Origin of the sequence: Phaeovulum sp. W22_SRMD_FR3 (assembly GCF_052113705.1) — a bacterium.
Lineage (GTDB): Bacteria > Pseudomonadota > Alphaproteobacteria > Rhodobacterales > Rhodobacteraceae > JBGQOG01.
Genome location: NZ_JBGQOG010000001.1, coordinates 334102 through 444837, shown reverse-complemented (window position 1 = coordinate 444837; position 110736 = coordinate 334102). Strand labels below are relative to the sequence as shown.

The window sequence follows — 110736 nt, the reverse complement described above, 5'->3', positions numbered from 1 at the left end:
TCCGACGCGGTCAGCAGGATCCCTTTGGCGCCATCTGCCACGCAGGCCTCGATGGCCGCCACTTGGCTCTCATGGTCGCCGTCAACTTTACCGGCATAGGTTTTCAGATCGACGCCCAGCTCGGCGGCTTTGGCCGTTGCGCCCTCTTTCATCTTCACGAAGAAGGGGTTGGTGTCGGTTTTGGTGATCAGGCAGGCCGCGGTGTTTGCCTGGGCGGCAGCGCCCATCAACGACAGACATGCCAAGGCAACGGTGCCCGTAAGAAATTTCTTCACGTGTAGTCCTCCCGGTGAACCGCAGCTCCCAACTGCGGGATCGATGGTCCCTCGTCGGGGACCGAACGAGGCCATAAAAGGCCGACTCGGGGCATGCTGTCAATAAATAAATCCGATTGATTTATAAATCGAGACGAGGTCATAGTGCGGGCGGAGGAGACGAATATGGCAGAAGCGGAGATCCGCGATCCGGCAGGGGGGGCGAACCAGACCGGCGTGCGCGACCACAACGAGCGGTTGATCCTGTCGCTGGTGCAGCGGCACGGCGCGATTGCCAGTGCCGACATCGCGCGCCGCACCGGATTGTCCGCGCAGACCGTCTCGGTGATCCTGCGGCGGCTGGAGGCGGATGGTCTGCTGATCAAGGGAGAGCCTCTGCGCGGCAAGGTGGGCAAACCGCTGACGCCGGTGGCTTTGCGGCCCGAAGGGGTGCTGTCACTCGGGCTTAAGATCGGGCGGCGCAGCTGCGATCTGGTGCTGATGGATCTGGCGGGCGGGCTGCGGCGCAGCTTTTCGGTGACCTATGCCTATCCGACCCCGGATGCGGTGATGGATGTGCTGCGCGGCGGGTTGACCGCGATTGAGGCGGATCTGACGCCCGCCGAAAAGGCGCGCATCGCCGGGATCGGCATCGCCTCGCCGTTTGAGCTGTGGAACTGGCTGGATGCGGTCAAGGCGACGCCTGCGGAAATGGCGCGCTGGCGCGACTTTGATTTCATTTCGGAAATCGCCGCTTTTTGTGATTACCGCGTCTATGTGGCCAATGATGCCACCGCCGCCTGTGCCGCCGAGCACGCTTTGGGGCAGGGCCGATCCTTGGCCGATTATGCCTATTTCTTTGTGGGCTATTTCATCGGCGGCGGTGTGGTGCTGAATGATTCGGTCTATTCCGGGCGGTCGGGCAATGCCGGGGCCTTTGGCACCTTGCCGGTGGGCGATACCGCCCGGCCCGGACATCAGCTGATCAACCATGCCTCGCTCTATGTGCTCGAGCGGTTGCTGGAGGAGGCCGGGCGCGATCCGATGCAGATCTGGCGCGGCCCGGAGGGCTGGGCCGATCTGGGCCGCGCGCTGGAGGCCTGGATCGCGGAGGCGGGGAAATCCCTCGCGGTGGCGATTGTGGCGGTCTGTGCGGTGATTGATTTCGAGGCCGTGCTGATTGATGGCGCCTTTCCGGCCGCCGTGCGCGGGCGGCTGATCGAGCGGGTCCGGCATGAGCTGACGCAGCTGGACACCCAGGGCATCTTGCTGCCGGTGATCCGCGAAGGCTCGGTGGGGGCGCAGGCGCGGGTGATGGGGGCGGCAAGCCTGCCGATATCCGCGCAATATCTGCTGGGCCGTCAGGCCTTTCACATGCGGCCGGGCGCCGAAGAATAGGGCCGCAGCCCCGCCCGCCGGCGATCCGGGGGGCGAGAGGGCGCGGCCTTTTTTCGCGTCAGTTGCCGTGCTTTTCCAGCCAGCTGATCATCCAGGCGATCTCGCCGGTGTCTTTCTCGGTGGCGCGGTTGCTCATCTCGCGCCGCTCGGCCGGGTTGGCGGCGTCGAAACTGTCGGGGCTGCGCGCTTCGGCATAGGCGCCGAAGGTCAGGGCGAAGGCCAGGGGCGACAGGAGGATCGCGCGTTTTTGCGTCTTGGTGGTTTTCATGATTCTGCCTCGGAGTTGGTGGGGAAACTCTGCCTGCCGGGGCACATCCGGACAAATCACCAGCCGGTGATCCGTCTGTAACGGGGGGAAAGCCGCCGATCCCCCCGCCTGATGTTACTTTTGCACGTCCAGACGCGCCAGCGCGCGGGGCAGGGCGGCGGCAAAGGCTGCCATCGCCGCCTCAGGCCCGCAGCTGACCCGGATGCAGCGGTCCTGCGGTGCCACAAAGGGCATGCGGGCAAAGATCCCTTCCTCGGTCAGGGCGGCCAGCAGTGCGCGCGCATGGGCGCCGTCGCCGCCGGTGTCCATCGTCAGGAAATTGGTGGCCGAGGGCAGGGGTGCCAGGCCATTGGCGACCGCAATTCCCGCCAGCCGGGCGCGGGCGGTGGTCACATGCTGGCGCACCCGGGTCAGCCAGTCCTGATCAGCCAGCGCCGCCAGCGCCCCCGCCTGGCTGATCCGACACATGCCGAAATGGTTGCGGATCTTGTTGAAGGCGGTGATCAGCTCGGGGTGGCCGATGGCATACCCCACCCGCGCGCCCGCCATGCCGTAGCCCTTGGAAAAGGTCCGCATGCGGATCACCCGCCGGTCATCGGGGTCGATCTCGGCCACGGCGGCCTTTGGCGCAAGGTCGATATAGGCCTCGTCCAGCACCATCAGGCAGCCCTCGGGCAGTGCCTCGACCATTGCGGCAATCGTCTGCCCCTCGTGATGGCTGCCCATCGGATTGTCGGGATTGGCGATATAGACGAGCTTTGCCGCCACTTTCGCCGCCAGCGCCACCAGCGCCTCGGGGTCTTCATGATCGCCGAGATAGGGCACTTTGTGCAGGCTGCCGCCAAAACCGGTGACATGGTAGTTGAAGGTCGGATAGGCGCCGTCCGAGGTGACCACCGGATCGCCCGGCCCGATGATCAGCCGCACGAGATAGCCCAGCAGCCCGTCGATCCCCTCGCCCACCACGATATGCGCGGGTGTGACACCGTGATGCGCGGCAAGTGCTGCGCGCAGGTCGTGATTCTCGGGGTCGCCATACATCCAGACCTCGCCCGCTGCCGCCTGCATCGCGGCAATCGCCCGGGGGCTGGGGCCAAAGCCGTTCTCATTCGCGCCGAGACGGGCCGCGAAGGCAGCGCCGCGCTGGCGTTCCTGGGTTTCCGGCCCCACAAAGGGAACCGAGGCGGGCAGGCTGGCGATGAGGGGCGTGTAGCGCGGGGTCTGCATGGGGGCACTTTCGGAGGGATGATGGGAAAAGCAGCGGTCTGGAGTGCGGGTGTGGCGGGGGCGGTGGGTCTGGCCGCCCTCTTTGGCGCGCTGCATGATCAGGTGACCTATGGAATTTCGCCCGAATACTATACGGCCCTGAAATTTCTGCAATTCCACCTTGTTCCCGCTCCGGGCGAGGGGGCTCTGATGCTGCACCTGCGGGTGGCGGCTGTGGGCGTGCTGGCCACCTGGTGGGTGGGCGCAGGGCTGGGGGTGATGCTCGCCACGCTGAACCTGATTCAGCGCGACGCGGCGGCGATGGCGCGCTCGCTTTTGCGCGGGGCGTTTTGGGTGGTGGCCATGGCGGCGCTGTTTGCCGTGGCGGGCTATCTGCTCTGGCCCCGGCTTGAGGCGGCGGGGTTGCAGGTGCCGATGCCCGCGGGGGTCAAAGACGCCTATGCCTTTGGCCGCGTCGGATTGATCCATGATTTCAGCTATCTCGGCGGCGCGGTCGGCGGCGGACTGGCCGTGCTCTCGGCCCTGGCCGCGCGGATTCTGCGGCGGTGAGGGTCAGGGCCGCAGAAAGGCGCGGCGCGATTCCTCGGCCATGGCCTGCCGCATTTGCAGATCTGCCAGACGCGCCATCGCCGCCTTGCGGGCGTCAGGATCGGTGAGCGCCGCAAGTTCCTGCAACGCCGCCGCCACCTGCTTTTTCAGCTCGATTTCCGGCGGCAGCACTCCCGCCTCTGCCATGATCCGGAACCCCGCCGCATCGCCCGCCGAGATGAAAGCGTCGCCCGGGCGTTCGGGCAAAGGTTCACCCTCGCCGGCCAGCCCGGTAAGCTGACCCGTGGCCTGCGCTTTCAGAATTTGCCGCTCGACAAGGCGGCTCAGCCAGTTGGACATCATGGCCTCCGTTGGCTGAGCGTGGCAGCCTTTCGCTCCGGCCGCAAGCCATGGGCCCGCACGGCGGCGTCATTTGCCGCGCTGGACCGCCTTGCAGCAGGATGTCGCGGCCCGGGGAGGACTGGCGCCCGGCAGACATGAAAAAGCCCCCCGCATCGCTGCGAGGGGCCGCTTTTGACGCTGCGAAATGGGTCAGCCCATATCCGCCAGACGCTTGACGGCGGCGGCGACCTTGGCCGCCTCCTCGTCGCCCTGCGCCAGTTTCTCGCGGGTTTCTTCCACCACTTCCTCGGCGGCGCTGGCCACGAATTTCGGGTTGTTCAGCCGGTTGCGCAGGCCCGACATGTCCTTCTCGATCTTCGCAAGTGCCTTTTCCAGCCGGGTTTTTTCGGCGGCAACGTCAATCACCCCCTCCAGCGGCAGCGCGAAAGAGGCACCCGGCGCCGCGATGGCAATCGAGCCTTTGGGGGCGGCGGCCTCGGTCACGCTGTCCACCCGGGCGAGGCGGAAGATGATTGCCTCATTCCGGGCGAGCGCTGCGCGCGCCGCCTCATCGGCTTCGGTCAGCACCATTGGCAGTTTGAGGCCCACCGGCACCCCCATCTGCGCGCGGGCCGAGCGGATCTCTTCGATCAGGCCGATCACCCAGTTCATTTCGCGGTCGGCCTCGGCGTCGATCAGCTCGGCGCCATATTCCGGCCAATCGGCATGGACGAGCGGCTTGGTGCGGTTGGTCGCGGTCAGCGCCCACAGCTCTTCGGTGATGAAGGGCATGATCGGGTGCGACAGGACATAGCACTGATCCAGCACCCAGCGCATGGTGGCGCGGGTTTCCCCGGCCTGATCGCCGTCAAACAACGGCTTGGCAAATTCGACATACCAGTCGCAGACCTTGCCCCAGACAAAGGCGTAAAGCGCATTGGCGGCATCGTTGAAGCGGTAATTGGCCAGCGCCGCATCCACCTCTTCGCGCACCTTGGCGCATTCGCCGATGATCCAGCGGTTCACCGTGCCGGTGGGCCGCGGAATGCCGGGGGCGGCATCGCCCTCAAACACGCCGTTCATCTCGGCAAAGCGGGTGGCGTTCCAGATCTTGGTGCCGAAATTGCGGTAGCCCGCGATGCGCTGCATGTCGAGTTTCAGCACGCCGCCGAGCGAGGCCATCGCCGCATTGGTGAATCGCAAAGCGTCAGCCCCGTATTCGTCAATGATCTCCAGCGGATCGACGACATTGCCGAGCGATTTGGACATTTTCTTGCCCTTCGCATCGCGCACCAACCCGTGCAGATAGACGGTGTCGAACGGCACCTCATCCACCACCGCCAGCTGCATCATCATCATCCGGGCGACCCAGAAGAACAGGATGTCCTGCCCGGTGACCAGCACATTGGTCGGGAAGTATTTCTGCAATTCCGGCGTCTGCTCCGGCCAGCCCAGGGTGCCAATCGGCCAGAGGCCCGAGGAGAACCAGGTGTCGAGCACGTCGGGGTCGCGGTATGCGACCATGTGCTTGTGCAAATCGTCTTCGCCGAGAAGAGAATTGACCAAGTAAGCGTCCATAAGGTTGTTGTTGGGCAAATTGAAATCGGACGGAATTTCAATGAAATCCTCAGCACCAAACCGCTCGCCGACTATCCTCGCCAGCTCTTCTTTGCTTGAGGCACAGATAATTAGAGGGCCATCGTAGTCGCCTTCCGGCGGGCACGCTGATCCATCCTTATTTCGACCGGGGAAATACCATACCGGGATCTGGTGCCCCCACCAGAGCTGGCGACTGATGCACCAGGGTTCGATGTTTTCCAGCCAATGATAATAGGTCTTTTCGCCGCTTTCCGGCATGATTTTCACCCGGCCCGAGCGGACGGCATCCAGCGCAGGCCCGACGATTTTCGAGGTCTCAACAAACCACTGATCGGTCAGCATCGGCTCGATCACCACTTTCGAGCGATCGCCGAAGGGCTGCATGATCGGCTTCGCTTCGACGTAAGGCACCGTCTCGGTGACCTCTTCGCCGGTTTCCTTGTCGGTGCGGGTCTGTTCGATCATCACCGCCAGACCGGCGGCGGTGATGTCGGCAATCACCGCCTCACGCGCCACAAAGCGGTCCATGCCCCGGAATTTCTCGGGCACGAGGTTGAGGGCGTCAATCTCGGCCTCACTTGCCTCGGCACCGGCGGCAATTGCGCGGGCGCGTTCGACCGCCTCGGCGTAGGGCAGGCCATCGGCGCGCATGGCGCCTCGGGTGTCCATCAGCCGGTACATCGGCAGGTTGCAGCGCTTGGCCACCTGATAGTCGTTGAAATCATGCGCGCCGGTGATCTTCACCGCGCCCGAGCCGAAATTCGCATCCGGATATTCATCGGTGACAATCGGGATCAGCCGGTCACAAAGCGGCAGATGCACCATCTTGCCCACGATGGGCGCATAGCGCGCGTCATCGGGATGCACCGCCACCGCGCCATCGCCCAGCATGGTTTCCGGCCGGGTGGTGGCGATCGAGATATAGTCGCGGGTCTCCGACAGGGTCACATTCCCCTCGGCGTCCTTTTCGACATAGGTATAGGTCTCGCCGCCCGCCAGCTTGTATTTGAAATGCCACATATGGCCGGGCTGCTCGATATTCTCGACCTCAAGATCCGAGATCGCGGTTTCGAAATGCGGGTCCCAGTTCACCAGCCGTTTGCCGCGGTAGATCAGGCCCTTGTTGTACATGTCGACAAAGACGCGGATCACCGCATCGGGGAAGTTGCCCGACATGGTAAAGGCTTCGCGTGAGTAGTCACACGAGGCCCCCAGACGCCGGAGCTGCTGCATGATGGTGCCGCCCGACTGCTCTTTCCATTCCCAGACCTTGCCGAGGAAGGCTTCGCGGCCCATCTCGCGGCGCGAGGGGGCCTTGGCCTTAGCCAGTTCGCGCTCAACCACCATCTGCGTGGCGATACCCGCGTGGTCGGTGCCCGGCTGCCAGAGCGTGTCAAAGCCGCGCATCCGGTGCCAGCGCACCAGAATATCCTGCAAGGTGTTGTTGAACGCATGACCCATGTGAAGGCTGCCGGTCACGTTCGGCGGCGGGATCATGATGCAGAACGTGTCATCGCGGCGCTTGTTCGCCCCCGCCTTGAAGGCTCCGCCCGTTTCCCAGGCCGCGGCAATCCGGGCTTCGGCTTCGGCGGCGTTGAATGTTTTTTCCATCGGCATCTGTCTGGTCCCGCATCAAGTTGCCTTGCTGTTTAACCGCAAGGTGCCTCAAGGGGAAGGGTGCCGCGCCGTGCAAGAGCGGGGAAACTGGTGCCGTCAAAGACGGAGGTGCCGGGATCAGCCGATCCTCAAAGCGCGCGTGGCCGTGCGGCTCAGAAAGCGCTGACGATCAGACGGGCGATCCAGATCCAGAAGGCCGCGCCCAAAAGCGCCGCGGGCAAAATCCACCAGCCCGGATGCGCCTCAATTCCCAGATGCAAACGGCCGGGCAGGTGCAACAGACGGTGGAGGCGCAGGGCGAGCGAAGTCGTTGCCGGATAGGGCAGGGCCCGGCTCATGGTGGCGGTGGCTTTGCCTTTGGGCGCAGGTGCCGCAGTATGTCGCTCTGATTGCATCATCTTTCCCCACCCTGATCCATAAGATCCCGTGACAGTCCCCACCGTACACATGAATTATGTTAACACCCGGTTACGGATCTGTCGCTTGCGCGGAAGTATACTAGCCTTTTGGGCAGGTTTTCTCAGACAGCCCGGTCCATTTTGGTGGTCAGGTGGATCAGGCTTTCAGAGGCGCGCACCCCGGACAACTCTCCGATCTGATCGAGCACCGTATCCAGTTGGGTGGTGGACCCGGCGTTCAGTTGCAAGAGCAGATCGACCCGGCCCGAGGTTGTGTGGATGCGCTCCACCTCGGCCAGGGTCCGCAGCCGGGTGAGGATGGCGGCCTGCGCGCGCGGCTCGATCGTCAGCAGAACCGTGGCGCGGATCCGCCCCTGCCGCGCCGCTTCGCCCAGCTTGACCGTGTAGCCGGCGATCACACCGGTGGTCTCCAGCCGCTCCAGCCGCGCCTGAATGGTTGAGCGCGCCACCTTCAGCCGCCGCGCGAGGGTGGCCACCGACATCCGCGCATCGCCCCCCAGCAGCCCGAGAATGTTCTTATCCAGCTCATCCACCGCCACACCGCCGTTTTGACCGATTATTTCGGCATTATAACGACACTACGCTACAAATATAGTCTTTTGATCGGTGAAAATGTGCCCCATATCGCGCAGACTGAGTTTTCAGGAAAAGGGCGGCTCATACGCACCTGGCCTGGTTGGATGGACCGCGTAAGCGTCTCCCGACCCGTCGAGCCGGGGTAAGAGGTGGCTGCGTCTTGTTGGCAGAAGGAAAACGCCGATGGGACTCTCGAAAACGATCTGGGCAGAGCCCGCTGAACTGCTGCGCACCCAGCACCCCGACAATCCGGTCATGTTCTTTGCCCCGCATGTTCTGCAGGCAACGGCGCGCCGCTTTATCGATGGCTTTCCCGGCATGGTCACCTATGCGGTGAAATCGAACCCGGATGAGATGGTCATCCAGAATCTGGTGGCCGCCGGGGTCAAAGGCTTTGACGTGGCCTCGCCCGCCGAAATCGACATGGTGCGCCGCCTCTCGCCGACCGCCGCGCTGCATTACAACAACCCCGTCCGCTCGCGCCGCGAGATTGCGCATGGTGTGGAGCGGGGGGTGAAGTCCTGGTCGGTCGACAGCCGCTCGGAACTGGTCAAGCTGATCGAGCTGGTGCCCGCCGAGGGCTGCGAGATTGCCGTGCGCTACAAACTGCCGGTGGCAGGGGCGGCCTATAATTTCGGCGCGAAATTTGGCGCGACGGTGGAGCTGGCGGCCGAGCTGCTGGCGCAGGTGGCGGCGGCGGGGTTCATCCCCTCGCTGACCTTCCACCCCGGCACGCAATGCGTCGATCCCATGGCCTGGGACAGCTACATCCGCGCGGGCGCCGGGATTTGTGCGCAGGCCGGGGTGCAGGCCGTGCGGCTGAATGTCGGCGGCGGTTTCCCCTCACACCGTCTGCGCGACGTGACGCCTGAGCTGGAGGCGATTTTCGCGCTGATCGACCGGGTGACGACCGAAGCCTTCGGCGCCACCCGCCCCGCGCTGATCTGCGAGCCGGGCCGTGGCCTCGTGGCCGAAGCCTTCACGCTGGCCACCCGGGTGAAGGCGGTGCGCGACGGGCTGCATGTGTTTCTCAATGACGGGATCTATGGCGGGCTGACCGAATTGCCGATGATCGGCAATATCAACCGGATCGAGGTGATCTCGCCCGAGGGGCTGCGCCGCAGCGGCCCGGCGATCGAACGGATCATCTTTGGCCCCACCTGCGACTCGGTGGACCGTTTGCCGGGCGAAGTGGCCTTGCCCGATGATCTGGCCGAGGGGGACTATCTGGTCTTTCACGGCATGGGCGCCTATTCCACCGCGACCAACACCCGTTTCAACGGTTTTGGCGAAATGACAATCTCCACGGCGATGTCACTGCGCGTCTGAGCAAAAACCCGCGCCGCGCCGGTTGTGCGCGGCGCACGCAGATGTCAACTTTATCTCAAGCGCTCTGCCCTATGCTGGCCGGAAGCGTTTTTGGTTAAGGCGGCAGTCATGCGCAGATCCTCTGGCCCTGAAGCGAAAAGGCAGATCCCATGCGGGCGCTGATGTCGCGGCTGGCCCAGTTGCTGCACGGGGCTGAACCGGTCCCGCAGCCGCAACCGCAGGCCCGCCGCCAAAGGGGTGCCACCGATCACATCATCTTGCTGGACGGCACGATGGCCTCGCTCGCCCCGGGGACCAAAACCAATATCGGGATCCTGCACGATCTGTTGCGGGCCATCGGGCCGCGCGCCTCGGTCTATTACGGCAAGGGGCTGGAATGGCGCGAATGGCGCGATTTTTCCGACGCGGTGCTGGGCTGGGGCGTGGACCGGCAGATCCGCCGCGCCTATGGCTGGCTGGCCACCCGCTATCGCCCCGGTGACCGGATCTTTCTGCTGGGCTATTCGCGCGGCGCCTTTGCCGCCCGCTCGCTCGCCGGGCTGATCGACCGGGTGGGCCTGGTGCGGGCCGAGGCCGCGACCGAGCGCAACATCCGCCTTGCCTGGCGCTATTATGTCAATGCAGGCGAGCGCGCGCCTTCCGCCGCGTTCCGCCGCCGATTTTGCCATGAGGCGGCGGAGATTGAGATGGTGGGGGTGTTTGACACGGTCAGCGCGATTGGCCTGCGCCTGCCGGTCATCTGGATGATGAACGAACGCCAAACGCGGTTTCACGATCAGCGCCTTGGCCCGTCGGTCAAATTCGGCGCGCAGGCCTTGGCGATTGATGAGACCCGTTCGGCCTTTGAACCGGTGATCTGGGACAGCAGCGGCAGCCCGCCGGGACGGGTCGAACAGGTCTGGTTCCGCGGCACGCATCCTGACATTGGCGGCCAGCTGGCCGATTTTGAGGCGGCACGCCCGTTGGCGAATATCCCGCTGGTCTGGATGATCGAACATCTGGAGGCGCGTGATGTGGCGCTGCCGCTCGATTGGCGGCTCCTTTATCCCTGCGATCCGGCGGCGCCGAGCATCGGCAGCTGGCGCGCCTGGGGCAAGATGTTTTTGCTGCGCGCCCCGCGTGTGGTGGGCCGCGACCCGTCCGAGCGGCTGCATGAAACTGCCATCGGGGCGCGGCGCAACTGGCGCACGATCATTCTGCCGCAACTGGCGGCCCGCCTGCGCCGTTCAGCCTCTCCCGTGCCGGAGGCACAGCCGGTTGCGGTCGCCCAAGACGTGGTGCATCGCCCCGACAGCAACGCGCCGCCCGCGGCGTGACCGGGGCGGCGCGGCTTTGGCGGTGCCTTGCGTCGAGGTTCAGGCGACCTTTTCCAGCACGGCATCCGGGGTGACGCCCAAGGCGTGGCAGACATCACGGGTCAAGCCCGGACGGTTCAGCGTGTAGAAATGCAGATCCTCCACCCCGCCCTGGATCAGCGTATCGCATAGCTCGGTGCAGAGCGCGGTGGCCAGCAGCTCTTCGCGCCCGTCGCGCTTGGCAGCGGTGAACGCCTCCTCCACCCAGGCCGGAACCTTGGTGCCACAGCGGGCGGCAAAGCGCTTGGTGCCCTCCCAGCTCTGGACCGGCAGGATGCCCGGAATGATCGGCGCGGTGATGCCCGCCTTTTCACAGGCATCGCGGAAGCGGAAGAAGGTCTCTGCCTCAAAGAAGAACTGGGTGATCGCGCTGCTGGCGCCCGCGTCGATCTTGGCCTTCAGCCAGCGCACATCAGCCAGAGTGTCGGCGGCATCGGGATGCGGCTCGGGATAGGCGCCGACGCGCAGTTTGAATTTCCCGGTGTCGGCCAGCGCCTCGATCAGCTCGACCGACGAGGCAAAGCCCTCCGGATGCGGGGTGAAACGCTCGGCGCCCTTCGGCGCATCGCCGCGCAGCGCGACAATCTCGGTGACGCCCGCGTCGGAATAGGACTTTGCGATCTCAAGGGTTTCCGCCCGGGTCGCTTCAACGCAGGTCAGATGCGCCGCCACATTCAGCCCATAATTCTTGCCGATGGTGGTGACCGCCTCATGCGTCAGCTTGCGGGTGGTGCCACCCGCGCCATAGGTGACCGAGACAAAGCTGGGCTTCAGCGGTGCCAGAACCTGCGCGGTTTCCCACAGCCGGAACGAGGCATCCAGCGTTTGCGGCGGGAAGAATTCAAAGCTGATGCGCGGCGTGGTCATGGCGGTACTCCTGTTTACAAGCACCTTGTCTCATATCTCGTCATGTGAAACAAATTCATAATCTTCATCATGAACATGAGGCTGGCCACATAATGAACCTCGAATTGCGGCATCTGCGGACGATCAAGGCGATCCATGATGCGGGCGGATTGGCGCGTGCGGCCGATCAGATGCACATCACGCAAAGCGCTTTGTCGCATCAGGTCAAGGGGTTAGAGGATCAGGCGGGGGTTGAGCTGTTCGCGCGGCGCTCAAAACCGCTGAAGCTTTCGGCCGCGGGGATGAAACTGCTGCGTTTGGCCGAACGCATCCTGCCCGAAATCGAATCGCTGGAGGCCGAGTTTCAGGCCCTGCGCACCGGCCGCGCGGGTCGCCTGCACATCGCCATCGAATGCCACGCCTGTTTTGACTGGCTGTTCCCGGTGCTGGAACAGTTTCGCCGCGCCTGGCCGGACGTCGATGTCGACATCCGCCCCGGCCTTGCCTTTGGCGCGCTGCCTGCGCTGGTGCGCGAAGAGGTGGATCTGGTGATCTCCTCGGATCCCGAGGCGCTGGACGGGGTGATTTTCAACCCGCTCTTTGACTACGCCCCGACCTTTGTGGCCGCCTCCACCAGCCCGCTGGCGCAAAAGGCCTTTGTGGTGCCGGAAGATTTCCGCGACCAGACGCTGATCACCTATCCGGTGGACCGCTCACGGCTGGACATCTTCTCCGAATTGCTGACGCCCGCGAAGGTCGAGCCGAAAGGTCACCGGCAGGTTGAACTGACCGCGGTGATCCTGATGCTGGTCGCCTCGGGGCGCGGGGTGGCGGTGCTGCCCGATTGGGTGCTGCGCGAGGTGAAATACCAGCCCGATTACATCACCCGTCCGGTCACCGAGCGTGGCCTGACCAAACGCCTCTACGCTGCCACGCGCGAGGAAGACGCCACACAACCCTATATGGCGCATTTCCTGCGCCTTGCGCGCACCGAGCCGGTCAAGCTGCAACGCGCCTGATCTTGCTTCGGTGAAAATATCCTCGGGGGGAGCGTCCCAGCCCCCCATCGAGGGGGGCGGGGACGCCGGGGGGCAGACGGCCCCCCGTGCCGAACATCCGCCCCCGCGCGCGCCCGCGTCTCTCGTCGCGTTTGCCTTGTCGCGCCAAAGCCCTTGGATTCCTGTTCGGCCCCGTGTATGGGCAGCGCTTGATGTAAGGAGCCCAGCGATGCAAGGCAGTGCGAACCTCAACCTGATGATCAAGGCCGCCCGTAAGGCAGGCCGCGCCCTCGTGAAAGACTTCCGCGAGGTCGAGAACCTTCAGGTCTCCTCGAAAGGGCCGGGCGACTTCGTGACCCGCGCCGACCGCGAGGCGGAGCGTTCGATCAAGGAAGAGCTGCGCGCCGCGCGTCCCTCCTATGGCTGGGTCGGCGAAGAAACCGGCGAAGAGGCGGGCGAAGACCCGACCCGTCGCTGGCTGGTCGATCCGCTGGATGGCACCACCAACTTCCTGCACGGCCTGCCGCATTGGGCGGTGTCGATCGCGCTGGAGCACAAGGGCGAGATCGTTTCGGCGGTCGTCTTCGATGCGGCCAAGGACGAGATGTTCTGGGCGGAAAAAGGCGGCGGCGCTTTCATGAATGACACCCGCCTGCGGGTCTCCGGGCGGCGTAGCCTGAACGATGCGATTCTGGGCACCGGCGTGCCGCATATGGGCAAGGCGACGCTGCCTGCCACCTTGCAGGATCTGGCCCGCGTGATGCCGGTCTGTTCGGGCGTGCGCAGCCATGGTGCCGCGGCGCTGGATCTGGCCTATGTCGCGGCGGGCCGTTTTGACGGCTATTGGGAACGCGGGCTGAAGCCCTGGGACATGGCGGCGGGTCTGTTGCTCGTCAAGGAAGCCGGTGGTTTCGTCGGTCCGGTGCGTGAGGGCCGTGACATGCTGGAATCGGGTTCGGTCATCGCGGCGAATGGCGAGCTGTTCGCGCCTTTGTGCAAGATCTTGCGCGAAGCGGCATAGGGCAGGCAGGGGGCGCTGCCCCCACGGCCTCTGGCCGTTCCCCCGGGATATTTTGGATCAGGCAAAGGGGTGGGGTTTCCGCCCCTTTTTCATGTCCGGTCGCTGGGGTGATTGACGCCGTCGGCCCAGGGCACGGGATCGAGATCGCGCGGGTTCACACCCTCGAGGCAGGCGGCATTGACGCCCAGTTGATTGGGGTTCGACCGGCGCTGATGATGTGTGTAGATGCCGCAGGTCTTGCAAAACCAATGTTTGGCGGTCCGGGTGCCGAATTGGTAGAGCGTCAGGTTCTCCGCCCCTTTGGTGATGCGGAACCCGTCCAAGGGGGCGCTGACCGCCACGGCGCCGCGGCGGCGGCAAAAGCTGCAATCGCATCGGCGGGCGGTGGCGAGGGCGTTGCTGAGGGTGACCTCTGCCTCCACGGCGCCACAATGGCAGCGAAAGGGATGCGGAGTGCGGATCTCGGGCAGCATCAGCGGCGTCTCCGGGGGACAATCGGGATGGACGAGGCGGCATAGACCGTGCCCGGATGCGCCGGATGGCCTTGGGTGCGGCGCCAGAAGGCGGGGCCGCCGCGGGCCTGCCAGACCGGCCAGACCAGCGCCAGACCGGCGAGGAAACCGCCCGCATGCGCCCAATAGGCGACGCCACCTGCCGCCCCCGGGGTGCTGACGCCGGAGTAGATCTGCACGCCGAACCAAAAGCCGAGCACGATCCAGGCACGGATCGAGAAGATCTTGAAGAAGATCACGAAAATGAACAGCACATCGACCCGCGCCTTGGGAAACAAGAGCAGATAGCCGCCCATGACCGCGGCAATCGCGCCGGAGGCGCCCACCATCGGCACGCCGCTCTCCGGGCCTGCCGCGATCTGCGCCGCCGCCGCCGCCAAGCCGCCTGCGAGGTAGAAGAGCGCAAAGCGGCGATGGCCGAGGATGTCCTCAAGGTTATCGCCAAAGACCCAGAGAAAGAGCATGTTTCCTGCCAGATGCATCAGCCCCGCATGCAGGAACATATGCGTGATCAGGCCATGCAGCCAGACGCCCTGCGTCACCGCCACCGGATAGAGCGCGCCCCATTCCCACAGCCCCTGCATGTTCCCCGCCCAAGAAGCGGTCAGCAGATACATCAGGATATTCAATGCGATAAGGCCCCGTGTCACCGGGGCAGGGCTGTTCGAGGGGTTGTGATCACGAATGGGAAACATGCGGGCAGCTTTTCCGATCCGCCGGGGGAGGTCAAGCATCCCCGCGGGTCAAACCTCGGGGAGGGAACAGCAATCCCGAAAGCAAACGCCGCGCGGCGGAAAACCATCGCGCGGCGTCTGATATTTGCGCTCTGGCGCCTCTCAGGCCTCGCCTGCCGTGGCCAGAAGATCGGCATTGCCGCCCGAGGCGGTGGTGTCGATGCAGATGTGCCGCTCGTGCCACAGATGGCCGTGATCGGGCTGGTCGATCAGCGGCAGGATCGGGCCCGGCCGGGCGGCCAGCGCCTGTGCATAGCTCCGTCCGGTCTCGGCATTGCCCCACCAGATCGCCCCGGAGAAACCGCTGAGCGTGGTCAGGCTCGCAGCGGGCAGGGCGCCGGGCACCTCAACCGCCGCACCGCCAAGCGCGCGGACCTGTGCCGCCTGCTGCGCGGCGGCGGCGGCGGCCGGCCCGAGGCAGAGCACCGGGGCGCGGCCGTGCGCGGTCAGCCGGTTCGACTCGCCCGTGGGCCCGGGCAGCACGCGCGGTGCAGGGGGCGTGCCGGGCTGCGCCACGTTCAGCGCCGCCTGCACGGTGGCCGCATCGGTGGGGCTGACCGCAGTGGCGGTGATCTGCGGCGCGGCACTGACGGTGAAGCGCGTCAGATAGTCCGGCCCGCCCGCCTTCGGTCCGGTGCCCGAAAGCCCCTCGCCGCCAAAGGGTTGGCTGCCCACCACCGCGCCGATCTGGTTGCGGTTCACATAGATATTGCCGATCGAGAGCGCCTCGGTCACTTCCTGCACCCGGTTGTCGATGCGGGTGTGCAGGCCGAAGGTCAGGCCATAGCCGGTGGCATTGATCGCCGCCACCACCTTGGGCAGATCCTTGGCGCGGAAGCGGGCCACATGCAGGACGGGGCCGAAAATCTCGCGTTCAAGATCCTCGATGCCGCCGACCTGAATGACCGTCGGGGCGATGAAATGACCCTGCGCCGGGGCATGCATTTCCTTCAGCACCCGGCCTTCGGCGCGGGCCGCGTCGATATGCGCGCGAATCCCCGCCTGTGCCGTGGCATCAATCACCGGGCCGACATCGGTGGTCAGCCGCCAGGGATCGCCCAGGGTCAGCTGATCCATCGCGCCATAGAGCATCTCGGTCAGGTGCGGCGCGATGTCGTCCTGCACATAGAGGCAACGGAGCGCCGAGCAGCGCTGACCCGCCGATTGGAACGAGGCGGCGAGGATGTCGCGCACCGCCTGTTCGGCGAGTGCCGTGCTGTCGACGATCATCGCGTTCAGCCCGCCGGTTTCCGCGATCAGCGGCGCGGTCGGGGCCATTGTCTCGGCCATCGCGCGGCGGATCGCCTGCGCGGTGGCGGTGGAGCCGGTGAAGGCCACGCCGGAGACGCGCGGGTCCGAGGTCAGTGCCGCACCCACTTCGCCCGCACCCGGCAGCAGTTGCAGCGCGGAGAGCGGCACGCCCGCCTCATGCAAGAGCCGCACGCCAAGGGCGGCGATCAGCGGGGTTTGCGGCGCGGGTTTCGCCAGCACGCCGTTGCCCGCGGCCAGCGCCGCCGCGATCTGGCCGGTGAAGATCGCCAGCGGGAAGTTCCACGGGCTGATGCAGGTGAAAACCCCGCGCGCCGGAGCCGTCAGCCCCGCCGCACCCGCCGCGTAATAGCGCAGGAAATCCACCGCCTCGCGCAATTCCCCCAAGGCATCTGCCAGCGTCTTGCCTGCCTCAAGCGCCAGCAGCGCATAAACCTCGCCCTCGGCGGCTTCATAAAGATCGGCGGCGCGGCTCAGCACACGGGCGCGCTCGGCCACAGGTGCCTCCCAGCGCGCGGCATGGGTCAGCGCGGTCTCGATATCGGCGGGCGAGGCGGCGGCGACATGGCCAACCACCGCGCCCGTAGCCGGGCTGATCACCGCAGCAGGTGGCAGTGGGGCCACGGGTCCCGCCAGCACCGGGCGCGCCTCGGGAAGGGTGGTCGCATGGGCGCCCCGCGCGGCGTCAATCGCCGCCAGCGTCGCGGCATCGGTCAGGTCACGGCCGGTGCTGTTCACCCGCTCGGGCGCAAAGAGGGCCGCGGGGCGGGTCAGCACCGGGTTCACCGGATCGGCCAGTGCCTCCACCGTGGTCAGCGGGCAGGCCGCCACCTGTTCGGGCGCCACATCCTCATCGACGATCTGGTTCACAAAGCTGGAGTTCGCGCCGTTTTCCAAGAGACGCCGCACCAGATAGGCCAAGAGGTCGCGGTGCGCGCCCACCGGCGCATAGATCCGGCAGCGGGTGCCGCGGTCTTTCAGCACGATGTCATGCAGCCGCTCGCCCATGCCATGCAGACGCTGGAACTCGAACTTCTGCGCCTCGATCAGCGCGGGTCCGGCCATTTCCAGCACGGCGGCCACGGTATGTGCGTTATGCGTCGCGAATTGCGGATAGATGCGGTCGGTCATGCCCAGAAGCTTGCGGGCATTGGCGATATAGCTGACATCGGTCGAGACTTTGCGGGTGAAAACCGGAAAATCCGCGAGGCCCAGCACCTGCGCGCGCTTCACCTCGGCGTCCCAATAGGCGCCCTTGACCAGCCGCACCATGATCCTGCGGTTCAGCCGTTCGGCGGTGGCATGAAGCCAGTCGAGCACCGCGCCCGCGCGGCGGCCATAGGCCTGCACCACGACGCCAAAACCATCCCAACCAGCCAGCGCGCTGTCTGCCAGCACCGCCTCGATCACCTTCAGCGAGAGGGTCAGCCGGTCGGCCTCCTCCGCGTCGATGTTGAAGCCCATGCCTGCTTTTGCTGCGGCGCGGGCGAGATCGGTCACCACCGGCACCAGTTCCGCCATCACCCGGGCCTCTTGCGCCACCTCATAGCGGGGGTGCAGCGCCGAGAGTTTGATCGAAATGCCGGGGTTGGCGCGCACGTCGCGGGTTTTGCAGCCCTTGGAAATCGCCACAATCGCATCGCCATAGGCCTTGGCATAGCGGACCGCATCGGCGCCGGTGCGCGCGGCCTCGCCCAGCATGTCATAGCTGTAGCCATAGCCCTCGGCCTCGCGCTTCTCGGCGCGTTTCATCGCGCCCTGAATCGTCTCGCCCAGCACGAACTGGCGGCCCATTTCCTTCATCGCCCGGCCCACGGCGACACGGATCACCGGCTCGCCCAGACGTTTCACCGCATTGCGCAGATGGCCGACCACGCCCGGCTCGGCCTCATCCAGCACCTTGCCGGTGAGCATCAAAGCCCAGGTCGAGGCATTGACGAGGCTGGAGGCGGATTTGCCCAGATGCTTGCCCCAGTCAGAGGGGGCGATCTTGTCTTCGATCAGCGCATCCATCGTCTCGGCATCCGGCACCCGCAACAGCGCCTCGGCCAGACACATCAGCGCGATGCCCTCATCGGTCGAGAGGCCATATTCGGCCAGAAAGACCTCCATCAGCCCGGGGCGGACATCGGCGCGGATCTTGCGCACCAGATCGGCCCCGGCGGCGGTGATGCGCGCACGGGTGGCGGCATCAAGCGCGGCCTGATCGATCAGGCGGGCCAGAAGCGGGGCTTCGGGCTGAAGGGTTCCGGTTTCGATGGCCTGCCAGATCGGGTTCATGTCGCACTCCTTGCGTTTCACCCATCATACCGCCGAAGGCATAGTTCTTTTGCCTGTAGTTTTCACTCTCATGGTCTCTTTGCCCGAATGTGGCCGATACTGCGCGCCATTTGAACTGCCATACCGGCCAAGACCTGCTGATTCCGGTTGGGCCTGCCGTCTAGAAACTCGGCGGCGTGTTCACCCAGATCAGCACGCATTCCCCATCGGCGGCATTCGCCCAGGAATGCGGGCGGGCGCTCTTGAAATAAAGGGAATCTCCGGGGCCCAGCTCATGGGTTTCGGTGCCATCCAGCACCAGCCGAAAGCGCCCGGCCAGAACATGGATAAACTCCTCGCCCTCATGACCGTAAACCCCCTCCGAACCTGCGCCGGGCGAGAGGATAAAGCGGTGGCAATCCATCTGCAGCCGCCCCTCGGCCAGTACCTCGACCCGTACCCCCTCGACGGGCATTGGCCAGACCCGCGCTGCCCCCGCCCGCACCACCGGCCCGCCCGGCCGGTCCTGCCCGGAGAGCAAGGACACCGTGGTTCCATAATAGCGCGCGACGCCTGCGAGGGTGGTGAAGGAAACCCCGGCTCCCGTGCGCTCAAGCGTGGACAGGCTTGAGGGCGACAGGCCGAGGTCCTGTGCCACCTGATCCATCCGCAACCCCCGGGCCTGCCGCAGGGCGCGCAGCCGGGGTCCGAGGCCGTCGCCAGGCAGGCTTTCGGGCAGCTCATGCCGGCCCCCTTGCGCCGTCTGCGCCTCGGCGTCGAGGGCGGCGCGGATGGCGGCGGGGTTGAGGCCCGCCTCGCGCCGCAAGAAGGCGATCCGCTGGACACGCTCGACATCGGCGGTCGAATAGAGCCGCTGGCCAGAGTTGCGGCGCTCCGGGGTGATCAACCCCTGTGCTTCCCACAGCCGCAGGGTTGAGGGGGCAATGCCCGCCGCGCGGGCCGCATCCGCGACGCGGTAACGGATCTCTTGCTCAGCCACCGCCATCTCTGCCCCGCCCTTGGTCATGCTTCCTTTTTGTCGCGGAACGGCCGCTGCTTTCAACCGATTTATCGGCCAGCCCCGGTCACACCGCGCCCCCGGGCAACGCCGCCGTTTGACGCGGCGCGGGATATGGCGGAAAACAGCATTTTGGCGAACGGGGCGCGGACGTGGCGGATGACATCGACAACCGGCTGATTGCGGCGCTGCGGCGCGACGGGCGGGCCTCACTTTCGGATCTGGCGGCACAGCTCACGCTCAGCCGCGCCACCGTGCGCGCGCGGATCGAGCGGCTGGTGAACCGGGGCGAGATTTCCGGCTTTACCGTGCTGACGCGGGCGGATGTGACGGCGGCCCCGGTGCGCGGGCTGATGATGATCGGCATCGAGGGGCGCGGCACCGACCGGATCATTGCCCGGCTGATGGGGCTGGCGGCGGTGCAGGCGGTGCATGCGACCAATGGCAAATGGGATCTGATCATCGAACTGGGCACGCAGACTCTGGCCGAACTCGATGACATCCTCGCGCAGATCCGCCGCTTTGACGGGGTGGCGACCTCGGAGACCAATCTGTTGCTCAGCACAAGGCGACCGGGCACGAAACTCTGACGCCAGCAGTGAGGGAGACATGGAAAAGGTGCCGGGGAGTCCGGCGTCTTTTTGGTTTCTGGCGGCGATTACTGCGCGCGCATCAGCATCCCGAACAGATCGCGCGGATCATCGGGGTCGGCAACCATGTCCAGATCCTGATAAAAGCCCGAGCCCTTGAGCTGCCCCAGCACATAGCGCAAAGCCGAGAAATCCTCGATCGCAAAGCCGACGCCGTCGAACAGCGTCAGCTGCGCGGCACTCTTGCGGCCCGCCTTGCTGCCGGTGATCACCTCCCAAAGCTCGGTCACCGGATGGTCGGGGGCGAGCTGCTGAATTTCGCCCTCGATCCGGGTCTGATCGGGGTATTCCACAAAGATTTCCGCGCGGTGCAGGATGGCGGGCGCGAGTTCGGTCTTGCCCGGGCAATCGCCGCCAATCGCGTTCAGATGCACCCCGGCCCCAACCATATTGTCCGTCAGGATCGTCGCATTGCGTTTGTCGGCGGTGCAGGTGGTGATGATCTGCGCCCCCTCCATCGCCGCCTCGGCGCTGTTGCAGGCGGTGACTGTCAGCCCGCTGCCCGCCAGATTGGCCGCGCATTTCGCGGTGGCGGCGGGGTCAATGTCATACAGCCGCACTTCTGTGATGCCGCAGACGGCCTTGAAGGCCAGCGCCTGAAACTCCGACTGCGCGCCATTGCCGATCAGCGCCATGACACGGGCGCCCTTCGGCGCCAGATGCCTGGCCGCCATCGCCGAGGAGGCGGCGGTGCGCAGCGCGGTCAACAGCGTCATCTCAGACAACAGCAGCGGATAGCCTGTCGCCACATCGGCCAGAAGGCCAAAGGCGGTGACCGTCTGCAGCCCTTCATGCGCGTTTTTCGGATGGCCATTCACATATTTAAAGCCATAGGTCTCACCGTCCGAGGTCGGCATCAGCTCGATCACCCCCACCTCGGAATGGCTCGCCACCCGCGGGGTTTTGTCGAATTCCGGCCAGCGGTGGAAATCGGCCTCGATCTCATCGGCCAGCGCTACGAGCATCTGTTCAAGCCCGATGTGATGCACCAGACGCATCATATCGGCCACCGAAACAAAGGGCACCATCGCCAGCCGGGAAGGTTGCAACGTCATCATCCGAAACTCCGGGTCGGTCGGTCAAAGACCTTTCGGCCCATCAACGAGCCGACAAGATCCACCATCAGGCGCGCGGTGCGGCCCCGTTCATCTAGGAAAGGGTTCAGCTCGACCAGATCGAGTGAGGTGACAAGACCGCTTTCATGCAGCATTTCCATCACCAGATGCGCCTCGCGGAAGGTGGCACCGCCGGGCACCGTGGTGCCGACCGCGGGCGCAATCGCCGGATCGAGGAAATCGACATCCAGCGAGACATGCAGGAGCCCGTTCACCGCGCGCACCTTATCGAGGAACTCGCGCAGGGGGGCGACGATACCGCGCTCATCCAGCACCCGCATGTCGTTGATGGCGATGTCATGCATCAAGAGGCCCGCATGTTCTGCCGGATCGACCGAGCGGATGCCGAACATGCAAATATTCTCTGCCGGCACCGGGGCGGGGAAGGGCGGGAAGACGTCAAACCCCGCGCGCCCGACGATATAGGCCACTGGCGTGCCATGCAGATTGCCGGAGGTGGTGGTCTCGATCGTGTGGAAATCGGAATGCGCATCAAGCCAGAGCACGAACAGCGGCCGCCCCGTCCCGGCCGCGTGCCGCGCGACCCCGGCGACAGTCCCAAGCGCCAGCGAATGATCCCCGCCCATGAACATCGGCAGCCCCGCCGCCATCGCGTCCTCGGCGGCATCTGACAGCGCCGCCGTCCAGCCCAAAGTCTCCGCCAGATGATGCACGGCGGGATTGGCGCAAACCGGAGCCTCCAGCGCGCGCGGCGCGACATCGCCCCGGTCTTCGACGCTGTGACCCAGATCCTGAAGTGTCTGCGCCAGCCCCGCGACGCGATAGGCGGCAGGGCCCATCAGACAGCCGGGACGGCGTTGGCCGGAATCGACCGGGGCACCGATCAGAATGCAATGCTTATGCGTGTTCATGGGAACTCCTTTGCGCCGATCTTTCCGGGGCCGACTGGCAGTTGGAAGCGAAAATTGCAGCAAAATGCGCGGTGCTTCGCTCATTTTGGATATCAATTCGGCCAGTATGCGCAGGTCGGGCGGAATTTCCAAATCCATCTTGCGCTTTGAACACCGCGCCCCCATATCTTTCGCGCGACGTTACCTCTATCGACCCGCTGTTCCGTGATCGGCCAGACCTTCGATTTTGCACTGACCGAGCCGGGCCGCCACATACCGTGGGCGGCATTGATAGGAGTATATCACGATGGCTACTGGCTCCGTGAAATGGTTCAACACCACCAAGGGTTTCGGCTTCATCGCTCCCGATGGCGGCAAAAAAGACGTTTTCGTGCACATTTCGGCGGTTGAACGCGCTGGCATCCGTGCGCTGGACGACGGTCAGAAGGTGTCGTTCGACATCGAGACCAGCCGCGACGGCCGTGAATCGGCGACCAACCTCGCGCTGCTCTGATTTCTTCAGAGAGATGAATTCTGAACGGGGTGGACGCAAGTCTGCCCCGTTTTCATATCGCGCGCGGGGCGGGGAACGTGCAGGGGGCCGTCTGCCCCCTCGGGGCTGCGCCCCTCACCCCCGAGGATATTTTGAACGAAGCAAATCGTGCGGTCTTGCTTCGTTCAAAATATCCCGGGGGGAGCCGCAGGCGGGGGGCAGCGCCCCCCTTCGCGATCAGAGCTTAGCTGCGGATGCCCGCAAAGCGTTTTTGCCAGTCTTCGCGCTCTTCATCGGCAATCTTGCGGAACAGCACTTCGGGCGTGGTGAAGGCATGGCCCACCGGCAGGAATTCCAGCGCCGCCGCGACATCGTCGGGCCAGCTGCGGTCGCTGCATTGCATTGATTCCAGCATGTTTGCCGCGGCATCCGGAATGAAGGGCTCGGACAGGATCGCGTAAAGGCGGATCAGGTTCAACGCGAGGCGCGCCTGCGCTGCCGCCTGCGCCGGATCGGTCTTGAACACCGTCCAGGGCGCTGCCGATTGCAGGTATTCGTTGCCCGCCACCCAGATCGCGCGGAGTTCCGCGGCGGCCTTGCGGACCTCTTTTTCGTCCATGAAACCTTCATAGGCGCGGACGCGGGTGGTCAGCTCTTCGGTCAGCGCGGCCTCACGTTCGCCCCAGGCGCCGCCTTCGGGCAGGGCCTCGCCGAATTTCGAGCGGGTGAATTTGGTGATCCGGCTGACAAAATTCCCCAGCACATCGGCCAGATCCTTGTTCACCGAGGTCTGGAAATTCTCCCAAGTGAATTCGCTGTCCGCCGATTCCGGGGCGTGGCTGAGGAGCCACCAGCGCCAGTAATCCGAGGGCAGGATCTCCAGCGCCTGATCCATGAACACACCGCGCCCGCGCGAGGTCGAGAACTGGCCGCCGTCATAGTTCAGGTAGTTGAAGGACTTGATGTAATCGACCAGCTTCCACGGCTCTTCGGAACCCAGAATGGTCGCCGGGAAGCTGAGCGTGTGGAACGGCACGTTATCCTTGCCCATGAACTGGGTATAGGTCACGTCCGCCGCGCCTTTGTCGGTGCGCCACCAGCGCTGCCAATCGGCCTCGCCCTTGCCGTTTGCATCGGCCCATTCCTGCGTGCAGGCGATATATTCGATGGGGGCGTCGAACCAGACGTAGAAAACCTTACCCTCCATCCCCGCCCAAGGCGCACCGTCGAATTGCGCGGGCACGCCCCAGTGTAGGTCGCGGGTGATGCCGCGGTCTTGTAGCCCGTCACCATCGTTCAGCCATTTCTTGGCGATCGAGGTGGTCAGGATCGGCCAATCGCTCTTGCTGTCGATCCAGTCCTGCAATTTGCCGCGCATTTCCGACTGGCGCAGGAACAGGTGTTTCGTCTCGCGCAGCTCCAGATCGGTCGAGCCCGAGATCACCGAACGCGGATTGATCAGATCCACCGGATCGAGCTGTTTCGTGCAATTGTCGCATTGATCGCCGCGCGCAGAGTCAAAACCGCAGTTGGGGCAGGTGCCCTCGATATAGCGGTCGGGCAGGAACCGGCCATCGGCGTTGGAATACATCTGCTTTTCGGTCACTTCGCGGATCAGCCCGGCCTCGGCCAGACGTTTCGCGAAGGCCTGGGTCAGCACGCGGTTCTGCGGGCTGGAGGAGCGGCCGAAATGGTCAAAGGACAGGCGGAAGCCGCGCGCGATTTCCGCCTGAACGGCGTGCATCTCGGCGCAATATTCCTCGACCGGTTTGCCCACCTTGGCGGCGGCGAGTTCCGCCGGGGTGCCATGCTCATCGGTCGCACAGATGAACATCACCTCATGCCCGCGGTCGCGCTGATAGCGCGCGAAAAGATCGGCGGGAAGCTGTGAGCCGACGAGGTTGCCCAGATGCTTGATGCCGTTGATATAGGGAATCGCCGAGGTGATGAGATGCCGTGCCATATGCGCCCTTCCGACCGGTTTTGCGGGGGTTTACCGCGCATCCGGGGTCAATGCCAGAGGGAAGGGCGGCAAAGCGACGCGGGGATTACTCCTCGCGGTCGCGCCGCAACAGCCGCCCGATCTGGAACGAGGTGCGCGGCACCCAGGTGTAGCGGGTGCGCCCCTCGGGGGTGGGGCGGGCCGACATGCGGATCAGGCCAAAGGCCACCAGTGCCAGATGCACCGTCGACAGGAACAGGAACATCGCCGAGGGGCCAAAGGCCTCGATCAGCACCGAGGCGAGGATGGGCGAGGCAATGGCCCCCAGCGCATAGAGGAACATCAGCGCCGCCGACAGCTCAACCCGCTCGGAGTTGTTCGCGAAATCATGGGCATGCGCGGCGGCGACCGAGTAGATGGGCAAGGTGGCAAAGCCAAAGAAAGCGGCGGCGATATAGACCGCCTGATGCCCCGCGCCCGACAGAAAGATGGTCAGCGCCGAAGCCGCCAGCGCCGCGACCGAGAGACCGATCAGCACCGAGCGGCGGTCATAGCGGTCGGCGAGCCAGCCCACGGGCAGCTGCGCAATCCAACCGCCCAGCACATAGAGCGCCAGAAAGGCGGCGATCTGGTCCAGCGTCAGACCGACACCATCGGCATAGACCGGGCCCACGAAGCGGAACGCCGCCCCGGTCACCCCCGACACCACCACCGCCAGCGCCGCCAGCGGCGAGCGGTCCCAGGCGAGGCGGGGCCGCAGGCGGGGGGCGGGGGGCGTTTCCGGCTCGGTGTTGCGGGTCAGCGCCAGCGGCAGCAGCGCGGCGCAGCACAGAATGGCCAGCAGGTTGTAGCTGGCATAGCTTGACGGGGTCAGCACGCCGATCATCAGCTGCGCCCCGAGGCTGGCGCCAATGTCGACGATGCGGTAGCTGGCCATGGCGCGGCCCCGCGTCTCATTGGTGACGCTCGATTGCAGCCAGGCCTCGATCACCGTGTAGCAGCCGGCGACGGCCAGCCCGGTCAGCATCCGCATCACCGCCCAGGCCAGCGGATTGACCAGCATCATATGCGCCGCAATGCCGATGGTGCCCAAGGCTGAAAACGCGGCAAAGCTGCGCACATGGCCCACCGAGCCCATCAGGCGCGGCGCGGCCCAGCATCCGGCGAAAAACCCCAGAAAATGCGCCGATCCCAGCATGCCGACTTCGGTCTTGGCAAAGCCGAGTTTAAGCCCCGAGATCGCATCAAGCGGCGCAACCCCGCCCGAGCCGAGTTGCACGAAAATGACGGCCAGAAAGAGAGCGGTGAAAGAAATGATCAGGCGCATGCGCGGCACGCTAGCCGGGCGTTGCGGCCGGGGATAGATGGTTTCTTCACGGTGCAATGTTTTTGAGCGCTCGCGGCAGGTTGCGCGGTGTATTCGGGGTGAATTGCGGGGGCGGGCCCGCGCGGCGGCGACCCCGTTGCAAGGGCGCGGGGCCCGCAAGAAGCGCTGAAGGTTGCGGCGGCTGTGGTGCATTGGCGGGGCGGCAGATGCAGGGCTTTCTGCCGGGGCCCCGGTAGCCGGGTGCGGCAGGAAAGGGGTGTCTTTCGGGGCAATCTGCGCCACGCTTGTGCCTGCCGGACGCAAATACCGGCTTGAGGGGCGCGCAGGGCAGGCTTATGAAACCTGCGGGGGCCGCTTGCTGAAATGGTAGACAGACCCGACTTAAAATCGGTTGCCTTCGGGCGTGCGGGTTCGAGTCCCGCAGCGGCTACCACCTCACCCTGAAACCCTTTTAAGTCAGCCGCTTGCGGCAAGGCATGGGAAATTGCCTGGAGCCGCTTTTGTGCTCTCGATATGCTTTGGCGGCGCGCGCGGGAGAGGCATCGCCGCCAGCGCTGACGCGCGCGCTGTGGTGTTCATCTCTGCCTGCTCCGGTCACACGCGCCCCTAACCGTCCGAAATGAGCCCATACCGCCGCATTTTATCGTTCAGCGTCCGGCGCGGCAGGCCGAGCGCATCCGCCACCCGCAGCGTGTTGCCGCGATGGCGGTCCAGCGCGGCGGCGATTTCGCGCTTTTCAAACCCGGCAAGCTTTTCGGCCAGAGTCTCCTCCGCAAGCATCGGCACATCATCGCCGCGCCCGTCATAAAGCCCCAGGGCATGGGCCTCTGCTGCGGCCCTGAGTTCGCGGACATTGCCATGCCAGACCCGGTCCTTCAGGTGCTGCATCAGCATGAAGTTCAGCGGTGGATCGGCGCGCCCATAGCGGCGCGCGGCAAGCTGGCTGTAATGCGAAAAGATCAGCGGAATATCCGTGGCCGCCACCCGCAGGTTGGGCGTCTGCAACACCGCACCCGCCAGCCGATAGTAGAGGTCGGGCCGAAAAGTCTGTGCCGCCACAGCCGCCTGCAGATCGATCTTTGAGGTGGCGATCACCCGGATGTTCACCGGCCGCAACCCGTTCTCTCCCAGCCGCTCCACCGCACGTTCTTGCAGGACCCGGAGCAGCTTCGCCTGCAGCGCCAACGGCATCGCCTCTATCTCGTCGAGCAGCAGGGTGCCGCCCTCTGCCGCCTCGAGCTTGCCGGGCCGTGCGGCCCCCGCCCCGGCAAAGGCACCCTCGGCATGGCCGAACATCAGGGTTTCAAACATCGCCTCGGGCAGGGCGGCACAGTTGACGGCGACGAAAGGGGCGGCGGCGCGCGGGCTGCCCGCATGCAGCGCACGTGCCGCCAGTTCCTTGCCGGTGCCCGTCTCGCCGGTGATCACCACGTCCAGATCCAGCGGGGCCAGCGCCGCAATGCCCGCCCGGAAAGCCTGCATGGCGCGGCTTGCGCCCAGAATGGTGGCCGCGGCCCCTTCCGCAATGATCTGTTGCAGCCGGGCGACTTCGGTGCGGGTGGCGCGCGCCGCCAAGGCCCGCGCCACCACAGCCACGAGATGCGACGCATCATAGGGCTTTTCCAGAAAGTCCTCGGCCCCGGCACGGATCGCCTGTACCGCATGGCCGACATCCCCATGCCCGGTCAGCACGATCACCGGCAGATCGCCCGCCCCGGCCTTGATCGCGGTCAGAAGCGCCTGGCCGTCCATATCCGGCATCCGCAAATCGGTGATCAGCAGGTCCGGCGGCGTCTCCATCGCCGCCAAAGCCGCCGCCCCGCCGGAGAAGCCCCGCGCCACATGCCCCGCCGCCTGCATCAGATCGCAGAGCGCTGCGAGGTGATCGGTATCGTCATCCACCACGAACAGAACCGCCATCAGCCTGCCTCCTCCTCTGCGCGGGGCAGGGTCACCCAGGCCTCGGTGCCGACACCTTGCGTTGAGGTGACGGTCAGATCGCCGCCGAATTCGGTCAGGATCGCGGTGGAAATCGCCAGTCCGAGACCCAGCCCCTCACTGTTTGCCTTGGTTGAAAAGAAAGGCTCTGTCACCCGGGACAGCACATCTGCGGCCATGCCCTGACCGGTGTCGCGTACACAAAGCCGCACCTTGTCATCGGCAAATGTCAGCGCGACGCTGATCTGCGCGCCCTCCCGCCCCTCAACCGCGTCCAGCGCATTGAGGAGGAGGTTGACGATCACCTGTTCGACCCGCACCGCGCCTGCCATCACCCGCACCGGCACCGCGGGACCGGTCACCTCCGGCGTGACGCCCACCACCCGTGCCCGCAGCGCTACCAGCTCCAGCGCCGAGGTCAGGACCGGCCTGAGGTCGATCAGCGACAGGCTGCCGGTCTCCTTGCGCCCGAAACTCTTGAGATGTTTGGTCGTGCGCTGCATCCGCCGGATCAGGCCCTTGGCGGTGCTCAGCCGCGTGGCGGTGAGGTCCTGACCCTCCGGCAGCGACAGTTCGGCCGCCGTCAGCGTGGCCTCCATCGCGGCCAAGGGCTGGCTGATTTCATGCACGATCGCGGTGGACATCCGCCCCAGCGCCGCCATCTTCTCGGCATGGATCAGATGTTCTTGCGTGGCGCGCAGATCGGCCTCGGCCTGACGCCGGGCTTCGACCTCACGCGCGAGATCGGCGGTGCGCGCCTCGACCATCGCCTCGAAACGGTCCGATTGTGCCAGCCGCAGGCCGATGATCTGGCGGCGCTGGTCCCAGGCGGTGAACAGGCCCGTCACCAGCAAGGACAGCATGGCGGCCCCCAGCGCCCAGCTGACTGCGCCGCCGGTGATGATTGTCGAGGGTTGCGAGGCCATCAGCTGCCATGTCGTCCCCGACACCGGCGTCAGCCGGGCGACCCAGCCTTTGCCGGCGACATCCGGTCCCGGCACGGCGCGCGGCATCAACGGGTCGGCCTCGGCCAGAACCACGCCGTCATAGGTGCGCGTTGCGGCCAGCTCGGCCAGGGTTTCGGCGGTCAGCGGCGCGAGCGGGTGATAGGTCCAGTCCGGCCGCCCGGACAGGAAGATCACACCAAAGGCATCAATCAGCGCTACGGCGGCGCCCGCACTGCGCCAGGTGTTTTGCAACGGGCGCAGGTCGATCTTGACCACCAGCACGCCCTGCATCGCTCCCGCCGTCACCCGGGTCGACAGGAAGAAACCCGGCACCCCGGTGGTGACGCCGATGGCGTAGAACTGCCCGCGGCCCGTCGCCATCGCCTGCCGGAAATAAGGGCGAAACCCGTAGTCATGCCCCACAAAACTGCCGTCGCGGTTCCAGTTCGAGGCGGCGATCGTGCGCCCCTCGGCATTGATCAAAAACAGCTCCATCGCCCCGGCATGGCCCGCCACCGCCTCAAGATAGCGGTTCGCCTCGCCAAGCGCGCGGGGGTCGAGCAGCGCGGCCTTGATCCGCGCATCCTCGCCCGCGACATCGGGCAGGGCGCGAAAGCGGTCAATCTCGGCCTGTACCGCGCGCGCGGTGAGCAGGAGCGACTGGTCCAGCTCGGCCTGCACCCGCGCGGTGATCCAGCGCTCGGCCAGCATCCAGACCAGCGTTGCCGCCACCACGGCGGTGATGAAGGGCAAAAGCACCGACATCAGCGGCCCGATCCCTGTCCTGCGTGCCAAATCCACCTGTCCCGGTTTGTGCTGTGGGGGCAGTGTGGCCAAAGCGGTCCGGGATGAAAAGCGCAAAGCCGTTCACCCCGGGCAGGGGGCGAGGCGGATGGGCGCGCCCGCGCTCTGCCCGATCTCGGTGCAGGTGGCACCATCGCAGATCTGCCAGCCACCGCCGGTCGCCCCGGAGGCGGCCAGCTCCAGCGCGGGCAGGCGGCGGTCGGTCTGCCAGACCCACCAGCCGTCCTGCAAGACCGCGCTGTCGTCCGGCTCCATCCCCGCGCCGGAGCCTTTGATCCTGGCCCCGGTCAGGTGCAGCCCGTCCGCCGCGATCTGCCAGCTTTCGACCCATTCGACCTTTTCGACCGAATGCGTCCAGTGCAGGGTGAAGGCGGGGTGGCTCAGCTGCATCAGCACCGCCCCGACCATCAGGCAGGCGCTCATGCCACCGACCGTTTCTGCCAGAGCAGCTGCAGGACAAAGGCGCCGACGAGCACGAATCCGATCAGATCGGTGGAGGGCAATGCCGCCACCAGCGCCGCCGCCGCCAGCATCGCCCCCGCCCGCTGCCACAGCTTGAGCGGTACGCCGAGCCAGCCGATCACCGCCACGCCCCAGAGGCCGATGGCCAGCGCCGCCTTGAGCACGATATAGGCCACCGCCGCCGGATAGCCGATTTCGCTGGCCAGCGGGCCGCCGTCTTGCAGCATCAGCGCCGGGGTATAGACCGCCATGAAGGGGATCACGAACCCCGCCGCCGCAATTTTCACCGCATTCAGGCTGATGGTCAGGCCGCGCTCTTTCGCGATGGGCGCGGCGGCAAAGCAGGCCAGCGCCACCGGCGGCGTCAGATCGGCCAGAATGCCGAAGTAGAACACGAACATATGGCTGACGATCAGCGGCACCCCCAGCGCCAGCAGGGCAGGCCCGGCAATCGAGGAGGTGATGATGTAGTTGGGAATGGTCGGGATGCCCATGCCGAGCACGATACAGGTGACCATGGTCAGGATCAGCGACAGGAACAGGCTGGTTTGCCCGACGCCGACGATGAACTGCCCAAAGGTATTGGCCGCGCCCGTCAGGGTCATCGTCCCGATGATGATGCCTACCAGCGCGCAGGCAATACCCACCGGCAGCGCGGTCTTGGCGCCATCGGCCAGCGCGTCGCGGCAGATCACCAGCGTCTCGCGCCCGCCCTTGTTCAGCGCGCAGACGGCCATCAGCGCCGCCACCGCCGCGATCACCACCCAGATGCCCCATTCGAGAAAGGCCGCCGCGATCAGGCCCAGCCCGATCCAGAACAGGATGCGGATCACGCCTGCGGGCAGCCCCAGCGCCACCGAGGCCCCGAGGATCAGCATCACCGTCAGCCCCAGCCCCACCGTGCCCGCGAACAGCGGTGTGTAGCCCGAGAACAAGAGCCAAACCAGAACCCCGAGCGGCAGCAGCAGGTGCCAGCCCTCGCGCAGCGCCGCGCGCGGCGAGGGGAGTTCGGCCTTGCTCAGCCCGCGCAGGCCCATCCGACCCGCTTCCAGATGCACCATCCAGAAGGCGGCGGCGAAATAGAGGATGGCGGGAATAACGGCGGCCCGCACCACTTCGATATATTCGACGCCGAGGGTCTCGGCCATGATGAAGGCCACGGCCCCCATCACCGGCGGCATCAGCTGCCCGCCCATCGAGGCGGTCGCCTCCACCCCGCCGGCAAAGCCCGCGCTGTAGCCAAAGCGTTTCATCAGCGGGATGGTGAATTGCCCGGTGGTCACCACATTGGCCACGCCCGAGCCGGAAATCGTGCCCATCAGCCCCGAGGCCAGCACCGAAACCTTGGCCGCGCCGCCCTGTCTGTGCCCGACCAGTCCCAGGCTGACATCGGTGAACAGCTTGATCATCCCGGCCTTTTCCAGAAACGAGCCGAAGAGGATGAAAAGAAAGATGAAACTGGAGGAAACATAGGTCGGGATGCCGTAAATCCCCTCGGTGCCATAGGCCATGTGGTCGATGACCTGGCTGAAATCATAGCCGCGATGGTTCAGCGGGCTGGGCAGATACTCGCCCCAGAGGCAATAGGCCAGAAACGCGCCCGCGATCACCGGCAGCGCCGGGCCCATCATCGCCCAGGCCGCGGCAAAGACCAGCAAGAGCGCCAGCACGCCAAAGGCGATGTCGATGGGCAGGGGATCGCCCGCCCGCATCAGCAGCGGCACAAACTCCCACCATTGATAGAGGGCCACCAGAACCCCGGCGAGTGCCGCAGCCCAGGCCAATGCGGCCATCGGCGCGCGTGCCCCGCGCATCAGCGCCAGCAGCGGAAAGCCCAGAAGCATCAGAAAGCCAACATGGATCGCCCGGACGATCTGGCTGGGCATGTCCAGCAGATGCGCGGCGGTCAGGATCTGAAAGGTGGAAAAGGCCACCGCAATCCAGAACAGAAGGCGGCCCTGCGCGCTGGGCGGAAACCCGGCGGCCAAAGGGTCGTGCGGATTGGCTTGCGCCACGGTCTCGGTGGTCATGATCATTCCCCATGAAGATGCGAACGGGCCCGAAAGCCCGCTCACTTCACTCTGAAAGCGTTGATTTTACTTAATGAGTCCGACTTCACGGTAGTAGCGTTCTGCACCCGGATGCAGCGGCACCGGCATGCCGGTCAGCGCATTCTCAAGGCTGATCGCCCCGGCGGCCTTATGGGCGGCGACCAGATCGGGAAGATGCTCGAACATCAGTTTTGTCATCTGATAGACGGTCTCTTCATCGACATCGGCGCTGGTGACAAAGAAGTTGCCCACTGCCAGCGTCGGCACGTCTTCGGTCTGCCCCTCATAGGTGCCCGCCGGGATCGTCGCCGCCAGATAGGGCGCGCCGAGTTTCTCGGCCACCTCGGCGGGGATCGAGACGATGGTCGTGGGGACCGAGGTCGCCAGATCCTTCAGCGAGGCGACGCCAAGGCCCGCCGATTGCAGCGTCGCATCCAGCTGGCGGTTCTTCATCAGCTCGACCGATTCCGCAAAGGGAAGGTATTCGGTCTTGGCCAGATCGGCATAGGTGATCCCCAGCGCCTCCAGAATGCTGCGCGCGTTCAGCTCGGTGCCCGATTTTGCCGCGCCAACCGAGATCGCCTTGCCCTTGAAATCGGCAATCGTCACGATGCCGGAGTCTTTCGAGGCGGCCACCTGAATGTAGTTCGGATAGGCGGCCGAGATGCCGCGGATCTTGTCCAGCGGTTTGGCAAAGCCGACATCGGCATTGCCTTCGGCGGCGTATTTCACCGAATCCCCGAGGGCGATGGCAAATTCACCCTTGCCCTGCTGCAAGAGGTTGAGGTTCTCAACCGAGGCTTTGGTGGCCTGCACCTGCGTGCGCGCCCCTTCGATGCCATCGGCAAAGATCTTCGAGAGCCCGACCCCGATCGGGTAATACACCCCGGAGGTGCCGCCGGTCAGGATGTTGATGAATTGCTCGGCATGGCCCGCGACAGGCGCGGTGACCAGCGCCAGGCCAGCGACGATCGCGCGGAAACCGCGCGGCGAAAAATTGGTCATGTAATCCTCCTCTGCGGGCAAGCTAACCCGCCCATTCTCCCCGCTCTCCTCGCCGGGGTGACCTATGGTGGCACAATGGGGCTGAAACGTGTGCGAAAAACCGCCCCGCGCGGTCAAAAGCGTCGCAACCGGCCGCCAGACCGCTGGCGGTTTTTCGCCACAATGCCGGGCGGTGAGGCCCGGGCGGTGCTTCGGGCAGGTCGGGGGCACTGAACGGGGGGCGCACTGAGGGGGCCGCAGCCTGTCCTCCTCTTGCCCCTTGGTGAGAGAGCGGCAGGTCTGGCCAAAATCCCCGCTCCATCGCGCAACGCGGGATCAGGCTCAGGATGGCCGCGCCGATGTCCGGCACCGCGGCATCAAAGGTTGCAAGGCCGTCTTCAGCACCCGGACATTTGCTCGGGACCCCCATGCAGGCAGTGCAATCGGGGCAATTGCAAAAGGGGCGGGGGGGGGGCGGTGCCGCGCTCCGGCATCCGGCCACCGCATTTCGGCGGTGCAAGCTTGACAGCGTCACCGAATCAGAACTATTGATGTTACATGAAACGTGACAGCCGCCTCTCTTCGGTCCTGCATGCGCTCCTGCATATGGCAGAGCAGGACGGCCCGATGACATCCGATGCGCTGGCAGAATGCCTGTCCACCAACCCTGTCGTCGTCCGGCGCACCATGGGGTTCCTGCGCACGGCCGGGATCGTCGCCTCGGACCGGGGGCATGCGGGGGGCTGGCGCATCACTGCCGACCTTGCCGCCGTCACGCTGCGCCAGCTGCATGACGCCTTGGGCGAACCCGCGCTTTTTGCGGTGGGCAACCGCCATGAGATGCCCGGCTGTCTGATCGAGCAGACGGTCAATGCCGCGCTGGACCAGAGCTTTGCCGAAGCCGAAGCGCTTTTGCTGGCGCGGTTCGCAGAGATCACGCTTGCCGATCTTGCGGCGGATTTTGCCAAACGCCACGCCGCGCGGCGCAACCCGAAAGAGCCTTGAATGACCTATGATGTGATTGTTGTCGGGGGAAGCTATGCCGGAATGGCGGCCTCCCTCCAGCTTCTGCGTGCGCGCAGATCCGTGCTTGTCATTGACGCGGGCCAGCGGCGCAACCGCTTTGCCAGCCGGTCGCATGGGTTTCTGGGGCAGGACGGTGCCGATCCCGCAGCCATTGCCCAGAGCGCACGCCGCCAGCTGGAGGCCTATCCGACGCTGACATGGATTGACGGCGCGGCCGTCTCGGCCACCGGCGCGCGGGATGCATTCGCGGTGGGGTCGGCCGGGGGGCAGCTTCACCAGGGGCGCCGCCTGCTGTTCGCGACCGGTGTCACCGATCTGCTGCCGCAGGTTCCGGGGCTGGCAGAGCGTTGGGGCGTTTCGGTTTTTCACTGTCCCTATTGCCACGGCTATGAGCTGGATCAGGGCCCGATCGGCGTGATCGCGACGGGGCCGATGTCCGCGCATCAGGCAGAGCTTCTGACGGAATGGGGAGACGTTACCTTGTTGACCAACGGGGCTGCGCTGTCGCCCGATCCCGCCGCGCGGCAGGCGCTGGTCGCACGAGGTGTGAGGGTTGAGGAGACCCCGATCACGCAGATTGCGGCCGACGCGGATGTGCGGCTGGCCGATGGCCGGGTGCTGTCCTTCGCCGGGCTCTTCACCGCGAGCCGCGTCACGCCTGCCTGCACGCTGCCTGCGCTGCTGGGCTGTGCGCTCGAAGAGGGGCCGATGGGCCACACCATTGCGGTGGATGCGTCAAAGCAGACCAATGTGCCCGGCGTCTTTGCCTGTGGCGACGTGGCACAGATGCCGCATTCCGTGTCGCTCGCGGTTGGAGACGGTGCGAAGGCGGGCCTGCACCTGCACCGCTCGCTCGTCTGGCCCGGCGCAAGCGGTTGAGGGGCAGGCACCCGATCCCGGTGCCGCGCGCGATGGACTGACCGACGCGGGGTGAGCGGGCCAGGCGCGTGACGTTTCATCGGCGCTCTGCCGGCACTGCGCCGCGCAGACCCGGGGCGCGACCTGTCGCTTGGTCCGGCCGTTTCTGCCGCAGATCGGCGCTGCGCAGCGCGTGAGGGCCCTTCGGCGGCGCTTGAAGCCGGGGCGCTTTTGCTTGCGGGTGCGCCACGATGTTCCGGGCGGAGCGGCGCCTCTGGCTACAGTGCCATTCGGCCCGGAGGCGGTGGCGGTCGGATCAGTGGGGGCTGCGGGAACGGACCGCCACCTGAGGCGCGGAGCCCGGATCAGGGATCAGATGTTGCCCCGCGCGCCCCGGTGGGTGCGGTGCCGAATACGGCGCGATAGGCCCGGGCAAAATGCGTGCGTGACGCATAGCCGACCGCTTCGGCCGCAAGGCCGCTGGCCATGCCCCGCGCCAGCATCTGCTGCGCGGCCAGCATCCGCTCTGCCCGCAGAAGTGCGCTGAAGCTGGTGTCTTCCGCCCGCAGGCGGCGGCGCAGGCTGGCCTCTGACATTCCGAGCGAGGCCGCCACCTCTGCGCAGCGCCAGGCCCGGTCCGGGCTGGCGCGGAACGCCCGGCGCAGGCGGTCGACGGGCGGCAGATCAAAAAGCGGCCGTGCGGCCGGTTCCGGTGCCAGCAACGCCAGCAATTCCCGGATGCGGGCGGCGCGCACATGCGGCGCAGCCGTGCCCGAGGCGATCTCGGCCGTGGCATGCACCAAGGCCTCCATCAGCGCCCGGCAGAGCGGGATCTGATGCGCGCCGACGGGCGGCGGCAGGTCCTCGGGCACATGGCTGACCAGCGCGGGCGGCACCTCAAGGATCAGCGATTGATAGAGGCCGCTGCGCGGATCGGGGTCGTTGACGATCTCCAGATCGACGCCGCCGGGCAACACGAACACGGCACCTGCGGTCAGCCGTTCCTGTGTCAGCCCCTGCCAGACCTCCTTGGTGCCGCTCAAAAGCACTGCCACCACCGGATGTGGCAGCCGGACCGCGATCAGCCGCTCCCGCGCCACAGCGCAATAGGAAAACAACCCTGCCCCATGCGGGGCCATCCCCTGTGCGCCGGGCTGCCGGAAGGCGGCGAGGGCGGAGAGAAGGTCACGGGTCAGCGAGGGGGGCGCAAAGTTTCTCATGCCCGCAGGATAGCAGCGGATTTGGCTGCGCCTAGTCCGCGGGTGACCGAAACGGGTTCACTTTTGACCGGGGGCGGCGCAGCAGGCCGCCGCGGTGATGCGAAGGTGGCGCGGCACTGAACAGGAGATACCAGATGAGCCCGCGCGCCCTTTTCGCCCTTTGCCTCACCCTGACCGCGTCGGCGGCCCATGCCGATCCGACCATCCTCACCGGTTTTTCGCACCCCGAAAGCGTGCTGCTGACGCCCTCCGGGGTCTATGTCTCCAACATCGGGGCGGATCTCGCGCCGCTGACCCATGATGGCGACGGTTTCATCAGCCTGCTCGACCCGCAGGGGCGGCTGCGGGAGCGGCAGGCCTTTGTCGGCCTCGATGCGCCGAAGGGCATGGCCCTGCTGGACGGGGTTCTCTATGTCGCCGACATCGACCGGGTGGTGGGCTTTGACATCACAACCCGCGAAAGGGTGTTTTCCGCGACTCTGCCTGAGGGCGCGCCGAGCCTGCTGAACGACATTGCGGTCATGCGGGGCCAGCTTCTGGTCTCGGACACTTTGCGCGGGCAGATCCATCAGCTGGACCCGGGCACGGGCGGTTTTCAGGTCGTGGCGGAAGGGATCCCCGGTGCCAACGGGCTGATCTGGGACGCGGCGCGGGCGGCGGCGGTCATTGTCGCGCTCGGGGCTGATTTCGGTGGCGGGGATGTGTTTGTCTGGTCACCGGAGCGCGGGGTGGCCCGCGTCGACGGCGCGCCATTCGGGATTTTGGACGGGATTGCCGCGCTGCCGGATGGCAAGGTCGTCATGTCGGACTGGAGGAGCCTGTCGCCGGTGCCGGGCGCGCTGATGCTGGTGGACCCGCTGTCGGGTGCGCATGCGGGGGTGCCGCTGGCGGTGGACATCCACGGCCCGGCGGATTTCGCGCGCGACGGCACCACCGGCAAGTTTTGGATCCCCGGCACGCTGGACGGCACGGTGACTGTGCTGGACGGCCCAATGCCCGGCGCCTGACCCGGGGCCTGACCCGGGCTCGCCACGCAGGGCCATGCTGCGCAGCACCGCGCGGCACCAGTGTCACGGGGGGCCAGTGGTGATATTGCGCCCCCCGCTGACACAGAGCCGTCATCTTGGCGGCCTAAGAGGTCGGAGGGTTCCCCGGAAAACGCGGCGGCATCCCCCCAAGGCAGCTTTTGAATGATACCACCGCAGACAACAGGGCGGGGCCAGCCGCTCACGCTTCTTCCCTTCCTGCTGGTGTTGTTCACCGGCACTGTCTGCAGCGCGATGATCGTGCCGTTCATGGGCTATTATATCGTCGAGGGGCTGGGTCAGGCGCCCTGGGCCATTGGCGTCTATGCGCTGGAAGTCACCGGTATCGGTATCATTTGCAACCGCGCCTTCGGCCGTTGGCTGGACAATGGCACCGCCCCCTTCCCGCTGATCGGCGTGGCGCTCGCCGGTTATCTTGCGGCGAGCCTCGTGCTGTCGGTCCGGCCCGCGCTGTGGAGCGTCCTCAGCTTTGGCGCGCTGGGCTTTGGCCTCAGCGGCAGCGCGGTCTCGACCATGTTCAGCATGGGGCTGGTGGTGGCCGAAGGGCAAAAGATGCCGCGCGGCCGGTCCAATGCCTATATGCGCGCCACCACCTCCACCGGCTGGATGATCGGGCCCGCCGCCAGTTTCCTCTGCGCCGGATGGTTCGGCGATGCGGTGGTGTTCCGGTTTGCCTTCGGGCTGGCGCTGATCTGGGCGGTGATGTGGTGGGCGATCATCCCCCGCGCCATGGTGCTGCGCCCGAAAAGCGGCGCGGCAGGCGGCCCGGTGCCGCGGGACAAGAGGCTCTGGCTGGCGGCGGCCTTTGTGTTTTGCATGTCCTTGGCGCATTCGCTGACCTTCAGCGCCCTGCCACTCTTTTATGTGCGCGAGGTGGGGCTGCCCGATTACGCGCCCGGCACCGCGTTCAGCATGAAGACCTTTGTGGAGATCCTGGCGATTTTCGCCACGCCGCTCATGACCGCCCGTTTTGGCCTGAAACGGCCGCTGGCGCTGGTGGCCGCACTGGCTGCTGTGACGATTTCCCTGATGTCACAGGTGCAGACCTATCCGCAGATGTTGGCCGGGGCGGCACTCGAAGGGCTGTATTACGGCCTCTATGCAAGCCTCGGGATCAGCTTCATTCAATCTTATGCCGAGGATCGCCCCGCGCAGGCCACGGCCCTGTACTGGAACGTGCTCAAGGTCAGTGGCGTTCTGGCAGGCCCGGCGGCGGGGCTGATCGCGCAGGCCGCCTCCTTTCAGGCGGTGCTGTGGGTGGCGGCGGCGGTTGCGGCCTGCGCGACGCTTATGATGCTTGCTGTTCTGCTGATCCGGCGCGCGCCCGGCGCCCGTTCCTGACCCCAGCCCGGATCGTATTGCGGCAAGCGTTCCCGTCGCCGCAGCCGTTGCGCCGCCGCAGCCACGCGCGGGAGGCGGGCGGGCCCTGCGACGATGCGCGCGGCCAGATCGCTTGCCCCTGCGGGCCGAAATGCCTAAATCCCGAGGGGACCGGAACAGGAGACCCCATGGCACGCGCTCCCAAAGCCTCGCTCGAAGACCGCCCGACGACGAAACGCATCGGCGCGCTCAGGGGGCTTGCCCCGTTCATCAAACCCTATCGGGTGATCGCCATCTCGGCGCTGGTGGCACTTGCGGCGACCGCCTCGATCAGCCTGATCCTGCCGCTGGCGGTGCGCCGGGTGGTGGACGGCTTTAATCAGGGCGCGCAGCTGCTGGATGCCTATTTCGCCGCCGCATTGCTGATTGCGGGGCTTTTGGCGCTGGGCACGGGGGCGCGCTATTATCTGGTGACGCGGCTCGGCGAGCGGGTGGTGGCCGATATCCGCCGCGCGGTTTTCGACCGGGTGCTGGGCCTCAGCCCGTCGTTCTTCGAGAAAATCCTGACCGGCGAGATCATCAGCCGGATCACCACGGACACCACGCTGATCCTCTCGGTCATCGGCTCCTCGGTCTCGATCGCGCTGCGCAACGCGCTGATCCTGATCGGCGGTGTGGCAATGCTGATGCTGACTTCGGCCAAGCTGACCGGGCTGGTGCTGCTGCTGGTGCCCGCCGTGGTGGTGCCGATCATCGTGCTGGGCCGCCGGTTGCGCAACCTCAGCCGCCAGAACCAGGATCTGATCGCGCTCTCCTCGGCCAATGCCTCCGAGGCGCTGATGGCGGCGCAGACCGTGCAGGCCTTTACCCATGAAGCCCCGACGCGCGGCCGTTTCGCCGATGTCACCGAGCAAAGCTATCGCTCGGCCAAAACCCGGATCGGCACCCGTGCGGTGATGACCGTCATCGTGATCTTCCTCGTCTTTGCCGGGGTGGTGGGCGTCCTGTGGATCGGCGCGCGCGATGTGCGGGCGGGCGCGATGAGCGTGGGCCAGCTGGTGCAGTTTGTCATCTATGCGGTGATGGTCGCGGGCTCGGTCGGCGCCCTCTCGGAGATCTGGGGCGAGCTGCAACGCGCGGCGGGGGCGACCGAGCGGCTGGTGGAGCTCCTCTCGGCCGAAGATCCGGTGCTTGACCCGGCGCATCCCCTGCCGCTGCCGATGCCCGCGAAAGGCGCCATCGCCTTTCACGATGTGACCTTCCATTATCCCTCGCGCCCCAATGCTTCGGCGCTCGATCAGGTGACGCTGAAGATTGCGCCGGGCGAAACCGTGGCGCTGGTCGGACCCTCCGGCGCGGGCAAGACCACGGTCATCCAGTTGATCCAGCGGTTCTGGGACCCGGAATCCGGCTCGGTCAGCATCGACGGCCATGATTTGCGCACGCTGGCGCGCGCCGATTTCCGCCGCGCCATCAGCCTCGTGCCTCAGGACCCGGTGATCTTTGCGGCCTCGGCGCGCGAGAACATCCGCTTTGGCCGCCCCGAAGCCACCGATGCCGAGGTGGAAAATGCCGCCCGCGCCGCCCATGCGCATGACTTCCTGTCGGCGCTGCCGGAGGGCTATGAGACCTATGTCGGCGAGCGGGGCGTGATGCTCTCGGGCGGGCAGAAACAGCGCATCGCCATCGCCCGCGCCATTTTGCGCGACGCGCCGATCCTGCTTCTGGACGAGGCGACAAGCGCGCTCGATGCCGAAAGCGAGCGCGCGGTGCAGGCGGCGGTGGAGCGTCTGGCCGAGACCCGCACCACGCTGATCGTGGCGCACCGGTTGGCGACGGTGAAAAAGGCCGACCGGATCGTGGTGTTTGATCAGGGCCGCATCGTGGCGCAGGGGACGCATGATGAGCTGGTGGCGCAAAACGGGCTCTATGCCCGGCTGGCGCGGCTGCAATTCACCGAAGGCACGGTGTGACGCGGCACTTCTTTCCGTGACGTGACGTTGCAACCGGGGGTGCTGGCTTGCCCGCGCCCCCGGTTTTCGGGCAACCTTGCACAAGGCACGCTTCGGGGAGGAAATTCGGAACGCGCCGCAGGGAGGATGACATGGGAAAATTTGCCAGCGTGGCAGACCGGGATGCGGTCGAAGCCGAGATGCCTTGGGCGGATCGCGCGCGCCCGCACACGATGTATCAGTTCTTGGCGGATGTGACCGCCCGCCACGGCGATCGTCCGGCGATCACTTTTCAGATTTTCTCGGGCCCCAAGGACCCGGCCGAAACCCTGAGCTGGCGCGATCTGATGGCGCGCTCAACGCAGGCGGCCAATCTGTTCCGCAGTCTTGGCGTGGGCGAGGGGGATACCGTCGCCTATATGCTGCCCAATTGCCTTGAGACGGCGGCGGTTCTCTTGGGCGGCAGCATTGCGGGGATCGTCAATCCGATCAATCCCTTGCTGGAGCCCGAGCAGATCGGCGCCATCCTGCGTGAAACCAATGCCAAGGTGCTGGTGACGCTGAAGGCCTTTCCGAAAAGCGATTGTGCGCAAAAGGCCGCAGCAGCTGTCGCCATGGCCCCGAATGTGCAAACCGTGCTTGAGGTCGACCTCAACCGCTATCTTCGCTTTCCCAAAAACCTGATCGTGCCGCTGATCCGCCCGAAAATGACGGTGACGCACCGGGCCCGCATGCTGGATTTCAACCGTGCCTGCGCCGGGCAACCGGCGGAGCGTCTGAGCTTTGCCGATGCCACCACCGACCGGGTCGCCGCCTATTTCCACACCGGCGGCACCACCGGCATGCCGAAAGTGGCGCAGCACCGCTATTCGGGGATGATCTACAACGGCTGGCTGGGCGGCAAACTGCTGTTTGATGAGACGGATGTGCTGATCTGCCCGCTGCCGCTGTTCCATGTTTTCGCGGCCTATCCGATCCTGATGTCCTGTATCGCGTCCGGTGCGCATATGGTGATGCCCACCCCCGCGGGCTATCGCGGCGAGGGGGTGTTCGACAATTTCTGGAAGCTGATCGAACGCTGGCAGGTCACCTTCCTGATCACCGTGCCCACAGCGATTTCCGCGCTGATGCAACGTCCGGTCAATGCCGACGTCTCCAGCCTGAAAACCGCGATTTCCGGCTCGGCCCCGCTGCCGATCGAGCTTTACAACCGCTTCAAGGCGGCGACCGGTGTGGAGATTGCCGAGGGCTACGGCCTGACCGAGGCGACCTGTCTCGTCTCCTGCAACCCGGTGAACGGGATGAAGAAAGTCGGCTCGGTCGGGGTGCCCTTGCCCTACAGCCATGTGCGGATTCTGATGAAACGGGGCGGGGATTTCCACGATTGCGGCATTGATGAGGTGGGCGAGATCTGCGTTGCCAGCCCCGGCGTTTTTGACGGTTCGACCTATACCGAAGCCGACAAGAACCGCGAGCTCTTCGCCGAAGGGCGGTTCCTGCGCACCGGCGATCTGGGGCGGCTTGATGCCGATGGCTATCTGTGGATCACCGGGCGCGCCAAGGATCTGATCATCCGCGGCGGCCACAATATTGACCCCGCCGAGATCGAATCGGCGCTCTTGTCCCATCCCGCCGTGGCCTTTGCCGGGGCCATCGGTCAGCCGGACAGTTTCGCGGGCGAATTGCCCTGCGCCTATGTCGAGCTGGTCGCCGGGGCCGAAGTGACGCCCGAGGCGCTGCTCGAGCATGCCCGCACGCATATCCAGGAACGCGCGGCGGTGCCAAAACATATCGACATCCTGCCGGAGCTGCCCAAAACCGCAGTGGGCAAGATCTTCAAGCCCGATCTGCGGCGTCTGGCGATCATTCGCGTGCTGAATGCGACCCTGGACCAAGCGGGCGCGATGGCGCAGGTGGTCGAGGTGGTCGAGGATAAAAAGCGCGGTCTGGTGGCGCGGCTGCGGGCGGGCGAGGGCTGTGACCGCCGCGCGGTTGCGGCGCGCATGGGGGAATTCACCGTCGCTTGGGACTGGATCGACGGCTGACGCGCGGCTTCGCCGCAGGGCCGGGCGGGCCGGCAGGCTTGCCCGGCGCCGGTGCAGTCGCTAGGCAGGGGCAAATCCCAGCGGCCCGGAGGCCCCATGTCCCTGATTGATGATCTGATGACCCGCGCCGGTGGCGTTTGCGAATTCTGTGGCGATGCTACGGATCTGGCCCCGGTGGATGTGCCGCCGGGCGAGGATGAGGCCGTGCTCCTCTGCGCCGCTTGCCGCGATGAGGAGGGCAGCACCGCCGAGGGTCATTGGCGCTGTCTGGAGGGTGCCGCCTGGTCGGGCGTGCCCGCCGTGCAGGTGGCGGTCTGGCGCAAACTGGGTCAGATCGAGGCCCCCTGGGCCGCCGAGGCGCGTGAGAACATCGCGCTGGACGCCGCAACGCAGGCTTGGGCCGAGGCCGGGCAGCCGCTGCCGGGCGTCGTGCACAAGGACAGCAATGGTGTCGTGCTGGCGCAGGGCGATACCGTGGTGCTGATCAAGGATTTGCCGGTGAAGGGCGCGGGCTTTACCGCCAAACGCGGCACCGCGGTGCGCGGCATCAGCCTCGTGGCCGAAAACGCGGGCCATATCGAGGGCCGGGTGGAGGGGCAACGGATCGTCATCCTCACCGAATTCGTGAAAAAGAAGTAGGTTTTGGGGAAGCATGGCGTCAACGCGCGCGCCCGGTGGGTGCTGCCGTGGGGATGCCCGCAGCAACCGCCTCACCTGCAGCAGCCGCTTCCGGGGGCCCGGTCGCGGGGCAGTCGCCACAGCCGACCTCACGTCGCGCCGGGGCCGTCGGTTCCCGGGCCTTGCCGGGTTCGGGGGCGCGCCGTCACGCCGGGGGTGTGAAGGCGTTGTTCAGGCACATAAACGGGGCAGGTCGCGGGCGGCCTGCCCCCACTCGTACGTGTACCGACTGGTCAGAACACGCCCGCGAAATACAGGATGATGATGATCGGGATCGGAATCCCGATGGCCCAAGCCAAGATACCTTTCATGGTGATCGCTCCCTCTATGCTGTTGAGAGGCCAACGCCGCGACATCGGGCCGGGTTCCGCGGGGATGCGCGAATTCGTCGCATGAAAAAGGGGCAGGCTGCGGCGACCTGCCCTCTCACTCATACGCCCAAAATGGATAACTGCCGCGTACAGCAGGCGCGATGACACGCTGTGCACCGGCCTTGTCACCATATGCCATGACATGTTTTCGGTCTGATTAATGCAGGCCGGAGGCGGGGCGGCCAAAGTGTCGCAGGGGCGGTCAGCGCGGGTCCTGGCGCGTCCGGTGGGCCAGCCACAGAACGGTTGCAATGGCCGCACCATAGGCCAATCCCACGACCGGATCGTGAAGCGGGAAAATCACCGCCGCCATCAACCCCATCATCGGGCCCATGGGGCCCAGAATCAGGCCGCCGACCAGCCCGGCGAAGACGAGGATGCCCATCACAATGCCAATGTCCCGCAGCACCGCGAAGCGGCGCACCGGGAACAGCATCAACGGAAATCCGAACAAGGTGCCTATGGCGGCCCCCAGCATCCCGGACAGGGCCACCAGGCCATGCATCCCCGGGGTGTATTCCGGGTTGGCGGTGCCATCATAGCGATAGCCCGTCAGCGCCCCGACCGCCGCGGCGATGAAAATCGCAAGCAGCAGCGGACGGAGCGCTATTTGCATTCAGATTACCTGCTGAATTTCTTGTGTTTGACGCGCTTCGGCTGGACCGAATCCGCCCCGAGGCGGCGGATCTTGTCCTCTTCATAGGCACCGAAGTTGCCTTCGAACCATTCCACATGCGCATCGCCCTCAAAGGCGAGGATATGCGTGCACAGACGGTCGAGGAAGAAGCGGTCGTGGCTGATGATCACCGCGCAACCGGCGAAATCTTCGATGGCCGCTTCCAGTGCCTGCAGCGTTTCCACGTCAAGGTCGTTGGTCGGTTCGTCGAGGAGCAGCACGTTGCCATTGGCGCGCAGCAGGCGGGCCAGGTGAACGCGGTTGCGCTCCCCGCCCGAGAGCAGGCCGACTTTCTTCTGCTGGTCGGTGCCCTTGAAGTTGAAGGCCCCGGCGTAGGCGCGGCTGTTCATCTCGACATCGCCCAGATGCACGACCTCAAGACTGTCCGAGATTTCTTCCCAGGCGGTCTTGTTCGGGTCGAGCGTGTCGCGCGACTGATCGACATAGGAGAGTTTCACCGTGTCGCCGACGATGATCGAGCCCTCATCCGGGGTTTCCTGCCCGGTGATCATCTTGAACAGCGTCGATTTACCGGCACCGTTCGGCCCGATGACGCCGACAATGGCACCCGGCGGGATCGAGAAGGTCAGGTTTTCGATCAGCAGCTTGTCGCCCATGGCTTTCTTCAGCCCTTCGACCTCAATCACCTTGCCGCCCAGACGCGGGCCGTTCGGGATGATGATCTGCGCGCTGCCGACCCGTTCTTTCTCCGAGACATCCGCCATTTTCTCATAGGCCGAGATCCGGGCTTTTTGCTTGGCCTGACGGGCCTTGACGCCCGCGCGGATCCACTCAAGCTCTTTGGCCATGACTTTTTGCTTGGCCTTGTCCTCACGCGCTTCCTGCAGCAGGCGCTTGGCCTTCTGCTCCAGCCATGCGGAATAGTTCCCCTCGTAGGGGATGCCACGGCCCCGGTCCAGCTCGAGGATCCAGCCGGTGATGTCATCCAGGAAGTACCGGTCGTGGGTGACGCAGAGGATGGTGCCGGTGTATTCGATCAGGTGCTTTTGCAGCCAGGCGATGGTCTCGGCGTCCAGGTGGTTGGTCGGTTCGTCGAGGAGCAGCATGTCCGGCGCTTCGAGCAGCAGTTTGCACAAAGCCACGCGGCGGCGCTCACCGCCCGAAAGGGTCGAGACATCTGCGTCATCGGGCGGGCAGCGCAGGGCCTCCAGCGCGATGTCGACCTGGCTGTCCAGATCCCAGAGGTTCTGCGCGTCGATCTTGTCCTGCAGCTCGGCCATCTCATCGGCGGTCTCGTCCGAGTAGTTCATCGCCAATTCGTTGTAGCGCGCGAGAATGCCGGTTTTCTCCGCCAGACCCAGCATCACATTGCCGCGCACGTCCAGCGACTCGTCCAGACGCGGTTCCTGCGGCAGATAGCCGATCTTGGCGCCTTTGGCGGCCCATGCTTCGCCCTGGAAATCCTTGTCCATGCCGGCCATGATCTTCAGCAGGGTCGATTTACCCGCACCGTTGACGCCGACGACACCGATCTTCACACCGGGCAGAAAGTTCAGGTGGATATTTTCAAAGCATTTCTTGCCGCCGGGATAGGTCTTGGAGACACCTTCCATGTGGTAGACATACTGATAGGACGCCATGGGACTACTCCTGCCGGTGGGTTTCAAAGGCGCTGTCTAGTCGAGAAGCGGCAAAAGGGAAAGGGGGCGGCGCGCGCCAGCCCCTGTCTTTATGGTGAAATCTGGCCCGGTTGACGCCGCGATGCCTGCCCGTTGCGGGTGGGGGGCGACGCGTTCAGCAGGGGCGGGCAAAGACCTGCACCCACCAGGGCCCCGCGCCATTGATCCTGGGCAGATAGCCAAAGCCCGCCCGCTGCACCCGGGGACGCTCGATGTTGGTGCGGTGACCGGGCGAGGCCAGAAGGCTCTGCATCGCCTGGGCGACATCGGCCTGTCCGAGGGCAATGTTCTCGGCAACGATGCAGTTCTTGTAGCCCTGATCTTTCACCCGCCGCATCGGGCTGGTGCCAGCGCTGCCGGTATGGCCGAAAAACCCGTGGGTGGCCATGTCGCAGGCATGCAGCTGTGCCGCGCGGATCAGCGCAGGCTCCAGCGCAAGCGGTGCGCGCCCTTTGGCCGCCCGCTGGGCATTCACCGCGGCGAGCATGTTGTTCTGGATCTCGGCCGTGGGCATCGGGCAGGTGCCCGAAGACGATGCGGTTAATGTCAGCTGGGCCGCGCTCGTTGTCTCTGCACGGGTGCCGCCCGGCAGGGCGAGGGTGAGTGCGAGACCGAACGCGGCCATGCACGCAGCTCCGCGCCAGCGCGGCTGCGCGGCCGTGTCGAGATGGGTCATGCGGCATGGGGCGCAGTCGCCATGCAGGGGCAGTGGGAGGTGGACAGGCATCGGGCGCTCCGCTGAGGACGCCCCATCAATCGCCAGAAGCGCGCGATTTGCAAGCGCGCGCGTCAGCGGCGGCGGCGGCTTGCCGGTGCCCTCAGCAGGGGTCGGCGAAAACCTGCACCCACCAGGGGCCCTGGCCATTGGTCGGCGGCACATAGCCGATGCCGATCGCCTTGACCGAGCGGCGCAGGATGTTCTCGCGGTGATGCGGCGAGTTCATCAGGTCTTTCATCACCTGATCCACCGTGCGCCAGCCAAAGCCGAGGTTTTCCGCGGCGACACAACTGCGATAGCCCTCGGCGCGCACGCGTTTCATCACATTGCGGCCCTGCAGATCCTGATGCGCGAAATAGCCGTTCTTGGCCATATCGCAGGCATGTTCCTGTGCCGCGCGCGCCAGTTTCCGGTCTTCCTTCAGCGCGGGCAGTCCGGCGGTCTTGCGGGCAGCGTTGACGCTGTTGAACATGCTTTCGCTCACCAGCTTCGGGGCGCCACCGCAGACTTGCGCGGCGCGGGCATGGCCAATCGTCAACAGGCCGACGGCCAGCAGCGTGGGCGCCATCAGGCGCCAGGATATGGTCTCGAACATCTGCCCTCCATCCACTTGCGAATGAAGGCAGATAACCGCGCCGCTGCGGCAGGTCCGGGCCGGTATCGGGGCGAAAATGCGGCAAATGCCGAAAATTCAGCCGAAAACCTTAATTGATTCGGCCCCAGAGGTCGTATTCGCCCGCCTCTTCCACGGTAACCTCGACCAGATCACCGGGTTTCAGCGCCTCGAATCCCTCGTCGATGAAGAGGTTGCCGTCGATCTCGGGCGCATCGGCCTTGGTGCGGCAGGTGGCGCCTTCGGCATCGACACTGTCCACCAGCACCTGCATCTGCAACCCCACCTTGGCCGCCAGTTTCGCCTCGGAGATCGCCTGTGCCTTTTCCATGAAGCGGTCCCAGCGTTCCTGCTTCACCTCATCGGGCACATGATCGGGCAGCGCGTTCGAGCGGGCCCCGGCGACGTTTTCATATTGGAAGCAACCAACCCGGTCGAGCTGCGCCTCGTCCATCCAGTCCAGCAGATACTGGAATTCGGCTTCAGTTTCACCGGGATAGCCCACGATGAAGGTTGAGCGGAGGGTGATATCGGGGCAGGTGGCGCGCCAGGCGGCGATTTCGTCCAGCACCTTGGCCGAGGCCGCGGGCCGCGCCATGCGCTTGAGCACATCCGGGTGGCCGTGCTGGAACGGAATGTCGAGATAGGGCAGCACCAGCCCCTCGGCCATCAGCGGGATCAGCTCGCGCACATGCGGATAGGGATAGACGTAATGCAGCCGCACCCAGGCGCCGAACTGGCCGAGTTCACGCGCGAGATCGGTGATGTGGCTGCGCACCTCGCGCCCCTTCCAGGGATGCGTGTCATAGCGGCGGTCGAGACCATAGGCCGAAGTGTCCTGCGAGATGACGAGGAGTTCCTTGACCCCCGCCTCCACCAGCTTTTCCGCCTCGCGCAGCACGGCATGGACGGGGCGGCTGACCAGCTTGCCGCGCATGTCGGGGATGATGCAGAATTTGCAGGCGTGGTTGCAGCCCTCGGAAATCTTCAGATAGCTGTAATGCCGCGGCGTCAGGCTGACACCGGTGGCGGGCAGAAGGTCGATGAACGGATCCGGCGAGGGCGGTACCGCGCCATGTACGGCGTCGAGCACCTGCTCATATTGATGCGGGCCGGTGACCGCCAGAACGCTCGGATGCACGCCGGTGATATACTCGGGCTCTGCGCCCAAGCAGCCGGTGACGATGACCTTGCCATTCTCGGCCAGAGCTTCGCCAATCGCCTCCAGGCTTTCGGCCTTGGCGCTGTCGAGAAAGCCGCAGGTGTTGACGATGACCGCATCCGCGCCCTGATAATCGGGCGAGATCGCATAGCCTTCGGCGCGCAGCCGCGTCAGGATCCGCTCGCTGTCGACCAGCGCTTTCGGACAGCCCAGGCTGACCATGCCGATGGTCGGCTGCCCCGCGCGGCGGGTCGCGTCAAACACCGGTGCAGGTGCCAGATCGGGGCGGAGGTTCGGCGGGTTCTGGCTCATCTGTGGCTACTTTCGCAAAGGCGAAGGCGGGCCCGGAGGCCCGCCCTGTCTCGAAATGGATCTCGTCCCGTGGGCCGCCTCAGCGGCGACGGTCGCGGCGCGCGCTCATCGGCTGGAAGGCCACGCCGACATGCGCTTCGCAATAGGGTTTGCCCTGCTGGCTCGGCAGACCGCAGAACCAGAAATGGTCGGTGGCCGGATCGCCGATCGGCCATTTGCAGGTCCGCTCGGTCAGCTCCATCAGGTTCAGCTTCTTCGCGCGCTTTTCGACTTCGCGCACCGAAGCGAGAGCCTCGGGGCTGATCTCATTGGCGGAGGGCTGCGGCGGCAGCGGCTGGCCTGCGGGCACGATCTGTTTGCGCAGCGGCACCACGGCGGGCGCGGCTTCCACCCGCGGTGCGGCGCTCACCCGCGGCTCGGCGGCGGGCTCGGCACGCGGTGCGCGCGGGGCTTCTTCCGGCTCGGGCCGCGCGGCGGCGGCACGCGGAGCTTCGCGCGGTTCAATCCGCGGCTCGGCGCGCGGGGTTTCCACCTCGGGCGCCTCCATCGTGGCGTCAGGCACACGCGGCTTGGCGCTGCCGGGAGCCACGGCCACCGGTTCGGGTGCGCCGCCCACACGGTTCGACAGGCCCAGACGGTGCACTTTGCCGATCACGGCATTGCGCGTCACGCCGCCCAGCTCCTTGGCAATCTGGCTGGCCGACTGACCTTCGGCCCACATCTTCTTCAGCGTTTCGACGCGCTCATCGGTCCAGGACATGGCTGCCTTTCCGCTTTCCCCCCGCGAACGGGGTGTTGTATGCGCGGGGGACTTGCCCCGGGCACTGGTAATTCTCGTTCCGCACCTATTTTATGCGGGACGGGTTGAGATACAAGCGCAGCGGCGCGAAATCAAGGAGAAGCCAGCAATGAGCGGACCAGAATTCGGCGCAAAGCGTCAGGGCGCAGAGCCGGTGGCGGCGGAAGCGGCGAAAACCAGCCGAAGCGGGACATCCCGGCAGATGGGGGTGCGGCGGTTTGGCCGGGTGAACTGGCTGGGCACCGCCACGCTGGCGCGGCGCGAAATCGCCCGGTTTCTGGCGGTTTGGCAGCAGACGCTGCTGGCGCCGCTGATGACCGCTGCCCTGTTCCTCACGGTCTTCGCGCTGGCCTTTGGCGGCGCGGACCGCGCGGCGGTGATGGGCGTACCGTACCTCAACTTTATCGGTCCCGGCATTTTGATGATGACGGTGATCCAGAACGCCTTTGCCAACACCTCGTCCTCCATCGTGATCGCCAAGGTGCAGGGCAATATCGTCGACACGCTGATGCCGCCGCTCTCGGCGAGCGAGATCCTGCTGGGCTATCTGGCGGGGGCGCTGGCGCGCAGCCTGATGGTGGCGATGGTGATCGGCCTCGTGATGGGCGTGGCGCTGGGGCAGGGGATTGCGCATCCGCTCTGGGCGCTGTGCTTTGTGGCTTTGGGTGCGATCCTTTTGGGGGGTCTGGGGATTTTGGCGGCGATCTGGGCCAATAAATTTGACCAGATGGCGGCGATCACCAACTTCATCGTCACGCCTTTGTCGTTCCTGTCGGGTACCTTTTACTCGGCAGACGTGCTGCCGCCGTTCTTTCACACGCTGACGCATTGGAATCCGGTGTTTTACCTGATCGATGGCGCGCGGTACGGCATTCTGGGCGTCTCGGATGCCGATCCGGTCCGGGGGCTTTTTGTGTGCAGCGGCGTGACCTTCGCCGTACTGGCGCTGGCCTGGAGCTGGCTGAAATCCGGCTTTCGCATGAAACCCTGAGGCCGTGGCGGGGCGCGGGACGGATCGGGGCCGCAGGGCCGGGTCGCGTCGGCCAAGCTGTCGCTTTTGGGTGACGGCCGAGGCTCACCTGCGGCGCGTGTCAAAACAGACTTTACAACGGGGGGGCAGCCCGCTACGCAATCGCCATGATCACCCGGACCGCCCTTATTGCCCGTCCCCGACGTCGTGCGCCCCGCGCCTGACGCCTGATCTCTTGCGGCCATGCCCCACCGGCAGCCGCGCCCATCCAAAATACCCCCCTTCCGCGCCTAAATCACGCTGCCGCCTTGCGAAAGCGTTGACTCGACCCCCGGCGCGGTGCACCCATTTGGCCTTCCTCTCGGAGACTTGCGATGATTGCTTCCGTTCTGCCCACCTATAACCGCGCGCCCCTGGCCTTTGTGTCCGGCGAGGGAAGCTGGCTGACCACCGATGACGGCCGCCGCTTCCTGGATCTGGGCGCGGGCATCGCGGTCAACGCGCTCGGCCATGCCAACCCCGAACTGGTGGCCACGCTGACCGAGCAGGCGGGGCAGCTCTGGCATGTCTCCAACCTCTATGAAATTCCGGGGCAAAAGAAACTGGCGGATGCGCTGGTCGGGCTGACCTTTGCCGATACGGTGTTTTTCACCAATTCCGGCACCGAGGCTGCCGAACTCGCCATCAAGATGGCGCGCAAATACCATTACGAGAAGGGCGATGCGGAACGCAGCCATATCCTGACCTTCCAGGGCTCGTTCCATGGCCGCTCGACCGGGGCGATTGCCGCTTCGGGCGGGGATAAGATGATCAAGGGTTTTGGCCCGCTGATGCCGGGCTTTACGCAGCTGCCCTGGGGCGATCTGGCCGCGCTGAAAGATGCCATTGGTCCCGACACGGCCGCGGTGATGCTGGAGCCGATTCTGGGCGAGGGCGGGATCAAGGTCTGGCCGGATGCCGATCTGAAAGAGATCCGTGCGCTTTGCGATGCCAATGGCGCGCTGCTGATCTTTGACGAGGTGCAATGTGGCATGGGCCGCTCGGGCCGGCTGTTCGCGCATGAATGGGCCGGGGTGAACCCGGATATCATGATGGTGGCCAAGGGCATCGGCGGTGGTTTCCCGCTGGGCGCGGTGCTGGCGACCGAGAATGCCGCCTCCGGCATGGTGGCGGGCACGCATGGCTCGACCTATGGCGGCAATCCTTTGGCCTGTGCCGTGGGGCTGAAAGTGACCGAGATCGTCTCGGATCCTGCCTTCCTTGCGGAAGTCGGGCGCAAGGCGGGCCTGTTCCGGCAAAAGCTGGAAGGGCTGGTCGCGGCGCATCCGACGGTGTTTGAAGGGGTGCAGGGCCAGGGCCTGATGCTGGGGCTGAAATGCAAGATCGCCCCGGTGGATGTGGTCAAGGCGGGCTATGCGGCAGAGGTGCTGACGGTGCCCGCGGCGGAAAACGTCCTGCGGCTCTTGCCCGCGCTGAACATCGAAGATGCCGATCTGGCCGAGGCGGTGGCGCGGCTCGACCGGGCGGCGACGGCGCTTGAAGCGCATGCGGGCTGAGGCAGATCATCCGGCGCCGCAGGGCGTCCTGTCGGGGCGGGGGCAAAATGCCCCGCGCCCCGATGGCGCCCGCGCCGAGCGGGCCTGGCGACGATTTGGCTGATGTCCCGACCCGCGCCGTTCCGGCGTGACGCTCGATTTGACCCGTCGGCAATCTTGATGCCGCGTTCTCCCCGGGGGGGAATGGCCAAAGGCCCGGGGGCAACCCCAACCCCGCCCGTTTCGAAAGACCGACCGATGACCCATTTTCTCGACATTCACACCACCTCGCCCGAAGCCCTGCGCAGCATGATCGATCAGGCGCGCGCCATGAAAGACGCCCGTGGCGGCCGCCCGAAAGGCACGCCGGATGATGAGCAGCCGCTGGCAGGCCGCATGGTGGCCCTGATTTTTGAGAAACCCTCGACCCGGACCCGCGTTTCCTTTGACGTTGGCGTGCGGCAGATGGGCGGGCAGACCATGGTGCTCTCGGGCAAGGAAATGCAGCTGGGTCATGGCGAGACGATTGCCGATACCGCGCGGGTGCTGTCGCGCTATGTCGATCTGATCATGATCCGCACCTTTGAAGAGGCGACGCTGCAGGAAATGGCCGAGCATGCGACGGTGCCGGTGATCAACGGGCTGACCAACCGCACGCATCCCTGCCAGATCATGGCCGATATCATGACCTATGAAGAGCATCACGGCCCGATCCGTGGCAAGAAAGTGGTCTGGTCGGGCGATGGCAACAACGTCTGCGCGAGCTTCCTGCATGCAGCGGGGCAATTCGGCTTTGATTTCACCTTCACCGGCCCGCCGACGCTGGATCCCGAGCAGGAATGGGTGGATTTTGCCCGCTCCAAAGGCGTGGATGTGCAGATCGAGCGCGACCCGGCCAAGGCGGTGCAGGGGGCGGATCTGGTGGTCACCGATACCTGGGTCAGCATGCATGATCCGGAATCGGCCAAGGAGCGGCGCCACAACCAGCTGCGCGGCTATCAGGTGAACGAGGCGCTGATGGCTCAGGCGAACAAGGATGCGTTGTTCATGCATTGCCTGCCCGCGCATCGGAATGATGAGGTGACGAGCGCGGTGATGGACGGGCCGAATTCGGTGATCTTCGACGAGGCCGAGAACCGTCTGCATGCACAAAAGGCGGTGATGCGCTGGTGTCTTGGGGTCTGAAAAGACCGCAACTGGCAAGCGTAAATCGCCAGGATCGGGCGCGCAGCATGCGCGCCCTTTTTCGTTCCGGGCGGCCTATCCGTCGCGCATTTTGCCGCCCATGCCCTTTGTCGTGCGGGTATCGCGGGGGTAATCCCCCTCGCTTCCAACGCGCGGACGCCACCGGAGGCGCGCGTGTCCAAAGGTTTTCTTAGGTAATATTGGCGATGATTAAGCCTCCTGAGTTTGGAGGTTCGGGGCTTGAAAGAGATCTGCGCAGAAGACAGGCGGTCGGCGATGGATACCGCCTTGCCGCAGGCAGATCCGCATCGGCGCTTTCCGGCGGCGCTTCGGGTGGGGCGCGGGCAGGTCAACCTGACCGATCTTGCGGACCGTTACGGCTCTGACAAGGGCTCGGCCAAGCATCGCTATGCCGAGCTTTATCAGCTGTTGTTCCTGCCCTACCGCGACCGCGCCTTCAATTTTCTGGAGATGGGGTTGCAGATTGGCGGGCCAGAGCTGGGCCACAGCGCCGACCGCACCACAACCGACTGCCCCTCGGTCCGGATGTGGCTGGAGTTTTTTCCCAAGGCCAAGGTACACGGCCTCGACGTGTCGGATTTCAGCTGGTTTGAGGACCCGCGCTTTGTCTTTACCCGCTGCGACATGGATCGGCGCGACGCGATCCGCGCGGCCACGGCCGCCCTGCCGCCGATGGAAGTGATCATCGACGATGCCTCCCATGCCTCGCATCATCAGCAATTTGCCTTTCTTGAACTGTTCCCGCGGCTGGCCTCCGGCGGGCTCTACATTATCGAGGATCTGCGCTGGCAGCCCGCCACTTATGAGCGTGAAGGCATCACCAAGACGGCAGCCCTCTTTCGCAGCTATTCCGAAACGGGTGCTTTCGTGCATCAGGACCCCGCGATGCAGGCCGAGTTCAGCGCCCTTCGTGCCGATATCTCGGGCTGTTTCCTGTTTCAGGTGGGCTATAACAAGACCCGCCGCGATCAGGTGGCGGTGATCCACAAACGCTGAGCTTTCGCATCATTGCACAGGGGGCGGGCGGGGCTGTGCGGCAGGCCCCACTTGCCGTGCAAACGGTCCCGGCGCAGGGTGCGCCGGTTCGGGTTGCTGCGCGCCATGCGGTGCGGCACCGGATGTTCCGCCGGGCCGCCGGCATCAACGGGGTAACTCTCCAGAGGCGATGATGTACGACCAATCCGTTCCTGTTTTCCTGCACGGCCTGACCGCCCTCTCCGGCGTGTTGCGCAAGGCCGAGGCGCATGCTGCCGATAAAAAGATCGATCCCGCTGTCCTCTTGGGCTGCCGGCTGTTTCCCGACATGTTCCCGCTGATCCGTCAGGTTCAGCTGAGTTGCGATTTCGCGGCACGTGGCGTGGCGCGTCTGGCGGGCGCAGAGCCAAAGAGCTTTCCCGATACCGAGACCGATTTCGCAGGCCTGCAGGCGCGGATTTCGGCGGCAAAAGACTATGTCGGCAGTTTTTCGGCAGAGGCATTGCAGGGGGCCGAGAGCCGCGAGATCACGCTGAAAGTGGCCGGGGCAGAGCGCAAGTTTTCCGGCGCGGCATATCTTTCCTATTTCGTGCTGCCGAACGTCTATTTCCACATGAGCACCGCCTACAACATCCTGCGCCATAACGGCGTGGTGCTGGGCAAGGCCGATTTCATGGGGGGCTGAGCCCGAGCCCGGAGCGTTGTTTCTGACCTTTGGGGGCCTGACCCGCACGGGCCGGGCCGTCAGGTGCCGCGGGGTTTCGCGCGCAGTGTCGGCTCGGCCTCGGTCGGGTCTTCCGGCCAGGGGTGGCGTGGATAGCGCCCGCGCATGTCCTTGCGCACATCCGCATAGGAGTTCTTCCAAAATCCCGGCAGATCCATCGTCACCTGCACCGGCTTGCCGCCCGGCGAGACAAGGGTGATGCGCAGGGGCAGCCGGTTCGGCCCCACCGCCGGATGGGTGGTGACGCCAAACAGCTCTTGCAGCCGGGTCTCGATCCCCGGCGCTTCGCCCTCATAGTCGATGGGCACTTTGCGCCCCAGAGGCGTGGTGAAATGGGCGGGGGCCAAACGATCAAGCAGCTGTTGCTGCTCCCAATCAAGGGCGTTTTTCAGCGCTTCGGTCACATCCATGCTGCGCAGATCGGCCTCGGTCCGGCGTTTGCCGAGATAGGGCAGCAGCCAATCTTCGGCGCGCTCCATCAGCCCCTGATCGGTGAAATCCGGCAGATCGCTGCCGCCCGCCCGACAAAGCTCGACCCGGGCGCGGAAGCGCCGCGCGCTTTCGGTCAGGGTGAGGCCGATCTGGCGGATGCCGTCCAGCGCCGCGCGGGCGGTGGCCTCGCCTGGCGCGTCGGACCAGATGCGGTCATCGAGGACCAGCGCGCCAAAACGCTCCTGTTTGCGCGTCAGCACCCGGCCTTCGCGTTTTGACCATTCGCAAACATCCTGCCAGCCGATCTGATCGCCATAAAGGCGGCGCAGGGAGGCCTCGGGCAGGGCAATCGCCTGCCGCAGCCGTGCCTCGCGCGCGTCGCCGTCAAGATCGGTGGCCACGAGCAGCCGGGCACCCGCCAAAGGATCGCCCTCGGCCGCCACCGCACCCTTGCCCCCCGAGAGGATGAAGCGCGGCGCCTCGCCTTTGCGGCGCAGGCCGATGCGGTCTGGATAGGCGAGGGCGGCCATTTCGGCGGGGGAATAGCTCTCGCGCGGGGCGGTGACCATGCGGGCGAGGCGGCGGGCCTCCTCACGGATGCGCTCCAGCGTGCCGCGGTGCAGGGGCCAGGGGTGATCGCTCTCATAGCGTTTGGGGTCGCGCAGCGCAGAGAGACGCAGCGAGAGGTCGATGGGCGCGCCCTTCAGCGGGTCGCGCTCGGCCAGAAGGGCAGCGAGCGGGGCGGCCTCGGGGCCCGCCACCACCAGCATATGCGCCAGCCGGGGATGGGTGGGCAGGGCGGCCAAAGCGCGGCCATGCGGGGTGATTTGATGCTGCGCATTGAGCGCGCCGAGACCGCGAAGCAGCGCCCGGGCCTCGGCCAATGCCGGGCCGGGCGGTGGCGTGAGAAAGGCGAGATCGGCGCCGTCCGAGCCCCAGACGGCCAGCTCCAGCGCCAGTCCGGCAAGGTCAGAAACCGCGATTTCGGGCGGCGCAAAGGCGGCGAGCGCGCCCTCTTCACCCTTGGTCCACATCCGGTAGCAGAGGCCCTCGGCCACCCGCCCCGCGCGGCCCCGGCGCTGTTCCGCCTCGGCGCGGCTGACCTTTTCGGTCACCAGACGCGCCATGCCGGAGGCCGGGTCAAACCGGGCGCGGCGGGCGCGGCCTGCATCCACCACCACCCGCACATCCTCGATCGTCAGCGAGGTCTCGGCAATGGAGGTGGCCAGCACCACTTTGCGCTGTCCGGCGGGGGCGGGGCCGATTGCCGCGCGCTGGGCGGTAAATTCCATCGCGCCAAAGAGGGGGCGCACCACCACATGCGCGGGCAGGCGGCCCTTCAACAGGCCCTCCACCCGGCGGATCTCGCCCTCGCCCGGCAAGAAGACGAGGATGCCGCCAAGGGTGCCCTCGGTATCTGCCACGGCTTCGGTGATCTGCGCCGCCACCGCTGCCTCCAGCCGCAGGCCGGGGGCCAGAGGGCGGCCAAGCCAGCGGGTTTCCACCGGAAAGGCGCGCCCCTCCGAGGTGACGATGGGGGCATCGTCCAAAAGTGCGGCCACCGGTCCCGCATCCAGCGTCGCTGACATCACCACCAGCGCCAGATCGGGGCGCAGCGCGCCGCGCGCCTCCCAGACCAGCGCCAGCCCGAGATCGGCATTCAGCGAGCGTTCGTGGAATTCGTCAAAGATCACGCAGCCAACGCCCGCCAGCTCGGGGTCCGATTGCAGCATCCGGGTCAGAATCCCCTCGGTCACCACTTCGATGCGGGTGGCTTTCGAGACCTTGGCCTCGCCCCGGATCCGGTAGCCGACGGTCTGGCCCAAAGGCTCGCCCAGGGTCTCGGCCATGCGTTCGGCGGCGGCGCGGGCGGCCAGACGGCGCGGCTCCAGCATCAGGATGCGGCCGGTGACATGTGGCAGAAGCGCCAGCGGCACCCGCGTGGTTTTCCCTGCCCCCGGCGGCGCCATGAGGACGGCCCGCCCCGTGTCGGTCACGGCGCGGATCAGCGCGGGCAGCGCATCATCTATGGGCAGGCTTTTATCGGTCACGCCGCCTTATCGCCGTTTCAGTGCGCCTTTGCCATAGAGCGTGTCCATCGACACCTCATCCACCCGCATCATGCCGTTCTCGGCGGGCCTCAGCGCCAGCTGGAAGGGAAAGCGCGATTTTTCGGCCATTTCATCCGCCGAGAACCCCTCAAGCCGCCGGTATTCTCCGGCGCAGGCCAGCCCGTCACCCGCCACGACAGGCGCGCCCAGCACCACCTGCGAGCGGCGCTTGCCGTCAAACAGGGTCAGGCTGCGGTTGCAGGCCTGATCGGCGGGCATATCGCGGAGCGTGATGAAGAGGGCGCTCAGCGGATCCACGGTGCCGCCCTGCTTGGCGGGGTCGACATCGCCCTTTTGCGGGGCGCGCGGCGGATTGTAGACCTTTACCTGCGGCACGCCCGCCTTATAGGCCATCACCGATTCGGATTGCCGTTTGCCGGTATCGGCCTTTTCGGAATAGCTGACCGGTGTGAAGCGCGCCGAACTGCCGCTGCCCGAGACCCGGCCCGAGACCGAAGCGTCGTAGCGGATTTTCTTGACCCAGGCGAGAATGCCGGTGCTTTGCAGCGTGCCGACGGCGGCATAGCCATTGCCCTCGGTCTTGCCGTCGATGGTCAGCCGACCGGCGGTCAGCCCTTTGAGTACGAGGTCAAAGCTCATCTGATCTGTCTGGTCGGCGGCCCGGGCGGGCAGGGTGGGGCCGAGCGCCAGCAGACCGGCCAGAAGGGCGGCGGTCAGCGGGGCGCGGGGGCGGCGGGTTTGAACCGGTTGCATGGGGGCTCCTTGCGGCAGCGATGGAAAATACCCGGGGTTCCGGGTCTTGGCTCTGGACATATAGGGCGGCGGGCGGGCAAGTAAGCCGGAAACCACTCACGAATTCTGACGGTTCTGTCACAGACCGAGGCTGATCATGGATATTCCCGCGCAGGCATCCCTGCTTTTGAATGGCGACCGCCGCGCGCTGGCGCGGGCGATCACTTTGGTCGAAAGCGGGCGCGTCGATCACCGCGCGCAGGCAACCGCGCTGCTGGCCGCCCTCGCCCCCGCCGGGCGGCAGGCGCTGCGCATCGGCCTCTCGGGCACGCCCGGCGTGGGCAAGTCCACCTTTATCGAGGCTTTTGGTCTGCATCTGACCGGGCAGGGGCTGCGGGTGGCAGTGCTGGCGGTCGACCCGTCCTCGGCGCGCTCGGGTGGCTCGATCCTCGGCGACAAGACGCGGATGGAGCATCTGAGCCGCGATCCGCGCGCCTTCATCCGCCCTTCGCCCAGCCAGACGCATCTGGGCGGTGTGGCGCGGCGCACGCGCGAGGCGGTGAGCCTGTGTGAAGCGGCGGGTTTTGACGTGGTCTTGATCGAGACGGTGGGGGTGGGCCAGTCCGAGACGCTGGTGGCGGAAATGGCCGACCTTTTCATCCTGCTGCTCGCTCCGGCGGGGGGGGATGAGTTGCAGGGCGTCAAGCGCGGCATCATGGAGATGGCGGATCTGATCCTCGTCAACAAAGCCGATGGCGATCTGAAATCCGCCGCCCTGCGCACGGTGGCCGATTATGCGGGCGCGCTGCGGCTCTTGCGCAAGCGGCCGCAGGACCCGGCGGGCTTTCCCAAGGCGCTGCCAGTCTCGGCGCTGGAGGATCAGGGGCTGACCGAGGCCTGGGCGCAGATGCAGGAATTGGCCGAATGGCGCCGGGCCGAAGGGCATTTCGCCCGGATGCGCGCCGAACAGGCCCGCCATTGGTTTGAGGCCGAGGTGCGGGACGGCATGCTGGCACGGCTGCGCACCGATCCCGCCTTGCGGGCGCAGATGGCGGCGCTGGGGGCAGCGGTTGAGGCCGGGCAACAGGCCCCGGGCGCCGCGGCGGCCGAGGTGCTGGCGGGATTGGCGCGCGGCTGATCTGCCGCGCGGCAGTGGTTTCAGGCCACGCGCTCTCGCGCCAAGCGCTTTCAGGCGCTATGGCGGGCGCGGCTGTCCCCGGGCGCCTGATCGCGGTCGCGCAGTCCGTAATCGCGCTGCACTTCGGCCACCCGCAGGCGGTAATCCTCAAAGATCGCGCTGCTTTCCGCCGTACCACGTCCGGCGGATTGCGCGGCGCGGTGGGCTGTCCGTTGCCGCCAATCGGCCACGGCCGCCTCATCGGTGAAGAAGGACAGCGACAGGATCTTGCCCGGCTCCGACAGGCTTTCGAACCGCTCGACCGAGATGAAACCCGGCACGGTGGCCAGTTCCGCCCGGAGGCTGGCGGCGCGGGCGAGATATTCACTGTGCATCTCGGGCTTGGTCCAGACCTCAAAGATTACCGCGATCATCGGGCCACCAGCGGCGCATGCGGGGCAGAGACCAGCGTATGAAAGGTGCGGTCTTCGCGCTGAATAAAGCGCTGCGCCTTGGCATAGGCGTAATTCTCGCGCCCCAGCGGGTCTTCGCGCAACCGGGCGCGGTAGTCCTCATAGGCCGCCAGCGAGGGCAGAGTGTAGATGCCATAGGCAAGAGTGGCCGAGCCCTCTGCCGGGGCGTAATAGCCGATGAGATCGGCACCACAGCGCGGGATCGCCTGCCCCCAGTTGCGGGCATAGTCGGCGAAGGCCTCGGTCTGATAGGGGTCGATCTGATAGCGGATGATGCAGGTCAGCATGGTCTTTCCTTTCGGCGCTTGGGTCGTGCCGGGGCTTTATCGCCGCTTGTGGCGCGGACATGCTTCGGTCAGCATCGAAGCATTGCGGAAGGGGCCGTTGCAGGATGGGCGGATGACAGATGGACCTGATATCGCGCGCCTTGGCGCATTGATTGGCGACCCGGCGCGGGCGCTGATGCTGGGCGCGCTGATGCGCGGGCAGGCGCTGAGCGTGGGCGAGCTGGCCGCGGTGGCGGGGCTGGGCCTGCCCACCGCCTCCTCCCATCTGGCGCAGCTGGAGGCGGGCGGGCTGATCGCGGCGCGTAAACAGGGGCGGCACAAATATCTCAGCCTCGCCTCGGATCAGGTGGCGGATCTGTTGGAAGCGATGATGGGGCTGGCCGCCGCGCCGCAGGGCGGGGCGGGCCGTCCGCCGCGCCCCGGCCCACGAGACCCGGCATTGCGTGAGGCGCGCAGCTGCTACCGGCACCTGGCAGGCGCGCAGGGGGTGGCGCTTTATGACAGTCTGATGGCGCGGGGCTATCTGGCGCTGGCGCCGCAGGGGCTGATGCTGACCGCGCCGGGGCGCGAATTCGCCACCGGCTTCGGGGTGGATCTGGCGGCGCTGGAGGGCGGACGCGGGCCGCTGTGCCGTGAATGCCTTGACTGGAGCATGCGGCGCAGCCATCTCGGCGGGCGGCTGGGCCGGGCCTTTCTGTCGGTGATTCTGGCGCGCCACTGGGCGGCGCAAAAACCCGACAGCCGGGCGCTGATATTTACCCCCGAAGGGCGGCGCGGATTCGCGCAGGCCTTTCCCATCGGGGCGAAACCACGGTAAAACAACCGCGCAAGCGTCATAAGGGCGTAATGAATCGCTTGACGCGGGCGGTCATTCCCCGTATCTCGCCCCAACGGAATTCGGGCCCTGCCATTGCGGTGCCCATTGATGGTATGGATGTCGGGCATTTCGACCCGAGGAAACGAAGGATTGAGCCATGTCGCGCGTCTGCGAACTTACCGGCAAAGGCCCGATGTCGGGCAACAATGTAAGCCACGCGAACAACAAGACGCGTCGCCGCTTTCTGCCCAACCTGAACGAGGTCACCCTGATCTCGGACGCTCTGGGCCAGTCGTACAAGCTGCGCATCTCGGCCGCAGCTCTGCGTTCGGTGGATCACCGCGGTGGTCTGGACGCCTTCCTCGCGAAAGCCAAAGACGTTGAACTGTCGGGCAACGCGCTGAAAATCAAAAAAGCCCTCGCGAAAGCGCAGGACGCTGCAAAAGACCAAGACGCCGCGTAATCGCGCGTCCGGGCTTTCGCTCAGATCGTAAAAGCCCCGCTTCGGCGGGGTTTTTCCATGTGTGATGCCCAGGCTTGAGGCCCGGTTTTGGAGGGCCCGTGTTGGAGGCCCGGGTTTGGGGCCGAATATTGCCGGGCCAGCCCGTTTGGCCCGTGGTCGGCCCGATCTGCCGCGCCTCCGGTTGCCGGGGCCGCTGCGGGGAGCCGGAGCGCGGGCGCCCTCCTTCCGACGCTTGGCGGGTGCGGCGTTGCGCGATGGCGGGCCATGGTTTGCCGCCTTCCGCGGACAAGTGCCCCTCTCTCAGGAAGGCTGCGGCCAGATTGCGCGTTTGCAGGCGGAGTTTTCTGCGCTAGGACAGGCGGATGAATGTCCGGTTTGCCCCCTTTGCGCGGTCTGTCCTGGCCCTGGCCATGGCGCTGCTTCTGGCACTGACCAGCGAGTCTGCGGCCGTCGCGCGGGGCCAGACGATGCTGGCCGGGCAAATCATCCTGTGTTCCGGCGCGGCGATCACTCCCGTGTCGGGCGGGCCGGAGGGGCAGCCGCGGGGAACGGCGCATCTGTGCCCCGATATGGCGCTGACGCTTCTCGCGGCGCTTGATCTGCATCCCCCGCACTGGCAGCGCCCCACCACGCAGCTGCGCCGTGACGTGGCGCCGTCGCGGCGCCGGGGACAGGGCCGCAGCCTGCCTGTTGCCCGCGCCCGCGCGCCCCCTTTGGTGGCCTGACCCTCGCGCAGACCAAACCACCAACCAAAGGAACAGACATGACTTTTCGTTTTTCTCTGACGGCCGTCGCGACGGTCGCGCTCTCACTTGCTTGCGCCGGTATGGCGATGGCCGAGGCTGCGGTGCAGATCAGCGCGCCGATGATCCGCATTTCAACTCCGGGGGCCAAAACCGCGGCCGGGTTCCTGACGATCGCCAATGCAGCGGACCAGTCCGATCGCCTGCTCTCGGCCAAGACCGACCTGGCAGAACGCGCCGAGCTGCACACCAACAAGGTGGATGTGAACGGAATGATGCGCATGCTGCCGATGCCCGATGGCATTGTCATTGACCCGCAGGCCGAGCATGCGCTGGAAAGCGGCGGCGATCACATCATGTTCCTGGGCCTGAAAGCGCCGCTGAACAGCGGTGATGCGGTCGATGTGACCCTGACCTTTGAACATGCCGGGGCGATCACCGTTTCCATGCCCGTCGTGCTGACCGCCGATCTGGCCAGGATGCAAAAGGGGATGCCGGACGCGATGGCGCCGGGGCATATGGATCACAGCGCGATGCCGGGCATGACCGGAAATTGACCTGGACGAGAGGGCAGGGGGCGGAACCATGCCGCTTCGCCGTGGCCGCAGGGCAAAGTTACGCCATTGTGTCCGCCCCATGCCTTCCCCGCAGGTAAAGGTACTTTTCTCCGGCCCTCCGGAACGCTACATGAAACTGTCGGAATGATCCGGCGCCGGTCGCAGCCTACCCGGCATCTCAAAACAAGGACAACGGATATGAAAACACTGGTCGTCTGCTCCGGCGGACTCGATTCGGTGTCGCTGGCCCATATGATTGCGGCGGAATACAGCCTGATGGGGCTGGTTTCCTTCGATTATGGCCAGCGTCACGCCAAGGAGCTGACCTTTGCCCGCGCCTGCGCCGAGCGGCTGTCGGTGCCGTTCATCTGCATCGACATGCGCGCGATCGGGGCTGAGCTGACCGGCTCGGTGCTGACCGGGGCGGGCGAAGTGCCCGATGGGCATTATGCCGAAGAGACAATGCGCAGCACGGTGGTGCCGAACCGCAATGCGATCATGCTGTCGATTGCCTTTGGTGTTGCGGCGGCGCGCGGGGCGGATGCGGTGGCGACGGCCGTGCATGGTGGCGACCATTTCATCTATCCCGATTGCCGCCCGGCTTTTGCCAAGGCGTTCAATGATATGCAGGCGGCGGCGCTGGATGGCTATGCCTCGGTCCGTCTCTATACCCCGTTCGTTGAGCTGCCGAAGGCGGCGATTGTCGCGGCGGGTGCCCTGCATGACACGCCCTTTGCCGAGACCTGGTCCTGCTACAAGGGGGGCGCGCTGCATTGCGGCCGCTGTGGCACCTGTGTCGAGCGGCGCGAAGCCTTCCACCTCGCGGGCGTGCCGGACCCGACGGTCTACGAGGATCCCGACTTCTGGCGCGATGCGGTGGCGCGCGCGGCGCGGGAGGCACGGGGCTGATGTACCGGATTACCAAGCAATTCGCCTTTTCCGCCTCGCATCAGCTGTGCCATTTGCCGGATGATCACCCCTGCGCGCGTCTGCATGGGCACAACTATATCGTCGAGGTCGAACTGGCCGCCGAAACGCTCGATGAGAATGGGTTTGTGTTGGATTATCGGGCGCTTGCCCCGTTCAAGGCCTATATTGACGACCGGCTTGACCACCGGCATCTGAATGAGGTGTTCGGCCATGACGGCGTCACCTCTGAAGTGCTGGCGCGGGCACTGTTTGAATGGGCGCGGGCGCGTTGGCCTCAGGTGTCGGCGATGCGGGTGTCGGAGACGCCGAAGACCTGGGCCGAGTACCGGCCATGAGCGGGGTCAGCTTGCGGATCGCCGAGATTTTCGGCCCGACGATTCAGGGCGAGGGTGCGCTGATCGGGCAACCCACGGTTTTTGTGCGGGCGGGGGGCTGTGACTACCGCTGTCATTGGTGCGACAGCCTGCACGCCGTTGACAGCGCCTGGCGGCACGAATGGGCGGTGATGCAAACCGAGGAGATCTGGCAGCAGATCGCGGCGCTGTCGGGCGGGGTGCCCCTGGTGGTGACGATCTCCGGTGGCAATCCGGCGATTCAGGATTTCGGCCCGCTGATCGCCAGGGGCCGGGCCGAGGGCTATGGTTTTGCGCTCGAAACCCAGGGGTCGGTGGCGCAGGACTGGTTTGCCGACCTGGCCATGCTGGTGCTGAGCCCAAAGCCTCCCTCATCGGGCGAGACCCCCGATTGGGGCCGGTTCGAGGCCTGCCTGCGGGCCGCGGGCACCGCGGCGCGGGTGTTGAAGATCGTGGTTTTTGACGAGGCGGATTACCTCTGGGCCCGGGATGTGTCGCTGCGCTACCCGGATTTGCCGCTGGTGCTGCAGCCGGGCAACCATACGCCGCCGCCGCCCGAAGCGGAGGATGCCCGGATCGACATGGACGGGATCATCGGGCGGATGGATTGGCTGGTCAGCCGCGCGCTGGCGGATCAGTGGTTCACGGCGCGCATCCTGCCGCAGCTGCATGTGCTGCTCTGGGGGAACAAGCGCGGGGTCTGAGGGGCGGCATTGTGCTCTGCTGTATAGAGGGGGCGCTGCCCCCGTCGCCTTGCGGCGCCTCCCCCGAGGTATTTGGACCAAGAAGAAAACGAGACCGGCTGGCGGTCCCGCTGTTGCGGGGGATCAGCCTGCGCAATAGGCCTCGGCCAGGTCGCCGAATTGCTTGTAGCGCAGCCAGAAGGCTTCATCGCTGGCGCGGTCCGACTGGCGAACCTCTTGCGACATGTGAGGGTCTTTGAAGAATTTTGCGGCGCGACGTTGATCGGAACGGCTCAGCGCCTGATCGGCAACCTGCTGGATGCAGCCACAAAGGGCACGATTTGCCCCGGCGCGGCCCGCGCTCATGCAGGCGTTGTCGATGGCACCCGCAAAGGCCGGTGCTGCAAGGGGCGATGCGAGCAGCAACACTGCTGCGAACAGGGATTTCTTCATGGCTCTGCCTCTCAACCGGCACGGCTTGTTGCCGCGCGCTCATTTGCACGTGATTATGACGATTCTCGCAACAATTTTCAATTGATTGCGATGGGAACGCGCCATTTGTCGCGCATTGCGGCGGGTGCTACCACATTTCGCGGGTCATCGGGGCGCCTGAACCCCAGATGCAGGGTCAGCCGATCACCGTGGCCGGGTACCCTGCGCCTTTGAGCGCGGCGAGCACGGTGGATTCCGGCAGGCCGGACACTTCGACCAGCTTTTCTTCAAGGTCCACCTTGGCGCGCGACCCGACTGCCGCGATGGCAGATTCGATGGCCGCTTTGCAATGGCCGCAGCTCATGTCGGGAACGGAAAGGATCATTCGGGCACTCCTTATTTCCCGGATGATTGCGCGCTGCGGTGAAAAACGTCAACCGGTGACGGCGGGAAACAAACGGGCTCAGCGGTCCCGGCCGCGCCTGCTCTGGGGTCCGGGTTGCGGCCCGGCCGGAGATGCGTGATCTGGTGCAGGCCGGGGCCCGAAAGCGGCCCCGCAAGGCCCGGTGCAAGAGGCATTTCAGTTCGCGCGGATACCCCCTTCCCCGGTCAACGGGGAAAGGCTATACGGCGCCTCATGACCCAGCTTGATCTCATCCGCAACTTCTCGATCGTGGCCCATATCGACCACGGAAAATCCACCCTCGCCGACCGGCTGATTCAGCTCACCGGGACGGTGGCTGCGCGCGACATGAAGGCGCAGATGCTCGACAGCATGGACATCGAGCGGGAGCGCGGGATCACCATCAAGGCCAACACCGTGCGGATCGAATATCCGGCGAAGGATGGCAAGACCTATATCCTGAACCTGATCGACACCCCCGGCCACGTCGACTTTGCCTACGAGGTCAGCCGCTCGATGCGGGCGGTTGAGGGCTCGTTGCTGGTGGTGGATGCGTCGCAGGGGGTCGAGGCGCAGACGCTGGCCAACGTGTATCACGCGGTGGATGCCGGGCATGAGATCGTGCCGGTCTTGAACAAGATCGACCTGCCCGCCGCCGAGCCCGACCGGGTCAAGCAGCAGATCGAGGATGTGATCGGCATTGACGCCAGCGATGCGATTCCGATCTCGGCCAAGTCGGGTCTGGGGATTCCGGATGTGCTGGAAGCCATCGTCACCCGTCTGCCCGCGCCGAAGGGCGACCGCGATGCACCGCTGAAGGCGATGCTGGTCGACAGCTGGTATGACAGCTATCTGGGCGTTGTCGTCATGGTGCGCATCATGGATGGCGTGATGCGCAAGGGCGACCGGATCAAGATGATGCAGACCGATGCGGTTTACGGCATCGACAAGCTGGCTGTGTTGAAGCCGCAGATGGTGGATATTGCGGAGCTCGGGCCCGGCGAGATCGGCGTGTTCACCGCCTCGATCAAACAGGTGCGTGACACCCGTGTGGGCGACACGATCACCCATGAGCGCAAGGGCTGCACCACGCCGCTGCCGGGCTTCAAACCGGCGCAGCCGGTGGTGTTCTGTGGTCTCTTCCCCGTGGATGCCGCCGATTTTGAGGCTTTGCGGGAAGCGATTGAGAAACTCTCGCTGAACGATGCCTCGTTCTCCTCGGAGATGGAGACCTCGGCGGCTTTGGGCTTTGGTTTCCGCTGCGGCTTCCTCGGTCTTCTGCACCTTGAGGTGATCCGCGACCGGCTGGAGCGGGAATATGACCTCGATCTGATCACCACCGCGCCCTCGGTGGTGTTCAAGCTGCATATGCGTGACGGCGAGGTGCGCGATCTGCACAACCCCGCCGATATGCCCGATCTGACCTATGTCGACCATATCGAAGAGCCGCGGATCAAGGCGACGATCATGGTGCCTGATGAGTATCTGGGCGATGTGCTCAAGCTTTGTCAGGACCGCCGCGGCATCCAGATGGATCTGACCTATGCGGGCAGCCGCGCGATGGTGGTCTATGACCTGCCGCTGGCCGAAGTGGTGTTTGACTTCTACGACCGGCTGAAATCGGTGACCAAGGGCTACGCCAGCTTTGACTATACGATGATGGGCTACCGCGAGGATTTCCTTGTGAAAATGTCGATCCTGGTGAACGATGAGCCGGTGGATGCGCTGTCGATCATGGTGCACCGCGACCGGGCCGAGGCGCGCGGCCGGGCAATGGTGGAAAAGCTGAAAGAGCTGATCCCGCGGCATATGTTCAAGATTCCGATCCAGGCGGCGATTGGCGCGCGGGTGATCGCCCGCGAAACCCTGAGCGCGATGCGCAAGGACGTGACCGCGAAATGCTATGGCGGCGACGTGACGCGGAAGAAAAAGCTGCTGGAGAAGCAGAAGGCCGGGAAAAAGAAGATGCGGCAGTTCGGCAAGGTCGAGATCCCGCAGACCGCCTTTATCTCTGCCCTCAAGATGGACAGCTAAGACATTCGGGGCGCCTCAGGGCGCCCCGTTTCACATCTGGCGCCGTCAGAACACCACGCCGCTTTTCAGCACGATATTGGCATAGGGAGTGAATTCCCCGGTGCGCACCACCGCGCGCGCCTGCGCGGACAGTTCCTTCAGCGCGTCATGGCTGATCGCCTCGCAGGGGATCTGCGCGTGGAAGGCGGCGGCGAGGGCGGGGCTGGCCTCTTCGGCGATGACCGCCTCCTCCACTTGCAATTCGCTCAGCACGGCGGCCAGCACCGGCATGATGCCGGGCAGGCCGGGGCTGACGGCCAGATCAATGCAGGGCACGCCGGGCGGCACCGGCAGTCCGGCATCGCCGATCACCAGCATGTCGCCATGTCCCATCCGGGCGATCAGCGCCGAGAGTTGCGCATTCAGCAAGGGGCCTTTTTTCATTCTGTTCTCCTGCGGTTTGCGCGACCTTGCCATAAAGAAACAGCCCCCGCCACGCTCTGTGGCTGGGGCTGTTAAAACGGGGCGGCGGCGTTGGGGATGTCCGCCTGTCACCCGTTATGGCCGGATGCACGCGCAGGGAGAACGCGTGGGGATTGATCCGACGCTTACATGTCGTTTTGGGTTTTCGCGGCCTCGGTGGTGATCGTGCTGCCAGCCGACTGCATGTCACGGCCGGCGCCTTTGACCGTCTCACAGGCGGTCAGCGCAAACATGGCGAGGATCAGGGCAGAGGCGGTAATGGTGCGGGTCATGATAAGCTCCTGTGGCGTTCATTTCGTCAACGCGGGGCCGGGGGAGTGGTTCCCTGACACAGGCACTTTTTTCAAAGGCCGATCCGCGGCGTGACCAGTGAGGTTAACGATTCGTTAATATTGCCGCCGCAAGCTGCCGGGATGCGCCCTTTCATCCGCCTCATTCTGGGTCTGATCACCGGCCTTGTGGCCGCCTGTGCCTCGCCTGCGCCACAGTATTTTGGCGCGGCCCGGCAGGAGGTGGTGCTGGAGGGGATCTCCTTCACCGTCTTCACCCGGGAGACCAGCGCCGAGGTGATCCGCCACGGCTATCTGACGCGGGCAGAGCGCGCGCCGGTGCCCGCCCTGATGGCCCGCGCGGCAGAGCAGGCCTCGGGCTGTCGGGTGATTCCGGGCGCAATTGTCACAGGGCTGCCCGGCGATACGGGCGAGGCCCGCTTTCAGCTGCGCTGCTGACATAGATCAAGGAAACCGTGGCCGCGCCGTGGTCAGGGTGAGTTGTCACCCATCCTGGTCAACGGGGAGTTCACCATGGTTCGCTTGTTCTCAATCATCTATTCGCTCGCCGGCAGTGCCCTGGCCGGGTCCGGTGTCGTGATGGCCCTCAGCACCGGCCACTACGGGGCAGAGCCGATCCTGATCGGCGCGGCGGCGGGGGCTCTCCTCGCCGTGCCGCTCAGCTGGCTGGTCGCCCGGCGGCTCCTCGCCTAGGACGAAAGCGCCACACGCAGGGCGGCTTCGAACTCGCGCGGGCGGTCGGCATGCAGCCAGTGGCCCGCGCCTTCGATGGCGGTAAAGCGGGCCTTGGGGAACTGGGCGAGGATCCCGTCATGCGCTTCGGGGCGCACATAATGCGATTGCGCCCCATAGATCATGTCGCAGGGGCCGGTGTATTGGCCCGGCGTCTGCGGCCAGCCGGTGATCTGATCCATGTAGGCGCGCAGCACCGGCAGGTTCAGCTTCCACCGGGGCGGCGTCTGGGTCAGATCCAGCGATTGCAGCAAAAAGGCGCGCACCCCCGGCTCGTCAATCGTTTCGGCCATGCGCTTATCGGCCTCCGAGCGCAGTTTCAGCCCGGTCAGATCCAAGGCTTCCATCGCGTCGATCATCGGGTTCTGGCTGTGGCGATAGGCCACCGGGGCGATATCGGCCACGATCAGCTGCGCCACCAGATCGCCCTCGGTCAGCGCCAGCTGCATCGCGGCCTTGCCCCCCATCGAATGGCCGAGCACGGCGGCGCGGCCGCCATGCGCCTCGATCACCTCGGCCAGATCGCCCGCCAGATCGGCATAGCTGTGGCCGGGATACCAGGGGCTGTCGCCGTGGTTGCGCATGTCCACCGCGATGACCTGCCGGTCGTCGGACAGGCGGCGCGCGATCACCCCCCAATTGCGGGCAGAGCCGAAGAGGCCGGGGACGATCAACAGGGGCGGGGCGTCGGTGGGTTCACCGTGAATCACAATATTCAGCATGGCTTCAGCGTAACTTAGCCCCGGCAGGACCGCCAGTGGCGAAAACCCCGCAACGCGCATCCGCCGCCGGTGCGGCCCGCCCAAAACCGTTGCCTGCGCCGGTGCCGCAGGCTAGGTTGCCGCCACAAAGGAGCCCGCATGAATCCCACAACCTTGCATCAGATGACGGAACGCGTGGCGGGATTGATGGAGCAGCGTCTGGGCGCGCGGGGGCGGGGCCTGCAGGCCAAGCTCGCCGCCAGGGGCCGGGCTCTGCCGCGCAAGGTGCGGCAAGCGGCGACCCTTCTGGCCGAGGCGGAGCAGCTGGCGGCCAATCCCCGGCTGGCGATGCGGATGGATGCCGAGCAGGTCTCGGCGGCCTATGATCTTTGCGTGACCTATCTCAAGCCGCTGGGGCAGGGCGCACGGCTGCGCGGCCATCTTCTCGGCATCACCGCCTCCATCGCCTTCGGGCTGGTGGTGATCGGGGCGGCGCTGCTCGGCGTGCTGGTCTGGCGCGGGCTGCTTTAACCCGCGCGCTCGTCTGAGGTTTCGGCGAGATCAGCGCGGGTCAGCGGATGGCGGTGCGTGACCTGCCGCAGCACCAGCGTCACGGTGACAAAGCTGACATAGAGCAAGAGGTACCAGCTGCCCATCTTGGCAAAGCTGACCCGCTCCCACACCGCCTGCCCGGCATAGGCCCAGGTGCCGGTCAGCGTGCCGATATTCTCGGCAATCCACAGCGCGACGGAGGAGAAAAACGCCGCCAGCGGCAGCGGCATCCAGTACCAATGCGCCAGCCGGAACCAGATCCGGGTGCGGGCAAACATCACGATGGTTGCCGCGAACAGCGCCAGCCGGATGTCGGGCAGAAAGTGATGGCTGAAAAAGTTCACATAGATCGCCAGCGCCAGCACCAGCGTCGCGGCAAAGGGCGGATAGGGGGCAAAGCGCATCTCAAAGAGGCGGATCACCCGCGCCATATAGCTGCCCACGGCGGCATACATGAAGCCCGAGAACATCGGCACCTGCAGGATCTTGAACATCCCCGCTTCCGGATAGGCCCACGAGCCCGCGTCGACCTTGAAGATCTCCATGGCGGTGCCGGTCAGGTGAAAGAGCAGGATCACCCGCGCCTCGGCCAGAGTCTCCAGCCGGAAGAGGAGGAATATGGCCTGTGTGGCCACGGCAAAAATGAACAGCGCATCATACCGCGCCAGCGCCCAATCGGGCTGCCAGATCAGCTTGCTGAGGATGATCGCGCCCAGCATCAACCCGCCAAAGAGGCAGGCCCAGCCCTGTTTCAGCACGAACATCACCAGCTCGCCCAGCCAGTGCGGCAGGCGTGCGCGGACCCGGTCGCCCAGCCGCCGCTCCAGCGCGCGGGTGGCGTTGGGGCGGTTCAGGCGGCTTTCGGGGGCCGGATCGGGAATTGTGGCTGGAAATGCGGGCGCCCGGTCCTTGTCAGACCGGGCGCCTTTGGGGTCACCCTGCAATGATCACAACCCGGGGATCAGAGCGCGGGGTAAAGCGGGAAGCGGGCGCAGAGGGCCGCCACTTCGGCGCGCACTTCGGCCTCGGCGGCCTCGTTGTCATCCTCGCCATGCGCGGCCAGACCGTCGACGACCTTGACGATCATCCGGGCGATCTGGCGGAACTCTTCCTCGCCAAAGCCGCGGGTGGTGCCGGCCGGGGTGCCCAGACGGATGCCCGAGGTCACGGTCGGCTTTTCCGGGTCAAACGGGATGCCGTTCTTGTTGCAGGTGATATGCGCGCGGCCGAGCGCCTTGTCGGTCGCATTGCCCTTCACGCCTTTCGGGCGCAGGTCGACCAGCATGACATGGGTGTCGGTGCCGCCGGTGACGATGTCGAGGCCACCTTTCATCAGCTCATCCGCCAGCGCCTGCGCGTTGGCGATGACCTGTTTGGCATAGGTCTTGAACTCGGGGCGCAACGCCTCGCCAAAGGCCACGGCTTTCGCGGCGATGACATGCATCAGGGGGCCGCCCTGAATGCCCGGGAAGATCGCCGAGTTCACCTTTTTGGCGATCTCTTCGTTGTTGGTCAGGATCATGCCGCCGCGCGGACCGCGCAGGGTCTTGTGGGTCGTGGTGGTCGCCACATCGGCATAGGGGAAGGGGGACGGATGCGCGCCGCCCGCCACCAGACCGGCGAAATGGGCCATGTCCACCATCAGATAGGCACCGACCTTGTCGGCAATCGCGCGGAATTTCGCGAAATCAATCTGCCGCGGGATGGCCGAGCCGCCAGCGATGATCATTTTCGGCTGATGCTCGATCGCCAGCGCCTCAACCTCATCATAATCGATGCGGCTGTCTTGCTTGCGCACGCCATATTGCACGGCGTTGAACCATTTGCCCGACTGGTTGGGGGCCGCGCCATGGGTCAGGTGACCGCCCGAGGCGAGGTTCATGCCCAGAATGGTGTCACCCGGTTTGATCAGCGCCTGAAACACGCCTTGGTTCGCCTGCGACCCCGAGTTCGGCTGCACATTGGCAAATTCACAGCCAAAGAGCTGTTTCGCGCGGTCGATGGCCAGCTGCTCGGCCACGTCGACGAACTGGCAGCCGCCGTAGTAGCGCTTGCCCGGATAGCCTTCGGCATATTTGTTGGTCATCACCGACCCCTGCGCTTCCATCACGGCGGCAGAAACGATGTTTTCCGAGGCGATCAGCTCGATCTCGTCGCGCTGGCGACCCAGCTCGTTGCGGATCGCGCCGAAAAGTTCGGGGTCACGGGTATCGAGGCCTTCGGTAAAGAAACCGGCGTCGCGTTGCGGGGCGTTCATGGGCGTCTCCTGCAGAAATTTGTGGCTTCTTTATCGCAGAAATTCCGGTGCCGGAAGCGGACAAAACGACATGCGTGCGATTTGCCGCGCCATTTGTGTGGGTTCTGCGCCCGCGCGGTGCCGATCCGGCCCTTGTGTTTCCGATCCGCGCTTGCCACAACTTTTGACCAAAGGATCGGTCACCGGGGGGCCGAAGGGGGATGAGCGGTTGAGAATCCATTTCGTGGCGTCGACGGTCGACTCGGCACAGCACGCCTTGGCGGGTCTGACCACGCGCTATGGCCAGGCCCCGCGCGGCGATGCCGAGGTGATCGTGGCATTGGGCGGGGACGGCTTCATGCTGCAGACCCTGCATGAGGGCACCGATCTGCCGGTCTATGGGATGAACTGCGGCACCATCGGCTTTTTGATGAACGATTACGCCGAAGAGGCGCTGGTCGAGCGGTTGCAGGAGGCGGAACTGGCCGAGCTGAAGCCGCTGGCGATGCGGGCGGGCACCGTGGATGGAGCGGTGCATGAGGCTTTGGCGATCAATGAGGTCGCCCTGCTGCGCGCAGGCCCGCAAGCGGCCAAGCTGAAAATCAGCGTCAACGGGCGGGTGCGGCTGCCCGAGCTGGTCTGCGACGGCGCGCTGATCTCCACCCCGGCGGGCTCCACCGCCTATAATTATTCGGCACATGGCCCGATCCTGCCGATTGGCGCCGATGTGCTGGCGCTGACGGCGATGGCGGCCTTTCGCCCCCGGCGCTGGCGCGGCGCAATCCTGCCGACCACCGCCGTGGTGCGCTTTGATGTGCTCGAGGCCGAGAAACGTCCGGTGATGGCCGATGCCGACAGCCGCCATTCGGTCAAGCCGGTGACCTGGGTCGAAATCAGCTCCGCGCCCACCACCACCTATGGCATCTTGTTTGATCCGGGCCATGGTCTGGAAGAGCGGCTGATGCGCGAGCAGTTCGCCTGACAGCGCGGCGCAGCGGCCGGGTTTCCTGTCTGAGGGATCGCTGACCCGCGCTGAGCCGCCCGCGCCAATGCGCCCCCGTTGACCCGCCTGCGCCGATCTGCTGCCCGCGCCGTCACCGGTGCTGCGCCTCGGGCATTATCGCGGGGCCGTCTCCGGATCGGTCCATTGCGCCATCTTGCGGTAGAGTGTCGAGGGGGCCACCGCCAGTTCCCGCGCCGCCCGCGGCACAGAGCCATCGTGACGGCTGAGCGCCGCTTCGATCGCCTGCCGCTCAATTTCGGCCAATGTCATGCCGCGCCAGGCTTCGCGCGGCGCAGAGGGGGGCTGGGGGGTGGTCTTCGGTGCCGCGCTGCCATTGGCATGGCCGTTCGGGGCCGGCATCAAAGAGCCGTTGGCGACGGTCGCGGAGGGCACGCCCATGGGCTGGGCTTGCGCAAGGGGCTGAAGCATCGGCTCGGTCGGCACGCCCGGCGCATACGGCGCCGCCGTCTCCCAGGCGCTGGCCGCGGGCGGGGGGCTGCGGGTCAGCGCGGCGGGCAGGGCATCTGCGCTGATCTCGTCGGATGTGCACATCACCACCGCGGCCCGGATGCAGTTGGACAGCTCGCGGATATTGCCCGGCCAGTCATAATTCACCAGCAAGGTCCGCGCTTCGGCCGCGAGATGGCGCGGCCCCTGGTTCTCGATCCGCGACAGATCAGACAGCATGCGCTGCGCCAGCAGCAAGATGTCATCGCGCCGCTGGCGCAGTGGCGGCATCAAGAGCCCCACCACATTCAGCCGGTAATACAGATCCTCGCGCAGGCGCCCGGCGCGGATCGCGTTGTGCGGATCGTGCCGGCTGGCGCTGATCACCCGCAGATCCACCTTGCGCGGGCCCCCCGGTCCCTCGGCGCGCACCGTGGATGTCTCGAGCAATTTGATCAGATAGGTTTGCAGCGCAGGCGCCAGATCACAGATTTCATCCAGAAAAAGCGTCCCGCCATCGGCGCTCAGCGCCAGCGCGCGCCCGCGGTTCAGCCGCTCAACCTCGGCATCCTGTCCCTGACCGAGCGCCGAGAGCGCGGCACAGTTGACCGTGATGAACGGCGCTTCCTGGCGGGGAGACAGGGCGTGAATGGCATGCGCCGCCGTGTCTTTGCCGCTGCCGCTCTCCCCGGTCAGGAAACAGGGCGCATCGGAAGCGGCAATCGCCCGGATGCGGGCATAGAGGCGTTGCATGATCGGGCTGTTGCCGACAAATCCGGGCACGCTTTGCGCGGCCTCGGCATGGGCGCGGTGGCTGCCGCCCAGAAACGCACCGGGCGTCGGTGCGCCAAAGGCACTTTTCAGCGAGGCCGCCAATTGGCCGACATCATAGGGGGTGACCAGAAAGTCATGCGCACCTGCCCGCATGGCCTCCACGGCGCGGTCGATCTCGCTGGCGGGGCTGGTCACGATGACCGGCACGTCCGGGCGCTCTGCCAGCATCTCGCCCAGCAGCGCCAGCGCATCGCGGTCCGGCAGGCGCAAGGCCATGACAACGATCTGCATTTCGTTGCGCCGGAAGGCCTGCAAGGCGGCATCAGCGGTGTCGACATGCTTCAGACGATAGCCCTCTTCGCGCAGGCTGGCCTCGGTCACGTGCCGCGGGGGCACCAGATCGATCATCAGCACCGACACCGTCTGATTGCCCGATTGCAGGGTCATCGAGGCGCGGCCTGACGTGCGACTTCCCGCGCGGTAAAACGGATCAGCCCGTCGATCTGGCGCATCAGCGGCAAATGTGTGCGCCGCATGGCAATCCGGTCGTTCAGCAGACAGGCCTGATTGAAGGCCTCGGCATGGCGTTGCAAGGCATGGGCCGAGATGGTTTCCGCGATCGCGATCAACACCCGGATGGTGACGGCGCTCACGTCGGGTTCCTCGGCGTCGAAGCGGCCGATGCTGCGTTCGATCCGGGTCAGATCCGTCAGCAAATTGCGGAGCAGGTCAATGCGGTCCGCCGGTTGGGTCATCTCGACCAGCTTGTCAAATCCCGCAGGCGCCTGTGGGGGGAGCGGCGCCGCCCGCCCTTGCGGGCCAATCTGCCCGGCCTTTTCGCGGGCCCGGACCATCGCATGCGCCAGCAACTCCGCATCACTGCTGGGCCAGGCCAGAACCTGATCTGCCCCGGCGGCCCGCAGCCCGTCCTGAAACACCCGCAGCAGGCATCCGCTCAGCGCCATCAGAGCGGGGCTGCTGCCGGTGTCGCGCGCCTGTCGCAGGCGGCGCAGCAATTCCTGTCCGGCCAGATGATCGGGCCCGCTCACCCCGATCAGCACCAGATCGCAATCCTTGCCCGCGGCCTGCACCGAGCGGGTGATATGCGCCAGGATGACATGGCAGTTCAGCCGCTCAAGCATCTGGCGCAGGTCGCCTTGCCGCGGCGTGAGCCCATCGACCAGCATGACCCGCATGCCTCGCAGATTCGGCAGGGTGCTGCCCGGTGCTTCCGGGGCAAAGGGCACCAGCAGACGCACTTCTGCGCCGCCTTCGGGCAGGTTGGTCACCGCAATCCGGCCGCCGAGTTGCGCCAACATGCATTGCGCGACATAGAGCCCCATGCCATGCCCGGGCTGGCCCATCTCGGCGGGTGTCGGTGCCACGCCGCTGAACAGCCGCTTGAGCGCGAATTCATGAAAACCGGGACCGGTGTCGGTCACCCGGAACTCCAGCAGGCCGTCTTCACTGATGCAGGTGCACAGGCGCACCGACCCCGTCGCGGTGTATTGAAACGCATTGGTCAGCACCTGCGACAGCATCCGCTCGATCACCAGCCGGTTCAGGCGCAGGCGCGCGGGCACATCCGCCGCCAGCCACAGGTGAAAGCTGAGGTTGCATTCGTCGGCGCGACCCGACCAGCGCAGTTCAAGATCCTGCAGGAAGGTCTGAAGCACAAGCACGGGGGCGTCGGATTGCGGCCCTGCGCTCAGCTCTTCGAGTTGCAGCAGGCGCGTTGCCGCCTCTCCGGCGACGCGGACCCGCTCGAAATGCAGCCGGGCGGCATCGTCCAGCGCCGAGGCCTCGATCTGGCGCAACTCTCCCATCATGTCCGTGACGGCGGCGGTCAGCTCCCGGTCCAATGTGTGCGGACGTCCCGCAATCGCAGCTTGGGTTGCGGCGTCGTTCTGGCTGTCCCGGGCGCGCCGGGGAGGAGGTAAGAAGCTGCTGTTCATATTCGGCCTTTTGAACATATTGTTCAGCGGTGGCGGGTCATTTGCAAGAAAACTATCGCCGACACGGGCCGACAGGGCCAAAAATTGTCTCAGATATGAGATCAATCAACCCCAATACGCAAAATTGAAGCCCCCGCGCCGGCGGAGCGGGGCGGGGGAGGCAGGGTCATTGTGCCCGTGGGGCTGCGCGCCTTGCGGCTCCGGGCGGTTTCCGGCTCAGGTCACGGGAAGGCCGAGTCGCTTCAGCGCGGCGCCGATTTCGTCCAGAATGGCGGGGTCATCAATCGTCGCGGGCGGGGTGAAGGGCGTGCCATCGGCAATCTTGACCATCGTTGCCCGCAGGATCTTGCCGGAGCGGGTCTTGGGCAGGCGGTCAACCACGCAGGCGAGTTTGAAGGCCGCAACCGGGCCGATCTGGTCGCGCACGCGGGCCACGCATTCTTTGACCACCTCGGCCTCAGGGCGGTTCACCCCCTTGTTCAGGCACAACAGCCCGAGCGGTGCCTGCCCTTTCAGCGCATCCGCAATCCCGATCACCGCGCATTCGGCAACATCGGGATGGCCCGCCAGCACCTCTTCCATCGCGCCCGTCGACAGGCGATGGCCCGCGACGTTGATCACGTCATCGGTGCGCGCCATGATGTAGAGATAGCCGTCCGCGTCGATATAGCCCGCATCGCCCGTCTCGTAATAGCCGGGGAAATGCTCGAGATAGGCTTTGCGGAACCGCGCTTCGGCATTCCAGAGCCCCGGCAGGGTGCCCGGCGGCATCGGCAGTTTCACCGCAATCGCGCCCAAGGTGCCTGGGGCGACGGGTTGGCCGCCCTCATCCAGCACCTGCACGTCATAGCCGGGCATCGGCACCGTCGGGCTGCCGATCTTGGTGGGCAGCTCTTCAATCCCCAGCGGGTTGGCGGCAATTGCCCAGCCGGTTTCCGTCTGCCACCAATGGTCCACCACCGGTACGCCCAGATGCCGCTGCGCCCATTGCACGGTGTCAGGATCCGCCCGCTCGCCCGCGAGGAACAAAGCCTGCAAGCCGCGCAGGTTGTAGTCGCCGATCAGTTTGCCCTCCGGGTCCTCGCGCTTGATGGCGCGCAAAGCGGTGGGGGCGGTGAAAAAGCTCTTCACCTTGTGGTTCTGGATCACCCGCCAGAAGGTGCCCGCATCTGGCGTGCCGACCGGCTTGCCCTCAAACACGATCGTCGTCGCTCCGGCGATCAGCGGTGCATAGCAGATATAGCTGTGCCCGACGACCCAGCCGACATCCGAGGCGGCCCAGAACACATCGCCCGCTTCGATGTTGTAGATGGCCTTCATCGTCCAGTTCAGCGCCACCAGATGCCCGGCGGTCGCCCGCACCACCCCCTTCGGCTGGCCGGTGGTGCCGGAGGTATAGAGGATATAGGCCGGGTGATTGCCCTCAACCGGCACACATTCCGCCGGTTCCACCCCGAACTGAAAGCTGTGCCAGGCGACATCGCGCCCCTCGACCAGTTTCGCCACCTCTTGCTCGCGCTGAAAGATCACGCAGAAGTCGGGCTTGTGCGTCGCGGTGTCGATGGCCTTGTCGAGGAGCGGCTTGTAATGCACCACCCGCCCCGGCTCGAGCCCGCAAGAGGCGGCGATGATCGCCTTCGGGCGGGCATCATCAATCCGCACCGCCAGCTCATGCGCGGCAAAGCCGCCAAAAACCACCGAATGAATGGCCCCCAGCCGGGCGCAGGCCAGCATCGCCTCCAGCGCCTCGGGGATCATCGGCATGTAGAGGATGACGCGGTCGCCCTTTTCCACGCCCTTGGCGCGCAGGGCACCGGCCAGACTGGCGACGCGGGCCTGCAGCTCGCGGTAGGTGATGCCCTTGGTCGAATGGGTGATCGGGCTGTCATGGATGATCGCCAGCTGATCGCCGCGCCCGGCTTCGACATGGCGGTCGACCGCGTTCCAGCAGGTGTTCACCTGCGCATCTGCGAACCATTCATAGAGCGGGGCATTTTCGGCACACAAAGCCTGTGACGGCGGTTTCACCCAATCGATGCCGCCCGCTGCCTGCATCCAGAACCCCTCGGGGTCCGATTGCCATGCTGCATATACATCTTTGTATGCCATTGTATGCCTCCTCCAAGCTTGAATACTTGTACCGAGGCGCCGGGCATTTGGGCAAGAATGTTACCGCCCCCATTTCGGGCGTTGGGCAGAAAATTTGCAAAAATGCGCGGGCCGACGGTGCAAACTTATGCAAAGCCCGCGCGATTATTCAGCATCTGTTGTATATCGCCCCGGCTTTGCAAACTGCGGCGCCGGGGCGGGGGACTCAGCCGTAATGCGCCACCGGCGTGCCGGCGATGGCCGACATGTTCAGCAGGCCGCGGGTGGTGATCGAGGGGGTGACAATATGCGCCTTGTTGCCCATGCCCATCAGGATCGGGCCCACTTCCAGCCCGCCGCCTTTCAGCTTGAGGATGTTGCGCACGCCCGAGGCCGCGTCGATATTGGCAAAGACCAGCACATTCGCCGCGCCCTCAAAACGGCCGCCCGGGAAGATCCGGTCGCGCAGGCCCTGATCCAGCGCCGCGTCGATGTGCATCTCGCCCTCATAGCAGAAATCCGGTTCCCGCAGATCCAGCATCGCCATCGCATCGCGCATCGCCTTGCCCGAGGGCGTGTCGAGGTTGCCGAATTGCGAATGGCTGCACAAAGCCACCTTCGGCTTCAGGCCAAAGCGCCGCACGTGCCGGGCGGCACCGATCACCGCTGTGGTGATCTGCTCGGGCGTGGGCTCCGGGTTCACATGGGTGTCGGCGATGAACAGCGGCCCGTCTTCCAGGATCATCAGGCTGAGCGCGCCCGCCGGATGCAGCCCGTCACGCGCGAGGATCTGGCGCACATAGTTCAGGTGCCACAGATATTGCCCGAAGGTGCCGCAGATCATGCTGTCAGCCTCGCCACGATGCACCATCACCGCGGCAATCGCGGTGGTGTTGGTGCGCATCACCGCGCGGGCGATGTCGGGGGTGACACCCTGACGCGCCATCAGCTCGTGATAGGTGCCCCAGTAATCGCGGTAACGCGGGTCGTTTTCCGGGTTCACGATCTCGAAATCCACGCCCGGGCGGATCGGCAGGCCCGCGCGCTCGCAGCGGGTGGCGATCACATCGGGGCGGCCGATCAGGATCGGCTTGTCGGTGGTTTCCTCGATCATCGCATTGGCGGCACGCAGCACGCGCTCATCCTCGCCCTCGGCAAAGACGATGCGGCGGGTGGCGGTGGCGGCGGCTTCAAACACCGGACGCATCAGCATGGCGGATTTGAAGACCGAACCGTCAAGCTGACGCTTGTAGGCCGCCACATCCGTCAGCGGCCGGGTGGCAACGCCGGTTTCCATCGCCGCTTTCGCCACGGCGGTGGCGACGGTGCCGATCAGCCGCGGGTCAAACGGCTTCGGGATCAGATATTCCGCCCCAAAGCTCAGCTTCTCCCCGCTATAGGCGGCGGCGGCCTCGGCGCTGGTGGTGGCGCGGGCGAGGGCGGCGATGCCTTCGATACAGGCGATCTGCATCGCATCATTGATCTCGGTCGCGCCCACATCCAGCGCGCCGCGGAAGATGAAGGGGAAACACAGGACGTTGTTCACTTGGTTCGGATAATCCGAGCGCCCGGTGGCCATGATCGCATCCGGGCAAACCTCGCGCACCAGTTCCGGGGTGATCTCCGGCGTCGGGTTGGCCAGCGCGAAGATGATCGGCTGCGGCGCCATCCGCGTCACCATCTCCTGCGTCAGCACCCCGGGCCCCGAGAGGCCTAGGAAGAGGTCGGCGCCATCAATCACCTCGGCCAGCGCCCGCTTGTCCGAGGCCTGGGCATAGGCGGCCTTTTGCGGATTCATATCCTGCTCGCGGCCTTCATAGACCAGACCGTGTATGTCGCAGAGCCAGACATTCTCGCGTTTCACGCCCAGTTTCAGCAGCATGTTCAGGCAGGCGATGCCCGCCGCGCCGCCGCCGGTCGAGACGACCTTGATGTCTTCGAATTTCTTGCCCGCGACATGCAGCGCATTGGTGGCCGCAGCTCCCACCACAATGGCGGTGCCGTGCTGGTCATCGTGAAAGACCGGAATGTTCATCCGCTCGCGGCAGAGCTGCTCGACGATGAAGCAATCGGGGGCCTTGATGTCCTCAAGGTTGATCGCGCCAAAGGTCGGCTCCAGCGCGCAGACAATCTCGGCCAGCTTGACCGGATCGCTCTCGTTCACCTCGATGTCAAAGCAATCGATATTGGCGAATTTCTTGAACAGAACCGCCTTGCCCTCCATCACCGGCTTGGAGGCCAGCGCGCCGATATTGCCGAGGCCCAGCACGGCGGTACCGTTCGACACCACCGCCACAAGGTTCCCGCGCGAGGTGTAGCGCGCGGCGGTGGCGGGATCGGCCTTGATCTCGAGGCAGGCCTCGGCGACGCCCGGCGAATAGGCGCGGCTGAGGTCGCGGCCATTGGCGAGGGGTTTTGTCGCGCGGATCTCCAGCTTCCCCGGTTTCGGGAATTCGTGGTAATCCAGTGCGGCCTGGCGGGTCTTGTCGTGGCGAGCGTCTTCCATGGGGCCTCCGAGAAACTGGTTTAGCCCTAAACTAGATATCTCTCAGGGGGAATAGGGCTTTCCCGCCGCACTGCGGCAACGGGCTGACATCTGCCTGACATCTGTAACGCGGCAATGGCGAAATGCGCAGTACTTTCCACAGAACTTTCCGCAGCGGCTGCGCTTGCACCCGGCGCGGCCCCGGCGCAGGATGGCGAAAACAACCATTTCAGGGAGATGCCGGATGTCGCTGCTCGATGCTGCCAGACAGGTGCGTGAAAATGCCTATGCCCCCTATTCGCGCTTTAAGGTGGGCGCCGCCATTCGCGGCAAATCCGGCGTGATCTATGGCGGGGTGAATGTTGAAAACGTCGCCTATCCCGAGGGGACCTGCGCCGAAGCCGGGGCCATCGCGGCGATGGTGGCGGCGGGCGAGACCGAGCTGATCGAAGTGGCGGTGATTGCTGATTGCCCCACGCCGGTTCCGCCCTGCGGCGGCTGTCGGCAAAAACTGGCGGAGTTTGGCAAATCCGACGTGCCGGTGACGCTGGCCACCACCGATGGCGCGCGGATGGATACGACGATTGGCGATCTGCTGCCGGGGCGGTTTGACCTCTCGCATATGGAACGCAGCTGATGGAGGCCCGCAGCGTCATTGCCGCGCTGCGCGACGGGCATGGATTGTCGCCAGAGGCCTCGCGCTGGTTTGCCGCCGGGCTTGCCTCGGGCGCGGTTTCGGATGCGCAGGCCGGGGCCTTTGCGATGGCGGTGTTTCTGAACGGGCTGAATGCGCCCGACCGGGTGGGGCTGACCTGCGCCATGCGCGACAGCGGGCAGGTCTTGCAATGGGACATGCCGGGGCCGGTGGTCGACAAACATTCCACCGGGGGCATCGGTGACAGCGTCAGCCTGCTGCTCGCCCCGGCGCTGGCCGCCTGCGGTGCCTATGTGCCGATGATTTCCGGCCGGGGGCTGGGTCATACCGGTGGCACGCTCGACAAACTGGAGAGCATCCCCGGCTACCGCGCGACGCCCGATCCCGAAAAGCTGCGCCGGGTGGTGCAAGAGGTGGGCTGCGCCATCGTCGGCGCGACCGATGACCTCGCCCCCGCCGACCGCCGCCTCTACGGCATCCGCGACATCTCGGGCACGGTGGAAAGCCTCGATCTGATCACCGCCTCGATCCTGTCGAAAAAGCTGGCGGCGGGGCTGGAGGTGCTGGTGCTTGACGTCAAGGTCGGCTCCGGTGCCTTCATGAAAACCCTGCCGAAAGCGCGGGCTTTGGCGCGGGCTTTGGTCGATACCGCCAATGGCGCGGGCTGCAAGACCAGCGCGCTGATCACCGATATGAGCCAGCCCCTGGGCCATTCGGCGGGCAATGCGCTCGAGGTGCTGGAGGTGATGGAGACGCTGACCATGGGCGCGGTGAATGAGGCGCTTTGGGATGTGACCGCGGCTTTGGGCGGCGAGGTTCTGGCGCTGGCGGGTCTTGCGCCCGATCTCGATGCAGGTGCGGCGATGATTGATGCCGCGCTGGAATCCGGCCGCGCGGCGGAGCGTTTTGGCCAGATGATCGCGGCCCTCGGCGGCCCCGCGGATTTCGTTGAACGCTACCCCGACCGGCTGCCCTCCGCCCCGGTGATCCGCCCGGTTCTGTCGCCGCGCGAAGGGTTTATCGAGGCCATCGACGCCGAGGCATTGGGCCATATCGTTGTGCGTCTCGGCGGCGGGCGGTTGAACGGGGCCGACCGCATCAACCCCTCGGTCGGCCTCTCCGGGCTGGCGGCGATTGGCGAGGAGCTGGAGGAGGGCGAGCCCTTCGCCCTCGTGCATGCCGCAACGCCCGAGGCCGCAGAGGCGGCGGTGGCGGCTGTGCAGGCCGCCTATCGCATCGCCGAGGAACCGCCGGAGGAACCGGCGCTGATCCTCGAAAGGATCGGCGGATGAGCCGGGCGTTCTTGATCGTGATGGACAGCGTCGGCATCGGCGGCGCGCCGGATGCGGGCACGTTTTTCAACGACGGGCGCCCCGATACCGGCGCGAATACGCTCGGCCATATCGCCCGGCTTTGCGCCGAAGGCCGGGCCGACGAGGGCCGCAGCGGCCCGCTGCAGCTGCCGCATCTCGATGCCCTGGGGCTTGGAGCGGCGCTGACCCTCGCCTCTGGGGTGGGGGGGCCGGGGCTCGGGGCGGCGCCGCAGGGCCTTTGGGGGGCGGCGAGCGAAGTGTCGCGCGGCAAGGACACGCCCTCGGGGCATTGGGAACTGGCCGGGGTGCCGGTGCCCTGGGAATGGCAGTATTTCCCCGACAGTCAGCCCAGCTTTCCACCCGAGGTCTCGGCGGCTTTGGCGGCAGCGGCGGGGACGATGGGCATTTTGGGCAATTGTCACGCCTCGGGCACCGAGATCATCGCGCGGCTGGGGCAGGCGCATCAGGAAAGCGGCTGGCCCATCTGTTACACCTCGGCGGATTCCGTGCTGCAAATCGCGGCGCATGAAGAGAGTTTCGGGCTGGAGCGGCTCTTGGATCTGTGCCGCGCGGTGGCGCCGATGCTGCATGCGATGAAGATTGGCCGGGTCATTGCCCGCCCCTTCATCGGCGCGCCAGGGGCCTATACCCGCACGCCGAACCGCCGCGATTTTGCGATTGCACCGCCCGCGCCCACGCTGCTCGATTGGGCAGAAGCGGCGGGGCGGCCCACCCATGCGGTGGGCAAAATCGGCGATATCTTCTCGCATCGCGGCATTGGCACCCTGCATAAGGGCAAGGATGATGCTGCACTTTTCGAACATCTGATGGCGCTTGCAGACCATGCCGAGCCCGGTTCCTTGACTTTTGCCAACTTTGTTGAGTTTGACAGCCTTTATGGCCATCGCCGCGATGTCGCGGGCTATGCAAGGGCGCTGGAATGGTTTGACGCAGGCGTCGGACGTTTCCTCGCGCCGTTGCAACCCGGCGATCTGGCGCTGTTCACCGCCGATCATGGCAATGACCCCAGCTGGTCGGGCACCGATCACACGCGCGAGCGGGTGCCGGTGCTGGGCTGGGGTGTCGGCGCCAAAGCGGTGGGGCAGGTGGCTTTCGTCGATGTAGCGGCCTCGGTCGCTGCGCATCTGGGGCTGGAGACGCGTGGCCCGGGAAGGAGCTTTTTGTGATCGAGTTGAAAAAGGTTGAGCTGCATCTGCATCTGGAGGGGGCCGCCCCGCCGGCGTTCATTCGCCAGCTGGCGCATGAAAAACGCATGGATATCAGCGGCATATTCGATGAGAACGGCAATTATGCCTATCGCGATTTCTGGCATTTCCTGCAGGTCTATGAGGCGGCAACCTCCACCCTGACCCGGCCCGAGGATTACGCGCGGCTGACCCGCGCGGTCCTGTCTGAAGCGGCAGAAGCGGGGGTGATCTATGCTGAAACCTTCCTGTCGCCGGATTTTTGCGGCGGTCGCGATGTCTCGGCCTGGCGCGAGTATCTGCAGGCGATGCAGGAGGCGGCAATGGAGGCCGAGCGAGATTTCGGCATCACCCTGCGCGGTATCGTGACGGCGATCCGGCATTTTGGCCCGGAGAAGGCGCGGGAAACCGCGCTCTGCGCCGCTGAGACGGCGGGCGACTGGATCACCGGCTTTGGCCTTGCCGGAGATGAGCAATCCGGGCAACCCGTTGACTTCAAATGGTCCTTTGATTGCGCGCGCGAGGCGGGGCTGCGGCTGACCGCCCATGCGGGCGAATGGGGCGGGCCAGAGAGCGTGCGCGCCGCCTGGCGCGACCTTGGGGTTGAGCGCATCGGCCATGGTGTCCGTGCCATCGAGGATCTGCGGCTGGTCGATGAGCTGGCCGAGGCGGGGGTGGTGCTCGAGGTCTGTCCCGGCTCGAACGTCGCGCTGGGCCTTTATCCCTCCTGGGCGCAGCATCCGATTGCCAGATTGCGCGACCGGGGCGTCAAGGTGACGGTCTCGACCGATGATCCGCCCTTCTTCCATACCACCATGGTTCGCGAGTATGAGATGCTGAACCGCAGCTTCGGCTGGGAGACGGAAGAGCTGAATCAGCTGGCGCGAACGGCGGCCGAGGCGGCTTTCTGCGATGCGGCGACCAAGGACAAGATTTTGAAAAAGCTGGAGAACAAGGATGTCTGAACATCTGACAATCGTCGATCACCCCCTCGTGCAGCACAAGCTGACCCTGATGCGGGACAAGGACACCTCGACCGCGAGTTTCCGGCGGCTTTTGCGGGAAATCAGCCTGCTTCTGGCCTATGAGGTGACGCGCGGTCTGGAAATGACCACCCGTTGGATCGAAACGCCGATTCAGCCGATGGAAGCGCCGATCCTGGACGGCAAGAAGCTGGCGCTGATCTCGATCCTGCGGGCCGGGAACGGGCTGATGGATGGCATTCTGGAACTGATCCCGGCGGCGAGGGTGGGCTTTGTCGGTCTTTACCGAGACCCCGAGACGCTGCAACCGGTGCAATATTACTGCAAGGTTCCGGCCGAGTTGGAGGACCGGATGGTCATCGTGGTCGACCCGATGCTGGCCACCGGCAATTCCTCGGTTGCAGCGGTGGATCTGCTGAAGGAAAAGGGCGCCAAGAACATCCGGTTCCTCTGCCTGCTGGCCGCGCCCGAGGGCGTGAAGCGGATGCAGGAAGCGCATCCCGATGTGCCGATTGTCACAGCATCTGTGGATGAAAAGCTGAATGACCATGGATATATTGTTCCAGGCCTAGGGGATGCGGGCGACCGCATGTTTGGTACTAAATAGGGCAATAATCCTTTACTTGCTGCCACAATTGCGCCATTTTCGGCTAAGCGAATGCGGGGGCGGTGATGCGGTTTGTCGGGGTTGTGACGGCGGGAATGTTGGCAGCGGTGCTGGGGGCGGGGCTTGCCCATGCCCGGTCGCTGGATGTGAATGCACCCGCCGAGCTGCCCTCGGCAAATTTCAAGGAACGTCAATATGTTGACAGTTCCGGTTGCGTCTTTATCCGGGCGGGCTATGGCGGCAATGTGACCTGGGTCCCCCGTGTTGGCCGCAGTGGCGAGCATGTTTGCGGCTACAAGCCCAGTCTGGCGGCAGGCGCGCCGGTGATCGCGATGACGGCGGGTGCCGCGCCGGCACGGCCCGCGGCAGCGGCGCCGGTTGCCCCGTCCTCGCCGGTCGCCCCGCCGCCGCAGGTGGCCGCCGCGCCGGTTGCGGCGCCGACGCCGACGCCGAAAGTGGCCGCCCGGCCATTGTTTGGCGCCGCACGTCCCGGCGCCCCGATGCCGACCATCGCGCTCACGACCACGCCGCCGAAGATTGGTCTGGCCGCTGCCGCCGCCCGCGCAGAGGCTCCGGCCTCCGACATCGTTATTTCCGGCACTGGCAGCGCGGTGACCCTGTCCGTGGGGGGGGGCGCTGGCGCGCCGCTCGCGGGGCCCGAAGTGCCAATGGTGGCGACAGCCGCAGGGGCGGGTGGCTATGTCTCGCCCTATGTCTCCGCCGAGGTGGCCGCCGCCGAAGCCGAACGTCGCGCCAATCCCTATGTGGCTTTGGTGCCCGCCCGCTCGGGCAATCCGCGCACGCAGGCCACCAGTTCCGGCGCGTCGACCGCCGCGCGGGCCCGCACCATGGCCAGCCCGCAGCCGGGCGCACCGGTGGCGATCATTTCGCAAGATCCGCTGCCGGGGGGCTATTCCGCCTGTCCGAACCTCTCGCCCATCGCGCAGCGCTATATGATGAGCAACGGCCGTGCCGTGGTCCGTTGTGGCCCGCAGGCCGAGGATCCGGTCAGCTACCTCAACACCATTCAGGTGCCGGGATTGCCGATGGTGGCCGGGGTTGCGCCTGCACTTCCGGCAATTCCGGCAGGATACAGCGCCGTTTGGCAGGATGACCGCCTGAACCCGGCGCGGGCGATGGGCACGCCCGAGGGCAATGCCCAGATGGCGCTGCTGTGGGATGACCATGTGCCGGCCCGGCTGCGCAGCCGTCAGGTGCAGGTGGTTGCCCCCGCCGCGCCCCGGGTGACGATGAGCTCATCGAACCTGCCCGCACAGCGCCGCGCGGCCAAGCCGGTGGCCCCGGTGGGATATGCAACCGCGATGGCCGCCACGCAGCAGCCCAGCGACGCGCCGACGCAGCGCCTTATGCAGGCCGCCCGCTATGTGCAGGTGGGCACCTTTGCCGAGCCGGGCAATGCCGAGGCCAGCCGCGCGCGTCTGCGCGCATTGGGCCTGCCGGTGGCCACCTCGCAGCTGACGCAAAAGGGGCGTGCGTTGCAGGTCGTGTTGGCTGGACCCTTTGCAGATGCACCGACTTTGGTGATGGCGCTGTCGAATGCCCGTGCTGCGGGATTTCACGACGCTTTCGCCCGCTGAGACCTGAGGGACGGCATAAGAATAATCGAGCAGTGAGCAGAAAGGTCGCCCTTCGGGGCGGCCTTTCATCATGGTGATCCCGGCATCCATCCGCCGTTTGGGCGGATCCTGCAGAACGCCCGCAGCGCTGACCTCAGCCGTCGCAGATGGCCTGCAGCGTGACCCATTCTCCGTCGCTCAGCAACGGGTCGGGCGCGGCCGCGCCGCGCAGAGGGTCGGCTTCGATCAATCCCAAAACGCTTTCGCCGGTCGGATCCTGCGCATAGGCGTAGGGCGCGCTCGAAAACCCCTTCTCGGCGAAGGCGGCCAGCAGCGGCTCTTCGGCGACGGGAAGGGGCGGCTGCGTCAATAGCCATTCCCCATAGCCCCGCAGCGAGGCCGCGGGCAGATCGCCGGTGGTGAGCAGCTGAAACGCCGCCCCGACGCCCGCGTGATGCAGGACCGACAGCAGTGGGTCTTGGGTTTGCGCGACAACGCCGGTCGCCAGAATGGCACCGCCAAGCACTTCCGGTGTGTCCTGATCTTCCACCATATCCCGCCCGAGGGCGATGATGCGCCCCGGCAACCGCACGGCCCCCTTGAGCGCCTGCGGCACCACCACGATATCGCCAGTGCCCAGCAGCCGGTCGCTCAGCTTGCGCAGCGCGCGGTCGCCTTCCGGTGTGTGGCAGGCAGCGCCCGTCACCGTGGTCAGATCCGCCAGCGCCGCTTCGCCGATTTCGACGCGTTTGGCAAAGGGCGACACCGAGGCCGCCTGACCGATCAGCGCCCCGGGCATCCAGAAAACACCCAAACCCAGCACCAATGCCAGGCTGCCGCCCATCAACACCGAGCGCAACCGGCCGGGATGCGGCCGCCGCGCCTCCAGGATCGCATGCACCTTTTCAATGGCCGCGATCATCGTGTCATCTTCGATTTCCAGCTCTTCACCCGGTTCGGTGCCCGGCATGTAGAGCGCGGGCCGCTTGCCCGGATTGGCGCGGGTCACCGCAGGCAGCGACCAATGCGCAAGGGCGCGGGTCGAGCGGTCATCCGAGATCACCAAAGTGGCGTCTCCGAAAGAGACGATCACCGCACGGCGCTGGCCCTCGGGCGCGTCACGCCAAAGGCCGGAGCATTCGAGACGTTGGTATTCCGACAGCGCGGTCATGCGCGGGGTGCTGCTCTCTCTTAGGTCTGGCACAGGATAGACGATGGGGGCGGGGGGTCAATCGCGCGAGAGGGCGGTAAGCGCATTCCTTGGGCATAAACAGCGGTTTGCGGGCATTTTCCGACAGTGTATCGCGCAGATGCACTGCGTCCGGCCTGCGGCGTGCGAAAATCAGCGCGACCAGCGTGCGTGACCGACATGCGGCACGCGGGAATGTCGCTTCCGGGCGGGACGCGGGCGGCGCCTTGGCGTTTGTGAGCGGCGGGGCCAAAGAGCCCGGCGGATCGAAACGCCAGCGACCAGCCCGGGGCTTTGCCGAGGCGAAAGGCGCGGGGGCAGGGGCACGGACAGTATGACGGTACAGGCGGCGGGCAATCGGACACTGGCGGCGGCGGCGGCCATCTCTGGCTATGCGCTGATCATCGGCTTTACAGATAATTACGTGCGCGTCATCGCCGCCGAAATGGGGCTGTGGCAGTTTCACGCGATGCGCAGCGTGATGGTGGCGCTGATCCTGATGGTGGCGGTGCCGCTGTTGCGGCTGGATGTGACGCCGCGCGCCTGGAAACGGGTGGCGGCGCGGAGCCTCGTGCATGGCACGGGGATGCTCATCTACTTCGGGGCGTTGGCGTTTTTGCCGGTCGCGCAGGTGGCGGCGGGGCTGTATACCGCGCCGATTTTCGTGCTGCTGATCTCGCGCCTCGTCTATGGTCATGCGATCGGGCCGGTGCGGATCATCGCGGTGGCCCTAGGGTTTGCCGGCATCTTGCTGGTGCTGAAGCCGGGGACCGGGGCACCGATCGGATTGGCGAGTCTGGTGCCGGTGGCGGCGGGGTTCTTTTACGCTTTGGGCAATATTGCCACGCGGGAATGGTGTGCGGGCGAAAGTGCTGTCACCTTGACGGCCGCGTTTTTCGCGGCGCTTGGCGTCTTTGGGCTGATCGGCATGGCGATCCTGACGCTGTTTCCGGTGGCGGTGCCGGAGGGGGCGGCGGGATTCGTGATGCGCGGTCCGGTCTGGCCCGGCGCCACCGCCAGCTTCTGGGTCTTTGTGCAGGCGCTGGGATCGCTGATCGGCGTTGGCTTGATGGTGCGCGCCTATCAGATGGCCGAAGCCAGCCGGGTGGCGGTCTTTGAATATGTGGTGATGCCGGCCGCCGCCTTCTGGGGGTGGATGATCTGGTCCGAAGTGCCGGGGCCCTATCAGGCGATGGGGATGGGGCTCATCGTGCTCGCGGGCTTGCTGATCGCGCTCAGACGGCGCTAATCTGCGGCATGATCCTGTCGCGCGGCCGCCGCTATCTCTTTGTGCATATTCCCAAAACCGGCGGCACCGCCCTGGCGTTGGCGCTGGAGGCGCGGGCGCGGGCCGATGACATCATGGTGGGCGACACCCCCAAGGCGCGGGCACGGCGGGGCCGGTTGAAGGGCGTCGAGACGGCGGGGCGGCTGTGGAAACACTCTGGCCTGCGCGAGGCAGCGGGGCTGGTGACGCCCGAGGATCTGCGCGATCTGTTCATCTTCACGCTGGTGCGCAACCCTTGGGACCGGGCGGTCAGCCTCTATCACTGGCTGCGCGAACAGCGCTTTGAGCATCCGCAGGTGACACTGGCCAAGACCTTGAACTTCTCCGATTTCATCCACCATCCCCGCTTGGTGACCGCGCTGGCCGGGCACCCCTATGGCAGCTATCTGCGCAGCGCCGATGGCCGCGAACACTGCAGCCTTTTCATCCGGCTGGAGCATTTTGAGGCGGATGTGGCCCCGCTCGAAGCGCATCTGGGTTTTGCCCTCGCCCCCTTGCCCCGCGCGAATACGAGCCGACGGCCCCGCGATTACCGCCACTTTTACACCGATGCCGATGCTGCACATCTGGCCGGGCTGTGCGCCGAGGACATCGGGCGCTTCGCCTATATTTTTGGATAGGTCGCCACTCGCCCGTTAACCAGGCTGCACGAATCCCGCACAGTTTTGGGGCGAGATTCGGGGGGGCTTGGGGGCTTTGAGGCCAAACTCTGTCATATTGTTTCTGCTTTGGCCGCAATGCCACGTTTTCGCCACATTCTCGCCGCGGAATGACCTCTTGATGCGCGGAAATTGGCCGAACCAACACGGAATCGGGAAAATCTCGATCGGCAAAGGAGTTGAAAATGCTCGGTTTTTCGACGGCAAAACTTTGGGCGCAGTCCCTGCAGATTGAAGGCGACTGGCGCAGCCGCGCGGGTCTTCTGGCAGAACCCGCGCCCAAATCGGGCGAAAGCGAAGGCATTCTGGCCGGGACTTTGGTCGCCGTCGGCGAGGAGTGGCATGCGGTCGAGACGCTGAAACTGGGCGATCTGGTCACCACCTTTGACCATGGCCCGCAGCCGCTGAAGGGCATCCGCCGTCTGCCGCTCTGGACCGGGTCGGGCAGCTGCCCGCTGGGTGCGATGCCGCTGGCGGTGCCGCAGGGGGCCTTGGGCAATTCGCAAACGCTGCTCTTGCTGCCCGATCAGGGCGTGCTGGTCGAAAGCGATCTGGCCGATGCGATCTTTGACGATCCGTTCGCGCTGATCCCTGCCGCGGCGCTGGAAGGCTTCCGCGGGATCGAGCGCGTGACACCGCATCAGCGTCTGGACGTCTACCGCCTTGAATTTGAAGGTGAAGAGCTGGTCTATGCCAATGGGACCGGCATGATCCACTGCCCGGTTGCGGGCGCGGATGATGTCACGCGCCTGCTGATGATCGGCGTGGAAGAACCGCTCTACCGCATGATGCCACTGGATATTGCGCGGCGTCTGGTCGAGGGGCTTGAGGAAGAATGGGGCGCCGCCTGAGGCAGCACCCCTGAGATTTTCGCGAAACCGGGGGCCTATGCGGCCCCCTTTTTCATGCCGCTTTCGCCGCCGGGGTGCCAAAGCGCCCGTAAAAGCTCTCGCCCGTTGCCGCCAGATCGCGCAGCAGGGTGGGCGTGGTGAAGCGGGGGCCGAATTCCGCCGTCAGCGCCTCACAGATCGCCACGGCGCGCGGCGCGCCGATGATGTCGAGCCAGGAGAACGGGCCGCCCGACCAGGGCGCAAAGCCCCAGCCGAGGATCGCACCGACATCGCCTTCGCGGATGTCGGTCAGCACGCCCTCTTCCAGCGCCCGCACCGCCTCCAGCACCTGCGCCATGAGGAGGCGGTGCTGCACGGTGGTCAGCTCGGGCTGTGCTTCGGCTTCGGGGTAGTGCGCGGCAAGCCCCTCCCAAAGGCCCTGACGTTTGCCCGCGTCGTCATAGGCATAGAAACCAGCATTGGCCTTTTTACCCATCCGGCCCTGATCCGCCATCCAGAACAGCACCTCATCCACCGCGCCATCGGGATAGGCATCGCCCATCGCGGCCTTGGTCGCCTTGGCGATCTTCACCCCAAGGTCGATGGAGGTTTCATCGACCAGTTGCAGCGGCCCGAGCGGCATGCCCACCAGTTTTGCGGCATTTTCCACCAGCGTGGGGTTCACCCCCTCGGCAACCATGCGGATGCCTTCGTTGATATAGGGGATGATGCAGCGGTTGGCGTAGAAGAAGCGCGCATCATTCACCACAATCGGCGTCTTGCGGATCTGGCGCACGAAATCCAGCGCCTTGGCCACCGCCACATCGCCCGTCTCGCGGCCGCGGATAATCTCGACCAGGCTCATCTTGTCGACCGGCGAGAAGAAATGGATGCCGATATATTGCGCGGGCCGGGCCGAGGCCTTGGCCAGATCCGAGATCGGCAGGGTCGAGGTATTGGTGGCGAAAATCGCTGTGTCGGGGATAACGGCTTCGGCTTTGGCGGTGACGCCCGCCTTGACGCCCGGATCCTCAAACACTGCCTCAACGATCAGATCGCAACCCGCCAGTGCCGCGTAATCGGTGGTGGCGGTGATCCGGGCCAGCACTTCGGCCTTTTTCTCGGCCGTCACTTTGCGCCGGGCGATGCCCTTGTCGAGAATGCTTTCGGAATGTGCCTTGCCGCGGTCGGCGGCCTCTTGCGCGGCGTCGATCAGCACCACCTCGATGCCTGCATTGGCCGAGACATAGGCAATGCCCGCGCCCATCATGCCTGCGCCGAGAATCCCCACCTTTTTCACCGATTGATCCGGCACGGCGGGGCGGTTCGCGCCTTTCTCCAGCGCCTCTTTGTTGATGAAAAGGCTGCGGATCATCGCCGAGGAGGAGGGGTTCATCAGCACATTGGTGAACCAGCGCGCCTCGATCTTCAGCGCCTGATCAAAGGGCACCAAAGCGCCTTCGTATACCGCACTGAGCAGCGCCTTGGCCGCCGGATAGACCCCCATCGTCTTGCCATGCACCATGGCACTCGCGCCGACAAAGGTCATGAAGCCTGCCGGGTGATAGGGGGCACCACCGGGCATTTTATAGCCCTTGGCATCCCAAGGCTTCACCAGATCGGCGTCTTTCGCCGCCAGCACCCAAGCCTTGGCGGCGGACAACAGATCCTCCGACGCCACCACCTCGTCAATGATGCCCATCGCTTTTGCGGCTTTTGGGTCCGAGAGTTTGCCCTCCAGCAGGATCGGTGCCGCCATCATCGCGCCGAGCTTGCGGCTGATCCGGGTGGTGCCGCCTGCGCCGGGGAAAATGCCGACCATAATCTCCGGCAGGCCGATCTTGGCCTTGGGATTGTCAGCGGCAATGATCCGGTGGCAGGCGAGCGGCAGTTCCAGCCCGATCCCCAGCGCGGTGCCCGGCAGCGCCGCCACAATCGGTTTGCCGCCTTTCAGGGTTTTCGGGTCCATCCCCGCCCGCTCGATCCGGCGCAGCACGCCGTGCATCTTCATCACGCCTACAAACAGGCCACGGGCGGGTTCATCGCCGGCACTGTCCTTCATTTTAGCGATGATGTTCAGATCCATCCCACCGGCAAAATCCTTTTTGCCCGAGGTGATGATCACGCCTTTCACCGCCGCATCGGTCAGCGCCTGCTGCACGAAACCGTCCAGCTCGGCGAGCCCCTCGAGCGAGAGGACGTTCATGGATTTGCCGGGCAGATCCCAGGTGATCGTGGCCACGCCTTCGGCGTCAACGGCATAGGTAAAGTCAGTCATGGTTTCCTCCCTGCGGATAGGGCGTGCCGTCGCGGCGGGTATAGACCCGGGCGGCGCCGTCCTTATGGGTGATCAGATCGTGATCGGCGTAATGAATGATGTCCTCCGGCAAGCGTGTGCCGAGAGTCAGATAGGTGGCGGGCGCACCGGAGCGGTTTTCCAGGCAATGCCCGTTCGGCTGTCCGGCGGGCCAACAGGCGGTATCGCCGGGGCGCAAAATCGCTTCGCCCGTCTCCTCAATCAGCACGACCTCACCCGAGAGGAGATAGACCATCTCATCCTCGGTCTCGTGCCAATGGCGAAAGCTGGAACGCGAACCGGGTGGCAGAATTTCCAGATGCGCGCCAAATTGCGTCAGGCCGCCCGCTTCCCCGAGGATCGCATAGTTATAGGGGCCGCAGCCACCGCCCAAGATCGGATGCTGCGAGTCAGCCTCGTGTTGAAAGACGGGGGTGATCTTCGGCATCAGCTGCCCTTTTTCGGATAGGGGGTGCCGTCTTTGTGGCTGTATTGGTAGCCACCGCCCGCGACGGTCAGATGCAGATCGACGTCGGAATAGGTGCAAACTTCCTCCGGGCTTTTGCTGCCCACCACCAAAAACCGCGCCTCTTCACTGCTGCGGTTGATGAAATGATGGCCATCGGCCAGCCCCGCCGGAAAGGCCGCCGCATCGCCGGGGCGCATCACCGTCTCGCCTGCGTCCAGCACCATCACGCATTCGCCCGACAGCATGATGACGAATTCGTCCTCTTTCAGATGCCAATGGCGCTGCGAAGACATCGCTCCCGGTTGCAAAATGACAATATTGGCGCCGAACTGCGTCAGGCCTGCCGCCTGTCCCAGCCGCAGGTAACTGCGCCCTTCCATCTGACTGGCGAAGGGTTCGGGATAGGTGCTGCCCGCCTGCGGGGCGATCTGGCTCAGGTCAAGTTTTGGCATCGCCTCCCCCTTCACAACCGTTCAATGATGGTCGCCGCCCCCATGCCGGAGGCGATGCAGAGCGTGGCAAGGCCGGTGCCTTTGCCGGTCCGCTCCAGCTCATCCAGAAGCGTGCCGATGATGATCGCGCCGGTGGCCCCCAACGGGTGACCCATCGCAATCGAGCCGCCGTTGACGTTGACCTTGGATGCATCGACGTCAAACGCCTGCATGAAGCGCAGCACGACCGAGGCAAAGGCCTCGTTCACCTCGAACAGGTCGATGTCCGAGATCGACATGCCGCTGTCGCGCAGGATCTTTTCGGTGACCGGCACCGGGCCGGTCAGCATGATGGTGGGATCGGTGCCGATTTTCGCGGTGGCGCGGATGCGGGCGCGGGGTTTCAGCCCGTATTTCTCGCCAAATTCCTTGTTGCCGACCAGCACGGCCGCCGCCCCATCGACGATGCCCGAAGAGTTGCCCGCGTGGTGGATGTGGTTGATTGCCGCCAGATGCGGGTATTTCAGCATCGCCACCTTGTCGAAACCGGGCATCACCTCGCCCATTTCCTTGAAGCTGGGCTTCAGCGCCGCCAGCGTCTCCGCCGTGGTCTCGGGGCGGATGAATTCGTCACGCGCGAGGATGGTGGCGCCGTTCTGGTCCACGACCGGCACCACTGATTTGGCAAAACGCCCCTCGGCCCAGGCCTGCGTTGCCCGGCGCTGGCTTTCCACCGCCAAAGCATCGGCCATTTCGCGGGTAAAGCCATATTCCGTCGCGATAATATCCGCCGAAATCCCCTGCGGCACGAAATAGGTTTTCATCGCGAGGCTGGGGTCGACGGCAATCGCCGCGCCGTCCGAGCCCATCGCCACGCGGCCCATCATCTCGACCCCGCCCGCCAGATAGGCCATGCCCGCGCCGCCCTTGATCTGGTTGGCGGCGAGGTTCACCGCCTCCATGCCGCTGGCGCAAAAGCGGTTGATCGCCAGCCCGGGAATGCGCTCATCCAGATCCGAGAGGAGCACCGCCGAGCGCGCAAGGCAGCCGCCCTGTTCGCCCACCTGGGTCACGTTGCCCCAGATCACATCCTCAACCGCATGCCCTTCCAGCCCGTTGCGGGCCTTCATCGCATTCATCAGCCGGGCCGAGAGCGCGACCGAAGTCACCTCATGCAGGCTGCCATCGGCGCGGCCCTTGCCGCGCGGGGTGCGGGCAGCGTCGTAGATATAGGCTTCGGTCATCATGTCCTCCTCAGGCATTACCAGCAGCGGCGGGGCGGGCGCTCAAAGCCCGCGGTCAGCCGGGCTGCCGGGCATCATTTCATAGGGATGTTTCCAGCCGGGCAGGGCGCTGATCCGGTCCAGCCAGTTGGAAATATTCGGGAATTTGTCACGCTCGAACCCGAAGGGCTCGGGGTAGTAAAGATAGCCGCAGCAGGCGGTATCGGCGAGGGTCACGCCATCGCCCACCATCCAGTCGCGCCCCGCGAGGTGCCGCTCCAACACGCCGAGCGCGGTGGTGACCCGGGCCGAGACAAAGCCGATCGCCTGTTCCGGGCGCTTGTCCTCGGGCAGGAAATTCTTGAGAAACCGCAACACGCCCTGCTGACCGGAGCCTTTTTGCGCATCCCAGAACAGCCAGCGCATAATCTCATTGCGGTCGCCCTGCAGCAGCTTGCCGGTCTTTTCCGCCACATGCAGCTGAATGACGCAGGATTGCGTCAGCGTCAGATCGCCCTCAACGAAAACCGGCGCTTCGCCCATTTCGTTGATCGCCAGAAACTCGGGCGTGCGGGCGCCGCCGTTGAAGAAATCGACATAGACCGGGGTCCAGTCATAGCCCGTCAGCGCCATGGTCAGCGCCGCTTTATAGGCATTGCCGCTTTCACCAAAGCAATAGAGTTTCGCCGTCATCGCATTCTCCCCGGGGGTTTCGGCACCCCGTCCTCAGGGTGTATATTGGCACGAATTGACCTGCGCGTAAGGCCCTTGGCCGCCCCGCGCCGCAACGTCACCACCGGGGTGACTTCGCGTCGCCGGGCTGCCCGGGCGGTGGTCAGGCCTTGCGGTCGTCCAGCTCGGCCTTGAACAGCCGCAGCCGGGCAATCAGGTTCTCGGCATGGGTGACCGAGTTGAAATGCTCGAACAAAAAGGTCAGCGCCTCATCCGGGGTGATCCCCGCCTCATCGGCAAAACGGTTGAGGCGGCGGTAGGCGTCATTGGTCAGCGCCACCGGAAAACGGCGGGTCAGTTTCAAGCGTTTCGGCATCAGATCCCCTCGGCCATTTGATAGGAAACCACCCCGGCCAGCAGATCGGGGCTGGTCGGGCGGTCGGGCAGGCTGTGCAGCGTGGCCAGCCAGTCTTTGCGCGATTCCACCCCGCAATTGTCATGTGGGCGGTAGGGGAAATCCGGGGTCAATGTGCCCGCCATGATCTCGGTCGTGCCCTGACTGCGATAGTAAAGCGGCGTGCCGCAGATGTCGCAAAAGCCGCGGGTGGCGAGGTTAGAGCTGGCCCATTCCTTCGGCTGCCCGCTCCAGCTGATGCGACCGTCGGGCACTTCATAAAGGGGGGCAAAGGCATTGCCGCTGGCGCGCTGGCACATGCGGCAATGGCAGAGTGTGGCGCGGGCGGGCCCCGCCGAAATGTGAAAGCGCAGGGCGCCGCATTGGCAGCCACCCTGCGCCTCAGGAAAATCCTGCCAGCGATCTTCGGTCATCATGGCTCCTCCGTTCCGGCACCGCCAAGGGGCGGCGGCACCGGTGTCGGGGGTAGCTTAGAACGCTTCGGCGGCCAGTGCCATCACCGGATCGGCGCCCGAATTGATCCGTGCCAGATGCGTTGCGGTCATCGGCAATTGCCGCGCCATGTAATAGCGCCCGGTGGCCAGTTTCGTCTCGTAAAACGCTGGATCCGCGGCACCTGCGGCCAGCGCCTCCAGTGCGGCTTTCGCCATCCGGCCCCACATCAGGCCCAGACAGACATGGCCGAAAAGATGCATGAAATCATAGGACCCGGCCAGCGCGGCATTCGGGTTCTTCATGCCGTTCTGCATGAAGAACATGCCCGCCGCCTGCAGATCCTTGGAGGCGGCTTTCAGCGGCCCGACAAAGGGCTCCATGCCCTCGACCTCGGCGTTTTCCTTGCAAAAGGCCTTTACCATTTCAAAGAAGGCCATCACATGCTTGCCGCCATCCGCCGCCAGCTTGCGCCCGACCAGATCCAGTGCCTGCACGCCATTGGCGCCCTCATAGATCATCGCGATCCGGGCATCGCGCACGAACTGCGACATGCCCCATTCCTCGATATAGCCATGGCCGCCGTAAACCTGCTGCGCATTCACCGCCGTCTCAAAGCCCTTGTCGGTGAGGAACCCTTTGATCACCGGCGTCATCAGCGAGATCAGCCCTTCGGCATCGGCATCTTCTGCCCGGTGGCCGCGGTCAATCAGATGCGCGCCCCAGAAGGTGAAGGCCCGCGCGCCTTCCAGAAAGCTCTTTTGATCCATCAGGTTGCGGCGGATGTCGGGGTGCACGATTAGCGGATCGGCGGGGCCCGAGGGATTTTCCACACCGGTCACCGCCCGGCCCTGCAGCCGGTCCTTGGCATAGGTGACGGCGTTTTGATAGGCGGCCTCGGCCACCGCATAGCCCTGCAGGCCAACGCCCAGACGCGCCTCGTTCATCATGGTGAACATCGCCCGCATGCCCTTGTGCAGATCGCCGAGCAGCCAGCCTTTGGCGCCGTCATAATTCATCACGCAGGTGGCATTGCCATGAATGCCCATCTTTTCTTCGATCGAGCCCACCGCCACGCCGTTGCGGTCGCCCAGAGAGCCATCTTCGTTGACCAGAAACTTCGGCACGATGAAGAGCGAGACGCCCTTGGTCCCCTCGCCGCCGCCCGGGGCCTTGGCCAGCACCAGATGGATGATGTTTTCGGCCAGATCATGCTCGCCCGCCGAGATGAAGATCTTTTGGCCGGTGATGCGGTAGCTGCCATCGTCCTGCGGTTCGGCCTTGGTGCGCATCAGCCCCAGATCGGTGCCGCAATGCGGTTCGGTCAGGTTCATCGTGCCGGTCCAGTCACAAGAGACCATTTTCGGCAGATAGGTGGCTTTTTGTTCGGGCGTGCCATGCACATGGATCGCCGAATAGGCGCCATGCGTTAGGCCCTGATACATGTTGAACGCCATATTGGCCGAGACGAAAATCTCGCCCACCGCGCAGCCCAAGAGATAGGGCATGCCCTGACCGCCGTATTCGGGGTCACAATCCAGCGCGGTCCAGCCGCCGTCTTTCATCGCCTCGAACGCCGCCTTGAAACCCTTGGGCGTGCGCACGACGCCGTTTTCCAGATGGCAACCTTCCTGATCGCCGGAAGCATTGAGCGGCGCCAGGACTTCCGAAGCCACCTTGCCTGCCGCTTCCAGCACGGCTTCGGTGAAATCCGCCTCCAGATCCTCATAGCCGGGCACCCCGGTTTCGGTCACTTTCAGCACCTCATGCAGCACGAACTGCATGTCTTTGGTGGGGGCGGTATAGCTCGGCATGTCTCTCTCCCTCATGCGTTCCGGCGGGCGGGCGGGGATCAGGCGGCGGGCTTGCCCCGCATCCGCTCCAATTCCCCGTCGCCCCAGGCAATCTGTTCACCCAGTTCGGCGATGGTCTGGGTCAGCTCGTCGCGCTGGCGCTCCATCTCGGCCAGCCGTGCGCGGGCCAGTTCAAGCGTCTTCTCCAGTTGCGAGCGTTGCTGATCGCCCATCGCATACATTCCCAGAAGCTGGCGGATGTCCTCGAGGCTGAAGCCAAAGCGCTTGCCGCGCAGGATCAGCTTCAGACGGCCCCGGTCGCGCCGGGTGAACAGCCGCTTTTGTCCCTGACGGATCGGGAACAACAGCTCCTTCGATTCGTAAAAGCGAAGCGTGCGCGGCGTCACGTCATATGCATCGCACATTTCGCGGATCGTCATCACATCATCATCACTCATGCTTCTCTGCCTTTCAGGTGCCGGTAGCCCGTGCCCCTGCCGCAGATCATCTTGCGGACCAAGGTAGGGCTCTGTTGACGTTCGCGTAACTCTGACGTCGCGTCATAGCGGATGATGACGTTATGTCAGGAATGGATGACGTTAAAGTAAACCACGCATCGGCAACGGCAAGGCAGGCAGGGCACAGGCCACCGTGCAAAAACGCAGAGAAACCCGCGCCGCGGCGGGGTTTTGCACGGTGTGCGGTGTCGTGGACGCTCAGAGCGCGCGGGCGGTCTCTTCGCGCAATTGTCGCAAATCGGCGATGGTCGCCTCCAGCTCGCGCTGCTGCTCGGTCAGGGCCGCCAGCTGCCGGTCGGCCATTTCCACCCAGATCTGATATTGCTCACGCGTGCCCTTCTGATCGTAGAGGAGCAGCCAGCGGCGGATCTCCTCCAGGCTGAAGCCAAAACGGCGGCCGCGCAGAATCAGCGTCATCCGCGCCAGATCACGCGGGCCATAATGGCGGGCGCGGCCTTCCTTCTGCGGCTTGAGCAGTTCGATATATTCATAATAGCGCAGCGTTCGGGGGGTGACCTCGAATTTGGCGCACATCTCTTTGAAACTCAGCAAGTGTTCGGTCATCGCGTCCTCCCGCCCGGGCAGGCTAGCGCGTTGTGACTGCGATCTCAACGACCTGCTGCGGAAGATGACGTTGCGGCCCCTGCACGGCCGGGCGCGCGCCTTTACGCCCGGACCGCTCTTGCGGGGGACGGGCAGGGCGCGGATAGTCGGGCAAAACCAGTTTCCGGAGCGCCCGATGGAATCGTCCCCGCCTGCCGATCTGCCCACCGCCGAAGAGATGACCCGCATCGCCCGGCAATTCATTGAGGCGATCCCCCATGCGCAGGCGCTGGGCATGCGGCTGGACAGCATCGGCGGCGGTGAAGCGGTGATTTCCATGCCCTATGACGCGCGGTTGGTGGGCGACCCGCGCAGCGGTGTGATCCATGGCGGCGCGGTCTCGGTGCTGATGGACACCTGCTGTGGCGCGGCAGCGATGAGCCATCCCTCGGGCCCCCTCGCCACCGCGACCATTGACCTGCGCATTGATTACATGCGTGGTGCCACACCGGGGCAGCCGATCACCACCCGCGCCACCTGCTACCACGTCACCCGCTCGGTCGCCTTCGTCCGCGCCACGGCCTATGATCTCGACCAAAGCCGCCCCGTGGCCTGCGCCACCGGCGCGTTTACTCTGGAGCGCCCGCCCGTCCGAAAGCCCGCAGCCCCCGCAGGTGCCGCATGAGCCTGCCGCCGGAGCAAAAGCCACCCCTGCGCCGCACGCCCGAGCCGGTGCAGATCATCAAACAGCGGCGCGATGCCGCCCTGCGCAGCCTGACCGAGGGCGTCCCCTATATCCAGTTCCTCGGCATGCAATTCGACCGCCGGGGCGATGAGCTGACGGCGATCCTGCCTTTTGCCCCGCAGCTGATCGGCAACCCGACCCTGCCCGCGATCCACGGCGGGGTCACCGCAGCCTTTCTTGAGGTGACGGCGATCATCGAGCTGAGCTGGTTCACCTTCTGGGAGGATATGGAGGCGGGCCGGGTCGATCTTTCGGGCGAGGTGCCGCTGCCGCGTCTGCCCAAGACCATCGACTTCACCGTGGATTACCTGCGCTCGGGCTTGCCGCGCGACGCCTATGCCCGCGCGCGGGTCAACCGTTCCGGGCGGCGCTATGCCTCGGTGCATGTCGAGGCCTGGCAGGACAACCGCTCGCGCCTCTTCGCGCAGGCGACGGGGCATTTCCTGATGCCGGAGCCGGGCGAGAGTGAGCCCCTCGACGCCGGGGCCGGAGGCCGCGGGAATGTCTGACATCAGCCGCCGCCGGGTCCTGCATATCGCGCTGCCGATCGTGCTCTCGAATGCCACGGTGCCCATTCTGGGCGCGGTGGATACCGGTGTCGTCGGACAGATGGGGCTGGCCGCGCCCATCGGTGCGGTGGGCGTCGGGGCGGTGGTACTGACCTCGATCTACTGGATCTTCAGCTTTCTGCGCATGGGCACTTCGGGCTTCGTGGCGCAGGCGCGCGGCGCGGGCGATCACCCGGAAGTGGCGGCGCATCTGATGCGCGCGCTTCTGGTGGCGTTTGCCGCAGGCCTCGCGCTGATCTGCCTGCAATGGCCGCTCTTTCAGCTGGCCTTCCGCATTGCCCCCGCCTCGGCCGAGGTCGAGGCGCTGGCGCAGACCTATCTCTCGATCCGCATCTGGGGCGCACCGGCCACCATTGGGCTTTATGCGCTGACCGGCTGGCTGATCGCGGTCGAGCGGACGCGCGGCGTTCTGCTGCTGCAACTGTGGATGAACAGCGTCAACGTGCTGCTCGACCTTCTCTTCGTGATCGGCTGGGGCTGGGGCGTCGCCGGGGTGGCCAGCGCCACGCTGATCGCCGAAACAACCGGGCTGGCGCTGGCACTCTGGCTGGCGCGCGGCGCCTTCCAAGGCGGGCATTGGCGCGACCGCACGCGGCTGATGAACCGCGCGGCCCTCATCCGCATGGCGCGGGTGAATGCCGACATCATGATCCGCTCGGTGGTGCTGCAGTTTTCCTTCACCACCTTCCTCTTCCTCGGTGCCGCGCAGGGTGACCTGCGGCTGGCGGCCAATCAGGTCCTGCTGCAATTCCTGGAAATCACCGCCTGCGCGCTCGACGGCTTTGCCTTTGCGGCCGAGGCGCTGGTGGGCCAGGCGGTGGGCGCGCGCAACCGCGCCAATCTGCGGCATGCCGCCCGGGTCGCCGCGGAATGGAGCCTGCTTGGCGCCGTCCTTCTGGCCCTCCTCTTCGCGCTCGGCGGCCCCGCGATCATTGATCTGATGACCACCTCCCCCGAGATCCGCACCGAAGCGCGCCTCTATCTGCCCTGGCTGGTGGTCGCGCCGCTGATCGGCGTGGCCAGCTGGACGCTGGACGGCATCTTCATCGGCGCCACGATGACCCGGGAAATGCGCAACGCCATGCTCTTCTCGGTGGCCATCTATGCCGTGGCGCTGCTGATCCTGCCGCCGCTCTGGGGCAACCACGGCCTCTGGGCCGCATTGATGGTGCTCAACGCCGTCCGCGGCCTGAGCATGGCCGCCTATTACCCCCGCGCCGAAGCCAAGGTCGCCCAGTTCGGTTGAGGGCGGAAACCCGGCGCCCCGCCCCGACAGCCCCTGTCCGTTCTTCTTGGCGAAAATACCTCGGGGGAGTGGGGGCAGCGCCCCCACTCCGCCCTCATCACCCGTAAAGCGGTCTCAGCGCGAACGGATCATCCCCATGATCTCATAGGTCTTCTCGAGGATCGGCCGCGCGATCGCCGCCGCCTGCTCCGCGCCCTTGCCGAGCACCCGGTCAATCTCCGCCGGATCCGCCATCAACCGCGTCATCTCGCTCGAGATCGGCGACAGTTTCGCCACCGCCAGATCCGCCAGCGCCGGTTTGAAGGTGCCAAACCCGGCCCCTGCATATTCCGCCACCACCGCCGCCGGGCTCATATCCGCCAGCGCCGCATAGATGTTCACCAGATTGCGCGCCTCGGCCCGGCCTTCCAGCCCCTCCACGCTTTCCGGCAAGGGCTCGGCATCCGAGGTCGCCTTGCGGATCTTTTTCGCAATCATGTCGGCGTCATCGGTCAGGTTGATCCGGCTCGCATCCGACGGATCCGATTTCGACATTTTCTTGGTGCCATCGCGCAGGCTCATCACCCGCGTCGCCGCCCCCTCGATCAAGGGCTCGGGTGTCGGGAAGAAATCGGTCTTGAAGTCATGGTTGAACTTGGCCGCAATGTCGCGCGTCAGCTCGACATGCTGCTTTTGATCCTCGCCCACCGGCACCATCGTCGCGTGATAGAGCAGGATGTCCGCCGCCATCAGCGAGGGATAGGCATAAAGCCCGAGGCTCATCTTTTCGGCATTCTTGCCGGCCTTGTCCTTGAACTGGGTCATCCGGTTCATCCAGCCCAGCCGCGCCACGCAGTTGAAGAGCCACCCCAGTTCCGCATGCGCCCCCACCTGGCTCTGGTTGAACAGGATCGAACGCGCCGGATCAACGCCCGAGGCGATGAAACCCGCCGCCGCTTCGCGCGTTTGCTGACGCAGCTTCTCGGGGTCCTGCCAGACGGTGATCGCATGCAGATCGACCAGACAGTAGATCGTCTCGATGCCCTCATCCTGCTTTTGCGCGAACCGCTTGAGCGCGCCGAGGTAATTGCCAAGGGTCAGCCCGCCCGAGGGCTGGATGCCCGAAAAGATCCGCGGTTTGAAAGCCGCATTCGGCGTCGGGGTGGCTTGGGGGGCGTCGGTGGTCATCTGAGGCTCCGTCTGGGGGACCGCGAGGGGGTTTTGGCCCCTCTGCGGACTGGAAATGTGGCGTGGTCTCGCTTATCGCTGGGGGCGGGGGCGCAGTCAACAAGGGTGCCCCCGCAACGGCCCTGCGGACCGGGTGGTCCGGCGGGGCAGAGAAACGACCCCCGAGGGGGCAGAAAGGCGATAGATATGCGCGACGGTTACGACACCTCTCCGGTCAACCCGCTGCCGGGGGTGGTCTGGCTGCTGGCGCTGCCGATTGTCGCACTCGAGGTGGTGATCGGGCTCGGCAAGCTGGGGCTCGCGGGCGGCGATGCTGCCATTGGCTGGCGGCTCGATGCCTTGCAGCGCTTCTCCTTCTCGCCCGACATCCTGCGGTTGATGGTCGAAGCGCATCAGTTTCCGCCGATGGAAGTGGCGCGGCTGGTCACCTATCCCTTCGTGCATGGCAGCTTTACCCATGCGGTGATGGTGCTGGTGTTCATTCTGGCGCTGGGCAAGATGGTGGGCGAATTGTTCCGCCCGGCTGCGGTGCTGGCCATTTTCTTTGGCGCGGCGCTGGTGGGCGCTTGCGTCTATACCGCGCTGCCGGTGACGCGGATGCCGCTGATCGGGGGGTACCCGGCCGTTTATGGGCTGATCGGTGCCTTCAGCTGGATCCTGTTCATGCGGCTCGGGGCCAGCAATGACAACCGCGCCCGCGCCTTCACGCTGATCGGGTTCTTGCTCGGGATCCAGCTGCTCTATGCGGCGATCTTTGGCAATAACTGGAATTGGGTTGCGGAACTGGCCGGCTTTGCCACCGGCTTTGGGATGTCCTTCGTGGTCGGACCGGGCAGCTGGCCGCGCCTGCTGGCGGTGCTGCGCCGCCGCTGAAGCCGGTGGTGCCATCCCAAAGAAGAAGGGCCCCGGTCGGGGCCCTTTGCTTTAGCTGCGCTTCATCGCGGATTTGAAATCGCCCAGGCCAAAGGCGCCAAACACCGCCCCCAGTCCGAAATAGCTGACCATGCCCAGCCCGACGAGGATCGAGAGCGCCAGATAGCGCGCGCCATGCTGCGCCAGCATCGCCGTCAGCTGCCCCTGCGCCAGCCAGAGCACAAGGCCCATGCCCGCCGAGGCCAGCAGGATCCGCCAGATCCGCTTGCGGAACCGGTCGTCCAGCGAGACGGCTTCCCCCATGCCCCGCGCCCCCCAGGCCAGCTGCCCCACCATCACCCAGGCCGAGATGGTGGTGGCCAGCGCCGCCGCCAGATAGCCCGCAAAGGGTAAAAGCCCCAGGGCGAAGACGACATTCACCACCATCGAGGCCAGGGCGAAATAGAAGGGGCTGCGGCTGTCTTCCCGCGCGTAATAAAGCGGCTGCAACACCTTATGCAGCACGAAGGCGGGCAGACCGATGCCATAGGCGGCCAGCGCCCAGGCGGTGTTCACACTGTCAGTCGCGTCGAAGGCGCCGCGCTGGAACAGCACCTGCACCAAGGGCAAAGCGATCACCACCAGCGCCACGGCGGCGGGCAGCGTCAGTGCCAGTGCAAATTCCAGACCACGGTTGAAACTCGCGCGGCCCCCCGCCACATCCCCCGCCCGCAAGCGGCGCGAGAGATCGGGCAGCAGGACAACACCAATCGCGATCCCCACGACGCCCAGGGGCAGCTGATAGAGGCGGTCGGCATAGGTCAGCCAGGCCACCGCGCCCTCGGTGAACGAGGCCACCTGCCGCCCGACGATCAGGTTGATCTGTACCACCCCGCCCGAGAGGACCGCAGGCCCGGCAATGATCGCCAGCCGCTTCAGCTCGGGTGTCAGGCGCGGACGGCGGAACTTCATGTGATAGCCCGCCCGCCGCACGGCGATCCAGGTGAACCAGAGCTGCGCCACGCCCGTCAGCGGCACGGTCCAGGCCAGCGTCATTCCCATCGGCCAGCCCGCAAAATCGGCGATCACCATGGCGATGATGAAGATCAGATTCATCAGGATCGGCACGGCGGCGGTGGCAAAGAACCGCCCCGTAGCGTTCAGCATGCCGCACAAAAGCGCGGTCAGCGAGATGAACAGGATATAGGGAAAGGCGATATTGCCAAAGAGCACCGCCAGACCAAACCGCTCATCCCCGCGAAAGCCCGAGGCCATCAGCAGCACCAGAAGTGGCATCGCCAGCATGCCCAGCACGGTGAACACGGTCAGCAGCGCCGCCATACCCCAATAAGCATCGCGGGCAAAGCCCTCGGCATCCTCGCCGCCCTCGAGTTTCTTCGAGAACATCGGCACGAAGGCCATGTTAAAGGCGCCCTCGGCAAAGAACCGGCGGAACATATTGGGCAGCGAAAAGGCGATCAGAAACGCCTCGGCCACCGGGCCGGTGCCGAGATAGGCGGCCATCATCACATCGCGGATGAAACCGACCAGGCGGCTGCCAAAGGTCCAGCCCCCGACGGTGACGAAGCCGCGCACCAAACGGATGGAACTCATTTTGTCGCCCTTTCGGCGCCATCAATGATGGCTTTGCGCAGTTTCTTCTCCAGCGCTTCCTGACGCGGCTTGGAATGCAGCTTCAGGCCGAACATGTCCTTGACGTAGAAGGCATCGACCACCTGCGCGCCATAGGTGGCGATGGTGGCCGAGGCGATATAGATATTGTTCGCCGCCAGCGTCCGCGTCAGATCATAAAGCAGGCCGGGCCGGTCGCGGGTGTCGACCTCGATGATCGTGTAGATCTCGGAGCCGTCATTGTCGAACATGATATGGGTGGGAAAGCGGAACTCGCGCTCGCGCTTTTTCACCTTGTCGCGGTCTTTCAGCGCCTCGCGCGCCACCACTTCGCCCTTCAGCGTCTTGGTGATCATCCCGCGCAGACGCGGCAGGCGGCTGACCTCATAGGGATGGCCATCGGCATCCTGCACCCAGAAGATCGCCGTCGCATAGCCATCTTTCGACGTGTAGGTGCGGGCATCGACCACGTTCGCCCCCACCAGCGCCAGCGCCCCCGCCAGCCGCGAGAAGATCCCCGGATGGTCGGCCAGCGCGAAGCAGGCGCGGGTGGCGTCGCGGTCGGCATCGGGATGCAGGTCGATGCGGATCTCGTCGTCCTTCAGATCCTTGAGCAATTTGGCAAAAATCACCTGCGCCTCGGTGGGCAGGCCCTGCCAATAGGGGGCGTAATGCCGGGCGGTTTCGGTGCGCAGGTCCCGCGCATCCCAGCCCGCCAGCGCATCGCGCAGCGCCTTTTTCGCCTCATCCTCACGCTGGCTGCGGTTGAGCGCCTCGGCGCCCTTTTCCAGCACCAGCGAGGTTTCGCGCCAGAGCTGCCGCAGGAGCATGGCCTTCCAGTTGTTCCAGGTGCCGGGGCCCACGCCGCGAATGTCGCAGACGGTCAGCACGGTCAACAGATCAAGCCGCTTCTGGTTCTTCACCGCCTTGGCAAAATCCCGCAGGGTGCGCGGGTCCGACAGATCGCGCTTTTGCGCCACATCCGACATCACCAGATGGTTGCGCACCAGCCATTCCACCGTTTCGCATTCCTCGGCGCTCAGCCCCAGACGCGGGGCGACCCGGCGGGCGATCTGCGCGCCCAGAATCGAGTGATCCTCGGGCCGGCCCTTGCCGATGTCATGCAAGAGGAGCGCCACATAGAGCACCTTGCGGTTCAGCCCGGTCTTCAGGATCTGGCTGGACAGCGGCAGCTCTTCGATCAGCTCCCCGCGCTCGATCTGCGCGAGGGTCGAGATGCATTGGATCGTGTGCTCATCCACCGTGTAATGGTGGTAGACGTTGAACTGCATCATCGCCACGATCGGCTCAAATTCGGGAATGAATGCGGCCAGAAGGCCCAGCTCGTTCATCCGCCGCAGCGCCCGCTCGGGGTTGCCGTGTTTCAGCAGGAGGTCGATGAAAATCCGCACCGCCTCGCGGTCATCGCGGGTATCATCGGTGATCTTGTCGAGATTGGCCGCGATCAGCCGCATCGCATCGGGATGCACGAGCAGGCCGGTGCGCAGGGCCTCTTCCCAGATCGCCAGAAAATTGGTGGGATTGGCCAGAAAGGCAGCAGCATCGGCCACGTTCAGCCGGTTGCCATCCTCGACATAGCCGGGCTTGAGCTTTTTGCGGCGGCGGAAGATGCGCTCCAGCATCGGGGCGCGTTTGACGTGACGCTCTTCCAGCGCGGTGAGGAAGATCCGCGTCAGCTCGCCGACCTTGGTCGCCTGCCGGAAGTAATCCTGCATGAAGACCTCAACCCCCCGGCGCCCGGCGGTGTCTTCATAGCCCATGCGGCTGGCCACCTCGACCATCAGGTCAAAGGAGAGGGTGTCGGTGGCGCGGCCGGTGATCAGATGCAGATGGCAACGCACCGCCCAGAGGAAATCCTCGGCCTGATAAAAGGCGGAATGCTCCTCGCGGGTGAAAAATCCCAGCTCGATCAGCTCGACCGCGCGGTCGACCTGATGGATGTATTTGGCAATCCAATAGAGGGTTTGCAGGTCGCGCAGCCCGCCCTTGCCCTCTTTGACATTGGGTTCGAGCACATAGCGCTGCCCGCCCTGACGTTTGTGCCGTTCGGTGCGTTCGGCGAGTTTCGCTTCGATGAATTCCGCCTCGGTCCCGTGAAAGAGATCGCGCCACAGGGTTTCGCGCAGCTCGGCCGCCAGCGCGGCATGGCCACTGAGAAAGCGGTGCTCCAGCAGGGCGGTGCGGATCGTGTAATCCTCGCGCCCCAAGCGGATACAATCGGCGACGGTGCGGCTCGCGTGGCCGACCTTCAGCTTCAGATCCCAGAGCATGTAGAGCATGCTTTCAATCACGCTTTCCGACCAGGGGGTGATTTTCCACGGGGTCAGGAACAGCAGATCAACGTCAGAATGCGGCGCCATTTCGGCGCGGCCATAGCCGCCGACGGCGATGACGGCGATGCGCTCGGCCTCGGTCGGGTTGGCGAGTTTGTGCAGGTAACGGGTGGCGACGTCATGCACCGTCAGAATGATGCCGTCGGTCAGCTGCGCATAGGCGCGCACCGTCTCGCGCGCGGCGCGGGGGTGGCTGCCAAACAAAGCCTCGATCTCCTGCGTCGCCTCGGCCCGGGCTTCGGTCAGAAAGCGCACGGTGATGGCGCGGATTTCCTTGCTGTCGGTAACCCCTGCCAGACGCTGGTCGATCTCGCCCGGCAGGGCGGTGGGATCAAACAGGCAATGTGCGCCGGGCAGCATCGGGGCGGCGGGCAGCGGGGCAGAGAGGTCACCCGCGCGCAGCGGTTCGGGCCGTTTGCGGCTGCCCGGCAGATGGCGGGTGAGGCGGGGACGGATCGGGGTTTTCGGCGGAATGCTCACGATGGCTCGGGTTTGGCGCAAGGGGCGCGGGGATGGGGTGCCGTGAAGAAAGGCCCGGCCCCTCGCGGGACCGGGCCGGTGTCAGGTTCAGAAGCCTGCGCCGCCAAAGCTGCGCGGGGCGGGGTCGATGACCACCACCGCATTGTTGCGCACTTCGGCCACGGCCAGGCCGCGTTCATTGGTGCCGTCGCCGCGCAGGCGGAAGATGCCATTGACGCCGACAAAGCCTGCGCCTTGGGTCAGGGCTTCGCGGCTGAGCGCATTGGCATGGCCCGATTTCACCAGCGCCCCGATGGCGGCAATACCGTCGTAGGCCAGACCCGAAATCGGATGCGGCGCCTCGCCAAAGGCGGCCTGATAGCGGGATTGATATTGCTGGTTCAGGTTCGGATCCGGCAGGGCGAACCAGCCGCCCTGTACACCCGGCAGCGCCAGGGTGGCGGGGGGGATGTCCCAGCGGGTCAGGCCGACGAATTTCACCGTCTGCGGGTCAACCCCTTGTTCCGGCAGCAATTGTGTCAGCAGCGGCAGCGCGCCCGCGGTGTCAGCGGTCATGAAGATCGCATCCACCGTGCCCGATTTCGCCTGTGCGGCGATGCCCGGTGCCGCGCGCACAACCCCGTCTTGCGAGAAGGGATAGGGCGCTTTGCCCGCCAATGTGCCGCCCGAGCGGCTGATGGCGGTGGCGATGGCATTCGCCCCGGCCTGCCCGGCGGTGGTGTCTTCATGCGCGATCAGGATGCGGCGCTTGCCCTGCCGCGAGGCATAACTTACGAGGCGGTTGGCGGTGTTCGGGAAGGTCGGCCCGAGCACGAAAACATTGCCGCCCGCGATCTCGGTGTTGTTGGAGAAGGCCAGCACATTGACGCCGCGATTGGCGACTGCGAGGCCGACTGCATTGGCCGAGGCGGCGTAAACCGGCCCCAGAATGATCTTCGCGCCTTCATCAACGGCCTTGGTCGCGGCCTGAGCGGCCAGTTGCGGATTGCCGCCGGTGTTATAGACCCGAAGGTCGATCTTGACGCCGTCGAGGTCGGAAATCGCCAGATCGGCGGCCTGTTTCAGCGCGCGGGCCAGCACTTCGTCGCCGGCATTGCCCGACCCGGAGGGAACCAGCAGCGCAACGGGAACCGTGGTGCCGGTGTTGGTGCCGGTTGTGGGGGCTTGCATCCCGACGGGGTCGCAGGCGGCGAGCCAGAGCGTCGAGAGCCCGGCGATGACTTTGGGCAGGAAGGCCCGTGGCTTGCGGAGAATGGAAAACATGACGCGGTCCTTATGTCCTGATACATGGGCAAAGACCGGGCGACCCTAGGCGGTTCCCGGACCGAAGTAAACTTTGCAACGAAGACGGGACGGATCGA

105 protein-coding genes and 1 tRNA gene (1 of these 106 only partly in view) are annotated in these 110736 nt (G+C 65.6%); 47 read left to right on the top strand and 59 right to left on the bottom strand.

Annotated features, from left to right (window positions below; translation table 11 throughout):
* Positions 1-275: the 5' portion of a sugar ABC transporter substrate-binding protein gene (locus tag ACEN2S_RS02100; protein WP_441861721.1), read on the bottom strand. 736 nt of this gene lie to the left of the window's left edge; only the first 275 of its 1011 coding nucleotides appear in the window; its start codon is at positions 273-275; its stop codon lies beyond the left edge, outside the window.
* A 165-nt stretch (positions 276-440) separates the two neighbouring features.
* On the opposite strand from ACEN2S_RS02100, the gene ACEN2S_RS02095 reads away from it, so the two are divergent.
* Entirely contained in the window at positions 441-1652 is a 1212-nt protein-coding gene (locus ACEN2S_RS02095; RefSeq protein WP_441861719.1) for an ROK family transcriptional regulator, read from the top strand.
* 58 nt (positions 1653-1710) lie between these two features.
* Here ACEN2S_RS02095 and ACEN2S_RS02090 read toward each other — a convergent pair whose 3' ends face one another.
* Positions 1711-1920, bottom strand: a complete 210-nt coding sequence (locus tag ACEN2S_RS02090) for a hypothetical protein (protein ID WP_441861717.1) — start codon at positions 1918-1920, stop codon at positions 1711-1713.
* 114 nt (positions 1921-2034) lie between these two features.
* Complete coding sequence (locus ACEN2S_RS02085; RefSeq protein ID WP_441861714.1) at positions 2035-3147, bottom strand: pyridoxal phosphate-dependent aminotransferase; 1113 nt, start codon at positions 3145-3147, stop codon at positions 2035-2037.
* 21 nt (positions 3148-3168) lie between these two features.
* Between ACEN2S_RS02085 and ACEN2S_RS02080 the strand changes: the two genes are divergently transcribed.
* Positions 3169-3696, top strand: coding sequence for a hypothetical protein (locus ACEN2S_RS02080; RefSeq protein ID WP_441861712.1), 528 nt, complete (start codon positions 3169-3171; stop codon positions 3694-3696).
* Between the two features lie 3 nt (positions 3697-3699).
* Here ACEN2S_RS02080 and ACEN2S_RS02075 read toward each other — a convergent pair whose 3' ends face one another.
* From ACEN2S_RS02075 to ACEN2S_RS02060, 4 genes are all read right to left on the bottom strand, one after another.
* Positions 3700-4035, bottom strand: coding sequence for a J-domain-containing protein (locus ACEN2S_RS02075; RefSeq protein WP_441861709.1), 336 nt, complete (start codon positions 4033-4035; stop codon positions 3700-3702).
* A gap of 192 nt (positions 4036-4227) precedes the next feature.
* The gene (locus ACEN2S_RS02070; protein ID WP_441861707.1) at positions 4228-7233 is read right to left on the bottom strand and encodes a valine--tRNA ligase; all 3006 of its coding nucleotides are present in this window, start codon (positions 7231-7233) and stop codon (positions 4228-4230) included.
* A 152-nt stretch (positions 7234-7385) separates the two neighbouring features.
* On the bottom strand, positions 7386-7628 hold the full coding sequence (locus tag ACEN2S_RS02065) for a hypothetical protein (protein ID WP_441861705.1): 243 nt from the start codon (positions 7626-7628) through the stop codon (positions 7386-7388).
* Between the two features lie 125 nt (positions 7629-7753).
* The gene (locus tag ACEN2S_RS02060) at positions 7754-8185 is read right to left on the bottom strand and encodes an Lrp/AsnC family transcriptional regulator (RefSeq protein ID WP_441861703.1); all 432 of its coding nucleotides are present in this window, start codon (positions 8183-8185) and stop codon (positions 7754-7756) included.
* A gap of 226 nt (positions 8186-8411) precedes the next feature.
* Between ACEN2S_RS02060 and ACEN2S_RS02055 the strand changes: the two genes are divergently transcribed.
* Both ACEN2S_RS02055 and ACEN2S_RS02050 read left to right on the top strand, forming a co-directional pair.
* Complete coding sequence (locus ACEN2S_RS02055) at positions 8412-9557, top strand: type III PLP-dependent enzyme (protein ID WP_441861700.1); 1146 nt, start codon at positions 8412-8414, stop codon at positions 9555-9557.
* Between the two features lie 149 nt (positions 9558-9706).
* Positions 9707-10873, top strand: a complete 1167-nt coding sequence (locus ACEN2S_RS02050) for a DUF2235 domain-containing protein (RefSeq protein WP_441861698.1) — start codon at positions 9707-9709, stop codon at positions 10871-10873.
* Positions 10874-10912: 39 nt separating this feature from the next.
* Here the strand turns inward: ACEN2S_RS02050 and metF are convergent, their stop codons facing one another.
* Positions 10913-11779: a methylenetetrahydrofolate reductase [NAD(P)H] gene (gene metF / locus ACEN2S_RS02045; RefSeq protein WP_441861696.1), complete on the bottom strand. Its 867-nt coding sequence runs from the start codon at positions 11777-11779 to the stop codon at positions 10913-10915.
* Between the two features lie 92 nt (positions 11780-11871).
* Here metF and ACEN2S_RS02040 point away from each other — a divergent pair, with 92 nt between their 5' ends.
* On the top strand, positions 11872-12777 hold the full coding sequence (locus ACEN2S_RS02040) for a LysR family transcriptional regulator (RefSeq protein WP_441861693.1): 906 nt from the start codon (positions 11872-11874) through the stop codon (positions 12775-12777).
* A gap of 208 nt (positions 12778-12985) precedes the next feature.
* Positions 12986-13777, top strand: a complete 792-nt coding sequence (locus ACEN2S_RS02035; RefSeq protein ID WP_441861690.1) for an inositol monophosphatase family protein — start codon at positions 12986-12988, stop codon at positions 13775-13777.
* Between the two features lie 89 nt (positions 13778-13866).
* Here the strand turns inward: ACEN2S_RS02035 and ACEN2S_RS02030 are convergent, their stop codons facing one another.
* The 4 genes from ACEN2S_RS02030 to ACEN2S_RS02015 form a co-directional block, all read right to left on the bottom strand.
* The gene (locus tag ACEN2S_RS02030) at positions 13867-14250 is read right to left on the bottom strand and encodes a GFA family protein (protein WP_441861688.1); all 384 of its coding nucleotides are present in this window, start codon (positions 14248-14250) and stop codon (positions 13867-13869) included.
* Positions 14250-14984 carry a rhomboid family intramembrane serine protease gene (locus ACEN2S_RS02025; protein WP_441861685.1) on the bottom strand — a complete coding sequence of 245 codons (735 nt, stop codon included), beginning with the start codon at positions 14982-14984 and terminating at the stop codon, positions 14250-14252. The genes ACEN2S_RS02030 and ACEN2S_RS02025 overlap by 1 nt, the downstream gene beginning before the upstream one ends.
* A 141-nt stretch (positions 14985-15125) precedes the next feature.
* On the bottom strand, positions 15126-18572 hold the full coding sequence (gene putA / locus ACEN2S_RS02020; protein ID WP_441861682.1) for a bifunctional proline dehydrogenase/L-glutamate gamma-semialdehyde dehydrogenase PutA: 3447 nt from the start codon (positions 18570-18572) through the stop codon (positions 15126-15128).
* 160 nt (positions 18573-18732) lie between these two features.
* A complete protein-coding gene (locus ACEN2S_RS02015) occupies positions 18733-19578 on the bottom strand; it encodes a MerR family transcriptional regulator (protein WP_441861680.1) in 846 nt (281 codons plus the stop codon).
* A gap of 143 nt (positions 19579-19721) precedes the next feature.
* On the opposite strand from ACEN2S_RS02015, the gene ACEN2S_RS02010 reads away from it, so the two are divergent.
* Entirely contained in the window at positions 19722-20159 is a 438-nt protein-coding gene (locus ACEN2S_RS02010; RefSeq protein ID WP_441861677.1) for an Lrp/AsnC family transcriptional regulator, read from the top strand.
* Positions 20160-20227: 68 nt separating this feature from the next.
* On the opposite strand, the gene ACEN2S_RS02005 is transcribed toward ACEN2S_RS02010, so the two are convergent.
* Both ACEN2S_RS02005 and rocF read right to left on the bottom strand, forming a co-directional pair.
* Positions 20228-21277, bottom strand: coding sequence for an ornithine cyclodeaminase (locus ACEN2S_RS02005; RefSeq protein ID WP_441861674.1), 1050 nt, complete (start codon positions 21275-21277; stop codon positions 20228-20230).
* Complete coding sequence (gene rocF / locus ACEN2S_RS02000; protein WP_441861671.1) at positions 21274-22206, bottom strand: arginase; 933 nt, start codon at positions 22204-22206, stop codon at positions 21274-21276. The genes ACEN2S_RS02005 and rocF overlap by 4 nt, the downstream gene beginning before the upstream one ends.
* A gap of 286 nt (positions 22207-22492) precedes the next feature.
* Here rocF and ACEN2S_RS01995 point away from each other — a divergent pair, with 286 nt between their 5' ends.
* Entirely contained in the window at positions 22493-22699 is a 207-nt protein-coding gene (locus tag ACEN2S_RS01995; RefSeq protein ID WP_441861668.1) for a cold-shock protein, read from the top strand.
* A gap of 223 nt (positions 22700-22922) precedes the next feature.
* Here ACEN2S_RS01995 and metG read toward each other — a convergent pair whose 3' ends face one another.
* Together metG and ACEN2S_RS01985 are read right to left on the bottom strand one after the other, a co-directional pair.
* A complete protein-coding gene (metG, locus tag ACEN2S_RS01990; protein ID WP_441861665.1) occupies positions 22923-24641 on the bottom strand; it encodes a methionine--tRNA ligase in 1719 nt (572 codons plus the stop codon).
* 85 nt (positions 24642-24726) lie between these two features.
* Positions 24727-25947, bottom strand: coding sequence for an MFS transporter (locus ACEN2S_RS01985; RefSeq protein WP_441861663.1), 1221 nt, complete (start codon positions 25945-25947; stop codon positions 24727-24729).
* Between the two features lie 349 nt (positions 25948-26296).
* On the opposite strand from ACEN2S_RS01985, the gene ACEN2S_RS01980 reads away from it, so the two are divergent.
* Positions 26297-26380: transfer RNA gene (locus ACEN2S_RS01980), tRNA-Leu, on the top strand.
* Between the two features lie 173 nt (positions 26381-26553).
* Here ACEN2S_RS01980 and ACEN2S_RS01975 read toward each other — a convergent pair.
* The 5 genes from ACEN2S_RS01975 to ACEN2S_RS01955 form a co-directional block, all read right to left on the bottom strand.
* The gene (locus ACEN2S_RS01975; RefSeq protein WP_441861661.1) at positions 26554-27867 is read right to left on the bottom strand and encodes a sigma-54-dependent transcriptional regulator; all 1314 of its coding nucleotides are present in this window, start codon (positions 27865-27867) and stop codon (positions 26554-26556) included.
* Positions 27867-29627 carry a sensor histidine kinase gene (locus tag ACEN2S_RS01970; RefSeq protein WP_441861658.1) on the bottom strand — a complete coding sequence of 587 codons (1761 nt, stop codon included), beginning with the start codon at positions 29625-29627 and terminating at the stop codon, positions 27867-27869. Before ACEN2S_RS01970 ends, ACEN2S_RS01975 begins: the two co-directional genes overlap by 1 nt.
* Before the next feature lie 72 nt (positions 29628-29699).
* Entirely contained in the window at positions 29700-30059 is a 360-nt protein-coding gene (locus ACEN2S_RS01965) for a DUF1850 domain-containing protein (RefSeq protein WP_441861655.1), read from the bottom strand.
* Positions 30056-32128 (bottom strand): TRAP transporter permease, encoded by a 2073-nt coding sequence (locus ACEN2S_RS01960; RefSeq protein ID WP_441861652.1) that lies wholly within the window; start codon positions 32126-32128, stop codon positions 30056-30058. The genes ACEN2S_RS01965 and ACEN2S_RS01960 overlap by 4 nt, the downstream gene beginning before the upstream one ends.
* Positions 32129-32194: 66 nt before the next feature.
* Positions 32195-33154: a TAXI family TRAP transporter solute-binding subunit gene (locus ACEN2S_RS01955; RefSeq protein WP_441861649.1), complete on the bottom strand. Its 960-nt coding sequence runs from the start codon at positions 33152-33154 to the stop codon at positions 32195-32197.
* A gap of 537 nt (positions 33155-33691) precedes the next feature.
* Here ACEN2S_RS01955 and ACEN2S_RS01950 point away from each other — a divergent pair.
* Both ACEN2S_RS01950 and ACEN2S_RS01945 read left to right on the top strand, forming a co-directional pair.
* Positions 33692-34138, top strand: a complete 447-nt coding sequence (locus ACEN2S_RS01950; RefSeq protein ID WP_441861646.1) for an RrF2 family transcriptional regulator — start codon at positions 33692-33694, stop codon at positions 34136-34138.
* Positions 34139-35038, top strand: coding sequence for an NAD(P)/FAD-dependent oxidoreductase (locus ACEN2S_RS01945; RefSeq protein ID WP_441861643.1), 900 nt, complete (start codon positions 34139-34141; stop codon positions 35036-35038).
* 344 nt (positions 35039-35382) lie between these two features.
* Here ACEN2S_RS01945 and ACEN2S_RS01940 read toward each other — a convergent pair whose 3' ends face one another.
* Entirely contained in the window at positions 35383-36237 is an 855-nt protein-coding gene (locus ACEN2S_RS01940; RefSeq protein ID WP_441861640.1) for a helix-turn-helix transcriptional regulator, read from the bottom strand.
* 134 nt (positions 36238-36371) lie between these two features.
* On the opposite strand from ACEN2S_RS01940, the gene ACEN2S_RS01935 reads away from it, so the two are divergent.
* The 5 genes from ACEN2S_RS01935 (at position 36372) to ACEN2S_RS01915 (ending at position 43239) form a co-directional block, all read left to right on the top strand.
* Complete coding sequence (locus ACEN2S_RS01935) at positions 36372-37244, top strand: hypothetical protein (protein ID WP_441861638.1); 873 nt, start codon at positions 36372-36374, stop codon at positions 37242-37244.
* A gap of 183 nt (positions 37245-37427) precedes the next feature.
* On the top strand, positions 37428-38624 hold the full coding sequence (locus ACEN2S_RS01930) for an MFS transporter (protein WP_441861635.1): 1197 nt from the start codon (positions 37428-37430) through the stop codon (positions 38622-38624).
* 167 nt (positions 38625-38791) lie between these two features.
* Positions 38792-40576, top strand: a complete 1785-nt coding sequence (locus ACEN2S_RS01925; RefSeq protein ID WP_441861633.1) for an ABC transporter transmembrane domain-containing protein — start codon at positions 38792-38794, stop codon at positions 40574-40576.
* Between the two features lie 131 nt (positions 40577-40707).
* Complete coding sequence (locus ACEN2S_RS01920) at positions 40708-42600, top strand: acyl-CoA synthetase (RefSeq protein WP_441861630.1); 1893 nt, start codon at positions 40708-40710, stop codon at positions 42598-42600.
* A gap of 96 nt (positions 42601-42696) precedes the next feature.
* On the top strand, positions 42697-43239 hold the full coding sequence (locus tag ACEN2S_RS01915) for a PhnA domain-containing protein (RefSeq protein ID WP_441861628.1): 543 nt from the start codon (positions 42697-42699) through the stop codon (positions 43237-43239).
* A gap of 272 nt (positions 43240-43511) precedes the next feature.
* On the opposite strand, the gene ACEN2S_RS01910 is transcribed toward ACEN2S_RS01915, so the two are convergent.
* The 7 genes from ACEN2S_RS01910 to ACEN2S_RS01880 all read right to left on the bottom strand — a co-directional run bounded on the left by ACEN2S_RS01910 (position 43512) and on the right by ACEN2S_RS01880 (position 49530).
* Positions 43512-43793, bottom strand: a complete 282-nt coding sequence (locus ACEN2S_RS01910; RefSeq protein WP_441861625.1) for a hypothetical protein — start codon at positions 43791-43793, stop codon at positions 43512-43514.
* 58 nt (positions 43794-43851) lie between these two features.
* Positions 43852-44265, bottom strand: a complete 414-nt coding sequence (locus ACEN2S_RS01905) for a hypothetical protein (protein ID WP_441861622.1) — start codon at positions 44263-44265, stop codon at positions 43852-43854.
* A 5-nt stretch (positions 44266-44270) separates the two neighbouring features.
* Complete coding sequence (gene ettA, locus ACEN2S_RS01900; RefSeq protein ID WP_441861619.1) at positions 44271-45926, bottom strand: energy-dependent translational throttle protein EttA; 1656 nt, start codon at positions 45924-45926, stop codon at positions 44271-44273.
* Positions 45927-46080: 154 nt separating this feature from the next.
* The gene (locus ACEN2S_RS01895; RefSeq protein WP_441861616.1) at positions 46081-46590 is read right to left on the bottom strand and encodes a CAP domain-containing protein; all 510 of its coding nucleotides are present in this window, start codon (positions 46588-46590) and stop codon (positions 46081-46083) included.
* Positions 46591-46783: 193 nt separating this feature from the next.
* Entirely contained in the window at positions 46784-47278 is a 495-nt protein-coding gene (locus ACEN2S_RS01890) for a CAP domain-containing protein (protein WP_441861613.1), read from the bottom strand.
* Positions 47279-47387: 109 nt separating this feature from the next.
* On the bottom strand, positions 47388-48770 hold the full coding sequence (rimO, locus tag ACEN2S_RS01885; protein ID WP_441861610.1) for a 30S ribosomal protein S12 methylthiotransferase RimO: 1383 nt from the start codon (positions 48768-48770) through the stop codon (positions 47388-47390).
* A gap of 79 nt (positions 48771-48849) precedes the next feature.
* Positions 48850-49530: a GcrA family cell cycle regulator gene (locus tag ACEN2S_RS01880; protein WP_441861607.1), complete on the bottom strand. Its 681-nt coding sequence runs from the start codon at positions 49528-49530 to the stop codon at positions 48850-48852.
* A gap of 241 nt (positions 49531-49771) precedes the next feature.
* Between ACEN2S_RS01880 and ACEN2S_RS01875 the strand changes: the two genes are divergently transcribed.
* The 5 genes from ACEN2S_RS01875 (at position 49772) to ACEN2S_RS01855 (ending at position 54940) form a co-directional block, all read left to right on the top strand.
* Positions 49772-50560 carry an ABC transporter permease gene (locus ACEN2S_RS01875; RefSeq protein WP_441861845.1) on the top strand — a complete coding sequence of 263 codons (789 nt, stop codon included), beginning with the start codon at positions 49772-49774 and terminating at the stop codon, positions 50558-50560.
* A gap of 353 nt (positions 50561-50913) precedes the next feature.
* Positions 50914-52095, top strand: a complete 1182-nt coding sequence (locus ACEN2S_RS01870; RefSeq protein ID WP_441861605.1) for an aspartate aminotransferase family protein — start codon at positions 50914-50916, stop codon at positions 52093-52095.
* 237 nt (positions 52096-52332) lie between these two features.
* The gene (gene argF, locus ACEN2S_RS01865) at positions 52333-53259 is read left to right on the top strand and encodes an ornithine carbamoyltransferase (protein WP_441861602.1); all 927 of its coding nucleotides are present in this window, start codon (positions 52333-52335) and stop codon (positions 53257-53259) included.
* Positions 53260-53535: 276 nt separating this feature from the next.
* Positions 53536-54276 carry a hypothetical protein gene (locus tag ACEN2S_RS01860; RefSeq protein WP_441861599.1) on the top strand — a complete coding sequence of 247 codons (741 nt, stop codon included), beginning with the start codon at positions 53536-53538 and terminating at the stop codon, positions 54274-54276.
* Positions 54277-54448: 172 nt separating this feature from the next.
* Positions 54449-54940 (top strand): DUF1993 domain-containing protein, encoded by a 492-nt coding sequence (locus ACEN2S_RS01855; RefSeq protein WP_441861596.1) that lies wholly within the window; start codon positions 54449-54451, stop codon positions 54938-54940.
* A gap of 59 nt (positions 54941-54999) precedes the next feature.
* Here the strand turns inward: ACEN2S_RS01855 and hrpB are convergent, their stop codons facing one another.
* Both hrpB and ACEN2S_RS01845 read right to left on the bottom strand, forming a co-directional pair.
* On the bottom strand, positions 55000-57462 hold the full coding sequence (hrpB, locus tag ACEN2S_RS01850; protein WP_441861593.1) for an ATP-dependent helicase HrpB: 2463 nt from the start codon (positions 57460-57462) through the stop codon (positions 55000-55002).
* A gap of 6 nt (positions 57463-57468) precedes the next feature.
* Complete coding sequence (locus ACEN2S_RS01845; protein WP_441861591.1) at positions 57469-58236, bottom strand: DUF3108 domain-containing protein; 768 nt, start codon at positions 58234-58236, stop codon at positions 57469-57471.
* 136 nt (positions 58237-58372) lie between these two features.
* Between ACEN2S_RS01845 and meaB the strand changes: the two genes are divergently transcribed.
* The gene (gene meaB, locus ACEN2S_RS01840) at positions 58373-59353 is read left to right on the top strand and encodes a methylmalonyl Co-A mutase-associated GTPase MeaB (RefSeq protein WP_441861588.1); all 981 of its coding nucleotides are present in this window, start codon (positions 58373-58375) and stop codon (positions 59351-59353) included.
* Positions 59354-59403: 50 nt separating this feature from the next.
* Here meaB and ACEN2S_RS01835 read toward each other — a convergent pair whose 3' ends face one another.
* Both ACEN2S_RS01835 and ACEN2S_RS01830 read right to left on the bottom strand, forming a co-directional pair.
* Complete coding sequence (locus tag ACEN2S_RS01835; protein ID WP_441861585.1) at positions 59404-59766, bottom strand: antibiotic biosynthesis monooxygenase family protein; 363 nt, start codon at positions 59764-59766, stop codon at positions 59404-59406.
* Complete coding sequence (locus ACEN2S_RS01830) at positions 59763-60092, bottom strand: NIPSNAP family protein (RefSeq protein WP_441861582.1); 330 nt, start codon at positions 60090-60092, stop codon at positions 59763-59765. The genes ACEN2S_RS01835 and ACEN2S_RS01830 overlap by 4 nt, the downstream gene beginning before the upstream one ends.
* A gap of 112 nt (positions 60093-60204) precedes the next feature.
* Between ACEN2S_RS01830 and ACEN2S_RS01825 the strand changes: the two genes are divergently transcribed.
* From ACEN2S_RS01825 to queE, 7 genes are all read left to right on the top strand, one after another.
* Positions 60205-60909 carry an ArsR/SmtB family transcription factor gene (locus ACEN2S_RS01825; RefSeq protein WP_441861579.1) on the top strand — a complete coding sequence of 235 codons (705 nt, stop codon included), beginning with the start codon at positions 60205-60207 and terminating at the stop codon, positions 60907-60909.
* 157 nt (positions 60910-61066) lie between these two features.
* A complete protein-coding gene (rpmB, locus tag ACEN2S_RS01820; protein ID WP_441861576.1) occupies positions 61067-61372 on the top strand; it encodes a 50S ribosomal protein L28 in 306 nt (101 codons plus the stop codon).
* 362 nt (positions 61373-61734) lie between these two features.
* On the top strand, positions 61735-62097 hold the full coding sequence (locus tag ACEN2S_RS01815; protein WP_441861573.1) for a hypothetical protein: 363 nt from the start codon (positions 61735-61737) through the stop codon (positions 62095-62097).
* Positions 62098-62135: 38 nt separating this feature from the next.
* Positions 62136-62672, top strand: coding sequence for a copper chaperone PCu(A)C (locus tag ACEN2S_RS01810; RefSeq protein ID WP_441861571.1), 537 nt, complete (start codon positions 62136-62138; stop codon positions 62670-62672).
* A gap of 198 nt (positions 62673-62870) precedes the next feature.
* Positions 62871-63581 (top strand): 7-cyano-7-deazaguanine synthase QueC, encoded by a 711-nt coding sequence (gene queC / locus ACEN2S_RS01805; RefSeq protein ID WP_441861568.1) that lies wholly within the window; start codon positions 62871-62873, stop codon positions 63579-63581.
* Entirely contained in the window at positions 63581-63937 is a 357-nt protein-coding gene (queD, locus tag ACEN2S_RS01800) for a 6-carboxytetrahydropterin synthase QueD (RefSeq protein WP_441861565.1), read from the top strand. Before queC ends, queD begins: the two co-directional genes overlap by 1 nt.
* Positions 63934-64659, top strand: a complete 726-nt coding sequence (gene queE / locus ACEN2S_RS01795; protein WP_441861563.1) for a 7-carboxy-7-deazaguanine synthase QueE — start codon at positions 63934-63936, stop codon at positions 64657-64659. Before queD ends, queE begins: the two co-directional genes overlap by 4 nt.
* Positions 64660-64782: 123 nt before the next feature.
* Here the strand turns inward: queE and ACEN2S_RS01790 are convergent, their stop codons facing one another.
* Both ACEN2S_RS01790 and ACEN2S_RS01785 read right to left on the bottom strand, forming a co-directional pair.
* Entirely contained in the window at positions 64783-65091 is a 309-nt protein-coding gene (locus ACEN2S_RS01790) for a hypothetical protein (RefSeq protein WP_441861560.1), read from the bottom strand.
* 175 nt (positions 65092-65266) lie between these two features.
* Complete coding sequence (locus tag ACEN2S_RS01785; RefSeq protein ID WP_441861558.1) at positions 65267-65455, bottom strand: heavy-metal-associated domain-containing protein; 189 nt, start codon at positions 65453-65455, stop codon at positions 65267-65269.
* Between the two features lie 252 nt (positions 65456-65707).
* Between ACEN2S_RS01785 and lepA the strand changes: the two genes are divergently transcribed.
* Positions 65708-67507 carry a translation elongation factor 4 gene (gene lepA / locus ACEN2S_RS01780; protein WP_441861555.1) on the top strand — a complete coding sequence of 600 codons (1800 nt, stop codon included), beginning with the start codon at positions 65708-65710 and terminating at the stop codon, positions 67505-67507.
* 45 nt (positions 67508-67552) lie between these two features.
* Here the strand turns inward: lepA and rbsD are convergent, their stop codons facing one another.
* Together rbsD and ACEN2S_RS01770 are read right to left on the bottom strand one after the other, a co-directional pair.
* A complete protein-coding gene (rbsD, locus tag ACEN2S_RS01775; protein WP_441861552.1) occupies positions 67553-67930 on the bottom strand; it encodes a D-ribose pyranase in 378 nt (125 codons plus the stop codon).
* A gap of 164 nt (positions 67931-68094) precedes the next feature.
* Positions 68095-68241, bottom strand: a complete 147-nt coding sequence (locus tag ACEN2S_RS01770) for an entericidin A/B family lipoprotein (protein ID WP_441861549.1) — start codon at positions 68239-68241, stop codon at positions 68095-68097.
* Between the two features lie 141 nt (positions 68242-68382).
* On the opposite strand from ACEN2S_RS01770, the gene ACEN2S_RS01765 reads away from it, so the two are divergent.
* Together ACEN2S_RS01765 and ACEN2S_RS01760 are read left to right on the top strand one after the other, a co-directional pair.
* Positions 68383-68697, top strand: a complete 315-nt coding sequence (locus tag ACEN2S_RS01765) for a hypothetical protein (protein WP_441861546.1) — start codon at positions 68383-68385, stop codon at positions 68695-68697.
* Positions 68698-68772: 75 nt separating this feature from the next.
* Complete coding sequence (locus ACEN2S_RS01760; protein ID WP_441861543.1) at positions 68773-68952, top strand: hypothetical protein; 180 nt, start codon at positions 68773-68775, stop codon at positions 68950-68952.
* On the opposite strand, the gene ACEN2S_RS01755 is transcribed toward ACEN2S_RS01760, so the two are convergent.
* A complete protein-coding gene (locus ACEN2S_RS01755; RefSeq protein WP_441861541.1) occupies positions 68949-69713 on the bottom strand; it encodes an alpha/beta fold hydrolase in 765 nt (254 codons plus the stop codon). The genes ACEN2S_RS01760 and ACEN2S_RS01755 overlap by 4 nt on opposite strands.
* Before the next feature lie 138 nt (positions 69714-69851).
* Between ACEN2S_RS01755 and ACEN2S_RS01750 the strand changes: the two genes are divergently transcribed.
* Positions 69852-70223: a hypothetical protein gene (locus tag ACEN2S_RS01750; protein WP_441861538.1), complete on the top strand. Its 372-nt coding sequence runs from the start codon at positions 69852-69854 to the stop codon at positions 70221-70223.
* Here the strand turns inward: ACEN2S_RS01750 and ACEN2S_RS01745 are convergent.
* The gene (locus ACEN2S_RS01745) at positions 70220-71188 is read right to left on the bottom strand and encodes a DUF817 domain-containing protein (RefSeq protein ID WP_441861535.1); all 969 of its coding nucleotides are present in this window, start codon (positions 71186-71188) and stop codon (positions 70220-70222) included. The two genes, ACEN2S_RS01750 and ACEN2S_RS01745, sit on opposite strands and share 4 nt — an antisense overlap.
* Positions 71189-71205: 17 nt before the next feature.
* Positions 71206-72501, bottom strand: a complete 1296-nt coding sequence (gene glyA / locus ACEN2S_RS01740; RefSeq protein ID WP_441861533.1) for a serine hydroxymethyltransferase — start codon at positions 72499-72501, stop codon at positions 71206-71208.
* A gap of 208 nt (positions 72502-72709) precedes the next feature.
* Between glyA and ACEN2S_RS01735 the strand changes: the two genes are divergently transcribed.
* Positions 72710-73462, top strand: coding sequence for an NAD kinase (locus ACEN2S_RS01735; RefSeq protein WP_441861530.1), 753 nt, complete (start codon positions 72710-72712; stop codon positions 73460-73462).
* A gap of 135 nt (positions 73463-73597) precedes the next feature.
* Here the strand turns inward: ACEN2S_RS01735 and ACEN2S_RS01730 are convergent, their stop codons facing one another.
* The 4 genes from ACEN2S_RS01730 to ACEN2S_RS01715 all read right to left on the bottom strand — a co-directional run bounded on the left by ACEN2S_RS01730 (position 73598) and on the right by ACEN2S_RS01715 (position 81253).
* Complete coding sequence (locus ACEN2S_RS01730) at positions 73598-75151, bottom strand: sigma 54-interacting transcriptional regulator (protein WP_441861527.1); 1554 nt, start codon at positions 75149-75151, stop codon at positions 73598-73600.
* Positions 75148-76659, bottom strand: coding sequence for an ATP-binding protein (locus ACEN2S_RS01725; protein WP_441861524.1), 1512 nt, complete (start codon positions 76657-76659; stop codon positions 75148-75150). The genes ACEN2S_RS01730 and ACEN2S_RS01725 overlap by 4 nt, the downstream gene beginning before the upstream one ends.
* A 216-nt stretch (positions 76660-76875) precedes the next feature.
* A complete protein-coding gene (gene prpE, locus ACEN2S_RS01720; protein WP_441861521.1) occupies positions 76876-78768 on the bottom strand; it encodes a propionate-CoA ligase PrpE in 1893 nt (630 codons plus the stop codon).
* Positions 78769-78973: 205 nt separating this feature from the next.
* A complete protein-coding gene (locus tag ACEN2S_RS01715; RefSeq protein ID WP_441861518.1) occupies positions 78974-81253 on the bottom strand; it encodes an NADP-dependent malic enzyme in 2280 nt (759 codons plus the stop codon).
* A gap of 70 nt (positions 81254-81323) precedes the next feature.
* On the opposite strand from ACEN2S_RS01715, the gene ACEN2S_RS01710 reads away from it, so the two are divergent.
* The 6 genes from ACEN2S_RS01710 (at position 81324) to ACEN2S_RS01685 (ending at position 87593) form a co-directional block, all read left to right on the top strand.
* A complete protein-coding gene (locus ACEN2S_RS01710; RefSeq protein ID WP_441861843.1) occupies positions 81324-81869 on the top strand; it encodes a cytidine deaminase in 546 nt (181 codons plus the stop codon).
* Positions 81869-83179: a thymidine phosphorylase gene (locus tag ACEN2S_RS01705; RefSeq protein WP_441861516.1), complete on the top strand. Its 1311-nt coding sequence runs from the start codon at positions 81869-81871 to the stop codon at positions 83177-83179. Before ACEN2S_RS01710 ends, ACEN2S_RS01705 begins: the two co-directional genes overlap by 1 nt.
* A complete protein-coding gene (locus ACEN2S_RS01700; RefSeq protein WP_441861513.1) occupies positions 83176-84387 on the top strand; it encodes a phosphopentomutase in 1212 nt (403 codons plus the stop codon). The genes ACEN2S_RS01705 and ACEN2S_RS01700 overlap by 4 nt, the downstream gene beginning before the upstream one ends.
* Positions 84387-85370 carry an adenosine deaminase gene (locus tag ACEN2S_RS01695; protein ID WP_441861841.1) on the top strand — a complete coding sequence of 328 codons (984 nt, stop codon included), beginning with the start codon at positions 84387-84389 and terminating at the stop codon, positions 85368-85370. Before ACEN2S_RS01700 ends, ACEN2S_RS01695 begins: the two co-directional genes overlap by 1 nt.
* Positions 85363-85995: a uracil phosphoribosyltransferase gene (upp, locus tag ACEN2S_RS01690; RefSeq protein WP_441861510.1), complete on the top strand. Its 633-nt coding sequence runs from the start codon at positions 85363-85365 to the stop codon at positions 85993-85995. The genes ACEN2S_RS01695 and upp overlap by 8 nt, the downstream gene beginning before the upstream one ends.
* A gap of 65 nt (positions 85996-86060) precedes the next feature.
* On the top strand, positions 86061-87593 hold the full coding sequence (locus ACEN2S_RS01685; protein WP_441861507.1) for an SPOR domain-containing protein: 1533 nt from the start codon (positions 86061-86063) through the stop codon (positions 87591-87593).
* A 133-nt stretch (positions 87594-87726) separates the two neighbouring features.
* Here ACEN2S_RS01685 and ACEN2S_RS01680 read toward each other — a convergent pair whose 3' ends face one another.
* Positions 87727-88743 (bottom strand): hypothetical protein, encoded by a 1017-nt coding sequence (locus ACEN2S_RS01680; RefSeq protein WP_441861506.1) that lies wholly within the window; start codon positions 88741-88743, stop codon positions 87727-87729.
* A 352-nt stretch (positions 88744-89095) separates the two neighbouring features.
* On the opposite strand from ACEN2S_RS01680, the gene ACEN2S_RS01675 reads away from it, so the two are divergent.
* The 3 genes from ACEN2S_RS01675 to ACEN2S_RS01665 all read left to right on the top strand — a co-directional run bounded on the left by ACEN2S_RS01675 (position 89096) and on the right by ACEN2S_RS01665 (position 91559).
* Positions 89096-90010, top strand: a complete 915-nt coding sequence (locus ACEN2S_RS01675; RefSeq protein WP_441861503.1) for a DMT family transporter — start codon at positions 89096-89098, stop codon at positions 90008-90010.
* An 8-nt stretch (positions 90011-90018) separates the two neighbouring features.
* A complete protein-coding gene (locus ACEN2S_RS01670) occupies positions 90019-90669 on the top strand; it encodes a sulfotransferase family 2 domain-containing protein (protein ID WP_441861500.1) in 651 nt (216 codons plus the stop codon).
* Positions 90670-90893: 224 nt separating this feature from the next.
* Positions 90894-91559, top strand: coding sequence for a Hint domain-containing protein (locus ACEN2S_RS01665; protein WP_441861497.1), 666 nt, complete (start codon positions 90894-90896; stop codon positions 91557-91559).
* Positions 91560-91611: 52 nt separating this feature from the next.
* Here the strand turns inward: ACEN2S_RS01665 and ACEN2S_RS01660 are convergent, their stop codons facing one another.
* The 10 genes from ACEN2S_RS01660 to ACEN2S_RS01615 form a co-directional block, all read right to left on the bottom strand.
* A complete protein-coding gene (locus tag ACEN2S_RS01660) occupies positions 91612-93816 on the bottom strand; it encodes a 3-hydroxyacyl-CoA dehydrogenase NAD-binding domain-containing protein (RefSeq protein ID WP_441861494.1) in 2205 nt (734 codons plus the stop codon).
* The gene (locus ACEN2S_RS01655) at positions 93809-94282 is read right to left on the bottom strand and encodes a cupin domain-containing protein (RefSeq protein WP_441861491.1); all 474 of its coding nucleotides are present in this window, start codon (positions 94280-94282) and stop codon (positions 93809-93811) included. The genes ACEN2S_RS01660 and ACEN2S_RS01655 overlap by 8 nt, the downstream gene beginning before the upstream one ends.
* Positions 94282-94755, bottom strand: coding sequence for a cupin domain-containing protein (locus tag ACEN2S_RS01650; RefSeq protein WP_441861488.1), 474 nt, complete (start codon positions 94753-94755; stop codon positions 94282-94284). The genes ACEN2S_RS01655 and ACEN2S_RS01650 overlap by 1 nt, the downstream gene beginning before the upstream one ends.
* An 11-nt stretch (positions 94756-94766) precedes the next feature.
* The gene (locus ACEN2S_RS01645) at positions 94767-95978 is read right to left on the bottom strand and encodes an acetyl-CoA C-acetyltransferase (protein WP_441861485.1); all 1212 of its coding nucleotides are present in this window, start codon (positions 95976-95978) and stop codon (positions 94767-94769) included.
* 42 nt (positions 95979-96020) lie between these two features.
* Complete coding sequence (locus ACEN2S_RS01640) at positions 96021-96650, bottom strand: glutathione S-transferase family protein (protein WP_441861482.1); 630 nt, start codon at positions 96648-96650, stop codon at positions 96021-96023.
* A gap of 142 nt (positions 96651-96792) precedes the next feature.
* Positions 96793-97005: a hypothetical protein gene (locus tag ACEN2S_RS01635; RefSeq protein ID WP_441861479.1), complete on the bottom strand. Its 213-nt coding sequence runs from the start codon at positions 97003-97005 to the stop codon at positions 96793-96795.
* Positions 97005-97457: a GFA family protein gene (locus tag ACEN2S_RS01630; protein WP_441861477.1), complete on the bottom strand. Its 453-nt coding sequence runs from the start codon at positions 97455-97457 to the stop codon at positions 97005-97007. Before ACEN2S_RS01630 ends, ACEN2S_RS01635 begins: the two co-directional genes overlap by 1 nt.
* A gap of 57 nt (positions 97458-97514) precedes the next feature.
* Positions 97515-99290 carry an acyl-CoA dehydrogenase C-terminal domain-containing protein gene (locus ACEN2S_RS01625; RefSeq protein WP_441861474.1) on the bottom strand — a complete coding sequence of 592 codons (1776 nt, stop codon included), beginning with the start codon at positions 99288-99290 and terminating at the stop codon, positions 97515-97517.
* A 38-nt stretch (positions 99291-99328) separates the two neighbouring features.
* On the bottom strand, positions 99329-99727 hold the full coding sequence (locus ACEN2S_RS01620) for a MerR family transcriptional regulator (protein ID WP_441861471.1): 399 nt from the start codon (positions 99725-99727) through the stop codon (positions 99329-99331).
* 258 nt (positions 99728-99985) lie between these two features.
* The gene (locus tag ACEN2S_RS01615; RefSeq protein WP_441861468.1) at positions 99986-100351 is read right to left on the bottom strand and encodes a MerR family transcriptional regulator; all 366 of its coding nucleotides are present in this window, start codon (positions 100349-100351) and stop codon (positions 99986-99988) included.
* Positions 100352-100526: 175 nt separating this feature from the next.
* Here ACEN2S_RS01615 and ACEN2S_RS01610 point away from each other — a divergent pair, with 175 nt between their 5' ends.
* The 3 genes from ACEN2S_RS01610 to ACEN2S_RS01600 are packed head-to-tail and all read left to right on the top strand — an operon-like array spanning position 100527 to position 102890.
* Positions 100527-101015 (top strand): PaaI family thioesterase, encoded by a 489-nt coding sequence (locus ACEN2S_RS01610; protein WP_441861466.1) that lies wholly within the window; start codon positions 100527-100529, stop codon positions 101013-101015.
* Positions 101012-101584: a PaaI family thioesterase gene (locus ACEN2S_RS01605; RefSeq protein WP_441861463.1), complete on the top strand. Its 573-nt coding sequence runs from the start codon at positions 101012-101014 to the stop codon at positions 101582-101584. The genes ACEN2S_RS01610 and ACEN2S_RS01605 overlap by 4 nt, the downstream gene beginning before the upstream one ends.
* Positions 101577-102890, top strand: a complete 1314-nt coding sequence (locus ACEN2S_RS01600; protein WP_441861460.1) for an MATE family efflux transporter — start codon at positions 101577-101579, stop codon at positions 102888-102890. Before ACEN2S_RS01605 ends, ACEN2S_RS01600 begins: the two co-directional genes overlap by 8 nt.
* Before the next feature lie 114 nt (positions 102891-103004).
* On the opposite strand, the gene trpS is transcribed toward ACEN2S_RS01600, so the two are convergent.
* Positions 103005-104057 (bottom strand): tryptophan--tRNA ligase, encoded by a 1053-nt coding sequence (trpS, locus tag ACEN2S_RS01595; RefSeq protein WP_441861457.1) that lies wholly within the window; start codon positions 104055-104057, stop codon positions 103005-103007.
* A gap of 186 nt (positions 104058-104243) precedes the next feature.
* Here trpS and ACEN2S_RS01590 point away from each other — a divergent pair, with 186 nt between their 5' ends.
* On the top strand, positions 104244-104930 hold the full coding sequence (locus ACEN2S_RS01590; protein ID WP_441861454.1) for a rhomboid family intramembrane serine protease: 687 nt from the start codon (positions 104244-104246) through the stop codon (positions 104928-104930).
* Positions 104931-104981: 51 nt separating this feature from the next.
* Here ACEN2S_RS01590 and murJ read toward each other — a convergent pair whose 3' ends face one another.
* From murJ to ACEN2S_RS01575, 3 genes are all read right to left on the bottom strand, one after another.
* Positions 104982-106523, bottom strand: a complete 1542-nt coding sequence (murJ, locus tag ACEN2S_RS01585; protein WP_441861451.1) for a murein biosynthesis integral membrane protein MurJ — start codon at positions 106521-106523, stop codon at positions 104982-104984.
* Positions 106520-109255 (bottom strand): [protein-PII] uridylyltransferase, encoded by a 2736-nt coding sequence (locus tag ACEN2S_RS01580; protein ID WP_441861838.1) that lies wholly within the window; start codon positions 109253-109255, stop codon positions 106520-106522. The genes murJ and ACEN2S_RS01580 overlap by 4 nt, the downstream gene beginning before the upstream one ends.
* Before the next feature lie 207 nt (positions 109256-109462).
* Positions 109463-110638, bottom strand: coding sequence for a penicillin-binding protein activator (locus ACEN2S_RS01575; RefSeq protein WP_441861449.1), 1176 nt, complete (start codon positions 110636-110638; stop codon positions 109463-109465).
* Positions 110639-110736: the final 98 nt, after the last annotated feature.

Coding starts and splice junctions, on each gene's coding strand:
- ACEN2S_RS02005 (WP_441861674.1), bottom strand. CDS start 21,277: ATGATGACGTTGCAACCTTCCCGGCTGGCGATGGTGCCCTTTGTTTCG.
- argF (WP_441861602.1), top strand. CDS start 52,333: ATGACCCATTTTCTCGACATTCACACCACCTCGCCCGAAGCCCTGCGC.
- ACEN2S_RS01670 (WP_441861500.1), top strand. CDS start 90,019: ATGATCCTGTCGCGCGGCCGCCGCTATCTCTTTGTGCATATTCCCAAA.
- prpE (WP_441861521.1), bottom strand. CDS start 78,768: ATGGCATACAAAGATGTATATGCAGCATGGCAATCGGACCCCGAGGGG.
- metF (WP_441861696.1), bottom strand. CDS start 11,779: ATGACCACGCCGCGCATCAGCTTTGAATTCTTCCCGCCGCAAACGCTG.
- ACEN2S_RS01870 (WP_441861605.1), top strand. CDS start 50,914: ATGATTGCTTCCGTTCTGCCCACCTATAACCGCGCGCCCCTGGCCTTT.
- lepA (WP_441861555.1), top strand. CDS start 65,708: ATGACCCAGCTTGATCTCATCCGCAACTTCTCGATCGTGGCCCATATC.
- upp (WP_441861510.1), top strand. CDS start 85,363: ATGTCTGAACATCTGACAATCGTCGATCACCCCCTCGTGCAGCACAAG.
- ACEN2S_RS02080 (WP_441861712.1), top strand. CDS start 3,169: ATGGGAAAAGCAGCGGTCTGGAGTGCGGGTGTGGCGGGGGCGGTGGGT.
- ACEN2S_RS01915 (WP_441861628.1), top strand. CDS start 42,697: ATGTCCCTGATTGATGATCTGATGACCCGCGCCGGTGGCGTTTGCGAA.
- ACEN2S_RS01580 (WP_441861838.1), bottom strand. CDS start 109,255: ATGCTGCCCGGCGCACATTGCCTGTTTGATCCCACCGCCCTGCCGGGC.
- ACEN2S_RS02065 (WP_441861705.1), bottom strand. CDS start 7,628: ATGCAATCAGAGCGACATACTGCGGCACCTGCGCCCAAAGGCAAAGCC.
- ACEN2S_RS02085 (WP_441861714.1), bottom strand. CDS start 3,147: ATGCAGACCCCGCGCTACACGCCCCTCATCGCCAGCCTGCCCGCCTCG.
- ACEN2S_RS01620 (WP_441861471.1), bottom strand. CDS start 99,727: ATGAGTGATGATGATGTGATGACGATCCGCGAAATGTGCGATGCATAT.
- ACEN2S_RS01625 (WP_441861474.1), bottom strand. CDS start 99,290: ATGCCGAGCTATACCGCCCCCACCAAAGACATGCAGTTCGTGCTGCAT.
- rpmB (WP_441861576.1), top strand. CDS start 61,067: ATGTCGCGCGTCTGCGAACTTACCGGCAAAGGCCCGATGTCGGGCAAC.
- ACEN2S_RS01975 (WP_441861661.1), bottom strand. CDS start 27,867: ATGGCGGTTCTGTTCGTGGTGGATGACGATACCGATCACCTCGCAGCG.
- ACEN2S_RS02090 (WP_441861717.1), bottom strand. CDS start 1,920: ATGAAAACCACCAAGACGCAAAAACGCGCGATCCTCCTGTCGCCCCTG.
- ACEN2S_RS01685 (WP_441861507.1), top strand. CDS start 86,061: ATGCGGTTTGTCGGGGTTGTGACGGCGGGAATGTTGGCAGCGGTGCTG.
- ACEN2S_RS02025 (WP_441861685.1), bottom strand. CDS start 14,984: ATGTTTCCCATTCGTGATCACAACCCCTCGAACAGCCCTGCCCCGGTG.
- ACEN2S_RS01860 (WP_441861599.1), top strand. CDS start 53,536: ATGGATACCGCCTTGCCGCAGGCAGATCCGCATCGGCGCTTTCCGGCG.
- ACEN2S_RS01985 (WP_441861663.1), bottom strand. CDS start 25,947: ATGCGCCTGATCATTTCTTTCACCGCTCTCTTTCTGGCCGTCATTTTC.
- rocF (WP_441861671.1), bottom strand. CDS start 22,206: ATGAACACGCATAAGCATTGCATTCTGATCGGTGCCCCGGTCGATTCC.
- ACEN2S_RS02070 (WP_441861707.1), bottom strand. CDS start 7,233: ATGCCGATGGAAAAAACATTCAACGCCGCCGAAGCCGAAGCCCGGATT.
- meaB (WP_441861588.1), top strand. CDS start 58,373: ATGGATATTCCCGCGCAGGCATCCCTGCTTTTGAATGGCGACCGCCGC.
- ACEN2S_RS01995 (WP_441861668.1), top strand. CDS start 22,493: ATGGCTACTGGCTCCGTGAAATGGTTCAACACCACCAAGGGTTTCGGC.
- ACEN2S_RS01730 (WP_441861527.1), bottom strand. CDS start 75,151: ATGACCCTGCAATCGGGCAATCAGACGGTGTCGGTGCTGATGATCGAT.
- ACEN2S_RS01875 (WP_441861845.1), top strand. CDS start 49,772: ATGGGGGTGCGGCGGTTTGGCCGGGTGAACTGGCTGGGCACCGCCACG.
- ACEN2S_RS01950 (WP_441861646.1), top strand. CDS start 33,692: ATGAAACGTGACAGCCGCCTCTCTTCGGTCCTGCATGCGCTCCTGCAT.
- ACEN2S_RS02015 (WP_441861680.1), bottom strand. CDS start 19,578: ATGACCAAGGGCGGGGCAGAGATGGCGGTGGCTGAGCAAGAGATCCGT.
- ACEN2S_RS01825 (WP_441861579.1), top strand. CDS start 60,205: ATGACAGATGGACCTGATATCGCGCGCCTTGGCGCATTGATTGGCGAC.
- ACEN2S_RS01655 (WP_441861491.1), bottom strand. CDS start 94,282: ATGCCGAAGATCACCCCCGTCTTTCAACACGAGGCTGACTCGCAGCAT.
- ACEN2S_RS01815 (WP_441861573.1), top strand. CDS start 61,735: ATGAATGTCCGGTTTGCCCCCTTTGCGCGGTCTGTCCTGGCCCTGGCC.
- ACEN2S_RS01755 (WP_441861541.1), bottom strand. CDS start 69,713: ATGCTGAATATTGTGATTCACGGTGAACCCACCGACGCCCCGCCCCTG.
- ACEN2S_RS01895 (WP_441861616.1), bottom strand. CDS start 46,590: ATGGCCGCGTTCGGTCTCGCACTCACCCTCGCCCTGCCGGGCGGCACC.
- ACEN2S_RS01600 (WP_441861460.1), top strand. CDS start 101,577: ATGTCTGACATCAGCCGCCGCCGGGTCCTGCATATCGCGCTGCCGATC.
- ACEN2S_RS02075 (WP_441861709.1), bottom strand. CDS start 4,035: ATGTCCAACTGGCTGAGCCGCCTTGTCGAGCGGCAAATTCTGAAAGCG.
- ACEN2S_RS02050 (WP_441861698.1), top strand. CDS start 9,707: ATGCGGGCGCTGATGTCGCGGCTGGCCCAGTTGCTGCACGGGGCTGAA.
- ACEN2S_RS01790 (WP_441861560.1), bottom strand. CDS start 65,091: ATGAAGAAATCCCTGTTCGCAGCAGTGTTGCTGCTCGCATCGCCCCTT.
- ACEN2S_RS01890 (WP_441861613.1), bottom strand. CDS start 47,278: ATGTTCGAGACCATATCCTGGCGCCTGATGGCGCCCACGCTGCTGGCC.
- glyA (WP_441861533.1), bottom strand. CDS start 72,501: ATGAACGCCCCGCAACGCGACGCCGGTTTCTTTACCGAAGGCCTCGAT.
- ACEN2S_RS01665 (WP_441861497.1), top strand. CDS start 90,894: ATGCTCGGTTTTTCGACGGCAAAACTTTGGGCGCAGTCCCTGCAGATT.
- ACEN2S_RS01750 (WP_441861538.1), top strand. CDS start 69,852: ATGAATCCCACAACCTTGCATCAGATGACGGAACGCGTGGCGGGATTG.
- ACEN2S_RS01830 (WP_441861582.1), bottom strand. CDS start 60,092: ATGCTGACCTGCATCATCCGCTATCAGATCGACCCCTATCAGACCGAG.
- putA (WP_441861682.1), bottom strand. CDS start 18,572: ATGAACCCGATCTGGCAGGCCATCGAAACCGGAACCCTTCAGCCCGAA.
- ACEN2S_RS01810 (WP_441861571.1), top strand. CDS start 62,136: ATGACTTTTCGTTTTTCTCTGACGGCCGTCGCGACGGTCGCGCTCTCA.
- queE (WP_441861563.1), top strand. CDS start 63,934: ATGAGCGGGGTCAGCTTGCGGATCGCCGAGATTTTCGGCCCGACGATT.
- ACEN2S_RS02040 (WP_441861693.1), top strand. CDS start 11,872: ATGAACCTCGAATTGCGGCATCTGCGGACGATCAAGGCGATCCATGAT.
- ACEN2S_RS01835 (WP_441861585.1), bottom strand. CDS start 59,766: ATGATCGCGGTAATCTTTGAGGTCTGGACCAAGCCCGAGATGCACAGT.
- ACEN2S_RS01930 (WP_441861635.1), top strand. CDS start 37,428: ATGATACCACCGCAGACAACAGGGCGGGGCCAGCCGCTCACGCTTCTT.
- ACEN2S_RS02030 (WP_441861688.1), bottom strand. CDS start 14,250: ATGCTGCCCGAGATCCGCACTCCGCATCCCTTTCGCTGCCATTGTGGC.
- ACEN2S_RS01845 (WP_441861591.1), bottom strand. CDS start 58,236: ATGCAACCGGTTCAAACCCGCCGCCCCCGCGCCCCGCTGACCGCCGCC.
- rbsD (WP_441861552.1), bottom strand. CDS start 67,930: ATGAAAAAAGGCCCCTTGCTGAATGCGCAACTCTCGGCGCTGATCGCC.
- ACEN2S_RS01705 (WP_441861516.1), top strand. CDS start 81,869: ATGGAGGCCCGCAGCGTCATTGCCGCGCTGCGCGACGGGCATGGATTG.
- ACEN2S_RS01680 (WP_441861506.1), bottom strand. CDS start 88,743: ATGACCGCGCTGTCGGAATACCAACGTCTCGAATGCTCCGGCCTTTGG.
- ACEN2S_RS01725 (WP_441861524.1), bottom strand. CDS start 76,659: ATGAACAGCAGCTTCTTACCTCCTCCCCGGCGCGCCCGGGACAGCCAG.
- queC (WP_441861568.1), top strand. CDS start 62,871: ATGAAAACACTGGTCGTCTGCTCCGGCGGACTCGATTCGGTGTCGCTG.
- ACEN2S_RS01855 (WP_441861596.1), top strand. CDS start 54,449: ATGTACGACCAATCCGTTCCTGTTTTCCTGCACGGCCTGACCGCCCTC.
- ACEN2S_RS01910 (WP_441861625.1), bottom strand. CDS start 43,793: ATGTCATGGCATATGGTGACAAGGCCGGTGCACAGCGTGTCATCGCGC.
- ACEN2S_RS01955 (WP_441861649.1), bottom strand. CDS start 33,154: ATGACCAATTTTTCGCCGCGCGGTTTCCGCGCGATCGTCGCTGGCCTG.
- metG (WP_441861665.1), bottom strand. CDS start 24,641: ATGGCACGGCATCTCATCACCTCGGCGATTCCCTATATCAACGGCATC.
- ACEN2S_RS01630 (WP_441861477.1), bottom strand. CDS start 97,457: ATGACCGAAGATCGCTGGCAGGATTTTCCTGAGGCGCAGGGTGGCTGC.
- ACEN2S_RS01650 (WP_441861488.1), bottom strand. CDS start 94,755: ATGCCAAAACTTGACCTGAGCCAGATCGCCCCGCAGGCGGGCAGCACC.
- ACEN2S_RS01880 (WP_441861607.1), bottom strand. CDS start 49,530: ATGTCCTGGACCGATGAGCGCGTCGAAACGCTGAAGAAGATGTGGGCC.
- ACEN2S_RS02035 (WP_441861690.1), top strand. CDS start 12,986: ATGCAAGGCAGTGCGAACCTCAACCTGATGATCAAGGCCGCCCGTAAG.
- ACEN2S_RS01575 (WP_441861449.1), bottom strand. CDS start 110,638: ATGTTTTCCATTCTCCGCAAGCCACGGGCCTTCCTGCCCAAAGTCATC.
- ACEN2S_RS01715 (WP_441861518.1), bottom strand. CDS start 81,253: ATGGAAGACGCTCGCCACGACAAGACCCGCCAGGCCGCACTGGATTAC.
- ACEN2S_RS01605 (WP_441861463.1), top strand. CDS start 101,012: ATGAGCCTGCCGCCGGAGCAAAAGCCACCCCTGCGCCGCACGCCCGAG.
- ACEN2S_RS01965 (WP_441861655.1), bottom strand. CDS start 30,059: ATGAGCGCCTGCCTGATGGTCGGGGCGGTGCTGATGCAGCTGAGCCAC.
- ACEN2S_RS01960 (WP_441861652.1), bottom strand. CDS start 32,128: ATGACCACCGAGACCGTGGCGCAAGCCAATCCGCACGACCCTTTGGCC.
- ettA (WP_441861619.1), bottom strand. CDS start 45,926: ATGGCGTCCTATCAGTATGTCTACCACATGGAAGGTGTCTCCAAGACC.
- murJ (WP_441861451.1), bottom strand. CDS start 106,523: ATGAGTTCCATCCGTTTGGTGCGCGGCTTCGTCACCGTCGGGGGCTGG.
- ACEN2S_RS01640 (WP_441861482.1), bottom strand. CDS start 96,650: ATGACGGCGAAACTCTATTGCTTTGGTGAAAGCGGCAATGCCTATAAA.
- ACEN2S_RS01940 (WP_441861640.1), bottom strand. CDS start 36,237: ATGAGAAACTTTGCGCCCCCCTCGCTGACCCGTGACCTTCTCTCCGCC.
- ACEN2S_RS01615 (WP_441861468.1), bottom strand. CDS start 100,351: ATGACCGAACACTTGCTGAGTTTCAAAGAGATGTGCGCCAAATTCGAG.
- ACEN2S_RS01675 (WP_441861503.1), top strand. CDS start 89,096: ATGACGGTACAGGCGGCGGGCAATCGGACACTGGCGGCGGCGGCGGCC.
- ACEN2S_RS01905 (WP_441861622.1), bottom strand. CDS start 44,265: ATGCAAATAGCGCTCCGTCCGCTGCTGCTTGCGATTTTCATCGCCGCG.
- ACEN2S_RS01945 (WP_441861643.1), top strand. CDS start 34,139: ATGACCTATGATGTGATTGTTGTCGGGGGAAGCTATGCCGGAATGGCG.
- ACEN2S_RS01765 (WP_441861546.1), top strand. CDS start 68,383: ATGCGCCCTTTCATCCGCCTCATTCTGGGTCTGATCACCGGCCTTGTG.
- ACEN2S_RS01770 (WP_441861549.1), bottom strand. CDS start 68,241: ATGACCCGCACCATTACCGCCTCTGCCCTGATCCTCGCCATGTTTGCG.
- queD (WP_441861565.1), top strand. CDS start 63,581: ATGTACCGGATTACCAAGCAATTCGCCTTTTCCGCCTCGCATCAGCTG.
- ACEN2S_RS01645 (WP_441861485.1), bottom strand. CDS start 95,978: ATGACCGAAGCCTATATCTACGACGCTGCCCGCACCCCGCGCGGCAAG.
- ACEN2S_RS01760 (WP_441861543.1), top strand. CDS start 68,773: ATGGTTCGCTTGTTCTCAATCATCTATTCGCTCGCCGGCAGTGCCCTG.
- ACEN2S_RS01660 (WP_441861494.1), bottom strand. CDS start 93,816: ATGACTGACTTTACCTATGCCGTTGACGCCGAAGGCGTGGCCACGATC.
- trpS (WP_441861457.1), bottom strand. CDS start 104,057: ATGACCACCGACGCCCCCCAAGCCACCCCGACGCCGAATGCGGCTTTC.
- ACEN2S_RS01785 (WP_441861558.1), bottom strand. CDS start 65,455: ATGATCCTTTCCGTTCCCGACATGAGCTGCGGCCATTGCAAAGCGGCC.
- ACEN2S_RS01700 (WP_441861513.1), top strand. CDS start 83,176: ATGAGCCGGGCGTTCTTGATCGTGATGGACAGCGTCGGCATCGGCGGC.
- ACEN2S_RS01935 (WP_441861638.1), top strand. CDS start 36,372: ATGAGCCCGCGCGCCCTTTTCGCCCTTTGCCTCACCCTGACCGCGTCG.
- rimO (WP_441861610.1), bottom strand. CDS start 48,770: ATGAGCCAGAACCCGCCGAACCTCCGCCCCGATCTGGCACCTGCACCG.
- ACEN2S_RS02055 (WP_441861700.1), top strand. CDS start 8,412: ATGGGACTCTCGAAAACGATCTGGGCAGAGCCCGCTGAACTGCTGCGC.
- ACEN2S_RS01635 (WP_441861479.1), bottom strand. CDS start 97,005: ATGCCGAAACGCTTGAAACTGACCCGCCGTTTTCCGGTGGCGCTGACC.
- ACEN2S_RS01590 (WP_441861454.1), top strand. CDS start 104,244: ATGCGCGACGGTTACGACACCTCTCCGGTCAACCCGCTGCCGGGGGTG.
- ACEN2S_RS01610 (WP_441861466.1), top strand. CDS start 100,527: ATGGAATCGTCCCCGCCTGCCGATCTGCCCACCGCCGAAGAGATGACC.
- ACEN2S_RS01920 (WP_441861630.1), top strand. CDS start 40,708: ATGGGAAAATTTGCCAGCGTGGCAGACCGGGATGCGGTCGAAGCCGAG.
- ACEN2S_RS02095 (WP_441861719.1), top strand. CDS start 441: ATGGCAGAAGCGGAGATCCGCGATCCGGCAGGGGGGGCGAACCAGACC.
- ACEN2S_RS01925 (WP_441861633.1), top strand. CDS start 38,792: ATGGCACGCGCTCCCAAAGCCTCGCTCGAAGACCGCCCGACGACGAAA.